General features: G+C 61.5%; 99 protein-coding genes and 1 tRNA gene (2 of these 100 only partly in view). 50 read left to right on the top strand and 50 right to left on the bottom strand.

Annotated features, from left to right (window positions below):
- From glgP to AUC43_RS03360, 3 genes are all read left to right on the top strand, one after another.
- Positions 1–765 carry the 3' end of an alpha-glucan family phosphorylase gene (glgP, locus tag AUC43_RS03370; RefSeq protein WP_068189964.1) on the top strand. Its footprint begins 882 nt before the window's first position, so only the last 765 of its 1,647 coding nucleotides appear in the window; its start codon lies off the left edge, out of view; it ends in the stop codon at positions 763–765.
- 137 nt (positions 766–902) lie between these two features.
- Positions 903–1,565, top strand: coding sequence for an SOS response-associated peptidase (locus AUC43_RS03365; RefSeq protein ID WP_068189960.1), 663 nt, complete (start codon positions 903–905; stop codon positions 1,563–1,565).
- Positions 1,566–1,783: 218 nt separating this feature from the next.
- On the top strand, positions 1,784–2,158 hold the full coding sequence (locus AUC43_RS03360; protein WP_071885806.1) for a hypothetical protein: 375 nt from the start codon (positions 1,784–1,786) through the stop codon (positions 2,156–2,158).
- Positions 2,159–2,215: 57 nt separating this feature from the next.
- Here the strand turns inward: AUC43_RS03360 and AUC43_RS03355 are convergent, their stop codons facing one another.
- Together AUC43_RS03355 and AUC43_RS03350 are read right to left on the bottom strand one after the other, a co-directional pair.
- Positions 2,216–2,410: a hypothetical protein gene (locus tag AUC43_RS03355; RefSeq protein ID WP_068189954.1), complete on the bottom strand. Its 195-nt coding sequence runs from the start codon at positions 2,408–2,410 to the stop codon at positions 2,216–2,218.
- Positions 2,411–2,454: 44 nt separating this feature from the next.
- Positions 2,455–2,901, bottom strand: a complete 447-nt coding sequence (locus tag AUC43_RS03350; RefSeq protein ID WP_071886025.1) for a septal ring lytic transglycosylase RlpA family protein — start codon at positions 2,899–2,901, stop codon at positions 2,455–2,457.
- A gap of 72 nt (positions 2,902–2,973) precedes the next feature.
- Between AUC43_RS03350 and AUC43_RS03345 the strand changes: the two genes are divergently transcribed.
- The gene (locus AUC43_RS03345; RefSeq protein WP_068189951.1) at positions 2,974–3,207 is read left to right on the top strand and encodes a hypothetical protein; all 234 of its coding nucleotides are present in this window, start codon (positions 2,974–2,976) and stop codon (positions 3,205–3,207) included.
- 81 nt (positions 3,208–3,288) lie between these two features.
- Here AUC43_RS03345 and AUC43_RS03340 read toward each other — a convergent pair whose 3' ends face one another.
- Entirely contained in the window at positions 3,289–4,152 is an 864-nt protein-coding gene (locus tag AUC43_RS03340) for a glycoside hydrolase family 25 protein (protein ID WP_068189947.1), read from the bottom strand.
- Between the two features lie 97 nt (positions 4,153–4,249).
- Between AUC43_RS03340 and AUC43_RS03335 the strand changes: the two genes are divergently transcribed.
- Positions 4,250–4,525 (top strand): VF530 family protein, encoded by a 276-nt coding sequence (locus AUC43_RS03335; protein ID WP_068189944.1) that lies wholly within the window; start codon positions 4,250–4,252, stop codon positions 4,523–4,525.
- A gap of 5 nt (positions 4,526–4,530) precedes the next feature.
- Entirely contained in the window at positions 4,531–4,854 is a 324-nt protein-coding gene (locus tag AUC43_RS03330; protein ID WP_068189941.1) for a hypothetical protein, read from the top strand.
- A gap of 176 nt (positions 4,855–5,030) precedes the next feature.
- On the opposite strand, the gene AUC43_RS03325 is transcribed toward AUC43_RS03330, so the two are convergent.
- From AUC43_RS03325 to AUC43_RS03290, 8 genes are all read right to left on the bottom strand, one after another.
- A complete protein-coding gene (locus AUC43_RS03325; protein WP_068189937.1) occupies positions 5,031–5,414 on the bottom strand; it encodes an Hsp20/alpha crystallin family protein in 384 nt (127 codons plus the stop codon).
- Positions 5,415–5,705: 291 nt separating this feature from the next.
- On the bottom strand, positions 5,706–7,544 hold the full coding sequence (locus AUC43_RS03320) for a BamA/TamA family outer membrane protein (RefSeq protein ID WP_068189934.1): 1,839 nt from the start codon (positions 7,542–7,544) through the stop codon (positions 5,706–5,708).
- Positions 7,545–7,659: 115 nt separating this feature from the next.
- The gene (locus AUC43_RS03315; protein ID WP_068189930.1) at positions 7,660–9,216 is read right to left on the bottom strand and encodes a glycoside hydrolase family 32 protein; all 1,557 of its coding nucleotides are present in this window, start codon (positions 9,214–9,216) and stop codon (positions 7,660–7,662) included.
- Between the two features lie 32 nt (positions 9,217–9,248).
- On the bottom strand, positions 9,249–10,151 hold the full coding sequence (locus tag AUC43_RS03310; RefSeq protein WP_068189926.1) for a carbohydrate kinase family protein: 903 nt from the start codon (positions 10,149–10,151) through the stop codon (positions 9,249–9,251).
- Between the two features lie 21 nt (positions 10,152–10,172).
- Positions 10,173–11,495: a sugar porter family MFS transporter gene (locus tag AUC43_RS03305; protein WP_233254098.1), complete on the bottom strand. Its 1,323-nt coding sequence runs from the start codon at positions 11,493–11,495 to the stop codon at positions 10,173–10,175.
- A gap of 168 nt (positions 11,496–11,663) precedes the next feature.
- Positions 11,664–13,391: a RagB/SusD family nutrient uptake outer membrane protein gene (locus AUC43_RS03300; protein ID WP_068189924.1), complete on the bottom strand. Its 1,728-nt coding sequence runs from the start codon at positions 13,389–13,391 to the stop codon at positions 11,664–11,666.
- A gap of 22 nt (positions 13,392–13,413) precedes the next feature.
- Positions 13,414–16,578: a SusC/RagA family TonB-linked outer membrane protein gene (locus tag AUC43_RS03295; protein WP_071885805.1), complete on the bottom strand. Its 3,165-nt coding sequence runs from the start codon at positions 16,576–16,578 to the stop codon at positions 13,414–13,416.
- 361 nt (positions 16,579–16,939) lie between these two features.
- Positions 16,940–19,720, bottom strand: a complete 2,781-nt coding sequence (locus tag AUC43_RS03290) for a substrate-binding domain-containing protein (RefSeq protein ID WP_082684875.1) — start codon at positions 19,718–19,720, stop codon at positions 16,940–16,942.
- A gap of 288 nt (positions 19,721–20,008) precedes the next feature.
- Between AUC43_RS03290 and hemW the strand changes: the two genes are divergently transcribed.
- From hemW to AUC43_RS03270, 4 genes are all read left to right on the top strand, one after another.
- A complete protein-coding gene (hemW, locus tag AUC43_RS03285) occupies positions 20,009–21,157 on the top strand; it encodes a radical SAM family heme chaperone HemW (RefSeq protein ID WP_068189918.1) in 1,149 nt (382 codons plus the stop codon).
- Positions 21,154–21,588, top strand: a complete 435-nt coding sequence (locus AUC43_RS03280) for a hypothetical protein (protein ID WP_068189915.1) — start codon at positions 21,154–21,156, stop codon at positions 21,586–21,588. The genes hemW and AUC43_RS03280 overlap by 4 nt, the downstream gene beginning before the upstream one ends.
- Before the next feature lie 30 nt (positions 21,589–21,618).
- Complete coding sequence (locus AUC43_RS03275) at positions 21,619–22,293, top strand: alpha/beta fold hydrolase (RefSeq protein WP_068189912.1); 675 nt, start codon at positions 21,619–21,621, stop codon at positions 22,291–22,293.
- A 307-nt stretch (positions 22,294–22,600) separates the two neighbouring features.
- Complete coding sequence (locus AUC43_RS03270; RefSeq protein WP_068189908.1) at positions 22,601–23,380, top strand: cyclase family protein; 780 nt, start codon at positions 22,601–22,603, stop codon at positions 23,378–23,380.
- 70 nt (positions 23,381–23,450) lie between these two features.
- Here AUC43_RS03270 and rpmA read toward each other — a convergent pair whose 3' ends face one another.
- Both rpmA and rplU read right to left on the bottom strand, forming a co-directional pair.
- A complete protein-coding gene (rpmA, locus tag AUC43_RS03265) occupies positions 23,451–23,726 on the bottom strand; it encodes a 50S ribosomal protein L27 (protein WP_068189905.1) in 276 nt (91 codons plus the stop codon).
- An 81-nt stretch (positions 23,727–23,807) separates the two neighbouring features.
- The gene (gene rplU, locus AUC43_RS03260; protein ID WP_068198144.1) at positions 23,808–24,113 is read right to left on the bottom strand and encodes a 50S ribosomal protein L21; all 306 of its coding nucleotides are present in this window, start codon (positions 24,111–24,113) and stop codon (positions 23,808–23,810) included.
- A 522-nt stretch (positions 24,114–24,635) separates the two neighbouring features.
- On the opposite strand from rplU, the gene AUC43_RS03255 reads away from it, so the two are divergent.
- From AUC43_RS03255 to AUC43_RS03215, 9 genes are all read left to right on the top strand, one after another.
- Positions 24,636–25,595 (top strand): ribonucleoside-diphosphate reductase small subunit, encoded by a 960-nt coding sequence (locus AUC43_RS03255; RefSeq protein WP_068189902.1) that lies wholly within the window; start codon positions 24,636–24,638, stop codon positions 25,593–25,595.
- Between the two features lie 248 nt (positions 25,596–25,843).
- Positions 25,844–26,467 carry a YceI family protein gene (locus tag AUC43_RS03250; RefSeq protein WP_082684874.1) on the top strand — a complete coding sequence of 208 codons (624 nt, stop codon included), beginning with the start codon at positions 25,844–25,846 and terminating at the stop codon, positions 26,465–26,467.
- Between the two features lie 277 nt (positions 26,468–26,744).
- Positions 26,745–29,126, top strand: coding sequence for a ribonucleoside-diphosphate reductase subunit alpha (locus tag AUC43_RS03245; protein WP_068189898.1), 2,382 nt, complete (start codon positions 26,745–26,747; stop codon positions 29,124–29,126).
- A gap of 688 nt (positions 29,127–29,814) precedes the next feature.
- Positions 29,815–30,165: a YbbC/YhhH family protein gene (locus AUC43_RS19945; RefSeq protein ID WP_071885804.1), complete on the top strand. Its 351-nt coding sequence runs from the start codon at positions 29,815–29,817 to the stop codon at positions 30,163–30,165.
- 77 nt (positions 30,166–30,242) lie between these two features.
- The gene (locus AUC43_RS03240) at positions 30,243–30,671 is read left to right on the top strand and encodes a cupin domain-containing protein (RefSeq protein ID WP_068189896.1); all 429 of its coding nucleotides are present in this window, start codon (positions 30,243–30,245) and stop codon (positions 30,669–30,671) included.
- A gap of 83 nt (positions 30,672–30,754) precedes the next feature.
- On the top strand, positions 30,755–31,180 hold the full coding sequence (locus tag AUC43_RS03235) for a nuclear transport factor 2 family protein (RefSeq protein ID WP_068189894.1): 426 nt from the start codon (positions 30,755–30,757) through the stop codon (positions 31,178–31,180).
- Positions 31,181–31,351: 171 nt separating this feature from the next.
- On the top strand, positions 31,352–31,807 hold the full coding sequence (locus AUC43_RS03230) for a hypothetical protein (RefSeq protein WP_157780905.1): 456 nt from the start codon (positions 31,352–31,354) through the stop codon (positions 31,805–31,807).
- A 158-nt stretch (positions 31,808–31,965) separates the two neighbouring features.
- A complete protein-coding gene (locus AUC43_RS03225; protein WP_068189891.1) occupies positions 31,966–32,268 on the top strand; it encodes a hypothetical protein in 303 nt (100 codons plus the stop codon).
- A gap of 668 nt (positions 32,269–32,936) precedes the next feature.
- A complete protein-coding gene (locus AUC43_RS03215) occupies positions 32,937–33,857 on the top strand; it encodes a bestrophin family protein (RefSeq protein ID WP_068189885.1) in 921 nt (306 codons plus the stop codon).
- Between the two features lie 30 nt (positions 33,858–33,887).
- Here the strand turns inward: AUC43_RS03215 and AUC43_RS03210 are convergent, their stop codons facing one another.
- Positions 33,888–34,304, bottom strand: coding sequence for a hypothetical protein (locus AUC43_RS03210; protein ID WP_068189882.1), 417 nt, complete (start codon positions 34,302–34,304; stop codon positions 33,888–33,890).
- Between the two features lie 239 nt (positions 34,305–34,543).
- On the opposite strand from AUC43_RS03210, the gene AUC43_RS03205 reads away from it, so the two are divergent.
- The 5 genes from AUC43_RS03205 to AUC43_RS03185 all read left to right on the top strand — a co-directional run bounded on the left by AUC43_RS03205 (position 34,544) and on the right by AUC43_RS03185 (position 38,925).
- Positions 34,544–35,113: a GNAT family N-acetyltransferase gene (locus tag AUC43_RS03205; RefSeq protein ID WP_068189878.1), complete on the top strand. Its 570-nt coding sequence runs from the start codon at positions 34,544–34,546 to the stop codon at positions 35,111–35,113.
- A 195-nt stretch (positions 35,114–35,308) separates the two neighbouring features.
- Entirely contained in the window at positions 35,309–36,601 is a 1,293-nt protein-coding gene (locus AUC43_RS03200) for a TPM domain-containing protein (RefSeq protein WP_082684873.1), read from the top strand.
- A gap of 167 nt (positions 36,602–36,768) precedes the next feature.
- Positions 36,769–37,326 carry a GNAT family N-acetyltransferase gene (locus tag AUC43_RS03195; RefSeq protein ID WP_068198142.1) on the top strand — a complete coding sequence of 186 codons (558 nt, stop codon included), beginning with the start codon at positions 36,769–36,771 and terminating at the stop codon, positions 37,324–37,326.
- Positions 37,327–37,441: 115 nt separating this feature from the next.
- Complete coding sequence (locus AUC43_RS03190) at positions 37,442–38,209, top strand: creatininase family protein (protein ID WP_068189873.1); 768 nt, start codon at positions 37,442–37,444, stop codon at positions 38,207–38,209.
- Positions 38,210–38,286: 77 nt separating this feature from the next.
- Positions 38,287–38,925, top strand: a complete 639-nt coding sequence (locus AUC43_RS03185; RefSeq protein ID WP_068189870.1) for an HAD family hydrolase — start codon at positions 38,287–38,289, stop codon at positions 38,923–38,925.
- Positions 38,926–38,942: 17 nt separating this feature from the next.
- On the opposite strand, the gene AUC43_RS03180 is transcribed toward AUC43_RS03185, so the two are convergent.
- From AUC43_RS03180 to AUC43_RS03170, 3 genes are all read right to left on the bottom strand, one after another.
- Positions 38,943–40,604: an MFS transporter gene (locus tag AUC43_RS03180; RefSeq protein ID WP_068189867.1), complete on the bottom strand. Its 1,662-nt coding sequence runs from the start codon at positions 40,602–40,604 to the stop codon at positions 38,943–38,945.
- A 306-nt stretch (positions 40,605–40,910) separates the two neighbouring features.
- Positions 40,911–41,945, bottom strand: a complete 1,035-nt coding sequence (locus AUC43_RS03175) for a LacI family DNA-binding transcriptional regulator (RefSeq protein WP_068189864.1) — start codon at positions 41,943–41,945, stop codon at positions 40,911–40,913.
- A 312-nt stretch (positions 41,946–42,257) separates the two neighbouring features.
- On the bottom strand, positions 42,258–42,860 hold the full coding sequence (locus AUC43_RS03170; protein WP_068189861.1) for a pentapeptide repeat-containing protein: 603 nt from the start codon (positions 42,858–42,860) through the stop codon (positions 42,258–42,260).
- Between the two features lie 189 nt (positions 42,861–43,049).
- On the opposite strand from AUC43_RS03170, the gene AUC43_RS03165 reads away from it, so the two are divergent.
- From AUC43_RS03165 to AUC43_RS03155, 3 genes are all read left to right on the top strand, one after another.
- On the top strand, positions 43,050–44,390 hold the full coding sequence (locus tag AUC43_RS03165; RefSeq protein WP_071885803.1) for a Gfo/Idh/MocA family protein: 1,341 nt from the start codon (positions 43,050–43,052) through the stop codon (positions 44,388–44,390).
- Positions 44,391–44,654: 264 nt separating this feature from the next.
- Complete coding sequence (locus tag AUC43_RS03160) at positions 44,655–45,509, top strand: pirin family protein (protein WP_068189859.1); 855 nt, start codon at positions 44,655–44,657, stop codon at positions 45,507–45,509.
- Between the two features lie 133 nt (positions 45,510–45,642).
- Positions 45,643–46,074, top strand: a complete 432-nt coding sequence (locus AUC43_RS03155; protein WP_068189857.1) for a hypothetical protein — start codon at positions 45,643–45,645, stop codon at positions 46,072–46,074.
- Here AUC43_RS03155 and lysA read toward each other — a convergent pair.
- A complete protein-coding gene (lysA, locus tag AUC43_RS03150; protein ID WP_068189854.1) occupies positions 46,071–47,303 on the bottom strand; it encodes a diaminopimelate decarboxylase in 1,233 nt (410 codons plus the stop codon). The two genes, AUC43_RS03155 and lysA, sit on opposite strands and share 4 nt — an antisense overlap.
- A gap of 90 nt (positions 47,304–47,393) precedes the next feature.
- Between lysA and AUC43_RS03145 the strand changes: the two genes are divergently transcribed.
- Positions 47,394–47,915 (top strand): DinB family protein, encoded by a 522-nt coding sequence (locus tag AUC43_RS03145; protein ID WP_068189851.1) that lies wholly within the window; start codon positions 47,394–47,396, stop codon positions 47,913–47,915.
- A gap of 237 nt (positions 47,916–48,152) precedes the next feature.
- On the opposite strand, the gene AUC43_RS03140 is transcribed toward AUC43_RS03145, so the two are convergent.
- Positions 48,153–49,244 carry an NADH:flavin oxidoreductase/NADH oxidase gene (locus AUC43_RS03140; protein ID WP_068189848.1) on the bottom strand — a complete coding sequence of 364 codons (1,092 nt, stop codon included), beginning with the start codon at positions 49,242–49,244 and terminating at the stop codon, positions 48,153–48,155.
- Positions 49,245–49,722: 478 nt separating this feature from the next.
- Between AUC43_RS03140 and AUC43_RS03135 the strand changes: the two genes are divergently transcribed.
- From AUC43_RS03135 to AUC43_RS03115, 5 genes are all read left to right on the top strand, one after another.
- A complete protein-coding gene (locus AUC43_RS03135) occupies positions 49,723–50,607 on the top strand; it encodes a prephenate dehydratase (RefSeq protein ID WP_082684872.1) in 885 nt (294 codons plus the stop codon).
- A gap of 17 nt (positions 50,608–50,624) precedes the next feature.
- Entirely contained in the window at positions 50,625–51,830 is a 1,206-nt protein-coding gene (locus AUC43_RS03130) for a pyridoxal phosphate-dependent aminotransferase (RefSeq protein WP_068198139.1), read from the top strand.
- A gap of 66 nt (positions 51,831–51,896) precedes the next feature.
- On the top strand, positions 51,897–52,766 hold the full coding sequence (locus AUC43_RS03125) for a prephenate dehydrogenase (protein WP_233254097.1): 870 nt from the start codon (positions 51,897–51,899) through the stop codon (positions 52,764–52,766).
- Between the two features lie 175 nt (positions 52,767–52,941).
- Positions 52,942–54,012 carry a chorismate mutase gene (locus tag AUC43_RS03120; RefSeq protein ID WP_099092869.1) on the top strand — a complete coding sequence of 357 codons (1,071 nt, stop codon included), beginning with the start codon at positions 52,942–52,944 and terminating at the stop codon, positions 54,010–54,012.
- Between the two features lie 348 nt (positions 54,013–54,360).
- Entirely contained in the window at positions 54,361–54,954 is a 594-nt protein-coding gene (locus AUC43_RS03115) for an Hsp20/alpha crystallin family protein (protein ID WP_071885802.1), read from the top strand.
- Positions 54,955–55,181: 227 nt separating this feature from the next.
- Here AUC43_RS03115 and AUC43_RS03110 read toward each other — a convergent pair whose 3' ends face one another.
- From AUC43_RS03110 to AUC43_RS03095, 4 genes are all read right to left on the bottom strand, one after another.
- Positions 55,182–56,540 (bottom strand): M56 family metallopeptidase, encoded by a 1,359-nt coding sequence (locus AUC43_RS03110; RefSeq protein ID WP_068189842.1) that lies wholly within the window; start codon positions 56,538–56,540, stop codon positions 55,182–55,184.
- A 2-nt stretch (positions 56,541–56,542) separates the two neighbouring features.
- Entirely contained in the window at positions 56,543–56,908 is a 366-nt protein-coding gene (locus tag AUC43_RS03105) for a BlaI/MecI/CopY family transcriptional regulator (RefSeq protein WP_068189839.1), read from the bottom strand.
- A gap of 165 nt (positions 56,909–57,073) precedes the next feature.
- On the bottom strand, positions 57,074–57,502 hold the full coding sequence (locus tag AUC43_RS03100) for a hypothetical protein (RefSeq protein WP_068189836.1): 429 nt from the start codon (positions 57,500–57,502) through the stop codon (positions 57,074–57,076).
- An 80-nt stretch (positions 57,503–57,582) separates the two neighbouring features.
- The gene (locus tag AUC43_RS03095; RefSeq protein WP_068189833.1) at positions 57,583–58,839 is read right to left on the bottom strand and encodes a TCR/Tet family MFS transporter; all 1,257 of its coding nucleotides are present in this window, start codon (positions 58,837–58,839) and stop codon (positions 57,583–57,585) included.
- Positions 58,840–59,004: 165 nt separating this feature from the next.
- On the opposite strand from AUC43_RS03095, the gene AUC43_RS03090 reads away from it, so the two are divergent.
- Positions 59,005–60,102 (top strand): acyltransferase family protein, encoded by a 1,098-nt coding sequence (locus tag AUC43_RS03090; RefSeq protein WP_068189830.1) that lies wholly within the window; start codon positions 59,005–59,007, stop codon positions 60,100–60,102.
- Between the two features lie 91 nt (positions 60,103–60,193).
- On the opposite strand, the gene AUC43_RS03085 is transcribed toward AUC43_RS03090, so the two are convergent.
- A complete protein-coding gene (locus AUC43_RS03085; protein ID WP_157780904.1) occupies positions 60,194–60,844 on the bottom strand; it encodes an alpha/beta hydrolase in 651 nt (216 codons plus the stop codon).
- Between the two features lie 178 nt (positions 60,845–61,022).
- On the opposite strand from AUC43_RS03085, the gene AUC43_RS03080 reads away from it, so the two are divergent.
- Positions 61,023–61,095: transfer RNA gene (locus AUC43_RS03080), tRNA-Met, on the top strand.
- Positions 61,096–61,474: 379 nt separating this feature from the next.
- Here the strand turns inward: AUC43_RS03080 and AUC43_RS20785 are convergent.
- Positions 61,475–61,942: a hypothetical protein gene (locus AUC43_RS20785; RefSeq protein WP_157780903.1), complete on the bottom strand. Its 468-nt coding sequence runs from the start codon at positions 61,940–61,942 to the stop codon at positions 61,475–61,477.
- Positions 61,943–62,580: 638 nt separating this feature from the next.
- Positions 62,581–62,856: a hypothetical protein gene (locus tag AUC43_RS03075; protein ID WP_068189824.1), complete on the bottom strand. Its 276-nt coding sequence runs from the start codon at positions 62,854–62,856 to the stop codon at positions 62,581–62,583.
- Positions 62,857–63,780: 924 nt separating this feature from the next.
- Here AUC43_RS03075 and AUC43_RS03065 point away from each other — a divergent pair.
- A complete protein-coding gene (locus AUC43_RS03065) occupies positions 63,781–64,935 on the top strand; it encodes an acyltransferase family protein (protein ID WP_157780902.1) in 1,155 nt (384 codons plus the stop codon).
- Positions 64,936–66,037: 1,102 nt separating this feature from the next.
- On the opposite strand, the gene AUC43_RS03050 is transcribed toward AUC43_RS03065, so the two are convergent.
- From AUC43_RS03050 to uvrA, 6 genes are all read right to left on the bottom strand, one after another.
- Positions 66,038–66,532 (bottom strand): HNH endonuclease, encoded by a 495-nt coding sequence (locus AUC43_RS03050; protein WP_068189808.1) that lies wholly within the window; start codon positions 66,530–66,532, stop codon positions 66,038–66,040.
- 174 nt (positions 66,533–66,706) lie between these two features.
- Positions 66,707–67,477: a hypothetical protein gene (locus AUC43_RS03045; RefSeq protein ID WP_068189805.1), complete on the bottom strand. Its 771-nt coding sequence runs from the start codon at positions 67,475–67,477 to the stop codon at positions 66,707–66,709.
- Between the two features lie 159 nt (positions 67,478–67,636).
- A complete protein-coding gene (locus AUC43_RS03040; RefSeq protein ID WP_082684871.1) occupies positions 67,637–67,984 on the bottom strand; it encodes a helix-turn-helix domain-containing protein in 348 nt (115 codons plus the stop codon).
- 124 nt (positions 67,985–68,108) lie between these two features.
- Positions 68,109–69,161, bottom strand: a complete 1,053-nt coding sequence (locus AUC43_RS03035; RefSeq protein ID WP_068189802.1) for a hypothetical protein — start codon at positions 69,159–69,161, stop codon at positions 68,109–68,111.
- Positions 69,162–69,194: 33 nt separating this feature from the next.
- On the bottom strand, positions 69,195–70,472 hold the full coding sequence (locus tag AUC43_RS03030) for a site-specific integrase (protein ID WP_082684870.1): 1,278 nt from the start codon (positions 70,470–70,472) through the stop codon (positions 69,195–69,197).
- A 250-nt stretch (positions 70,473–70,722) separates the two neighbouring features.
- On the bottom strand, positions 70,723–73,290 hold the full coding sequence (gene uvrA / locus AUC43_RS03025) for an excinuclease ABC subunit UvrA (RefSeq protein ID WP_068189798.1): 2,568 nt from the start codon (positions 73,288–73,290) through the stop codon (positions 70,723–70,725).
- Positions 73,291–73,552: 262 nt separating this feature from the next.
- Here uvrA and gntA point away from each other — a divergent pair, with 262 nt between their 5' ends.
- Positions 73,553–74,245 (top strand): guanitoxin biosynthesis heme-dependent pre-guanitoxin N-hydroxylase GntA, encoded by a 693-nt coding sequence (gntA, locus tag AUC43_RS03020; RefSeq protein ID WP_068189795.1) that lies wholly within the window; start codon positions 73,553–73,555, stop codon positions 74,243–74,245.
- Entirely contained in the window at positions 74,214–74,804 is a 591-nt protein-coding gene (locus AUC43_RS03015; protein WP_068189792.1) for a DUF1989 domain-containing protein, read from the top strand. The genes gntA and AUC43_RS03015 overlap by 32 nt, the downstream gene beginning before the upstream one ends.
- Before the next feature lie 55 nt (positions 74,805–74,859).
- Here AUC43_RS03015 and AUC43_RS03010 read toward each other — a convergent pair whose 3' ends face one another.
- The 6 genes from AUC43_RS03010 to pxpB all read right to left on the bottom strand — a co-directional run bounded on the left by AUC43_RS03010 (position 74,860) and on the right by pxpB (position 82,333).
- On the bottom strand, positions 74,860–76,383 hold the full coding sequence (locus AUC43_RS03010) for an NCS1 family nucleobase:cation symporter-1 (RefSeq protein ID WP_068198136.1): 1,524 nt from the start codon (positions 76,381–76,383) through the stop codon (positions 74,860–74,862).
- Between the two features lie 280 nt (positions 76,384–76,663).
- Complete coding sequence (locus tag AUC43_RS03005; protein ID WP_068189789.1) at positions 76,664–78,259, bottom strand: glycerol-3-phosphate dehydrogenase/oxidase; 1,596 nt, start codon at positions 78,257–78,259, stop codon at positions 76,664–76,666.
- 216 nt (positions 78,260–78,475) lie between these two features.
- The gene (locus AUC43_RS03000) at positions 78,476–79,678 is read right to left on the bottom strand and encodes an NRAMP family divalent metal transporter (RefSeq protein ID WP_068189787.1); all 1,203 of its coding nucleotides are present in this window, start codon (positions 79,676–79,678) and stop codon (positions 78,476–78,478) included.
- Entirely contained in the window at positions 79,675–80,457 is a 783-nt protein-coding gene (locus AUC43_RS02995) for a LamB/YcsF family protein (protein WP_068189784.1), read from the bottom strand. The genes AUC43_RS03000 and AUC43_RS02995 overlap by 4 nt, the downstream gene beginning before the upstream one ends.
- A 123-nt stretch (positions 80,458–80,580) precedes the next feature.
- Positions 80,581–81,597, bottom strand: coding sequence for a 5-oxoprolinase subunit C family protein (locus tag AUC43_RS02990; RefSeq protein WP_068189781.1), 1,017 nt, complete (start codon positions 81,595–81,597; stop codon positions 80,581–80,583).
- The gene (gene pxpB / locus AUC43_RS02985) at positions 81,587–82,333 is read right to left on the bottom strand and encodes a 5-oxoprolinase subunit PxpB (RefSeq protein ID WP_233254096.1); all 747 of its coding nucleotides are present in this window, start codon (positions 82,331–82,333) and stop codon (positions 81,587–81,589) included. The genes AUC43_RS02990 and pxpB overlap by 11 nt, the downstream gene beginning before the upstream one ends.
- Positions 82,334–82,377: 44 nt before the next feature.
- Here pxpB and AUC43_RS02980 point away from each other — a divergent pair, with 44 nt between their 5' ends.
- On the top strand, positions 82,378–85,044 hold the full coding sequence (locus AUC43_RS02980; protein WP_071885801.1) for a M1 family metallopeptidase: 2,667 nt from the start codon (positions 82,378–82,380) through the stop codon (positions 85,042–85,044).
- Between the two features lie 23 nt (positions 85,045–85,067).
- On the opposite strand, the gene AUC43_RS02975 is transcribed toward AUC43_RS02980, so the two are convergent.
- A complete protein-coding gene (locus AUC43_RS02975; protein ID WP_068189778.1) occupies positions 85,068–85,511 on the bottom strand; it encodes a response regulator in 444 nt (147 codons plus the stop codon).
- A gap of 61 nt (positions 85,512–85,572) precedes the next feature.
- Positions 85,573–87,510 carry a sensor histidine kinase gene (locus AUC43_RS02970; protein ID WP_068189776.1) on the bottom strand — a complete coding sequence of 646 codons (1,938 nt, stop codon included), beginning with the start codon at positions 87,508–87,510 and terminating at the stop codon, positions 85,573–85,575.
- Between the two features lie 350 nt (positions 87,511–87,860).
- Between AUC43_RS02970 and AUC43_RS02965 the strand changes: the two genes are divergently transcribed.
- A complete protein-coding gene (locus AUC43_RS02965) occupies positions 87,861–88,589 on the top strand; it encodes a TlpA family protein disulfide reductase (protein ID WP_068189773.1) in 729 nt (242 codons plus the stop codon).
- Between the two features lie 107 nt (positions 88,590–88,696).
- Here the strand turns inward: AUC43_RS02965 and AUC43_RS02960 are convergent, their stop codons facing one another.
- The 3 genes from AUC43_RS02960 to AUC43_RS02950 all read right to left on the bottom strand — a co-directional run bounded on the left by AUC43_RS02960 (position 88,697) and on the right by AUC43_RS02950 (position 91,962).
- Positions 88,697–89,218 carry a GNAT family N-acetyltransferase gene (locus tag AUC43_RS02960; RefSeq protein WP_068189770.1) on the bottom strand — a complete coding sequence of 174 codons (522 nt, stop codon included), beginning with the start codon at positions 89,216–89,218 and terminating at the stop codon, positions 88,697–88,699.
- A 180-nt stretch (positions 89,219–89,398) separates the two neighbouring features.
- Positions 89,399–90,970, bottom strand: a complete 1,572-nt coding sequence (locus AUC43_RS02955; protein WP_068189767.1) for an ABC transporter permease/substrate-binding protein — start codon at positions 90,968–90,970, stop codon at positions 89,399–89,401.
- Positions 90,958–91,962: an ABC transporter ATP-binding protein gene (locus tag AUC43_RS02950; protein WP_068189765.1), complete on the bottom strand. Its 1,005-nt coding sequence runs from the start codon at positions 91,960–91,962 to the stop codon at positions 90,958–90,960. Before AUC43_RS02950 ends, AUC43_RS02955 begins: the two co-directional genes overlap by 13 nt.
- A 126-nt stretch (positions 91,963–92,088) precedes the next feature.
- Here AUC43_RS02950 and AUC43_RS02945 point away from each other — a divergent pair, with 126 nt between their 5' ends.
- Entirely contained in the window at positions 92,089–93,084 is a 996-nt protein-coding gene (locus AUC43_RS02945) for a DUF1028 domain-containing protein (RefSeq protein ID WP_068189763.1), read from the top strand.
- 220 nt (positions 93,085–93,304) lie between these two features.
- Positions 93,305–94,957, top strand: a complete 1,653-nt coding sequence (locus AUC43_RS02940; protein ID WP_068189760.1) for a M28 family peptidase — start codon at positions 93,305–93,307, stop codon at positions 94,955–94,957.
- Positions 94,958–95,122: 165 nt separating this feature from the next.
- Here AUC43_RS02940 and AUC43_RS02935 read toward each other — a convergent pair whose 3' ends face one another.
- Entirely contained in the window at positions 95,123–96,013 is an 891-nt protein-coding gene (locus tag AUC43_RS02935) for a pirin family protein (RefSeq protein ID WP_082684869.1), read from the bottom strand.
- 300 nt (positions 96,014–96,313) lie between these two features.
- Between AUC43_RS02935 and AUC43_RS02930 the strand changes: the two genes are divergently transcribed.
- Both AUC43_RS02930 and AUC43_RS02925 read left to right on the top strand, forming a co-directional pair.
- Positions 96,314–97,426 (top strand): glycoside hydrolase family 43 protein, encoded by a 1,113-nt coding sequence (locus tag AUC43_RS02930; RefSeq protein WP_068189756.1) that lies wholly within the window; start codon positions 96,314–96,316, stop codon positions 97,424–97,426.
- A gap of 146 nt (positions 97,427–97,572) precedes the next feature.
- Entirely contained in the window at positions 97,573–97,995 is a 423-nt protein-coding gene (locus tag AUC43_RS02925; RefSeq protein WP_068189753.1) for a BrxA/BrxB family bacilliredoxin, read from the top strand.
- A 72-nt stretch (positions 97,996–98,067) separates the two neighbouring features.
- Here the strand turns inward: AUC43_RS02925 and recQ are convergent, their stop codons facing one another.
- Entirely contained in the window at positions 98,068–100,272 is a 2,205-nt protein-coding gene (gene recQ / locus AUC43_RS02920; protein ID WP_068189750.1) for a DNA helicase RecQ, read from the bottom strand.
- Between the two features lie 320 nt (positions 100,273–100,592).
- Between recQ and AUC43_RS02915 the strand changes: the two genes are divergently transcribed.
- Positions 100,593–101,609 carry a KpsF/GutQ family sugar-phosphate isomerase gene (locus tag AUC43_RS02915; RefSeq protein ID WP_068189747.1) on the top strand — a complete coding sequence of 339 codons (1,017 nt, stop codon included), beginning with the start codon at positions 100,593–100,595 and terminating at the stop codon, positions 101,607–101,609.
- A 102-nt stretch (positions 101,610–101,711) separates the two neighbouring features.
- Positions 101,712–102,794 (top strand): mannose-1-phosphate guanylyltransferase, encoded by a 1,083-nt coding sequence (locus tag AUC43_RS02910; RefSeq protein WP_068189744.1) that lies wholly within the window; start codon positions 101,712–101,714, stop codon positions 102,792–102,794.
- A gap of 215 nt (positions 102,795–103,009) precedes the next feature.
- On the opposite strand, the gene rlmB is transcribed toward AUC43_RS02910, so the two are convergent.
- From rlmB to AUC43_RS02885, 5 genes are all read right to left on the bottom strand, one after another.
- The gene (gene rlmB / locus AUC43_RS02905) at positions 103,010–104,062 is read right to left on the bottom strand and encodes a 23S rRNA (guanosine(2251)-2'-O)-methyltransferase RlmB (RefSeq protein ID WP_082685250.1); all 1,053 of its coding nucleotides are present in this window, start codon (positions 104,060–104,062) and stop codon (positions 103,010–103,012) included.
- Entirely contained in the window at positions 104,008–105,282 is a 1,275-nt protein-coding gene (locus tag AUC43_RS02900; RefSeq protein ID WP_068189737.1) for a GWxTD domain-containing protein, read from the bottom strand. The genes rlmB and AUC43_RS02900 overlap by 55 nt, the downstream gene beginning before the upstream one ends.
- Before the next feature lie 376 nt (positions 105,283–105,658).
- Positions 105,659–108,670 (bottom strand): glycosyltransferase family 117 protein, encoded by a 3,012-nt coding sequence (locus AUC43_RS02895; RefSeq protein ID WP_068189733.1) that lies wholly within the window; start codon positions 108,668–108,670, stop codon positions 105,659–105,661.
- Between the two features lie 267 nt (positions 108,671–108,937).
- A complete protein-coding gene (locus AUC43_RS02890) occupies positions 108,938–109,585 on the bottom strand; it encodes a T9SS type A sorting domain-containing protein (protein WP_068189729.1) in 648 nt (215 codons plus the stop codon).
- A gap of 290 nt (positions 109,586–109,875) precedes the next feature.
- The gene (locus tag AUC43_RS02885) at positions 109,876–110,634 is read right to left on the bottom strand and encodes a biotin--[acetyl-CoA-carboxylase] ligase (RefSeq protein WP_068189724.1); all 759 of its coding nucleotides are present in this window, start codon (positions 110,632–110,634) and stop codon (positions 109,876–109,878) included.
- Between the two features lie 67 nt (positions 110,635–110,701).
- Here AUC43_RS02885 and rsfS point away from each other — a divergent pair, with 67 nt between their 5' ends.
- The 4 genes from rsfS to AUC43_RS02865 form a co-directional block, all read left to right on the top strand.
- Entirely contained in the window at positions 110,702–111,082 is a 381-nt protein-coding gene (gene rsfS, locus AUC43_RS02880) for a ribosome silencing factor (RefSeq protein ID WP_068189721.1), read from the top strand.
- 105 nt (positions 111,083–111,187) lie between these two features.
- Complete coding sequence (gene ftsH, locus AUC43_RS02875; protein WP_068189719.1) at positions 111,188–113,317, top strand: ATP-dependent zinc metalloprotease FtsH; 2,130 nt, start codon at positions 111,188–111,190, stop codon at positions 113,315–113,317.
- Positions 113,318–113,396: 79 nt separating this feature from the next.
- A complete protein-coding gene (locus tag AUC43_RS02870; protein ID WP_068189716.1) occupies positions 113,397–114,056 on the top strand; it encodes a LutC/YkgG family protein in 660 nt (219 codons plus the stop codon).
- A gap of 78 nt (positions 114,057–114,134) precedes the next feature.
- Positions 114,135–114,159, top strand: the beginning of a protein-coding gene (locus tag AUC43_RS02865) for a UDP-2,3-diacylglucosamine diphosphatase (RefSeq protein ID WP_068189712.1). It continues 758 nt past the right edge of the window; 25 of the gene's 783 nt are visible here — the first part of the coding sequence; it begins with the start codon at positions 114,135–114,137; its stop codon lies beyond the right edge, outside the window.

The raw sequence follows: 114,159 nt of genomic DNA, 5'->3' as shown, positions 1-114,159 counted from the left end.
CAGAACGGCCTCTATTGGCGCGACCCACAGCTGGCCGCCGCCAACAAAGCCAAGGACGACGCCGCCCTGCTGGCCCGCAAGCGCGAGCTGAAAAAGGACCTGTTCAAGATTGTGGCCGACCAAACCGGCAACCTCTTCGACCCCGACGTGCTGACCATCGTGTGGTCCCGCCGCTTTGCCGGCTACAAGCGCGCCGACCTGATTCTGCGCCACTTCGACCGGTTTGTGCAGCTGGCCAGCAACACCAAGCGGCCCATCCAGATGATTTGGGCCGGCAAGCCTTACCCCAAGGACTTTGGCGCCGTGGACCTGTTCAATGAAATTATCCAGCGCACGGCCCACCTGAAAAACTGCGCCGTGCTCACGGGCTACGAACTGGGTCTGTCGGCCGCGCTGAAAAAAGGCTCCGACATCTGGCTCAACACGCCCCGCTTCCCCCGCGAGGCCAGTGGCACCAGCGGCATGACCGCCGCCATGAACGCAAGCGTGAACCTGAGCATTGCCGACGGCTGGATTCCCGAATTCTGCCGCGACGGCGACAACGGCTTCCTCATCGCGCACGCCGAAGTGGAGCTGCCCGACAACGTGAAGGACGACCAGGAGGCCACCACCCTGCTCGACGTGCTCGAAACCAAGGTGCTGCCGATGTACTACGAGCAGCCCAAGCAGTTTCTGAAGGTGGTGAAAAACGCCATGAAGGACGTAGAGCCCGAGTTTGAGTCGGGCCGCATGGCCAAGCAGTACTACGAGCAGCTCTACAAATAGAAAGCTGCAGTTGTGAACCGGTAAGTGCCCAAACGGCCCTTTATCTATTCGGGGTAAACCTGAATGATAAAGGGCCGTTTAGTGTTAAAAAGAGGCAAAAAAGCCATTTTTAACCTCACCATTTCACGCCTTTCCGCATGTGTGGCCGTTACACGTTCATCGCCCCGGCGCCCGTTGTTGAGCAGCGTTTCGACGCTAAGTTCACCGAGCAGCCGCCCACTACCTTCAACGCCGCGCCCTCGCAGCGCCTGCCGGTCATCACCAACGCCGCTCCCCACCAGATTCAGTTACTGAGCTGGGGCCTGGTACCCAGTTGGAGCAAAGACCCGGCCCACGGCCCCAAGCCCATCAACGCCCGCGCCGAAACGCTGGCCGAAAAACCGTCTTTCCGGCAGCTGCTGGACCGCCGGCGCTGCCTGGTGCTGGCCGATAGCTTCTACGAGTGGCAAACCACGCCCGCGGGCAAGGTGCCGCACCGGATTCTGCTGCGCAGCGAGGAGCCGTTTGCCTTTGCCGGCCTCTGGGACGAGTGGCTCGACCGCAGCACCGGCGAGCTACACCCTACGTTCACCATCGTCACCACCGACCCCAATGCGCTAATGGCCAACATTCACAATCGCATGCCCGTCATTCTGCCCAGCCGCTCGGCCGAGCAAGCCTGGCTGGATGATGGCCTGGGCCTGGAAGCCCACCAGCACCTGCTGATGCCCTACGACGCGGCCGCCATGAAAGAGTACGTTATCAGCAAGCGCGTGAATTCGCCTGCTAATAATGACGCTGAAGTGCTGGCTGCGGCATAGGGGAACCTCACCCCCGGCCCCTCTCCAAAAGAGAGGGGAGCCTGACGGTAATCCAGTAAAAAGGCCCGGCTCAAAATTGAGCCGGGCCTTTTGGTTTGAAATTGAGCTGCACTATGTGCCGTGGCTCCCCTCTCTTTTGGAGAGGGGCCGGGGGTGAGGTTCCACCCAGGTGAGGTACCTACTAGCTCCATCGCCGCTATTCGTGTTACTTTGCCCGCATGAATTGGCGTAACCCTTGGCTTTTGCTGCTGCTCATTTTTGTGCTTTCCACGGCCGTGCAACTGGACTTGCCGTGGTGGAGCATGGCGGTGGTGGCGTTTGCGCTGGGGTTTACCCTGATGCCTTCGGGCGGGGCGGCTTTTGGGGCGGGCTTTGGAGGGGCAGGGTTGAGCTGGCTAGTGCCGGCAGCCTGGCTCGCGTACCAAAACGAGGGTCTGCTGGCCCACCGGGTAGCTCAATTGCTGCCGCTGGGCGGTTCGGCCGTTGTTTTGGTGCTCGTCACGGGTGTGGTGGCGGGCTTGGTTGGGGGTGTAGCAGCGCTGGCGGGCACCTGGTTGCGTCAGGCGGTGCGCCCTGCTCCGCAGGCCGGCTAGTAGCCTGTTCGTAAGCGCGTTATTTAGCTCAATTCGCTGCTGAGCAGAATGTGCCAGCTACTTGGCGGTGTACCAGGCCAGCACTTCCAGGCCGGCGGCATCGTCTTCGGCTTCCACTACTTCGTCGAGCACGTACTGCACTTCGGCTTCGGACCAGCCTTCGTCTTCGGCGGCCGGCACCCACAGGTCGAGGGCGGCGTAGCGGTTGATGCCGGGCGGCAGGGTGCAGTGCACCTTCTTGCGGATATTCATAGGGGCGAAATTACAAATAGCGTGGCGGAGCCATCAAAAAGGGTTTAGCGGGAGCCGTCGGCGGGCTTAATCACGGTAACCAGCACGGGCACCACGCCGGCTTCGATGATGTCGAGCTGGACGGCAGCGCGCCGCGACACGTCCACGATGTAGCCCTTGGTGTGCGGGCCCCGGTCGGTCACGGTCACGTCTACGGAGCGGCCGTTGCGGGTGTTGGTTACCCGGATGACGGTGCCAAACGGCAGGGTGTTGTGGGCGGCGGTCATCTCGCCGGGCCGGTAAGTGGAGCCGCTGGCCGTGGCCCGGCCCGCAAATTTATTGGCGTAGTAAGAGCCTAGGCCTTTCTGGGTATAGGCGCCGCGGGGGGCGGCGGGGCCGCCGTGGCCCACGTTGCGGCTGCTGTTGCAGGAGGCCAGCAGCGCCAGCACGAGCAGCGGAACGAGGCGGATGCCCCATAGGCCGATGCGCAAAAAGGTGGCTCTCAGGTACATCTTCATCTAAAATTTAAAGTCCGCGACAATATTTTACCACAATTCCACTCCAACCTCTTTTTAACCTCAACCATGAAAACGTCCCTCAAACTTCTTGCCGCTCTTGCCCTGACGGGCTTTGGCTTCGGCAGCGCCAGCGCGCAAGGCACCAAGCCCATGCCGAAAGACCGCAAAACGGAAATCAAATCCGAAGAGACGACCGAAACCAAGAAAGAAGAAAAGTCGGTGACTGCCCGAGGCACCAAAACGGCGCATCACGGCGGCAGAATGCACCACACCAAAACGACCTCGAAGCGCAAAGTGTAACCGTTGCGGCCCCTTAAGGCAAGCCGCCCGGCTCGGCCATTTCCTCGGAAATGGTGGGCCGGGCGGCTTTTTTTATGAGGGTCAGCGGTGAGGAGAAGTGGGGGTGGGCGCCGCGGCCGCGGCAGGCACGCGAAGGGCCTGTAAAGACTCAAAACTGCCCTGGAAGACGTTGAAATCGACCACGCCCCGGATGCCCGGCACGTAGGCCTCGTCGGAATGCTGCCAGATTATCCACTTGTTGCGGGGCATGGTGGGGCGCTCCACTTCGTAGTGGGCCAGCCACAGCGGATAGTTGTCGAAGTGGCCGGCAAGGTGCCGCTTGTAGAAGCTGTGGTTGGAGTAGAGGATGGGGCGCACACCGTAGTGCGCTTCGATGAGGCGCAGCCAGCGGGCCACCTCGCGGCGCAGCACAGCCACGTCGTGGAAATTGGCCGCTTCCACGTCGAGCACGGGCGGCAAATCGCCGGGCCCGATGGGCACGGTGCGCGCAAATAAGTCGGCCTGTACCTGGCCGCCGCGGTTGGCCTGGAAGTAGTGGTAGGCGCCGCACAGCACGCCGGCGGCCCGGGCATCGTGCCAGTTGCGGGCAAAGCGGGCGTCGCGCAGGGTGCCGCCCTCGCTGGCCTTGATGAAGGCAAACCGCACCCCGTGGCGGGCCACTTCCGGCCAGTCGATGCGGCCCTGGTACGCCGATACGTCGATGCCGTGCACCGAGTAGCCGGCCAGCAGCGGGGTTTTTTCGCGGCCCGTGAGGCCGCCCTTGGTGAGCGTGGCCCACGTGCGGCGGGCGTAGCGGTTCAGCTGCACACGGTGGCGCAGGTAGTACACCGTGGCCAGCACCGACCCCAGCAGCAGCAGCGCCAGCAGCCCGCGCCGCCAGGCCCTGCGCCGGGCGGGGCGGCGGGCCGATTTGGCAGGGCGGTGGGCGAGGGGCGAGGAGGGCATGGGGCGAAGTTGCCCAAAAATAACGACCGGCCGCGGCGCATCGTGCGTGGGGCCCCGGGTTTTCGCGAACTTTACGGTTCCAGCTGCTTTTCTTCCTATGTCCTTCCTCCGCGCCGCCGACGCCCGCGACGAATCCGGCCACCTCATCCGCGAGTTGCACGGGGTCACGCTCGCCAATATCCTCGAATACCTTGTGGCCGCCTACGGCTGGCCCGAGCTCGACGCCCGCCTGCGCATGAACTGCTTCGCCGAAAACCCCAGCATCAAGTCAAGTCTGAGCTTTTTGCGCCGCACGCCCTGGGCCCGTACCAAAGTCGAAGAGCTGTACATCAAGGCGCGCTCTGCCGAGGTGCAGGGCCGCCCGCGCCCCTAGCTCCGATGGCCGACGTAACCCAAAAATCATCCAAGCCGGCGCTGCTGGCCGGGCTGCTGCTCTTCATCGTTTTCGAAACGGTGGCCTTCTACGGCCTGCAGTACCTCACGTCGGGCCTGGGCGAGTCCAATCAGTATCAGGCCGAAAATACCATTGTCAGCAATTGGGTGAAGACCATGGTGTTTTTTGTGGCGCACCTGGCCTTGGTCATTGTGGCCATGCTCATTCTCAGCAACCGCCTGCCGCGCCGCTACCGCGGGCAGGTAATGGGCTGGTTTTACCTGGCCCTGGTGATGAGCTTCGTGCTGATTATCCCGCTGTTCGGGTAGCCCTAAAAAACAAAACCACCGCTGCGGGCGGTGGCTCAAGAGTGAAATCCTAAAAGCGGGGAAGCAGCCGGTCGGCCCCGGCGTTATTAATAGACTGCGGTGCCGGTCGGTCCCGGCGTTATCAAACTAATAAACAGATACTAAAAGCAGGCGCCACACGGCCGCTGCATGCGGCATTAGTTGTGGCGGATGTCGATTTCGCGCTGCTGGTCGCTGGGGTTCATGAACGGGATGCGCACGCGCAACTCGTCGCCTTCGTGCACCGCGTCGATGCGGGCCAGGTCCAGGTTGGTGGGCAGGTCGAGCGTTTGCACGAAGAGGGGCGCCGCCAGCTGGTCGTCGGGCTGGTGGCGGTACTCGCCGAACACCGTGAGGCGCTGCTGGTTGAGCACCACGCGGAAGCTCTCGGCGGGTACGGTAGGCATGGCCACGCGCAAAATCACGCCTTTGGGCCGCTGCTCCACGCGCAGCTGTGGTTGAGCCACGCCGCCGCCTATGGTGTTGAGCAAGTCCAGCTGCGGGGCAATGGTACGGATGAATTTCGGGCTGATAAGTTTCATGGCAAGGAGCCGGATTTAGAGCGGCTTCATCCTCTGTATGACAAATGATGTACCAATCTGAATTAAGGCCTACTTGGTCTGTATATCAGACGTATTGGCGGGATTTTTTGTTCGAATTTTCCAATTCCGGCCACTGTGGCGTAAACCCGTTTCCCCTCTCAAAAAGGCAGACGAAATGGCGGAACTTCCACGCCCGATTTTAGCTCAATTTTGGAATGGCACAGGCGCCTTGTGCGGCGCTTAAGGCCGCATAAAGCCGCGGGCTAGCAGCGTCAGGCCCCGTCCATTGGGCTAGAAACGGCTGGTGAGGCCGAAGTGAATCTTCGACGTTCTCAGTTCAAACGCCTGGTCGCGGGAGCGCCCCAGCGAGTACACAAACTGGAACAGCCCGGCGGCGGTGCGGAAGCTCAGGCCCGCCCCCACGCCGGTGGGCTGGTCGGTGTAGCGGTCATGCACCACGTCGTGGCGCGTATACGCTTGGTCAATAAAGACAAACGCGTAGGAATCAGCGCCAATGAACTGCCGGAATTCGGCCGTGGCCAGGCCGTAGGAGCTGGTGTAGAACTGGTTTTCGTTGAAGCCCCGCAGGGAGTTTAGCCCCCCAAGGCGCGCCAGGTCGTTGGTGAACAGGCGGGGGTTGAGCACGCCTTCGCCGCGCAGGCGCAGCAGCAGCACACCCGCCCGCTTCACGGGGAAATACCGCTCGGCCCGCAGCCCGAAGGAATACTGCGTGGAGCGCAGGCCAAGGCCGTTGTAAAACTCCTCCCGGATGCTGGGGTTGCGCGTGATGGTTTTAGTGCCCACGGCGCCCTGGCCGCTCAGCAGGTAGCCGCGGTGCGGAAAGAATAGGTCGTCGAGGCTGTTCCAGGTGTAGTTCAGGCCGTAGGAGTTGAACTGCGAGTCAATGTTTTCGGGCAGCTGCCCGAGGCTGACGTAGGTGAGGCTGTCGTAAAGCAAAAACGAACTGCGCTGCTCAAAGAAGAAGCTCACCCGCCCGGCCCGGGCGGTGGGGTAGCTCACCTGCACGCGGGGGCGCAGGGTGAGGAAGGCGTCGGTTTGTTTGTAGAGGTTGAAGGTGCCGGCCACTTCCAGCGGGGTGCCGAAGAAGTTGGGGTGCACGTATTGCACGTCGAGCAGCTGCGAGAGGGCGTCGGTTTTGCGCCACTGCAGCCCAATTTGCTTGCCGCCGCCCTTGAGGTTGCGCAGGTTGATGGTGACGTCACCGGTGAACTGCACGCCCGTTTTGGCCTGGTCGGAGTTGGGCAGAATGCCCACAATCGCATCGAACTGGTTCGAGGGCCGGTCGTCGAGCAGCAGGTACACCCGGGCCTTGCCCCTGGCAAACCGGACTTCGGGCTCGGCGCGCAGCCGCACGTAGGGCAGTTGGCGCAGCAGCTGGGCCGCCGCCGCCACGCGCTGCTGGCTGAAGGGCTGATTGGGGAAAATCTGGAGATACTTGGTGAGGAAGCGCTTCTTGGTCTTGGTGTTGCCCACTATCTGCAGCGAGTCGAAGAGCACCACGCGGCCCCGTTTCAGCACCACCCGGCCGGCAATGTCGTGGTCGTTGAGCTGAATGGAATCGAGGCCCACCGTGGCGAAGGGGAAGCCTTGGTTTTCGGCTTCTATCAGAATTCGCTCCTGCAGCCGGGCCCAGTCGGCGGGCAGGAACGCACTGTGTTGGAAGAACTTCTCGCGGTACCCGGCGCGGGTAAGCAGGCCGTCGCCGAGGTTGCCGTTGCGCAGGTAGGCCCAGCGAAACGGCTGGCCCACGTAGAGGCCCACCCGCACGGTGTCGCGGCTCCAGCGCATGGTATCGGCCGAGGCCGTGAGGTAGGCATCGGCCTGCAGGCCCAGCACCAGGTCGCGCACTTCGCGCAGGGCGGCGAGGGAGTCGGGCACGGTTGCGCGCACTTTGTAGCGGCGCAGCAGCGGCCGGTCGGCGGCTTCGGCGTCGAGCAGCAGCACGCGCGGGTGGGCCAGAGCCCGGCGCGTCGCGGCGGCCGTGGCAGGCGCGACCACCGGCGGCAGGGGAGGCGTGGCCAGGGCCGGCTGGTTGGGCACGTTAGGGTCCAGTGCCGGGGTTTGAGCCCGCGCGCCGGGCCGCCCCGCCAGGCCGCTCAGGAGCAGCATTCCCAAACAGCACTGTAGAAACCGGATAGACATGCGGGGCGATAACGCGAAAGCCTGCGTTTAATTTCCCGAAGATAAACCCAGGAGCAAGCCGGCTGCCTGCCTTTCGGGGCTGCTACTTGCTGCCGCCCAAGCCCGCGGCGCTGCTGCTGGGCTTTGGAGCCAGGTTGGCGTAGCTCAACTCCTGCACCGTGAAGTTGCCGGTGGCTTGCAGCTTCAGCTTCGAAAGCGGCTGGGTCGGGAAAAACAGCTCGCTCATCACCGTCAGGCCTTTGTCGGCGAACACCTCCACCGAGGTGGCGTCCACCAGCAGCGTGAGGTCGGCCTCGGTCGTTTTGGCCAGGCGCGGGGCCGTGTGGCGGCCCGCAAACTTGGGGCTGAAGTCCGTGCGGCCCGCTTTGGTCCGGTCGATATAGTATTTATTGGTCGGTTTGTCGTAGCCGATGACCACCGCTTCGCCTTTGCCGTTGGCTAGCACCACCGAGAAGCTGGCCAGCTGCCGGGTGCTGATTTTCAGCTGGAACTTGTCGCCGACGTTTTTCAGCCGGGGCGTGAGGTCAATTTCCTTTTTGACTACCACGTCTTTCAGCGTCGTGGCTGCGGGGAATAGCCGGGCCACTTCCTTGGCGGGTTGCGAGGTGAGGTAAAGCTGCGCGCCTACCTGCTGCAGCCCCAGCTCGCGCGGAACGGTGGTGGCGTTGCGCCAGGGCGCCGTGGGCACCTGGTTGGCGTATTCCCAGTTGCTCATCCAGCCCAGGAAAATGCGCCGGTTGCCGGTGTTGGCAAACGTGACGCCGGCGTAGTCGTCGGGGCCATAGTCGGCCCATTTCGTGTCGGTGGTAAGCGGGGTGAAGGTCTTGCCGTCGAAGTTGCCGACGAAGTACTGCGTGCCCGAGCCGCCGTTGGGGCCGCCGGGGTTCAGGTTCACCAGCAGCACCCAGTAGGTTTTGCCGTTCAGCGTCATCGGGAACAGGTCGGGGCATTCCCATACGCCGCCGTGGGCGCCCAGCTTCTGGCCAAACTCGCTTTCCTTGGTCCATTCCTTGAGGTTAGGCGATGAAAAAAAGGTAATTCTGTCCTTGGTGGCCAGAGTCATCACCCACTTCTTCGCCACTTCGTTCCAGCTCACTTTGGGGTCACGGAAGTCGTGGATGCCGGGGTTCTTCAGCACGGGGTTGCCGGCGTACTTCGTCCAGGTTTTGCCCGCGTCGAGGCTGTAGGCCAGGCTCTGGTTTTGGAAAGTATCGGTGCCTTTTTTCTCGCCCTTAGGGTCGTGGTGCGTGAAGATAGCCACCAGCGGCACTTGCCCGTTTTTGCCGAAGCCGGTGGTGTTCTTGGCATCCACCACGGCGCTGCCGGAGAATATGTACCCCAGGCTATCGGGGTACAGGGCAATGGGCTGCTCTTTCCAGCTCACCAAATCGGCACTGGTGGCGTGGCCCCAGTGCATGGGTCCCCACACCATCCCATCAGGATAATATTGGAAAAACAGGTGGTACGTGCCCTGGTAATACACCATGCCGTTGGGGTCGTTCATCCAGTGGGCGGCGGGGCTGAAGTGGTAGGCCGGGCGGTACTGCGGGGTGGGCGCTGGGGCGGGTGCTGCTGTTTGGGCAGCGCTGGTATGAATCAGGCCAAGGACGCTAAGCGCCAGTAGGAAAAGTTTTTTCATGGGAGCGAGGAGGGAGGAAGAGCGGGGAGAGCTTAAGAGGGAGAGGACACCGCGTGCGCCTGGCGCAGCGCGGCCACGTCGGCGGGGGTGATAAGGGGCGTGGCGCCCTGAAATGTGGCCACCAACGCGCCGGTGGCGCAGGCAAACTGCAGGCACTCCTGCGGCGGTTGGCCGGCCAGCCAGCCGGTGAGCAGCGCCGCCAGAAAGGCATCGCCGCTGCCGATGGTGTCCGTCACTTCCACCGGGAAGCCGGCACTGCGGTACAGCCGGCCGCCGGTCCAGAGCAGGGCGCCGTCGGCCCCGAGCGTCACGCACACGGCCTGCAGGCTGAAGCGCGTAGCCAGCCACTCCAGCGCCGAATCGTCGTCGGCGCTTTTGCCAAACCACTCCAGAATTTCGGCCAGCTCGTGATGGTTCATCTTCACCAGGTCGCTGTGCTCCAGCAGGTACTGCACCACGGGCCGGGTGTAGTGCGGCGGGCGCATGTTCACGTCGAACACGCGAAACTTTGCTTGGGGCAGCAGCCGGTACAGGGTTTCGCGGGTGGCGGGCGTACGGGCGGCCAGGCTGCCGAAAACCAGCATATCGGCCTGGGCTACCAGCTCACTCAGCCGGTCTTCGTACTGAATGTAGTCCCAGGCCACGGGCTGCACAATCTTGTACACCACCTCGTTGCGGTCGCCTATGTTGGCTTTTACCACGCCGGTGAGGTGGGTTTGGCCCCGCTGCACGTAGTCCGTGCTCAGGCCGCGCTGCTGTAGGAAGGCGAGCAGCTCGGCGCCCAGGTCGTCGTCGCCCACGCGGCTGATGAGCGCCACCGACTGGCCCAACTGGTGCAGGTGCACGGCTACGTTGAAGGGGGCGCCTCCGGGCTGCTTCCCCGATGGCAAAACGTCCCAGAGCGTTTCGCCGAAACAGACGATTCTTGGTTGCATAAATATCGTGCAATTAATGAGTTAGTGAACAACCAGGGTTTTCTCCAATTGCTCGAGAGTAGTGCCTTTGGTTTCGGGCATGAAGCGCCACACAAATACGAGCTGCAGCACCATCATGGCCGCGAAAAAGGCAAAGGTGTGCCCGCCGCCCAGGTGCTCGGCAAACCACGGGAACGTGAAGGCGATAACCGCGGCCATCACCCAGTGGGTGGAGCTGCCCAGTGCCTGGCCCTTCGCCCGCACGTTGTTGGGGAAAATTTCGGAGATAAACACCCAGATGACCGCCCCTTGGGAGAACGCAAAGAAGGCGATGTACACAAACAGCAGCACCGGCACCAGCATGCCCCCAAACTGCTCGGTGTAGAAAGCCCGGGCCACCAAGGCCAGCGTGGCAATCAGCCCCACCGAGCCGATGAGCATGAGCTTGCGCCGCCCAAACCGGTCAATGAAGTTCATGGCCAGCAACGTGAAAGCGAAGTTGACCAGTCCTAGGCCGGCCGACGACAGCAATGCCGAACCCTTGCCCAGGCCCGTCATTTCGAAGATGCGCGGCGCATAGTAGATAATGGCGTTGATGCCCGACACCTGGTTGAACACCGCAAACAGCATGGCCAGCAGCACCGGCCCGCGGTAGGCCCGGGCAAACAGGGAGCTGCTCTCGGCCTCGTCGGCCGCATTGGTGGTCAGGATATTGCGCACGTCCTCGTCGGCCGTGTCGGCGTTGATGAGCCGCAGCACCTGGCGGCCTTCTTCGGTGCGGCCCTGGCCCAGCAGCCAGCGGGGGCTTTCGGGAATGCGGAACAGGAGCAGGAAAAACGCCAGCGCCGGCACGGCCTGAATGCCCAGCATCCAGCGCCAGTCGTGCTCGCCGGTGCCCGCCAGCAGGTAGTTGGAGAGGTACGCGGCCAGGATTCCGAACACGATGTTGAACTGGAACATGCCCACCATGCGGCCCCGCACCGCCGGCGGCGATACCTCGGAGATGTAGAGCGGCGCCGTGACCGACGACGCGCCCACGCCCAGCCCGCCCAGGAACCGGAACACCACAAACAGCCCCCAGCTGCTGGTGAGCGCCGCGCCCAGCGCCGACACCAGGTACAGGATGGCGATGAACACCAGGGTCTTGCGCCGGCCCAGCTTATCAGAAGGAATGCCCCCGAAGATGGCGCCGAACACGGTGCCAATCAGGGCAATGGCAATGGTGAAGCCGTGCTCTACGGCACTCAGGTGCCACAGCTGCTGAATGGCCTTTTCAGCGCCGGAGATGACGGCCGTATCGAAGCCGAACAGGAAGCCGCCCAGCGCGACGACCATGGACCAGAAGAATACGTTGCGGTTTTTCACGAGGGAATAGCTTAAGGGAATAACCTTGATTTTTAGAATGTATGAACGCCATGCCGAGCGTAGCATCTTCTCGCGCCTGCTCTTCTATACTTTAGGCAGCGTGAACCCGAAAAATGCTTCGTGCCTGAGCATAGCAGATGCCGCTTGGTATGACGCTTTTATGGAAAACTACCAGCCTGTATTCTGCTTGTAGAGACCTTTGCTAAAGTTGATTTGATTAAGCGGAATCGGCATATACTCGTCGCGGCCGGCCGTGAAGTGGGCCGTTTGCAGGTACTGGCGCTTGGTTTTCTCGGTCTCGATGTAGGTGTTAAGGTAGCTGGCGGCGATGCCCCAGCGGGTGAGGTCGAAGAAGCGGTAGCCTTCGAGGGCGAACTCCAAGCGGCGCTCAAAGCGCAGGGCTTCGCGGGCGTAGGCCTGCGTCCACTGGGCGGGCTGGTAGAGGCCGATGCGGTAGTTGGAGATGGGCTGGCCGGCGCTGGTTTTCAGGCGGCCGGTGCTGTTTTGGGCGCGCTGGCGAATCTGGTTGATAATGGGCAGAGCTTCGGCCTGGCGGCCCAGCTCAATGAGGGCTTCGGCCTTCCAAAGCAGCACATCGGCGTAGCGGATGATGGTCCAGTTTTTCGAAGTGCTCATGAAGGGTGGGTTTTTCTGGAAGCTGGGGTCCGAGGGCAGCACGTTCTCCTTCATCGACATGAAGTAGCCGTAGATGCCCGGCACCCGCACCCACGAATTCTGGAAGATGAACGTGGGGTCGTACTTGTAGGGGTGCGTGGGGATGGCCACGGTGTGGTCGAGGCGTGGGTCGACGGTATTGGTCTGGAAATCAGCCGGGGTTTCGGCGCGCAGGTCGCTGTTATTGAACGTAGTGAAAAGCGGCAGGCCCTGGGCGTCGGTTTTGAAGGCGTTCACCAGGTTCTGGCTGGGCTGGTGGAAGCTGCAGCAGCCGTAGTCGGGGTTCATGGGGTAGTTGAGCTCGTTGCCGCGGTCGGTGCGGCCCTTGGGGGTGCCGTCATTGCGCGAAAACTGGATGGCGAACACCGACTCCGGGCCGTTGTCGCCCACGGTAAGGAAGTTGGTGGCGAAGTCGGGGTGCAGCGAGTACTTGCCGGAGCTAATCACCTGGTCGGCCAGCGACACTACTTCCTGCAGCTTGGCCTGGTCGATGCCGGTCACGGCGTTGTTGTCGCTCTGGGTGTAGGCCTGGTAGAGCACAGTTTTGGCCAGGTAAGCCTGGGCGGCCGACTTGGTGGCGCGGCCGATTTCGGGCTGGGTAGCGGGCAGGTTGGCCGCCGCAAAGCGGAAGTCGTCGGCAATCTTGCCCCAGAGCTGGTCGTTGGTCAGGGCCACGTTCGATACCTCCGCGTACTGCTCAGTGGGCACGGTCTCGTCGATGTAGGGCACGCGCTTGAACAGCTCCTTCAGCAGGAAGTAGAAATGGCCGCGCAGGAACCGCGCCTCGCCCTGCCGGATGGCCTTGTTGGGCATGGCCGCGTCGCTCACCACCGCCAGGCGGCGCAGGGCATCGTTGGCCCGCGACACGCCGATGTGGAGCAGGAACCACAGCTCGTCCGTATTGCCGATGTCAGGGCGGTTGAATGAGAAGGTTTCGTAGAAGTGGAAGGCGTCCACGTCGGCCGTGCCGCCCCCGCCCTTGTAGGCGTCGCCGGCCCGGATGTTGCCGTAGGGCCACATGGAGGTGTAGGGCGTGCGGTACACGTCGTTGCCGAGCTGCGAATAGGCCGCGATGACCTGCTTCTCGATGTTGGCGGGCGTGTTCAGGTCCTCGTCGGCGAGCACGCCGGTGGGTGGCACGTCGAGGAATTTTTTATCGGAGCAGCCAAAGGAGAACGTGAGGAGCGAAAGCGCCAGCACGCTGGATTTGAAGATTTTCATGGGAATAAGCGCTAGCAAATCGTTAGAAGGAAACGTTGAGGCCGGTGGTGAAAATGCGCGGCACCGGGTACTGGTAGTTGGTCACCTCCGGGTCGGGGCCGGTGAACTCGCTGCTCTTGTGCAACAGGAAGTTTTGCCCCTGCACGTACACACGCACCCCCTGCAGCTTGATTCTGCTCACCACGCCAGCCGGCAGCGAGTAGCCCAGCTGAATGTTGCGCAGCTTCAGATATGAAGCATTTTCGATGAAGTAGGTCGAGGAGCGGCCTTCGTTGTTGGAGTTGATGAGCGTAGCGGCCGGAATGGAGGAGCCCGTGTTGGTGGGCGTCCAGGCATCGAGCAAGCGCGTGCCCCAGTTTTCGCCGGAGGCCAGCGAGGCAAAGTCCGTCCGGAATTTGGAGTTGTTGTAGGAGTACAAGCCCTGCACGCCCTGCAGGAAGATTTGCAGGTCGAAGCCTTTGTAGCCAGCGCCCAGGTTGAGGCCGTAGTTGAAGTTGGGCACGCCTTCCGAAATCCAGGTCTGGTCGAAGTTGTTGACCTTGCCGTCGCCGTTCAAATCCTTGTAGCGGATGCGGCCGGGGGCGGCGCCCACCTGCGTGGGGGCCCCGCTCACCTCGGCAGCGGTCTGGAACAGGCCATCGGCCACGTAGCCGTAGGTGGCGTTGATGGAGTGGCCCAGCCGGGTCACGTCCTGGCCGTTGCCGCCATAGGCGTTAATAACTTCGGTGGGCAGGAAAGTGAGCTTGTTGCGGTAGGTCGAAACGTTGCCGGTGAGGTTGTACGTCACGCCATTTTCCAGCTTATTCTGATAGCCGAGCAGGAACTCCCACCCCTTGTTCCGGATGGAGGCGCCGTTCACGAATTTGTCGCCGCCTTCCCCTATCACCGCCGCGTAGGGCAGGTTCACGAGGATGTCCTTGCTGTCCTTCACGAAGTAGTCGACCGAGCCGGTGAGCCGGTTATCCAGGAAGCCAAAATCGGCGCCTACGTTGGTCTGGGTGGTGGTTTCCCACTTCAGGTTGGGGTTGGCGCGCTGCACGCGGCGGTAGCCCGAGGGCAGGGCCGTGTTGTTGCCGTAGATGTCGTAGGCCGTGCCGTGGTCGTAGTCGAAGTTGGGGTCGAGCGTACCCAGCAGCGACTGGTAGAGGCCGCGGGCGGCGAAGTTGGCAATGTCCTGGTTGCCGGTCTGGCCCCAGCCGGCGCGCAGCTTCAGGTCCGAGATAAAGGGCGCATTGTTCTTAAGGAAGCCTTCCTCGCTCAGGCGCCAGCCCACCGAGAGGGCCGGGAACACGCCAAACTGGTTGTCCGCGCCAAAGCGCGAGGAACCGTCGCGGCGAATGGTGGCCGAGGCCAGGTACTTATCGGCAAACGAGTAGTTGACCTTGGCGAAGTACGACGCCAGCCGGTAGGCCGTGGCCGAGCCGCCGTTGTCCTTGTTGGCCGAGCCGGCATCCAGCACTACATAGTTCGGGTCCTCGCTGGCGAAGTTGGTACGCGAGGCATAGGTGCTTTCGGAATGGTAGCTGATGCGCTCGGTGCCCGCCAGCAGGTCCAGTTGGTGCTTGTCTCCGAAGTTGAGGTTGTAGTTCAGGGTGTTCTGCCACACCCAGTTGCCGCCGAAGCTCTCGTGGTTGGTCACCCGGTTGTCCTGGTTCGACAGGAAGCCGGCCTTAAACGTCTTGTACAGCTCGGTGTATTTGTACAGGCTGTAGTCGAGGCCAAAGCTGGTGCGCAGGTGCAGCCCTTTCAGGAGCTCGGCATCGGCAAAGACATTGCCGAAGGCCCGCCCCGTGTTGGAGCGGTTCTGCTGGTTGTCCGTGAGCAGGCGCAGCGGGTTGTCGCGGTCGCTCATACCGGCCACGGGGCCGCCCCAGCCCACGCCGTCCACGGTGTGCACCGGCACGATGGACGGCAGCTGGCTGCTGCGGTCGCGCACCAGGCCCAGGTCGTACTGCGCCTGCTGGCTCTTGGCCAGGGTAAGGTTTTCGCCCACCTTCAGCTTGCCGCCGAAGAAATTGTAATCGGTGTTGAGGCGCGCCGTGAAGCGGTTCAGGCCGGTGTATTTCAGCGTGCCGTTGTTGTCGTAGTAGCTCACCGAAAACAGCGCGCTGCCCCGCTCGCCGCCGCTGCTCACACTCAGGTTATAAGACTGAATGAGGGCATCCTGCTGCGTCTGCTTAAACCAGTCGGTGTCGGCGGGCCGCATCGTCTTCTCCGCGTCGATGAAGTCGGGCAGCACCACCTGGTCGAGCACCCGGCGGCCGCTGGCGTCGAGGTGCGACCGAAAGTTGTAGTACGGCAGGCTGGGCGTGGCTCCGTCGTTGGCAGCGGCCTGGAAGTACACCTTGCCGTAGTCCAGCGTGTTGAGCATCTGGATGTGCGGTCCCGGTTTCTGCACCGTGAAGAAAGTGGAGAAGTTGACCTGGGTGGCGCCCTTCTTGGCCTTCTTCGTGGTGATGATAATCACGCCGTTGCCGGCCCGCGAGCCGTAGATGCTGGCCGCCGAAGCGTCCTTAAGCACCTGAATGCTCTCGATGTCGTTCTGGTTTATCTGGTTGATGCCCTCCTTGGTTGGGATGCCGTCTATCACGTACAGCGGGTCGTTGTTGCCCAGCGTGCCGAAGCCGCGAATGCGCACCGTGGCCGCGCTGCCCGGCGCCCCATCGGTGGTGATGTTCACGCCGGGCACGCGGCCCTGCAGGTTGCGGGTTACGTCGTTGGAGGCCATGTCCTTCACCTCGTCCACTTTGATAACCGATACGGCCCCGGTCAGGTCGGCCTTGCGCTGGGTCTGGTAGCCGGTTACCACCACTTCGTCCAGGGCCTTGGCGTCGGTGGCCAGCTGCACGGCCACGGTGGCCTGGCTGCCTACCGCCACCTCCTGCGTCTTATAGCCCACGAAGGAGAGCACCAGCGTGGCGCCGTCGGGTACAGTCAGGGCGAAGCTGCCATCAGGCCCGGTGGAGGTGCCCAACTCAGTGCCCTTCACGAGTACCGTGACGCCGGGCAGGCCTTCGCCCTTTTCATCGGTCACGCGGCCCGTGATGGGGCGGTCGGCCAGGGCGGCGCTGGCCAACGCGAGCGCCGGTGGGGCGGTTTCATTGGGGCTCGCGCCGGCCAGCAACGGCCCGGTGGCGAGCAGCGTCGGCAGCAAAAGCTGGCGCGCCAGGAGTACACTCTTTCGCATGGAAATAGAAATGATAGGTGGGAAATACTCGTGTGGCAGCCGCGTGCCCGCCCCTCGGGTTAGCTCAGTTTTCTGCGTGGCGCTCCCTGCCAAAGCCACCCGGAAACGATTGGGGGTGGCGGCCGGCGCGGAGGCCGGAGGAGCGAGGGCAGGAAAAGCAGGAAGTGGGCACGGCAGCTTCATGGCCCAAAGGTGGCCGATGACCGAGAGCAGGAGTTAGCCCAATTCACCCAAATAGTATCACAATTCGCTCACCCACAGCAAACAGTTTTATAGACTGATAGCCAATAGATTATGCGCGTGAGTATTCCCTCGGCAACAGCGTGGCTATCACTCCTGATACTTCTCTGTCAGATTTGGTTCAGACGCTAGGCGTCGTGTGCAGTGCCCGGAACTCCGAAGGCGAGATGCGGTACTTGGCCTTGAAGCTGGCCGAGAAGTACGAGGGCGAGGCAAAGCCGAGCTGGTAGGCCACGTCGGCAATATTGAGCTCGGGGTTGAGCAGCTGCTGCCGGGCTTTGGTCAGGCGGATGTCCTGAATAAAGTCGGTAACGCCCGTGCCCAGCAGAGCCTTGGTTTTGCGGTAGAGCTGCACCCGCGAGGTGCCCAGGCTGCGGGCTACGTCCTCCACGCTCAGTTTGGCATTGCCCAGGTTAGCCTCGACAATGGCCGTGAGGTCGGACAGGAATTTCTGGTCCACGCGCTGCGGCGCTACGGTGGCCGTGTCCACCGACAGCTCGCGCCGGAAATGCTCCCGTTGCCGGTCGCGGTTGCTGAGCAGGGTGCGCAGGTTCTCGAGCAGGAAGGTGGGGTTGAACGGCTTGGTGAGGTAGAGGTCGGCGCCAGCCTGCACGCCTTCCACCTGCTGCTCCGGCGCGCTGCGCGCCGTGAGCAGCACCACTGGAATGTGCGAGGTACGCCAGTCGCCCTTGAGCTGGGCTACCACCTCCAGGCCGGTTATTTCCGGCAGCATCACATCGCACACAATCAGGTCGGGAATGGTGTCGGCAGCCAGGCGCAGGCCCGTGGCTCCGTCGGTGGCGGTCTGCACCTGGAAGTGGGGACGGAGCTTCTGGGCCAGAAAGGCATTCACCTCTAAATTGTCCTCAATGACCAGCACCAGGGCCTTGCTGTCTTTGCCGGGGCGGCGGGCTATCGGCGAGTCTTCCGCCACGGAGAGCCCCAGTTCCTCTTCGGCCAAGGCGAGGGCAGGCACCGGCGCTTCGGTGCTGCGCATGCTGGCCGGCAGCTCCTGCGGCAGGGTCACGGTGAAAGTGCTACCCTGACCCGGCGTACTTGTGAAGGTGAGCTCGCCCTGGTGGAGCCGTACCAACCCCATCGACAGGGCCAGCCCCATGCCCGAGCCCTTGGCTACTCCCTGCTGCCCCTGGTAAAACCACTCGAAGATGTGTGCGCGGTCCTGCTCGCTGATGCCGCGGCCCGTGTCTTCTACGCTGATGCGCACCTGGCCCTCAGCCGGCAGCGGCTGAATGCTGACGGTGATTTGCCCGCGCTCGGGCGTGAACTTTAAGGCATTAGACAGCAGGTTGAAAATGACCTTGTCCAGAATATTAACGTCGAACCACAGCCTAATGCTGGGCTCGGCGGGCAAAAAACGCAAGCTGATGCCGCGCTGCCGGGCGGGCTTCTCAAACACGTCCATGATGTCGCGCACGAAGGCCACCACGTTGCCTTCGGTGGCGCGCACCGGCATTTTGCCCACGTCGATTTTGCGAAAGTCCAGAAGCTGGTTCACCAGCTGCAGCAGGCGCTGGGTATTGCGCCGCACCAGGCCCAAGTCGTGCCGCTGGGCCGCGGAGAGGTCGGCGCCATTGGTGAGCAGCTCTTCTACCGGGCCCATGATGAGGGTGAGCGGGGTGCGCAGCTCGTGCGAGAAATTGGTGAAGAAGCGCAGCTTGGCTTCGGTTTCGACCCGTGCCTGCTCGGCCAGCGCCTGAATCTGGTTGCGCTGGGTCCGGATTTCCTCGTTTTGGCCCGCCAGCTTGCGCGTGATGCGGCGGTTGACCTGGAAAGCCCGCCACAACACCACACCCAGCACCAGGGCGCCCAGCAGGGCCGCGGCCAATATGTACAGCACAATTTGCTGGCTGGTGTAGGTTGCTAGCTGGGCCTGAAGCACGCGCTGCTGCCGCTGAATGTCCTGCTGCTGGCTGGCCAACTTCTCGGTTTGCATCTTCATCGTCAGCACGTTGGTCGAGTCGATGACCATGGTGCTGAGAATGTTTTCCTTCTCGTAGGGCTGCTTTTGCAGAATCTTCATGGCGGTGCGAATGGCCTCTTCGCCGCCCGGCGGGTACAGCAGCGTAGCCGTGAGCACCTTGTCCTGCACCAGCTGGATGCCGCCCTGCGGCCCCGCCAGGCCGTCTACGCCGATTATTCGAATGCGCCGGTCCAGTCCCAGCTGCTTGCACACCTGGTAGGCGCCCAGTGCCATCCGGTCGTTGTGGGCAAAAATCAGGTTCACCTCGGGGTGGGCCCGCAGCACGGCCGGCAGCGCCCGTATCACCGATGGCCGCTTCCAGTCGCCCTGCACCTGCGCCACGAGGTGCATGCCCGGGTACGTGGCCAGGCCCTGCACAAACCCGCGGTGCCGGTCCACGGCCGGCGATGCGCCGGCGGCGCCCAGCACTTCCAGCACGTTGCCCTGCTGGTGGAGCAGGCTGCTGGCGTAGTTGCCGGCCGTTTGGCCCACTTCCAGGTTGTTGCCGCCCACGTAAGCCGTGTAGAGCTTGGAAGTGGTGCGGCGGTCCAGTATCACCACGGGAATGCCCCGGTTGAAGGCCTCCTCCACAATGGGCGTAATGGGCTCGGCCTGGTTAGCCGATACTATCAGCAGGTCAACGCCTTCGTTCAAAAACTCCTGGATGTGCCGTTGCTGCAGGGCGCTGTTGTCGTGCGCATCCTTCATCTGGAAATGGACCTGCGGATAAAAGCTGAGCTCCTTCTTCATGCCCGCCAGCATGGCCTGCCGCCAGGCGTCGCCAGTGGTGCACTGCGAGAAGCCCACGCGGTAGGGCTTCGGTGCCGGCGCAGTGCAGCTACCGGCCAGAAGCAGCAGCAACCCGAGGGCCTGGCCCAACCAAGTACGGGGCCGTGCAAGCGTAGCAGCCAGTGATTTCATGCGGGGCAAGTAGAAGAGCAGCTTCCCAACAGTATTGGTAAACCATCTGGTTGGGCTGACTAAGGTAAGTGGGCGGGGTGCTATTCTTGGCTGCCATGCCTTATGGCCTGATGCCGTACCCGGCCCCAGCTCCCGGACCCAGCCGATAAAAGCCGCCCATAGCTAAGCATAAGGGAAGGCTCTCTGCGCGGCGTCTACCTTTGTGGCTCGCGGCATTGCACGACGGGCAAGGAATCGGTGTTCCGTAGGCTACTCGTGCGAGGGCTGGTGCCCCGCGTTTGCGTTTCTATGGCCGGCCTCTACCTCCACATTCCTTTTTGCAAGCAAGCCTGTCACTACTGTGACTTTCATTTCAGCACCTCGCTGGGCCTGAAAAGCCGACTAGTGGAGGCCATAGTGCGCGAAATTGAGCTGCGCCGCGACTACCTCGGCCCCAATACTTCTCTCGAAACCATTTACTTCGGCGGTGGCACACCGTCGCTGCTCACCGCGGCCGAGCTGGACCAGATTTTCACGGCCATCCACCGCCACTTCGCGGTGCTGCCCGGGGCCGAAATCACGCTCGAAGCCAACCCCGACGACCTGAGTGCCGCCAAGCTGCACGAGCTGCAGCAGGCCTCGGTAAACCGCCTCAGCATCGGGCTGCAGAGCTTCTACGAGCCGCACTTGCGCATGATGAACCGCGCCCACACCGCCGAAGAATCGACCACGGCGGTGCGCCGCGCGCAGGACGCGGGCTTCGAGAACATTTCCATCGACTTGATTTACGGCGTGCCCGCGCCCGGCCACCACATCTGGGAAGCTGACCTGGCCAATGCGTTTGCCTTGGGCGTGCCCCACGTGTCGGCGTATGCGCTCACCATCGAGCCGGGCACGGCCTTCGGCCACCGGCTGCAGAAGGGCACCTTCAAGCCCGCGCCCGATGAATTTGTGGCCACCCAGTTTGAAATGCTGCTGGCGGCCATGCGCGCCCACGGCTACGAGCAATACGAAATCAGCAATTTCTGCCAGCCCGGCCGCGAGTCGCGCCACAACGGCAACTACTGGCGCGGCGTGCCCTACCTGGGCCTGGGCCCCAGCGCCCACAGCTACGACGGCCACAACCGCCAGTTTACCCTGGCCAATAACCCCCAGTACGTGGCCGCCGTGCTCGAACGCGGCGAAGTGCCCGTGACCGTGGACGCCCTCACCGCCACCGACCGGGCCAACGAGTACCTGCTCACCACGCTGCGCACGGCCCGGGGCTGCGACCTGGCCCACCTGCGCACCGCGCACGGCTTCGACCTGCTGGCCACCCGCGCCGTCTACCTCGCCGAGCTGCAGGCCAACGGCTGGGCGCGCATCTCCGGCGAAGTCCTTACCTTGACCGACGCGGGCAAACTCCTGGCCGACCACATCACGCTGGAGCTGTTCCAAACCCCTGCCGTAGCCGCATGAAACTTCTGAGTGACAGCATTGCCGACGAAGCCGACTTCTTCGTGGAGCAGATTCACATTGTGGCCATTGTATTCGACAACACCGACGACGTGACCGTGTGGGCCACCACGCTTTTCGACAGCGACACCCACTTTTTCCACCTCGCCCTGCCCTTCAAAGCCCTGGACACGCTCCTGAGCCTGGCCCACACCCGGGCCGACGACCTGCAGGAGGAGGTGGCCGAAGCGCTGGCGGCCGAAGAATGGCCTGCCCTGCTCGAGTACAGCTCCGATGAGAAGCCGCCCGTGCCGCTGCCCAGCGTGGCTCTGAAACTCTCGGTGACCTACCCCGCCACCGAAGACGATGAGACCGAAGACGAAGAAGGCGCCGACGACCCCCAGCCCCATAACATCTTTTACCTCGAAGGCGTGTTCGTGCGAATTGATACCTAAGCCGGCCCCGGTCGCTACTGCCTGTTGCATATGGCTGCTTCGCCTCCGGTCTTTTACCTGATTCCCGGGCTGGGGGCCGATGAGCGGGTCTTGCAATTCCTGCACTTGCGGGGCGAGGTGCACCTCTTGCACTGGCTGGCCCCCGAAACCCCCGACGAATCCTTGCCGCACTACGCTGCCCGGCTCGCGGCGTCCGTGCCAGTGGAGCAGGCCTGCTGGCTGGTCGGCATTTCCTTCGGTGGCCTGCTGGCGCTGGAAGTGGCCAAGCTGCGCCCGCAGGCCCAAGTGGTGCTGATATCCAGCCTGGCCAATACCCGGCAGCTGCCGCCACTGCTCCGCCTGGCCCGGGCCACCCGGCTGTACCGAGTAGTGCCGCCGCAGCTGCTGAAGCTGGCGCCGCGCCTGGCCCAATGGTTTTTCGGGGCTAAAAACGGGAAGGAGTACACGCTGCTCCACCAAATCATCGGCGATACGGACCCGGTTTTTGCCCAATGGGCCATTGCCCGGCTCCTGGGCTGGGACAGCACCGGCGTGGGCCGGGCCATCCGCATCCACGGCACCTACGACCGGCTGCTGCCCGCCGGCACCGCGCCCGTTGACTATCCAATTGCCGGCGGCGGGCACTTTATGATTGTCAGCCACGCTGCGCAAATCAGCAGTATTCTCAACCGCCTAGCCGCAGCCGAGGAGCCCCAAAAGGGCTAGCGCCAAGAGTGCCCCCGCTGTAACTTGCGCAGCGCGCTAAGCTGACGCTTACCCGGGCACGGCTAACAGTCATGCAGAGCGCAGCGAAGTATCTCTACCTCAGTCAGTAGTAGTCAACTCGTCTGTCATGCAGAGCGCAGCGAAGCATCTTATCACGCTATAACGATTCGTTCAGCGGCGATAAGATGCTTCGCTGCGCTCTGCATGACAAATGGCGTGAGCGAGATGCTTGAGATTCCTCAGCATGACAGCCGGCGCGCATTAAGCCATTCTTTCCCTTTCTCTTTCCCTCCACACGCAGTCCGGCATGCTTCCTACTTACCCTTACGCCGGCCGCACTTATTCCTTCGACCCCGCCGCGCCCATTGACATTTCCTTGCCCCTGGCGCCCGGCAAGGACCAGGTGAACTGCTTCTGGGCCGAGCCCGTGCAGTTCGACACCATTCGGGTGGGCAGCTTTGTGGGCAGCGTGGCGCAGGGCGGCAGCACCAATTACCAGCGCGTACACGTGACGCCCCACGGCAACGGCACCCATACCGAATGCTACGGCCACATCTCTCCCGACCCGGCCGTAACGCTCAACCAATGCCTGCGCCGCTTCCTGTTTGTGGCCCGGCTGGTGAGCGTGGCCCCGCGCCCCCAGCCCAACGGCGACCAGGTGGTGATGCTGGCCGATGTGCAAGCCGCCCTGGCCACCCAGCCAGACCGGTCCATGCCCGAGGCCCTGGTGCTGCGCACCTTGCCCAACGACCCCGCCAAGCGCCACCGTCAGTATTCCGGTACCAACCCCACGTACGTGGAGCCGGCATTAGCGCATTTCCTAGTAGAGCACGGCGTGCAGCATTTCCTGCTCGACCTGCCCAGCGTGGACCGCGAAGAAGACGCCGGCCAACTCCTGACCCACCACGCTTTCTGGCAATACCCCGCACAGCCCCGCTACGGCGCTACCATCACGGAGCTGATTTTTGTACCCGACGTAGTAGCCGACGGACTTTACCTGCTCAACATTCAAATCACCAGCCTGGAGCTGGATGCCAGCCCCAGCAAGCCGGTGCTGTACCAGCTCCATCCTGTGCCTTCCACCTAATTACGCTTAGGGAAACGCGAAAAAGGCTGCCTCTTACGGAGCAGCCTTTTCTGGTTTATCGGGGCAGCAATTAAGCCGGTACCGAGAATACTTCGCGGGGGATAACCGTTACAAAAGAACGGTCTTTGCGGCCTTTCTTGAACTGAACCTCGCCGTCAACGAGAGCGAACAGCGTGTGGTCCTTGCCCATGCCTACGTTCTCGCCGGCGTGGTGCTTGGTGCCGCGCTGACGCACGATGATGTTGCCGGCTACGAGGGCCTGGCCTCCGAAGATTTTTACGCCGAGACGTTTGGAATGCGATTCGCGGCCGTTGTTGGACGAGCCGACACCTTTCTTGTGAGCCATGGTATTTAAGCTAATGCTACCGGCAAATGGCCCGTAGCGGCTGGTTTAAGATGGAATCAGTAGCGTGAGCAAAAGCCCAGACTAGCCGATGCTGTTAATCATTACTTTGGTAAACGACTGGCGGTGGCCGTTCATCTTCTGGTAGCCCTTGCGGCGCTTCTTTTTGAAGACGAGAACCTTGTCACCCTTCACATGAGCGAGGATAGTGCCGGTTACGGCGATATCGAGGGTGGGCGCACCGATGGTGATGGTGCCGTTGTCATCGGTCAGCAGGGCGTTGCCCAGCGTTACGGTGTCACCGACGTTGCCGGCCAGTTTGTGAGCGTAAACGAATTTGTTGGCCTCAACCTTGGTCTGCTGGCCAGCTATGTTGACAATTGCGTACATCAGCTTTCGCGGGTTTTTCTGAAATGGGAAGGCAAAAGTACGGCTTTGCTTTTGCAAATCCAAACCTAAGTTCTTAATCATCATTGGATGGCCCGGGCTGTGGCAACGCAAAACCGCCCGTGGGCGGGTGAAGCCTTGATTACGGTCACGTTAAAAATATCGAGGGGTACGCAGAGACTACGTACGTACACCCCTACTTTTTGGGGACAAGCGCCCTTTTCCACAAGCCAAATGTGGAAAAGTGGATTAAAAGCGGCTGATTTTGAGTGTTTTTTAGGTGGAAATCCTACGGTTGAGCTGCGGAAAAAACGTAGCGGCCACCCGCGGGAAAAAGTCCGGACTTAGCGAAAAATTAGGGAATAAACAATCTCAAAACGGTGGCAATCGGCCTCGTGGTTGAGCCTATATTTGAACCTGGAAGGCGGGCTGCTTTTCTGAGCCGTCAGCCAAACATCTGCCCGCCGCTGGCAGTTGACTGCCCTCCTTCCTCGACGAAACCTACCACTAAGTCCCCGAAAGTTTATGGAGCCGCTCCTCGCCGAAAACCCCAACCGCTTCGTCCTGTTCCCCATCCAAAACGATGAGGTGTGGCAGTACTACAAGAAGTCACAGGCCTCCTTCTGGACGGCCGAGGAAATTGACCTCTCGCAGGACCAAAAAGACTGGAACAGCCTGAACGACAACGAGCGGCACTTCATCAAGCACGTGCTGGCCTTCTTCGCCGCCTCCGATGGCATCGTGAACGAGAACCTGGCCGTGAACTTCATGCAGGAGGTGCAGATGCCCGAGGCGCGCTGCTTCTACGGCTTCCAGATTATGATGGAAAACATTCACAGCGAGACCTATTCGCTGCTGATTGATACTTACATCAAAGACCCCAAGGAGAAGGACTACCTCTTCAACGCCCTGGAAACCGTGCCGGCCGTGCAGAAAAAGGGCGAGTGGGCCCTGAAGTGGATTAACTCCGAAAACTTCGCCGAGCGCCTCATCGCCTTTGCCGCCGTGGAAGGCATCTTCTTCTCCGGCTCGTTCTGCTCCATTTTCTGGCTCAAGAAGCGCGGCCTGATGCCCGGCCTCACGTTCTCCAACGAGCTGATTTCGCGCGACGAAGGCCTGCACTGCGACTTCGCCTGCCTGCTCTACAGCTACCTCGTGAACAAGCTGCCCGAGGAGCGGGTGCAAGCCATCATTGCCGATGCCGTGCGCATCGAGCAGGAGTTTGTGACCGACGCCCTGCCGGTGAGCCTCATCGGCATGAACGCCAAGACGATGGCGCAGTACATCGAGTTTGTGGCCGACCGCCTGCTGGTGTCGTTGGGCTGCGGCAAAATCTACAACGCCACCAACCCCTTCGACTTCATGGAAATGATTTCGGTGCAGGGCAAAACCAACTTCTTCGAGAAGCGCGTGGCCGAGTACCAGAAGGCTGGCGTGATGAGCGAGCGCAACGACAACGTATTCTCGCTCGACGAGGATTTCTAAGAATTATTGCTTTTGGAGGCCTGCCCCGGCATCTGTCATGCAGAGCGAAGCATCTTATCACGTTCGGACGACTCGTTCCGCGGCGATAAGATGCTTCGCTGCGCTCTGCATGACAGGCGAGTGCAGACAAATAGGGGAGAGGCAACGGAAATAAATGTGCGGATGCAGGCAACGGCTTGGCTAAAAAAAGAGAGTTGAGATTAGCTCAACTCTTAGCTTGCCACTTTATCCACCGCTTATTGCATTCTATGAACTACCGTTTACTCTTTTTATTGGGGTTGGGGGCCGTGGTGCCCGCTGTGCATGCCCAAACCGTGCCCGCTCCTGCGGCGGGGCTCATCGCCTCTTTGGAGACCAAGGCTTCGCGCTACACCACGGGTACGGGGCTGGTTACCTTTTTCTCCACGGCGCCCCTTGAAGACATTGAGGCGCTGAACTCGAAGGTGGGGGCCATTTTTGAGATGGCCACCGGGCAGCTGGCTTTCTCTATGCTCATGAGCGACTTCCAGTTTAAGAACGGCCTGATGCAGGAGCATTTCAACGAGAACTACGCCGAATCGGAGAAGTACCCGCGGGCCCGCTTTACGGGCAAGCTGCTGACCGTGCCCGACGAAGCCCAACTGCGGAGCGGGCCCCAGGCCGTGTACGTGCAGGGCCAGCTCACCATTCATGGGGTGTCGCGCAAGATGCGGGTGCCGGGCACGCTGCAGCTGCGCGACCACGACCTGGTGGTGACCTCCAAGTTTGCCGTGGCCCCGGCCGATTACCGCATCAAAATCCCGGCGCTGGTGCGCAACAACATCGCCAAGTCCATCGACGTGAGCGTGATAATGACCTGCCAGCCCACGCCGGCTCCCACGGCTAGCCAGTAAGCTCAACCGTAATGATAGCTGCATATTCGATGGCCGCCCGGCCTGCTTTTAAAAAAGCGGCCGGGCGGCCTGTTTAAGGGACATGTGGAAAACTTCTATATTTTTTGCTTGCCCTCCCAAAACGGATGAGGTAATTTCCGGAATTGAATGAACCGAGGCCGATGATTTCCGCAGGATTCTCCGCTACTCTTTCTCATCTCACTTAGCTACTTGGCATCGCGCCACCCAGCGCCGACTGCTTTTTATACAGAAAAACCCACACCAAAACACTACCGGTATGCTAGTAATTAAACGCGACGGCCGCCGCGAATCCGTGAAGTTTGACAAAGTCACGGCACGTATTGAGAAGCTGTGCTACGGCCTGCACATGGATTTTGTGTCGCCGATAGAAGTAGCTAAGAAGGTGATTGACGGCATCTACGACGGCGTGACGACCGTGGAGCTGGACAACCTCGCTGCCGAAACCGCCGCCTCGCTCACCACCAAGCACCCGGACTACGCCATCCTGGCGGCCCGCATCGCGGTGAGCAACCTGCACAAGGTGACCTCGAAGTCGTTTTCGAGCACCATGAAGCGGCTCTATACCTACGAAGACCCCAAGAACGGTGACAACGCCTCGCTGCTGGCCACCGACGTGTGGGAGGTGATTCATAAGAACGCCGCCACCCTGGACTCGGCCATTATCTACGACCGGGACTACAACTACGACTTCTTCGGCTTCAAGACCTTGGAGCGGAGCTACCTGCTGCGCCTGGAAGGCAAGGTGGTGGAGCGGCCCCAGCACATGCTGATGCGCGTGTCGGTGGGCATCCACAAGAGCGACATCGATTCGGTTATCAAAACCTACAACCTGCTGAGCGAGCGGTGGTTTACGCACGCCACGCCTACGCTGTTCAACGCCGGCACGCCGAAGCCGCAGATGTCGAGCTGCTTCCTGCTCACGATGAAGGACGACTCCATCGACGGCATTTATGACACGCTGAAGAACTGCGCGCTGATTTCGCAGAGCGCCGGCGGCATTGGGCTGTCGGTGAGCAACGTGCGGGCCACGGGCTCCTACATCAAAGGCACCAACGGCAACTCCAACGGCCTGGTGCCCATGCTGAAGGTGTTCAACGACACGGCCCGCTACGTGGACCAGGGCGGCGGCAAGCGCAAGGGCGCTTTCGCGGTGTACCTGGAGCCCTGGCACGCCGACATTTTCGAATTCCTGGACCTGAAGAAGAACCACGGCAAGGAGGAGATGCGCGCCCGCGACCTGTTTTATGCCATGTGGACGCCCGACCTGTTCATGAAGCGCGTGGAGGAAAACGGCGACTGGACCCTGATGTGCCCGCACGAGTGCCCCGGCCTCGACACGAGCTGGGGCCCGGAGTTTGAGAAGCTCTACGCCAAGTACGAGCGCGAGGGCCGCGGCCGCCGCACCATCAAGGCGCAGGAGCTGTGGTTTGCCATTCTGGAAAGCCAGACCGAGACGGGCACGCCCTACATGCTGTTTAAGGACGCCGCCAACGGCAAATCGAACCAGCAGAACCTGGGCACGATTAAGTCGAGCAACCTGTGCACCGAGATTATTGAGTACACCGACAAGGACGAAATTGCGGTGTGCAACCTGGCCTCGCTGGCGCTGCCCCGCTACCTCGTGACCGACAAGGCCGGCAACACCACCTTCGACCACCAGAAGCTGTACGAGGTGACCTACCAGGCCACGCTGAACCTGAACAAGGTGATTGACGTGAACTACTACCCGGTGCCCGAAACGCAGAAGTCGAACTTCCGCCACCGCCCCATTGGGCTGGGCGTGCAGGGCTTGGCCGACACGTTCATTGCCCTGCGCATGCCCTTCGAGAGCGACGAAGCCTCGGGCCTGAACAAGGACATTTTCGAAACCATCTACTTCGCGGCCATGACGGCCTCGAAGGACCTCGCCATCAAGGACGGGGCCTACGAAACCTTCCCCGGCTCGCCGCTGAGCCAGGGCAAATTCCAGTTCGACTTGTGGGGCGTGACGCCCGACTCGGGCCGCTGGGACTGGGAAAGCCTGCGCGCCGAGGTGGTGAAGCACGGCGCTCGCAACTCCTTGCTGGTTGCGCCCATGCCCACGGCCAGCACCGCCCAGATTCTGGGCAACAACGAGTCGTTTGAGCCCTACACGAGCAACATTTACGTGCGGCGCGTGCTCAGCGGGGAGTTTATGGTGGTGAACAAGCACCTGCTGAAAGACCTGGTGGCCCTGGGCCTATGGAACGACCAGATGAAGCAGGAAATCATCGCGGCCAACGGCTCGGTGCAGGGCATTGCCCGCATTCCGCAGCACATCAAGGACCTGTACAAGACGGTGTGGGAGATTTCGCAGCGCCGCATCATCGACCAGGCCGCCGACCGCGGCGCCTACATCTGCCAGAGCCAGAGCCTGAACCTGCACGTGCAAAACGTGAACTTCGGCAAGCTCACCAGCATGCACTTCCACTCCTGGAAGCGCGGCCTGAAAACCGGCATGTACTACCTGCGCACCAAAGCGGCCGCCGACGCCATCAAGTTTACGGTGGAAAAGCAAGCCGCCGAAACCCTGGAGCCGATGGCCCTGGTCGAGCAGAACCAAAGCGACATGAGCTGCTCGCTGGATAACCCGGAGGGTTGCGAGGCCTGCGGGTCGTAAACTGTTTAATAGTTAAGAGAGGCCTACTTCAAGGGTAACAATACCTTGTGGTAGGCCTTAACTTAGTATGACAAGATAGGGGCATAAGAGTATGCAAATTATTGTATTGCCGTTCTCTGCTAATTAATAAACCAAACTGCCTATGACATAAAATCTCCCTGCATGTATTGTTGAGTGTCGTGCCCATGCAGGGTGTATAAACGCAAAAACGGAAGGGTTGCCGCCCTTCCGTTCAATGCGAGGCTATTGACCTCACACATTAACCAAAAACTCCAGCTACCATGCTAAAGAGCAATTGGCGTAATATTCCACGCCTAATAAAACGGGGTTCGACGATTGTTGTCGGCCTCACCGATTTTGTCAAAGTATGCAAGAAGCTATGGGATGCTTCTCACTGGATTCTTGACCTAATCTAACGTAGCAGAAGCACTGCTGTTTTATTGTTTTCACCTCAATTGCAGGCCGCTCAACTTTGAGCGGCTTGTTTTTTTGACCTATGCAAAGTAAACAAAATCGGAAAGAAAATGGAAAAAAACTTAATAAGTATTGATTAGAAACTTAGCAGTACGAAGGCCAAATACGGCTAAGAAACCAATAAGAAGGCACTTATTAGCTCTATAAAAAAATGTAGATTCTCTTTCTCCTGCCGCTACACGTGGTTAAACTGGAGGTTGGGGTAGCTTGCGGGATGAAGCAGCAAGTCTTTCTTTCTCTTGTTACGGCGTTGCTAGTAGCAGCAAGCAGAGCCAATGCCCAAACTCCCAAGGCAACGTTACCAGAGCCCACCGCATCGCCGAGTTTCATGCCAAGTAGCGGATTCGTGCCTGATGCTGTTACCGCTAAGCGAATTGCTGAGGCCGTTTGGTTGCCCATTTATGGCAAGAAGGTTCTGAGCGAAAAACCCTATCAGGCTACGCTAAACAGCAAAGACGTGTGGGTAGTGGAAGGCTTCCTGCCAAAAGAAATGGACGGCGGCGTGGCCTACATCGAAATCAGCAAGCGGGACGGCCGCATCCTAGAGGTAACTCATGGGAAGTAACTGACGCATCGTTCAGCCGCTGCCGCGCCGGGAGCGGCTGGTTTGTTTTTGGGAGACCTCGGTGGTAAATTGAGTTCATGACCGAGCCCAAAGAAATAATCCGCATTGGAGCGCTGGAGCTGCGTTTTCTGCTCGATGGCGACGATACCGACGAACGCATGGTGGTATTCGAATTCTCGGTACCGCCGGGGGCCAAAGTGCCCGCGCCGCACTACCACGAAGAAGTAGACGAACTGGTGTACGGCCTGGCTGGCACCATGAGCACCACCGTTGGGGGCTTGTTGCAGGCCATTGGGCCCGGCGACCGGCGCTTTATCCCGCGCGGGGTGGTGCACCATCACGCCAACCTGGGCTCCGAAACGGCGACGCTGCTCACGGTACTCACACCGGCCAGTATTGGACCAGCCTATTTCCGGGAGCTGGGCGCGCTGTTACAAGCCGGCGGCCCACCCGACCCGGCCCGGGTGCAGAAAATCATGGCCAAATATGGGTTGGTGGTAGCCTGAGGGAATGCATCGGCGCCGCTGTGCCGGGGCGGTTGGGTAATTTTTCAGGTAGCCAAGTTCGCGGCAGTCGTTAAATTCATTGCATGAAATCTGTTGCTTCCAGCCCAACCCCGAGCGCCCCGGCGGCGGCCGTATTGGCCAGCATCGAGCAACTGGAGACGCGCTTGCGCCTAGCCCAACTGGCCGCCGATGTCCCGGCGTTGGCCGAGCTGCTGGCCGACGACCTGCTGTTTGCCGACATGCAGGGGCGGCTGGTCGGCAAAGCCGAAGACCTGGAAGCGCACCGGTCGGGGCTGCTGCGGATAACGGCGGCGCGGCCTCTGCAGCAGCTCGTGCGGGTGCTAAATGAAACCACGGCCGTGGCCTCCGTGCTGGCCGATATGGAAGGCACCGCGGCTGGGCAGCCCTTTCACCAGCAGGTGCGCTACCTGCGGGTGTGGGCCCGGCAGGCCGGGCACTGGCGGATGGTGGCCGGCCACGTGACCACCGTGGTGGTGCCCGAAGGCTAGCGTGAGCCAATCCGGAGGGCGCGTTTGCTGCCGGCTGGTTCGTCGCTTTCGTATCATTCAGCCGCTGCCGTCCCGGGTGCGGTTGAGCTGTTTTTGGGGAAGTTGGGCTGAAAGCCGGATAGCTGGATATTGAAAGTTAAACTCATATATTCAAGCATTTATTCGGCGCATATGGCATTCTCCAAAAATGTAATCTGGCTGTTGGTGTTGCTCTGCCTGGGCTGGAGCAAACCAGGTTTAGCCCAACAGGCCTCGCCTCCCGTTTCGTTGGGAGCGAGCCAGCCCTTGCTCAACGCGGCCGATACCGTGGCCGCGCTGCAAGACCTGTTTCAAACGAAGCGCAAATCCAGCGGTCTGGCGCTTGTTGCTGCTCCCGTGGCGTTGGGCCTGGGGGTGGTGTCTATGGCCGTTGCGGCCTTGAGCAACCTGGACAGTGGGCCATCCGACAATACCCTTCCGACTATAGGTGTACTTGCCGGCCTGGGCGGAACCGTAGCATTGCTGAGCCGCTATACGCGCTATACCAAAGGCAACGAAAAGGAAATCCTGAGCAAGTACGAACGGACCCACAAGTTACCGGGGTGGGCTAAGCGAAACCTGGCGCAGCAGAGGCTGGGCCCATTGTAGCTTATTGCTGGGGCTGGTTTATTTTGGGCGAAACTGGTTGGGCATGTTCGCCGCGGGGCCTAGAGCACGGCGCTACGCTGCCGTACCATTAACATTTCCATCCCTGTAAGCGTACACAAGCCATCTTTTTCCCATTCCTCCCAAAGCGCCCCAATACCATGAACAACCGCTTGATGTACCTACTCGCTGCTGGCCTGCTCCTGGGCGGCTGCAGCCAGGAACAAGAAAAACAGCGCCAGGCGGACAGCGCCCGCCAGGACGCTCAGGATGCCCAGGCCAAAGCTGACGCCGAGCGTGCCCGCGCCGACGCCAAGCAGGTGCGCGCCGACGCCGAAGCCAAGGCCCATGACCTCGAGAAGCAAGCCGATGCCGTGGAGAAGGGCTCCGGCGACCGTTCCACCGTGGTGACGGAAGAACGGAAAACCACCTCCTATGAAACCAAGCCCGCACATCGCCGCTAGCGAGTCTCGGCCAACTGGGTTCGCCTTCTTTATCCAGCCGCTGCCGCCCCCGGTAGTGGCTGGTTTGTTTTTGGGCGTAAGGCGGAATTCTTATGATATGAACGGGCATTGGTGCCTCGGAGCGAGTCGGTGGTGCGGTGCAAGGCTGCGGCCTGCCAGCGCGTTGCTATCCGATGGACTTACAGGGCTGCATAGACTTGCGGGAGCAGAGGCTTTAGCGACTTATCAGCAGGAACTTACGGCTACGCGTGGGGCAGGGAGAACGGAGTTAATCAAGCCTGTCTCAGCCCTTGATAAAAACAAAAATGCCAACGTGGAGCAGCTCCATGTGTTGTTCACAAGGCTTTACGAGGAGGGCTATACTCTTCAGAACAGCGCCATAGTTGGCTCAACTTCTAACAATATGTAAACGGTCAGGTACGTCTTTGTGAAGCCTTAGCAGCACGCTGGTTGCCAACTGTGCGCACCCGGGCAATGGCGAAGTCGGCCAGTGTCTTGCGTGGTAGGGGCCACCGACGCACAAGCCCGAACCGGCCGCCCTGCACGCCCAAAATCACAGCGTGCTCGCTGAAGGGCTCGTTGCCCAGCATGCTGCCCTTGCCGGAGATGCGCAAGTGGTTTCGCGCGTTTAGGTCAGCCGTTGAGCGGTTCCTGACGTATCCGTTCCCATGATTATCCGTGAGAAAGACAATTGGCTGCGGCTGCTCTTCGTGTGGCACGGCTCGGTGCTGCCCCAGATTCTGCCGCGGTTGCTGGCGCTGTTGCTGCTGTCGGTGGCCGTGGTGGTGGGCCACGGGCAGCTGTTTCACTACAAGATTCCGCTCAATGCCTCGGCCTTCACGCTGTTTGGCATCACGCTGGCCATCTTCCTGGGCTTCTATAACAACGCCAGCTACGACCGTTTCTGGGAGGGCCGCAAGCAGTGGGGCGCCCTGCTGAACACCACCCGCTCCCTGGCGCGGCAGGCCATTACCCAGAGCGGCCAGCCCACCGGCGCCCCGGCCACCGCGCACTTCGTCCGGCTGCTCATCGCCTTCACCTACGCCCTCAAGCACCAGCTGCGGCACACCGACGCCGCGGCCGACCTGGCCCGCCTGCTGCCCGCGCCGCTGGCCCAGGCCGTGCAAGGCGCCACCTTTAAGCCCGTGCTGCTGCTGCTGGAGCTGGGCCGCTGGGTGCAGCAACGCAAAGCCGCCGAGGAACTGGACTCGAACACGCAGTTGGCCTTCGACCACAACTTCAACCAGCTCTCCGACATTGTGGGCGGCTGCGAGCGCCTGGCCGGCACGCCCATTCCCTACACCTACAGCGTGATGCTGCACCGCACCACGTACCTCTACTGCTTCCTGCTGCCCTTTGGCCTCGTGGACAGCATCGGCTGGATGACGCCGCTCATCGTGGTGTTTGTGGGCTACACCTTCATGGCCCTCGACGCCATTGTGCGCGAAATCGAGGAGCCCTTTGGTACCGGCCCCAACGACCTGGCCCTGAATACCATGAGCCACATGATTGAATCCACCCTGTTGGAAATGCTAGGCGAGCCCGCACCGGCTGCTCCACAGCGCAAGAGTCGCTATGTGTTCGATTAGGACGGCCCAGCGGGCTGCCCCGCGCCGGGCTTAGGTGCGAATGGCAACGGTGAGGCTGCTGAGCCACTCGTAGGCGGCCGCCAGTTCGTCGAAGATGGCCACCTGGGGCCGGCGGTCGATGAAAGCGGCCATGAGGTTGACGTTGCCGCGGCAGCTCAAGAGCGGGCTGTTCACCCAGGCCACGTAGTTGAGGCCGTTGCGCGCCGCTTCGGGCAGGTAGTCGTAGGCCACCCACCGGGCCAACTCCCAGCTGGTTTCCGTGATGTGCGTGTTGTCGTTGAGGATTTTGCGGGCCCCGGTCTGCTGCAGTAGCACGGATATCTGGGCGCAGGCGGCTTGCACCAGCTCAAGTGCTTGCGGGCCTTTCCAGTCCAGGTAAAGCCACGCGTTTTCGTCATCGTAATGCGCATCGAGAACTTCGGAAGCGAGCAGAAGGTCGAGAGCCATAAGCCGAACAATCAAGTGGAAACAAGCTGTAAAGATACAGTCTGCCTCTTGGAATACAGGCACTTCCGGTTAAATTGCAATTATTAGGCTGGCCTGCGGGAAGGGGCGCGTCACGAGAGCAGCCAGAAGATAAATTGACGACTAGCTTCGCAGCAGTCGAGCCGCTACCAACTCGGAGATTATTGGGCGGTTAGCGTATACCCCGCTTTCGCACCCGCTAAGGGTTCTGTTTCTTCTCTATGATTCCGCTCATCACCCAAACGCCCCGCCTCATCATCCTGGCGGCCAGCCGCGCGCTGCTCACGGCCGAACTGCATAAGCCCCAGTATTTTCCGGTGCTGCTGGGCGCCGCCATGCCCGCCGACTGGCCGCCCGGCGAGTACGACCGCGAGGCCATGCACTATTTTCTGGAGCAGCTCACCGCCGGCGGGCGCGACTCGGCCGGGTGGTTTGGCTGGTACGCGCTGCGCAAAGCCACCGACGCCACGCCGCGTACCCTCATCGGCACGGGCGGCTTCATGGGCCCACCCGATGCCGAGGGCACGGCCGAAATCGGCTATTCCATCTCGGCCGACTGGCGCCGGCAGGGCCTGGCCACCGAGCTGGTGAGCGGGCTGGTGCAGCAGGCCGCCGCCACGGGCATGGTGCGCCAGCTAGTGGCCCACACCGAGACCGAAAACCTGGGCTCGCAGCAGGTTCTGCTCCGCAACGACTTTGTGCTCGCCGGCCCCGCCGCCGATGCCCGCCTGCGCTTCGAGCGCGCCGTGGCGCCCGCCGCCGACCCCGCGCTGGGCGCCGGTGGCGCGTAGCGGCTCCCGCGGGGCGGCCCCGTTTTCAGCGGTAAAATTTGGGCTGGTAATCAGCCACTGAAAGGGCCGCGGCCCGAAGCTGCAACCGGGCAACGCCCACAAACCCGCCTGAAATGCCGGGCCGCCACAGCTAACCTAGCGGACCTGCCGTAAAAGGCGAACGAATACACTTGGTTTCACCTTAGCCCCTTCGCCATGCATCGTCTCCTGATTCTTTTGCTGCTGTTTGTTTCGGCCGGGCTCAATGGGCCCGCCGCCGCTCAAACCGGCACCACCGAGGGCTTGCCGCCCCGGCCCACGCCCTTCCGGTTCGTAAACGACCAGGCCCAGCTGATGGCCCCGGGCGACGCGAAAAAGCTGGAAAGCGGCCTGCGCCGCTACGCCGACAACAACGGCACCCAGATAGTAGTCGTGACCGTGCCCACCCTGGCCGGGCGCGACGTGGCCGACTACGGCCGGGCCCTCGGCAGGGCCTGGGGCATCGGCCAGCGCGATAAAAACAACGGCATTGTGGTGCTGCTCAGTGCCCAGGACCACAAGCTCACTATTCAGCCCGGCAGCGGCGTCCAGGCCCAGATTACGCCGGAAGTGACCAGCCGCGCCATCAGCAAGATGACGCCGGCCTTCAAACAAGGCAACTATTTTGGGGGCCTGCGGGCGGGCCTCAACACCTTGATGCTGGCCGCCAACCCCAGCTCGGTATCCCAGGCCACTACCGCCGCTACTTCTTCCTCGGCTTCTTCTTCCCCGGCTTCGGCCGAAACCGGGACTAATATGCAGCGCCAAGCCAAGGAGCCGGTGAGCCCCACCCCGAACGACCCGCTGCTCACGCCCCCCACCACGGAGCCTGATTCCGGGCCCGGCATGGGCACGGTGCTCCTCGGGGCCCTGGTAGTTGGTGGCATCATTTGGCTGCTGGTGCGCATGCTCCGGGGCCGTAGCCAGCCGGCTGCCCAGTCGCGCCCCGCCCCGGACTTTCTGCCCAACCGCAACCCCGACGGCGGCTCTCCCAATGGCCCCGTGAACATGCAGCGGGGCGGTAGCAACTTTGGCGGTGGCGGTGGCGGTGGCAACTTCGGCGGCGGGGGCGGTGGCGGTATGGGCAGTGGCATGGGCGGCATCCTGGCCACGGGAGCCGCGGCAGCAGCCGGCGCCTACCTGGGCAACCGCATGGCCTCGGGCCACGAGGCCCCGAGCCACGGCTTGGCCGGCGACGGCACCACCCCGCAGCACTTCGACCCCAGCACGGCGGCGGGCGCGGCCGGCGCGGGCGCTATGGGCACCGGCGCAGCCGACGACTACTTCTCGGGCCGGGACAGCAGTGCCGCTACCAGCACTCCAGACTACTTCTCCGATGATGCCACGGCGGATAATTCGTCGAACGACTTTTTCTCTTCCGACGATAATTCTTCCTACGACGACCCCTCTTCTGGCGATTCTGGCGGGGGCGGCTTCGACAGCGGCAACGACAACAGCGGCTCCTGGTAGCTGCCGCCTGAGCCGGCAAACGGGCCCCGATGCCAAGTGCATCGGGGCCCGTTCTCTTTGTGGCGCAGTAGCTGGGCGCGAGCCGGCAGGAGTGAGGCAGGAATTAGGCATTTATTGGGCTGGCCGTCTATCTTTCGTTGTCTTTGGCCGTTTCCTTTTTTCTGCTCATGTCTTCGAATCCCAGTCCCGCCTTGCCCACCGTTCCCGTTCTTGAAACCAGCCGGCTGCTGATGCGGGCCTTCCAGGCGACGGACTTTCCGGCCTTGCTGGCCATGTGCCAGGAGCCCGATTACTACCGCTACCTCACCCCTGGGCCCCTGCCCGGCGAGGAGGTGTGGAAACTGCTGCTGCGCAGCGCCGGGCTTTGGGCCGTGGTGGGCTACGGCTCCTGGGCCATTGAAGAAAAAGCCACCGGCCAGTTCATCGGCTCCGCGGGGTTTCTCTACCTCAAGCGCGACCTGGACCCGCCGCTGGGCGAGGCTCCGGAAATGGGCTGGGTATTGGCCCCCGCCGCGCATGGCAAGGGCTACGCCACCGAGGCCGTAGCCGCTGCCATTGCCTGGGGCGAGGTGTACTTCAACCACGCCCGCACCGTGTGCATCATTAATCCCGAAAATAAGGCTTCGCTGCGCGTCGCCGAGAAGTTTGGCTACCGCGAATACGCCCGCACCACCTACCACGACGGCCCCATTGTGCTGCTGGAGCGCGCCGGCCGGGCCGGGTAAGGCGGGCCGATATGGCTGCCAATTGAATTACTATCCCACCAGAACTGTCTGGTTCGACGCGCCCGGCGGTTTTTCGTAGGCGCTACTTTACTATTTCCTCTGCTCAACAACGCTTATGGCTCCACGCCCCTATATCCTCGCCGAAACCACCTGGAAAACCGTTCAGGAACACAAATACGAAGTAGTGGTGCTGCCCTGGGGCGCCACCGAGGCCCACAACTACCACCTGCCCTACGCCACCGACAACATCCAGAACGACTACGTGGCCGCCGAGGCCGCCCGCAAAGCCTGGGAGCAGGGCGCCAAAGTGGTGGTACTGCCCAACATTCCCTTCGGCGTGAATACCGGCCAGCTCGACATTACCCTCGACATGAACCTGAACCCGAGCACGCAGCTGGCCATCGTGCGCGACCTGGTGCAGGTACTGGCCCGGCAGGGCATCCCCAAGCTGGTGATTCTGAACGGGCACGGCGGCAACGACTTCCGGCAGATTCTGCGCGAGCTGCAGGCCGAATTCCCTCAGGTGTTTCTGAGCACGCTCAACTGGTTTAAGGCCGCCGACCGCAGCCAGTACTTCACGGCCCCCGGCGACCATGCCGACGCCATGGAAACCAGCGCCATGCTGCACATTGTACCCGAGTTGGTGAGCCCTCTGTCCGAAGCCGGCGATGGCGCCGCCAAGCAATTTCGTCTCACGGCCATGCGGCAGGGCTGGGCCTGGGCGCAGCGCGAATGGAGCAAGGTGTCGGCCGATACCGGCGTGGGCAACCCCGCCGAAGCCACCGCCGAAAAAGGCCAGGCTTTCCTCGAAGCCGTGACTACCAACATCGGCCATTTTCTAGTTGAGCTGGCAGCCGCCGATACCCAGGATTTGTACGAATAAAAACCAGCCCAATAAACGGCTGGTTTGCTACGCGCCGGCCCGCTGTATGTGCAGTGGGTGGCGCTTTATAACCCGATATGTCATCACGTTTCGATAGTGTAATTTTTGACCTCGACGGCACGCTCTGGGATGCGTCGGCCGCCATTACCAAAGCCTTCCAGGCCGCAAAAAGCAGCGTCGACTACATCGACAACGACGTGACGCTGGCGCAGGTACAGGCCGTGACCGGCCAGCCCTACGAAGTGGTGTACGAGCGGCTGTTTCCCAGCCTGCCGGCGGCCAAGTTCGACGAGTACCGCGCGCTTTGTGCCCGCCAGGAGCTGGCCGCGGCTAGGCAGCCCGGCGGCACCCTCTACCCGGGGCTGGAAGCGGCCCTCGCTTACCTCCACGGCCAGGGGTACCGGCTGTTCATCGTCAGCAACTGCCAGTTGGGCTACGTGGAGGCCTTCTTCGAGAACAGCCAGCTGGCGCACTACTTCGAAGGCCACCAGTGCTTCGGCACCAGGAAGCTGCCCAAGTCCGAGAACATCCGCGAAGTGGTAGCCCAATTCGGGCTGCAGGCGCCGGTGTACGTGGGCGATACCCCCGGCGACCTGGCCGCCAGCCAGGCGGCGGGGGTGCCCTTCATCTTCGCTACCTACGGTTTTGGCCAGATTGAGCCAGCCGTGGCCCCCCGGCGCATTGCCCAACTGGCCGATTTGCAGGAGCTGCTCTAGGCCGGCTGGCGGCGGGGCTACCGCTGGCTCTCGAGGTTCTGCAGGGGCGTGGCCATTTCCACGTTGGAGGTGTTGGGGAAGGCCAGGAAGTGCGTGACGCGGGGCTCGCCGGGCCCGCAGTGAAACCGCCGTACCTGCGTCTCCACGGCCAGGTCTTCCTTGGTGAAGCGGTGGTGCTGGCGCTGGTGCTCGCCCCAGGTAGCCACGTAGAAAAATTCGGTGATGTGCGTGGGGCGGGCCAGGTCTGAGAACACCCCGGCGCGCAGGGCCCCGTCGCGCAGCCGCAGCCGCTTGAGCTGCTCGGCCGCCTCGCGGAAGGCGGGCCAGTTGGCCGGCTCCACGCAGTATTCCACCATCACCACCACGGGGCCGTCGTCGGGGTCGATGTCGCCCCCTTCCACGGTGGGGTCGGGCCAGTGTTCGGCCGGGGCCAGGTCGAGGCCTTCGGCCGAGAGCATGGGGAAGGGCACGGCCAGCAGGGCACTGGCCAGCATCCAGCCGGCCGCAATCAGCAGGGACGTGTCGAGGCTGAGGTGGTCGGCCAGCTCGCCCCAGGCCAGGCTGCCCACCGACAGGCCCGCCTGAAACACGAGCATGTACACACTAATCACGCGCGCCTGCACCCACTTGGGCACGCTCAGCTGCACGGTGGTGCTGAAGCTGGTCATCACCATCAGCCAGGCAATGCCCGAAAGGAACATCACGGCGTAGAGGATGTAAATCTGGGTGATGAGCGCCAGGGCCAGGTTAGTGCCCGCAAACGCGAGGACGCCCAGCAGCACCCGCTGGTTGAAATTGAGCCGCGAGCCCGCCCGGCCCATCAGGAACGCGCCCGTGACGGCGCCCGCGCCCAGCCACGACAGCATCACGCCATAGTGCCCCGAGCTTAGGTGCAGCTTGCGGGCAATAACCACCGACACCAACCCCCACATGGCCGCCGCCCCAAACGAAAACGCGAACGTGCGCACCAGCACCCCGTAAATGGCCGGCGAATACTGCACGTAGCGCATGCCGGCGCGCAGGGCCCCCATAAAGTTCTCGGCCGGCCCGCTGGTTTCGGCGGCTTCGCGCTTCCAGAAGAACACCACGGCCCAGGTGCCCAGGAAGGAAACGCCATTCAGGATAAACACCCAGCCCGAGGAATAGTAGGCAATGATGGCCCCGCCAATGGCCGGCCCAATAGCCCGCGCAATGTTGTTGCTGACGCCGTTGAGGGTAATGGCAAACGGCAGCACGGGCCGCGGCACCAGCTCGGTGGTCACGGTTTGCCAGATGGGCGCATTCAGGGCTGCGCCCATGCCCAGCAAAAACGTGAAGCCCAGCACCCCAAATGCCGAAATGCCACCCGAGAGCGTGAGCACGCCCAGGATGGTTGCCACAATCGCCATGAAGCCCTGCGTAAACAGCAGCAGCTTGCGCCGGTCTATCATGTCGGCCATGGCCCCGGCGGGCATGCTCAGCAGGAAGGCCGGCAGGCTGGTGGCCGTCTGCATCAGGGCCACCAGCAGGGCCGAAGTTGTGAGGGTGGTGACGAGCCACACGCCGGCCACGTTTTGCATCCAGGTGCCCACGTTCGACACCAGGCCCGCAATCCAGATAGCCCGAAAAAGACTGTAAGTAAAGGGCGTCAACAACGTGGCCTTGGGGACGGCGGCAGGCGGCAGAGCGGAATCAGGCATGGAAAACGGTCAGGAACTACCCTCTTCTAACAAGCGGAAGGGCTACTTGGCTTCTCCTACGGCTCCGAGCAGGTTAGGGTATTCGCCGTGGGTTACTTCCTTGCAGCACGTTACCGATAGTCTGTCAATAATCGTTTGTCATGCTGACGAAGGAAGCATCTTATCACGGCTCAACGACTCGTTGCGGCGTGATAAGATGCTTCCTTCGTCAGCATGACAAAAGGCGCGAGCGAGGTGCTGCGCTCCGTGATGTATGCCGTGCTACTCAGCAGCCAATTAAACTGCATATCCTCTTGCGCAATGCCATTATCGGCGCTGCGAGGACTCGCGCACCAGCAGCTTGGGCTTGAGCACAATGGGCTTGGGCGGGCCCTGGCGGTTGGGGCCGCTTTTCAGCATTTTTTGCAGCAGCTGCACCGCCGTTTTGCCCATTTGCTCGCAGCGCTGGTCCACGCTGCTCAGCATGGGCTCGGTGAGGGAGGTGAACATCTCGTTGCTGAAGCCGACGATGGCCAAATCCTGCGGCACGCGCAGCCGGTGGATTTTGGCCACCTGCAGGGCGCCCACGGCGGCCAAGTCGTTGGAGGAAAATACGGCGTCGGGGCGCTGGGGCAGCTTTAGGAGTTGGCGCATGGCCTGCATGCCGCCCTTCTGGTTCATCTCGCAGAAGACTTCCAGGTCTTTGTCGTTGGCCAGGCCGTGGGCCGAAAGGGCATCGAGGTAGCCCTGGTGGCGGTTTTTGTGGATGTTCAGGTGCAGCGGCCCGCTGAAGTGGGCAATGCGCGTGCAGCCCTGCTCAATAAGGTGGGTCACCACCTGGTAGGCGCCCTGGTAGTCGTCGAGCACCACGGCACTCACGTTGCTGCCCTCAAAATCCTCCACCACCCGGTCGAAAAACACCAGCGGAATGTTCTGCTGGCGCACGGCCTCGAAATGGCCGAAGTCGTGGGTGGTGTTGGCCAGCGAAACCAGAATGCCTTCCACCTGCGAGTTCATCAGCAGGTCGATGTTCTTGTGCTCCTGGCGCGTGTCTTCGTTCGACTGGCATATCATCACGTTGAAGCCCAGCTTAGCGGCTTCGGTGGCGATGCCGTGCACCACCTGCGGGAAAAAGTGGCCCGTGATGTGCGGCACCAGCACCCCCAGCGTGTTGCTGCGGCCCCGGCGCAGGGCAGCGGCCAGCTGGTTGGGCTGGTAGTGCAGCTCTTCGGCGAGCTGGCGCACCCGGGCTTTGGTTGCTTCGCTCACGTCGTCGTGGTCGCTCAGCGCGCGCGAAATCGTGGAAGGCGAGAGGCCCAGCGTCTTGGCCAGGTCGGTAATGGAAGCGCGGCGATTGGCCATCTGGTGGTTGTAGCGAGGTGAGAAAATGCCCGTGCCTGGTCATAAACCATTGGCCACGAGCCCTGGCACTGCCGGAGAGGGGAGGTGCGATGCCCTGCGGGCGCTCCGACACTGCGTGCTGACAATTTGCCGAAATGGGGCAGGCAGCCCAGTCAATGGAGCTGCCTTTTCGGGCATAGATGGGAATTCTATTGCAATCTACTCCGGGGCGCGGAATCGGGCCTGCACTCAAAGAAATTTTTTGCTAGAGCTTCTACGGTAGCGCTTATCGTGGGTGCTCCTGTTCAGCTGCTAACGGCCTAGTTCGGGTATTTATTCGATTACCAGCTCGTACTTGGCCACCACGCCCAGCAGGCCGTGCAGCGTGAAGCGGGCACCTCGCAGCTGGTTGCTTTCGGGGTCGATGGTGAAGCCGGTGGCGGTAGTAAAATCGGCCCCCACGAGCTGGGTTTTTTGAAACACGGCGCCAGCCAGGGAGCAGTCCTGAAACACGGCGGCCGAAAGGTCGGCGTCGGCGAAATCGGCCTCGTCCAGGGCGCAGCGCACGAAGCGCGTGGCCGGCATCTTGCGGGCCGCAAAGGAAGCGTAGCGCAGCTGGCACTGGTCGAAGTGCACGCCAAACAGCATGTCGCGGCACGCCGTGAACTGCAGGCCCAGCAGCTTGCAATCATCAAAAGCCACGTTCTGCAGCGCCGTACCCGCCAGGCCCGCCGATGACAAGTTGCAGCGCTCAAACAGGCAGTCGCTGAAACGCTTGTTGCTCAAGTCGGCCCCGCTAAAATCGCAGCCCACGAAGCGGTACTCGTCAAACTCGGTTTGGCCCGCCAGGTGGCGCGCATCCCAGCGCTCCGCCACGTTTTCGTCCGGAAAGTAGTGGGGCTTGCGGGCGGCAGTGGGTTTGCGGCGTGGTTTCATGGCGGCGGATAAGGGCGCAAAACTACGCCAAGGCGCTTTTGCGTTTCGTGAGGAAAAGTTGGGCTAGCCGGCGCTCGAATACGCCCTCAGCGCGGGCGATGAGCTCATGGCCCGCGCCGTGCCACCTGGCCAACGCAACACCAAAGGGAAAAAGGTACGTAAGGCTAAGCACCACCTTTCCTTTTGCCGATGCTCCGAGAAACTGCCGCTACCCCTGCTTTTGAAGCCGTACCCGAGGCCGACTGCGACGAGTCGCGCCGCCAATTTATCAACCACGCCGGCCGGGGGCGGCTAGCCATGAGCGTGGCCGTTGCCTTGCCCGTGGCGGCTGCTAAGGCCCAGGCGGCGGCCAGTGCGGCCCAAGCACCCGCTACCGGCCCCACCGACGTGAAACTGCCGCCCCTGAACGCGCCCACCGAGCCGCAAAGCGCCGGCCCGCCCAACCCCGACCCCGTGGACCAGCGCGTGGGCTTTGCGCTGGTGGGCCTGGGTCACCTTACCCTGGAAGAGCTGCTGCCCGCTTTCGCCCATTGCAAGCACGCCAAGCTGGTGGCCCTGGTGAGCGGCGACGCCGACAAAATGGGCAAAATAGCCCGCCAGTACGGCATCAAGTCCAGCAGCTGCTACTCCTACCAGACCTACGACCAGCTCAAGAACAACCCCGAGGTGGAGGTGATTTACATTGTGCTGCCCAACTCCATGCACGCCGAATTCACTGTTCGTGGGGCGCAGGCGGGCAAACACATTCTCTGCGAAAAGCCCATGGCCAACTCCGTGAAGGAGTGCGAGGAAATGATTGCGGCCTGCAAAAAAGCTGGCAAAAAGCTCATGATTGCCTACCGCATTCAGTACGAGCCGCTCAACCGCATGGCCCAGAAGATGGTGCGCGATAAAACCTACGGACCCACCAAGCTCATTGAGATGGTGAACACCCAGAACCAGGCCCACGACAACCAGTGGCGCCACAAAAAAGCCCTGGCCGGCGGCGGTGCCCTGCCCGATATCGGCTTGTATTGCCTCAACACCACCCGTTTCTTGCTGGGCGAAGAGCCCACCGAAGTGTCGGCCAGCATCTACAGCACGCCGGGCGATGCGCGCTTCAAGGAAGTAGAAGAAAACGTGAGCTTCCGGCTGCGCTTCCCCAGCGGCGTGATGGCCAGTTGCGTGACGGGCTACGGCAGCTTCAACAGCAAGGCCTACACCGTGCACGCCGAAACCGGCAGCATCAGGATGGACCCTGCTTTTACCTACCACGGCCTGCACCAGGAGCGGGTACACGCCCCCGGCGGAAAAGAGCTCAAGGAAACTCCTGGGGGCGACGAGAAAAACCAGTTTGCCCTGGAAATGGACCACATGGCCGAATGCGTGCGCCAAAACAAAACGCCCTACACGCCCGGCGAAGAAGGCCTGCAGGACCAGCGCATTATGGAAGCCATCTATGAGTCGGCCAAGGAAAACAAGCCGGTAAAGCTGGACAACGTGCTGAAAATCGATGCCTTCCGCGGCACGCCACCCACGGACGAGGCATAAACTTTCGTCGGCTACCTGGTCTTAATAAACCGTGTCATGCCGCGCGCCGCAGTTCGCTTGCGACTCTTGTCACGCTGACGCCGCCTGTCATGCAGAGCGCAGCGAAGCATCTTATCACCGTTGAACAAATCGTACTGGCTTGATAAGATGCTTTCTTCGTCAGCAGGACAGACGAGTGGGTTTACTACCCCATGCAAGATGCTTCGTGCCTGAGCATGACGGGCTACTTTAATATTTGATTCTACCTTCCCAATACCTGACTTCATGCGCACCATTAAGAAGCAGCACCGCGCCATCAACGCACCCATTGCCGACCTTGTGACTTATCGGGCTCTGCCCACGGATTCGGTCGAGCACATCGACCCTTTCCTGTTTCTGAACCACCACGGCCCGCAGGTGTACCGGCCCAAGAACCACGGCTTGCCGTTTGGCCCGCACCCGCACCGGGGCTTCGAAACGGTGACGTTCATTCTGGAGGGCGACATTCTGCACAAGGACAGCAGCGGCCACGAAAGCGTGATTGAAGCCGGCGGCATTCAGTGGATGACGGCCGGCAGCGGGCTGATTCACGCCGAAGTCTCCTCCGACCAGTTCAAGCAAAGCGGCGGGCCGCTCGAAATCCTGCAGCTGTGGGTGAACCTGCCGGCCAAGGACAAGATGGTGGCCCCACGCTACATCGGGCTGCAAAAAAATGAGATTCCGACCGTGACGCTGGACGGCGGCGTGGTCATTCACGCGGTATCCGGCCAGTGGACTGGCACTGCGGGAGCCGTGCAGCCCCTGGCCGATGTGCAGTTGGCGTGGGTTGAGCTACCGGCCGCGGCCACCGTTACCCTTCCCATTGCGGCGGCGCGCAACATCTTCTTTTACGTGGTGCGCGGCACCGTGCGCGTAAACGGCACCGAAGCCAAGTCCCGGCAACTGGTGGAATTCAACCACGACGGCGACGAGCTGACCATCGAAGCCGCCGATGCCGACGCCCTGGTGCTACTCGGCCACGCCCTGCCGTTCAACGAGCCCATTGTGTCCTACGGCCCATTTGTGATGAACACCGAAGCCGAGATTCAGCAGGCTTACCGCGACTACCAGCGCGGCGCTTTCGGCACGTGGGAGGGCTAGCCCAATAAACTAATTTCGCCCCGGCCTTAACCACCGCTTGGCCTTTTTGGTTGAGGAATTGCCCAACCCACGGGCCCATGCCGCATTGCACTAGGGCACCGGGGTGGCAAGTGCCTACTTTGTTGTTCGACAGTTGATTTCTAAATCTGCCCGCTCCCTTTATTTCGAAAACAGCATCGGTCGCATCTGGGAGGAGCCCGAAGGCTTTCTGCGGCTCGAGTACCGTGCCGGGCTGCGTGAGCCCGTGCAGTTTCGGGCGTTGCTCACGCATGCCGTGCAGGCCCTGAGCCGGCGGCGCTGGGAGAAAATGCTGGTTGACCAGCGTGAAATGGCCCCGCTAAGTCCCGGCGAGCAGGAATGGATGGCCACCGAATGGCTGCCTCGCGCCGTGCAGGAAGGCGGCTACCGCTACGGCGCCATTCTCATTGCTAACAACGTGTTTGCGCGGCTGGCGATGAACCAGTACGTCATGGCCAGCCGCGGCCAGAGCCACGCCTACCGCACCTTCGAAACTGAAGAGACGGCGGTGGCGTGGCTCCTGGCGCAGCCCAAGCCCTTGGGCTAAACCGCGCTTTCGCGCACTACTTCCTCGGCGTCTACCTGCCCGGCCAGCAGGTCTTCGAAGGTCTGGCGGTGGCGGATGAGGCGCAGCTTGCCGTTTTCCAGCAGCACTTCGGCGGGTCGGGTGCGCGAGTTGAAGCTGCTGCTCATCTCAAAGCCGTAGGCGCCGGCGTTGTGAAACGCCAGCAAGTCGTTTTCGCGAATCTCGGGCAGCAGGCGGTCCCAGGCAAAGGTGTCGGTCTCGCAGATGTTGCCCACCACCGTGTACAGCCGCTCGGTGCCCTTGGGGTTGGTCAGGTTGCTGATGTGGTGGTAGCTGTCGTAGAACATGGGCCGAATCAGGTGGTTGAAGCCCGAGTTCACGCCCGCAAACACGGTGGCGGTGGTTTGCTTCACCACGGCCACGTTCACCAGCAGGTAGCCGCTTTCGCTCACCAGGTACTTGCCCGGCTCAAACCAGCACTCCAGCGGGCGGCCGTATTCTTTCTCAAAGCCTTTGAAGGCCTCGGCCACTTGCTTGCCGAGCGTGGCCACGTCGGTTTCGGCGTCGCCGGGCTTGTAGGGCACTTTGAAGCCTGAGCCCAGGTCCAGAAAATCCAGCTCCGGGAAGCGGCCCGCCGCGTCGAACAGAATCTCCAGGGCCCGCATGAACACGCCCACGTCCTTGATTTCGGAGCCTGTGTGCATGTGCAGGCCGCGCACGTGCAGGCCGGTGCCCTTCACCACGCGCTCGAGGTGGCGCAGCTGGTGAATGCTGATGCCAAACTTGCTGTCGATGTGGCCGGTTTGAATCTTGTAGTTGCCGCCCGCTTCGATGTGGGGGTTCAGGCGGACGCACACCGGGTACGACCCGCCAAACGCGGCGCCGAACCGCTCCAGCAGCGAGATATTGTCAATGTTGAGGTTGACGCCCAAGTTTTTAGCCTCTACCAGCTCCTCAAACGTCACACTGTTGGGTGTAAACAGGATGTCGTCGGGCGCAAAGCCCACGTGCAGGCCCAGCCGTACCTCGTTGATGCTCACGCAGTCGAGCCCCGCTCCCAGGCCGTGGATGTGGCGCAGAATGCTTACGTTGCTCAGCGCTTTGCAGGCATAAAAAAAGCGCGTTTTGTGCCCCGAGAAGCCATTTTTTAGCTTTTCGTATTGACGCGTAATGGTCGCTGAATCGTAGACGTAAAGGGGGGTGCCGAACTGGTCGGCAGCGGCGCGCAGCGCATCGTTAATACCTGACATAATCACAAAAGTAAGGCCTGCAGCGGCGCCTTAATGAATCTCAAGCAGATAGTACATTCACGCCTTACCCATAGTTTCCCTTTTCCCATTATGCCCAACCCCGAAACCCTGGAAGTATGGCTGCGCGGCCCCCTGCCCAACGTGCCCCCACTGCTGCAGCCCGTGGCGCACGCCCTGCTGCAAGCCCGCGAAGAGCTCACCGCCGCCATGCGCACCTTCCCGGCCGCGCTGCTCAACGAGCGGCCGGCCGGCCTGGCCTCCGTCGGCTTCCACCTGCAGCACCTCTCCGGCGTGCTCGACCGGCTGTTTACCTACGCCCGCGACGAGGCCTTGAGCGCCACCCAGCTAGCCGCCTTAGCCGCCGAAACCCCGCCGCTGCCCATTCAGGCCGACTCGGTAACGCAATTGGTGAGCCGCTTCACTATGCAGGTAGATAAAGCTTTAGCTCAACTCCAGACCACCGCCGAAGCCAGCCTGACCCAGCCCCGTGGTGTGGGCCGGGCCCAGATTCCTTCCACTGTACTGGGCCTGCTGGTGCACTCCGCCGAGCACACCTCCCGCCACCTGGGCCAGCTGCTGGTCACGGCGCGGGTAGTGCAGAGCGGTAAGTAAGAAAAACTGCTCCAGCCCGGAACCTCACCCCCGGCCCCTCTCCAAAAGAGAGGGGAGCCACGGCACAAGAACCAGCTCAACTCCTGAAAACAGAAATCCCCAGCTCAATATTGAGCTGGGGATTTCTGTTGCTTAGCGTCAGGCTCCCCTCTCTTTTGGAGAGGGGCCGGGGGTGAGGTTCCCCGAGTGCGAGGCTTCGATACACAACAGCACCGGCAGGTTTATCTGGAGTAACCCCTACCGCGGCCCGGCGGCCACGTGAGCTCGCGGCTTGGCGCGCTCGTATTGCACCGGCCACGGCATCTCAACGCCCAGGTCGTGGGCGGCGAACAAGGGGAAGTAGGGCTCGCGCAAAAATTCGCGGGCCAGCAGCACCACATCGGCTTGCCCGTTGGTCAGAATGGCCTCGGCCTCGGCGGGGGTGGTAATCAGGCCCACGGCCCCGGTTAGCATGCCCGTTTCCTGCTTGATGCGCTCGGCGAATTGCACCTGGTAGCCGGGGCCTACTGGAATGGGCGCCTTGGGCACGTTGCCGCCCGTCGAGCAGTCTATCATGTCCACGCCCCGCACCTTGAGCATGGCCGCGAGCTGCACCGATTCGTCGGCATTCCAGCCGCCTTCGGTCCAGTCCGTCACCGAAATGCGCACGATGAGCGGCAGCTCAGCGGGCCACACTTCGCGGGTGGCCGCCACCACCTCAAGCAGCAGCCGGATGCGGTTCTCGAACGTGCCGCCGTACTCGTCGGTGCGGTGGTTGCTGAGCGGCGACAGAAACTCGTGCAGCAGGTAGCCGTGCGCCGCGTGCAGCTCAATCACCTCGAAGCCGGCGGCCAGTGCGCGCTCCGCCGCCGCCCGAAAATCGGCGATGACCTTTTGCAGGCCGGGCCCATCGAGGGCGTGCGGCGTGCCGTAAGTGGGGGCAAATGCCAGGGCACTGGGGCCCACGGGCTGCCAGCCGCCTTCACTTTCGGGTACGTGGCCTTCGCCTTTCCAGGGGCTGTAGGTGCTGGCTTTGCGGCCGGCATGGGCCAGCTGAATGCCGGGCACGCTGCCCTGGCTTTTCAGGAAAGCCGTGATGCGCGTGAGCATGTGCAGGTGCTCGTCTTTCCAAATGCCCAAGTCGTCGGGGCTGATGCGGCCTTCGGGCGAGACGGCCGCCGCCTCGGAAATGATGAGGCCCGCGCCGCCCACGGCGCGGCTCCCCAGGTGCACGAGGTGCCAGTCGGTGGCAAAGCCGTCCACACTGCTGTATTGGCACATGGGCGACACCACAATGCGGTTTTTCAGGGTGACGCCGCGCAGGGCAAGGGGTTCAAAAAGAGTGACCATGGAAGGGGATAAAATAACTGCGAAGGATAAGTGGGCTAAACTCGATTCTTGCGTCTTAGGTTATCGGCGGCGCCTTTCGCGCTCTGCATGACCGGCTATTGGGCATAATATGCAGTTTGCACATTACTCTTGCAATTCTCCCGCCCGTGCCTATCTTGCCGCCGTATTCACTTCCCCATGCTCCAGACGCGCTTCTTTTTTGGCTATTATTACTTCTGCGCCACCGCGTAGAACGAGCCGCCGTTTGTAGCCACCCCGCAAACACTACCAGCGCCGCTCGTTCACCGAGAAGGCGCTTTTTTAATGCTCATTCGCAGATGCTCCCTACGCAACAGGTCTTTTTTTATTACGGCTATTACTTCTTTTTTAAAGAGAAGCGGGCCCTCTGTTGCTAGTGTCAACCATCACACTACTACCAACATCCCCAGGGCCCCGCACAACGGAGGCCTTTTTTATTGCTCGTTTTTTCAGAATTGCCATGCCTAAGCACGTGTCCATCCAGGGGTTCAAAGGAAGTTTTCACGAAGTGGCCGCCCGCCAGTATTTCGGGGCGAAGCCGGACCTGCTGCCCTGCGCCACGTTTGCCGCCGTGGTGGCCCATGTGGTCAACGGCTCGGCCGAGGCCGGCCTTATGGCCATGGAGAACTCGCTGGCGGGCAGCATTCTGCCCAACTACCTGCTGCTGGAGCGGACGGCGGTGCGCGTTACCGGCGAGGTGTACCTGCCCATTCACCAGCACCTGCTGGCCCTGCTCGGCACCACCCTGGCCGACGTGCAGGCCGTGCACTCGCACCCCATGGCCCTGCGCCAATGCGGCGAGTTTCTGGACGGCCACCCGCACTGGAAGCTGGTGGAAACCGACGACACCGGCCACAGCGCCCAGCTCCTGGCCGAGCACCGCACCCCCGGCGTGGCCGTGGTGGCCGGCGCCCAGGCCGCCGAGCAGTTCGGGCTCAACATCCTGGCCCCCGCCATTCACGACGACCCGCACAACTACACCCGCTTTCTGGTGCTGGAGCGCGCCGAAACCGCTCAAAAAGACCCCCTGGCCGACAAAGCCTCGCTGTATTTCCATGCGCCCCACGCGCCGGGCAGCCTGGCCCAGGTGCTCACCCGGGTGGCCGCCCACGGCCTCAACCTGAGCAAGCTGCAGTCGTGCCCGCGCCCAGGCCAGCCCTGGCACTACGGCTTTCACGCCGATGTGGAGTTCGACGAGCTGGCGCAGCTCAACGCTCTGCTCCACGACCTGGCCCCCGTCACGGAGGAGCTGCGGGTGCTGGGCGCCTACCGCCGCGGCCACTGGAACACCACCGAAATCGCCACTGCCGACGCCAGCGCGGCCACGTCCCCCAAAGCAGCATGAACACCCCGCAGTCTCCCATGCAGATTTCCACTGCCAGCCGCCTGGCCCAGACCGGCGAATACTACTTCTCGCGCAAACTGCGCGAGCTGGCCGCTCTCAACGCCGCCGGCGCCAACATCATCAACCTCGGCATCGGCAGTCCCGATTTGCCGCCGCACCCCAGCGTGACGGCGGCCCTCACTGCCACCGCCGCCCTGCCCAACGCCCACGGCTACCAGGGCTACCAGGGCACGCCGGCCCTGCGCGGCGCCATGGCCGACTTCTACCAGCGGCACTACGGCGTAGCCCTGGACCCTGCCACCGAAGTGCTGCCGCTGCTGGGCTCCAAAGAAGGCCTGATGCACGTGGCCATGACGTTTCTGGAAGCCGGCGACGCGGTGCTCATCCCGAACCCCGGCTACCCGACCTACCGCGCTGTGGCCGAAATCTGTGGGGCCGAGGTGCGCGAGTACGACCTGAGCGCCAACACCGGCTGGCTGCCCGACCTGGACGCGCTGGCCGCCACCGACCTCTCGCGGGTGAAGCTCATGCTGGTGAACTACCCCCACATGCCCACCGGTACGGCCGCCGACCTGTCGTTTCTCACCCGCTTGGTGGCGTTTGCCCGGGAGCACCACATTCTGCTGGTGCACGACAATCCGTATGGTTTCGTTCTGAACGAAACGCCACCCATCAGCTTGCTCGCGGTGCCTGGCGCCCGCGAGGTGGCGCTTGAGCTGAATTCGCTGAGCAAATCGCACAACCTGGCGGGCTGGCGCGTGGGCATGCTGGTGGGCCGGGCCGATTTGCTGGCCGACGTGCTGCGCTTCAAAAGCAACATGGACTCGGGCATGTTCCTGCCGGTGCAGCAGGCCGCCGTGGCTGCTCTGGCGCTGGGTGCCGACTGGTTTGAGTCCCTTAACGCCACCTACCGCGCCCGCCGCGAGCTGGTAGTGGAGCTGCTGCGGGCCCTGGGCTGCGCGCCCGCGCCGGGCCAGGTTGGGCTGTTTATTTGGGCCGCCGTGCCCGCGGGCTTTGCCGACGGCTACGCCTTCAGCGACGCGGTGCTGGCCGAGGCCCGGGTTTTCCTCACGCCCGGCGGCATTTTCGGCAGCAACGGTCTAGGCTATGTGCGCGCCAGCCTATGCCAGCCCGAAGCCGTGCTGCGAGAGGCGCTGGAACGGGTAGAACTGATGAATAAACGTCATGCTGAGCCTGCCGAAGCATCTCTACCACGCAAGTAATTAATAGTTAGCACAACGAAGCGGTAGAGATGCTTCGACTGCGCTCAGCATGATGGGCTTCTAACAATGAATAACGAATATCCCAAAACCATGAACGTCACCATCATCGGTCTCGGCCTTATCGGCGGCTCGCTCGCCATCAGCCTGCGCCACCACGGCTTGGCGCAACGCCTCATCGGCGTGGAGGAGAACCCCGCGCACGCCCGCCGCGCTATGGAATTGGGTTTGGTCGATGAAATCGTTACGGACCTGGCCGCTGCCGTGCAGCAGGCCGATTTGGTGGTGGTGGCCGTGCCCATGGATGCCATGGTGAGCGTGCTGCCGCCCGTGCTGGATGCCGCTACCGCGCAGCAGGTAATTATCGACGTTGGCTCGACCAAGCAGGCGCTGCTGGCAGCCGTGGCCGACCACCCCAAACGGGGCCGCTTTGTGGCCGTGCACCCCATGGCTGGCACCGAGCACTCGGGGCCCGAAGCCGCAGTAGCGGGCCTGTTTGAAGGCAAAACCGTCGTGCTCTGCGATACCGACATGAGCGACCCCGATGCCGTGCGCGTGGTGGAGCAGCTGTTTCACGCGCTGCCCATGCGCCTGCTTTACCTCGACGCCACGGCCCACGACCTGCACACGGCCTACGTGTCGCACATCTCGCACATTACCTCGTTCGCTTTGGCACTCACGGTGTTGGAGAAGGAGAAAGAAGAGCAGCGTATTTTCGACTTGGCGAGCGGCGGCTTCGAATCCACGGTGCGGCTGGCCAAAAGCTCGCCCGCCACGTGGGTGCCCATCTTCCGCCAAAACCGGCTCAACGTGCTCGATGTGCTCGACGAGCATTTGCACCAATTGCAGCACCTGCGTGACCTACTCGAGCGGGAAGACTACGCCGGCCTAACCGAACAGATTCAGCAAGCAAACCACATCCGCAAAATCCTGCCTTGATTGGTCTCAGGAACAATAAAAAGAACGTCATGCTGAGCGCAGCCGAAGCATCTCTACCGCAATACTACCCAATGCTGTTTGCAACGAAGCGGGCGAGATGCTTCGGCTGCGCTCAGCATGACGACCTAATAACTAAAAACAAAAAATAACAACCCCAACCATTATGGTACCCACAATGAAATCCGCGCTGTTCAACCGCCAGCCCGACGACAAGCCGTTTCTTATCTCGGGCCCGTGCTCGGCCGAAACCGAAGAGCAGGTGCTCGACACCTGCCAGCGCCTGGCGGCCACCGGCAAGGTGCAAGCCCTGCGCGCCGGCATCTGGAAGCCGCGCACCAAGCCCGGCATGTTCGAGGGCGTGGGCACCAAGGGTCTGCCTTGGCTGAAAAAAGCCAGCGAGCTCACCGGCCTGCCCACGGCCGTGGAAGTGGCTACCGCCAAGCACGTGGAAGACTGCCTGGCTTTCGGCATCGACATTCTGTGGGTGGGCGCCCGCACCACCGGCAACCCGTTTTCGGTGCAGGAAATTGCCAACGCCCTGCGCGGCGTGGACGTGCCGGTGCTTGTCAAAAACCCCATCCATCCGGAGCTGGAGCTGTGGGTGGGCGCCGTGGAGCGGCTCCAGAAGGCTGGCCTGGAGCACGTGGGCCTCATTCACCGCGGATTTTCCAGCTACGGTAACACCGATTTTCGCAACGCGCCGATGTGGCACCTGCCCATCGAAATGAAGCGCCGGATGCCCGAAATGCCCCTGCTCTGCGACCCCAGCCACATCTGCGGCCGGCGCGACACCCTGTTTGCCGTAGCTCAACAAGCCCTCAACCTGGGCTTCGACGGCAACATGATTGAGTCGCACCAAAACCCCGACGCGGCCTGGAGCGACGCCAAGCAGCAAATCACCCCCGAAGTACTGCGCGACCTGATTGAGGGCCTGGTGTGGCGCCACGAAACCACCGACCAGCGCGAATTCCTGACCGCGCTGGCCAGTTTCCGCGAGCAAATCAACCAGCTCGACGCCGAAATCATGCAGCTGCTGGGGCGCCGCATGGGCGTAGCAGAGAAAATTGGGCAGTACAAAAAGGAAAACGACATCACCATCCTGCAAACTGCCCGCTGGAACGAGGTGCTGGAGCGCGCCCTGCGCCAAGGCAAGTCGGTGGGCCTCACGCCCGAATTTGTGGAGCAGTACCTGGCCGCCGTGCACCTGGAATCCATCAACCGCCAGAGCCGCGTTATGGAATCCTAGCGCGGGCCGCGCCCTGGCAAAGGCGTCGTGGCCCTGGCTATTAGCCAGGGCCACGACGCCTTTTTTGGTTAGTGCGCAGCTCAGAATCGCCGGGCGCTGCCGCGGCTTGCCCCGCACTTTACTTGAGCCAATTGCTACGGCCGGGCAGCGAGGGCGGGAAGGGGCGCACCTTAATTTGGGGAAGGGCCCAACGTGTCGTTTGAGTGGGGGTTGAATTAGAAAAAAAGTGCCTTTACGGTTCAGTATAAGGCCTTTTTTGTGAAACAACATGGTTGGCAGAATAGTAAAATACACTGCCCGTGAGGGCGATTAGTTCTTATCTTTTTCCACCCTTAACTCAACTATACCATGGCTATTCAAAAGTATCAGGACTCTTTCGGCGACCTTATGCCGCAGAGTTTTTCGACCATGCTCGACCGGTTCTTTCAGGACTCTGTGGCGGGCCGCGGCCGGGTCAATGCGTTTTCGCCCCAAGTAGATGCTTACGAAACCGACAAGGGCTATCAGATTGACGTGGCCCTGCCCGGTTTGAAGCGCGATGACGTCAAGGTCGATTTTCAGCAGGGCCGCCTTACCATCTCCGGCGAGCGCCAGTTCAAAAACGAGCAAAACGACCGGCGCTACCACATCGTGGAAAGCTCCTATGGCACGTTCCAGCGTTCCTTCCAGCTGCCCGACACCATTGAGCCCCGCCAGATTCAGGCCACCTTTGAGGACGGCGTGCTGCACGTGACGGTGCCCAAAGACGAGGAGAAAACCATGCGCCACAAGATTCAGATACAGGGTGCACAGGCGGGAGGCCAGCCCAGCGGCCAGCTGTCCGAGCGCATGGGCCAGCAAGCCACCGACGTACAGGTGCAGCAAGGCAATGACCAAGGCAACGGGCAGAAAGGCGGCAACCAAGGCGGCAGCCAGCGCCAGAGAGAATCGACCTCGCGCTAAACAGCGAGTATAAAGTTCGTGCGGAGCCAGAATGCAACCGCTTTTCGGGTTTTGTGCGGATTTAATACCAAGAGTACAAAATTAAGGGGCCGTGCATAGCGCACGGCCCCTTTTTAGTTTAGCTCAATTGCTGGCTTGGCGCCAGGTATTGCTAGCCGCGCAGGTTGGTTTGCACGCCCCGCTCGGCCCCACTACAACATTAATGAGGAGCGGCCGGACCTAGTGAGTTATCTGCGATTCGGAGACGTACTGGCAGTTCCTACGGGCTGGCCTTGTGCATCGAAATACTGCTGCTTGGTTTGGCCGCCATCTTGAAACTGGGCGCGGTAGCGGGGTGCGGCCGCATCGGCTTTGGAGTCGGGGCCAATGAACTGCAGCTTGGCATTGGGGTAATTCTTGAGCAGGTAGGCCTGAGCGGCGGCGATAGCAGCTTTTTGCTCAGGCGTAGCCGGCATGAAAGGGGCGACTTTATCCACTTTCTCGTTGAGCGCCAGCACGGCGGCCGAATTCTGGTTGGCCGTGGTTACTACAATGGCCACCGCCCCACTGGCTGCGCCAAACGCCTGGCGGGCCTGCTTTTCGTCCAGCATATGGATGTAGGCAATACTTTTCTGGTCGAGGGCGTACACTGCCGCCTTGTCGCTCAGCTTGCCATCGAGGTAGTACACGGCTGGGCCGGGCGCGGCGGTTTGGGTGGCAGGCGCGGCCGCAGCGGGTGACAGCGCCGCGCCCACACCCACGGCCAGGCCCACCGCCAGCGGCAAAGCCAGCAGGTAGCGCCCGGTCTGGCCCAATGCGGAAGCAGGAGAATTCATCATGATAACACGGTTTTTGAGGGTTGGAAATGTGAAATGGGAGACGAGGGAAGGCCCGGCCACGCCTTGGCTGAGGCATAGCAGGCTGTATTGGTAGGCCTGGCGGTCGAGGCCGGTTTGCAGGGCGGCGTGGTCGGCGAGGTATTCGAGGTTGTCGAGCAGGGCCCGGCGCAGCAGCCAGGCCGCGGGGTTGCACCAGGCCAGGGCCTGGGCTACCTGGGCCAGCAGCACGTCGAGCGTGTGCCACTGGCGCGCGTGCACCTGCTCGTGGCGCAGCACGGCCGCCAGCTCGGCGCCGGGGTGCTGCCGCGGGTTGAGGTAAATGGTGCGCCAGAAGGAAAACGGGCTGACCACGCCCGCCAGCGCCCGGATGGGCTGGCCCAGCACTACCGAAGGGTGTGAAGTGCGCCGCAACTGCCACAGCGACAGCAGCTGCACCAGCAGCCGGCCCAGCAGCACCGCCGCGCCGCCGGCGTAGAGCAACAGCCCCACCGCTCCCCAGTCGACAGCGGGCGCCACTGGGCCCGCGACCATGGCGCTGTGAGCGGCAGATGTTTCTACCAGCACAAAAGCTGCTGGCAAAGCCGCTCCGGCGGGAAATAGCGCTGGCAGGGGCAGCAACGGATACGCCGCGGAAAAAAGCAGGGTGAACAGCAGATAAAAGCGGTTCAGCGAGAAAAAAGTGAGCCGGCGCAGCAGCCCAAAATACGCCGGCGCAAACACCAGCAGCGCCACATTGGCCTTCAGTAGGTAGAGCACGGTAGAGGACATGGCTACTCGGCTTTTTTGCTTTCGATGAGCTTGATAATCTCCTGCAAATCAGCCGCGCTGACTTTGTTGTCCTGCGCGAAAAACGACACCAGGTCTTTGTAGGAGTTTCGGAAATGCTGCTGCACCAGCGTGCCCAGCGAGCTTCGCTGGTAATCATCGGCCGATACCACCGGCACGAAGCGGAAGGAGTTGCCCAGCTTTTCGGCCCGCACGTAACCCTTGCGTTCCAGGTTGCGCACCGTGGAGGCCAGCGTGGTGTAGGGCGGGCGCGGCTCGGGCAGGCGTTCCAGCACTTCTTTGATAAAGCCGCCGTTGCTTTGCCAGAGCACATACATGGCGTCTTCTTCGGATTGGGTGAGGCGTTCCATAAGCGGAAGGGTCTTGCTTTTACGATTATTTCGTAAATCTACGATTATTTCGTAATTATGAAAGCCATTTCCCTATAATTTTTTACTGGCTGAAATAAAAAGGCCTGTCCGTTGCTGGAAAGGCCTTTTTGTAGAAAATATTTTTGGTTGCCTAACGGCGGCCGGTTATGGATGTGCGGCTTCTTGCTGAGCTGTCAGCCAGCTGATGGCTTCGCCTTCGTCGCCGAAGAACCCGACCACGAAGGGCTGGCCTGTATATGAATCGATAGGCGCGAAGGCCGGGCCGGTCACAATTTGCTGGTGCAGGTCGGGGCCCACCAGGTAGGCCACGCAGAGCCGCGCCCCCAGCTGGGCGGCCATGTCGGGGAAGAAATCGGTGAGCAGCCACTGCGTAGTCTGCGGGTCGTTTAGGGTGCGGCGGCGGATGTCCTGCAGCCAAAAGCAGCACTTTTCACGCAGCCCCACCCGGGCTAGCTCTTCGTAAGCGGCCGGCAATTGGGCCGGGCCGGGCTGGAACCCCCAGCGCCCCATTAAAATGCCCAAATCGGGGCGGGGCGTAAGCTGTAGCAGCGGCAAGGGCGGGGTAGGAATCATGCGGAAGGGCGGGGGATGGCAAACGAAGCGGCTCGGGCCGCAACCGCTGCCAAAGTACTACGCCGGCTCAATTTGGGCGACTAGTGCGCCGGAATAGCTTCGGCAGGGGGCGCACTGGCTGCTACGGGCGGGTGCTTGCGGAGCGAGCGCACGGCCAGCCCCACGCTGGCCAGTGCCAGCACCGCACCCAGCAAAAACGGCGCGCCCGGAAACTGCACCGGCGCCGTGGGCCGCGTGAAAAACGCAAACAAATACGTCATCAGCAGCGGCCCCACCACGCCTGTGGCGCTGATGAGGCTGGTGAGCGAGCCCTGCAATTCGCCCTGCTCGTTGGCCGGCACCTGGCCCGAGATGGTGCCTTGCAAGGCTGGCCCTGAAATGCCTCCCAGACAGTAGGGGGCCAGGAAAACCAGCATAAGCCACCCCTTTGAGGCAAACGCAAACAGCACAAAGCCCAGCGCATAGCACAGCAGCCCCACCACAATGGCCCGGGCCGCACCCAGCCGCGGGATGGCCACGCGCACCAGCCCGCCCTGCACCAGGCCAGAAAACAGCCCAATTACCGCCAGCGAGATGCCCACCAGCTTCTCGGTCCAGCCAAACTTGAGCATGGTATAAAACGTCCAGACCGACTGCGTGGCCGAGCCGGCCAGGTAAATCAGCACCAGCGCGGCCACCAGGCCCAACACCGCCGGGTAGTGCCCCAGCCGCAGCAGCGAGGCCACCGGATTGGCCCGCCGCCACTCAAACGGCCGCCGCTTGTCGGGCGCCAGCGACTCAGGCAGCACAAAATAGCCGTAAAAAAAATTGCACAAACTCAGCCCGGCCGCCACCATAAACGGCACCCGCGAGCCAAAGTCGGCCAGCAGCCCGCCCACCGCCGGCCCAATAATGAAGCCAATGCCGAACGCGGCGCCCACCAGCCCAAAGTTCTGGGCCCGCTTCTCGGGCGTGCTGATGTCGGCAATGTAGGCTGTGGCCGTGGTGAAGCTCGCCCCCGTGATGCCCGCAATCACGCGGCCCACAAACAGCCACGCCAGGGTAGGGGCAAAGCTTAGAAAGATGTAGTCGAGCCCCAGGCCCAAGAGCGCCGCCAGCAGCACCGGCCGCCGCCCCAGCTTGTCGCTGAGCCCGCCAATCACCGGCGCAAAGCAAAACTGCGCGCTGGCGTAGGCAAACGTGAGCCAGCCCGAATACTCCGAGGCCCGGCTCAACCCCTCGCCCGTGAGCTGCTGAATGAGCTTGGGTACCACCGGAATGATGATGCCCAGCCCAATGACGTCAATCAGAATCGTGACGAAGATGAAACCAAGAGCGGGAGGACGTTTTTCGGACATGGCAAGAAGGCAAATACAAAGGCGCCGCCGTCACCAGCAGCCGGTCAAAGGTCAGTAGAAAAAAGGACGAGTCCAGCCCCACATTATATCCGCGGCGGCGGGCGCGGGTGGCGCAGCAGGCGCCCCGCGTATTTTGCGGCCCCGCTCCAGGGTTCTGCCTCTTTCATGCCTGCTCCGCCACCTACCGCCCTCCCGTACCACCCCGAACTCAACGGCCTGCGGGCCGTGGCCGTGGGCATTGTGCTGGTGCAGCATTGGCTAGAGCCGCCGTTTCCGCTGGGCGAGCTGGGCCCGAGCTTGTTCTTTGTGCTCAGCGGCTACCTGGTGTCGGGCATTATCTGGAAATACAAAGCCTACGCGGGAGCGCCCGGGCCCTGGTGGCACCGGGTGGGCACCTTCTACCTGCGGCGGGCACTGCGCATCCTGCCGTCTTACTACCTGGTGTTGGCCGGCTGTGCGGTGCTGCCGCTGGCCATGGTGCGCGAGTACCCTAGCTGGTACGTGCTGCCGGGGGCCAATTTTTTGGTGTACCGCTTTGGGGGCTGGGGCGACGGCGTGGGCCACTTCTGGACCATTGCCGTCGAAATCCAGTTTTACCTGCTGTGGCCCTGGCTGCTGGGCGTCTTGGGCCGTCGGCTAAAGCTGCTGCTGGCGATGGTTGCCGTGGGCTGGGGGTTCCGGGTGCTGTGGTCGTTGTGGGTGAGCCCAAACATGGTGCACATGCTGCTGCCCGCCAATCTGGATTTGTTTGGGCTGGGCGCCGTGCTCCAACTGGCGCAGTACCAGCCCTGGCTAGCGCGGCTGGCCCGGGGGCGGTATGTGCTGCTGGCGTGGCTGGGTTGGGCTGCTTTGAACCGGTGGCACCCCTCGGGGCCCGGAGCTCAGTTCTGGGCCTTGGGCCAAGGCACCTGGTTGGCGATTGCCGACTTTCTCACGATTGGCTGGCTGCTGTGCGTGCCCGCGGCCGGCCGTCGCCTGGGCTTGGGCCATGCGGCTACGCAGTGGGTGGGCCAGCGCAGCTACGGCATTTACCTCTGCCACTTGCCGCTGCTGGTGTTTTGGCAGCGGCTGGTATACCACTTCGTGCCCGACGCCGCGGGGCGGGCCACGCTCATGGCGCCCTGGCTCCTCCTGTGCGTACTCGGGCCAGCGGTGCTCCTGCTCAGCGCGGCATCCTGGCATTTCGTAGAAGCTCCCATCGACCGCTTCAAAAACCGATTCCGGTACGTTTCGGCTCCGCGGCCCCTGGCGAAGCACGTTTAGGAGGGCAACGGTACGCAAAAAACTGCCCCGCATAATTTACGGTTTGCCTCCCTATGAAATTGAGCTGGTTGCCTGCGCTACGGCCAGCCGGCTAGGCTTCGCCGCTAGCGCCCAAGGCAGCCAGCGGCAGCGGCCCGGCATCGACGAGGCGTTGCTGGGCGCTCAGGCCCACATCCAGCAAATCCTGCATCAGGCCTTCGCCGGCCGCTTCCGGCGTGTACGTATCGGTAGTGGTGCTCACCACCAGCACCGGCCGCTCGGGCAGGGCCACCAGGGTGGCCCGCCGGTCAATCCCCGCCGGAAACACGGGCGCAGACAGAATCAACCGGATGTATTCGACGCCATTGCCCGCTAGCCAGCGGCAGGCCGCGGCTGCCCCGTGGCCGTAGCCGAGCACCGTGAGCGGCGTATCCGGCGGGCAGGCCGCTAGCACCTCATTGGTGAGGGCATCGAGGTAAGCGCTCAGGTCGTCGAAGTCCGGAAGCAGCGAGTCAGGGGCAAACCAGGCAGCGCCGGTGCGCGGTTCTTCTCCCTCGGCTGCGGGCAATTCAAAACGGCTCAACGCTTCAGGTAGCACCAACAGGCGCTCCGGCGTGTCGAGGTTGCGGAGCTGGTCGGCCAAATCGCCCACGGGCTGGTCGTGGCCGTGCAGGCATACCCACACGTGCTCAATGGCAGGCCCGGACTCGCCCAAGCTCAAATAGCGGGCCGTGCGCGGCGTAGTTAAGGGGAGTGGTATCATAGCAGCGGCGCGGAAAAGTGGTGTATAAGCCCAAGTCTATACGTCCTATCCCAGCTTGCTGCTTAGTGGCGACGCGTTTTTTCTGCCTGACAACCACCCCTTAACCCCTGCTACGCCGCTAAAAAGACATTTTTTGTGGCTTAACCCGAAAGTTTGCTTACCTTTGTATCACAAACAGTGCGGGGTGGAGCAGTTGGTAGCTCGTTGGGCTCATAACCCAAAGGTCACTGGTTCGAGTCCAGTCCCCGCTACCTAAAAGGCCGTTTCCAATATGGGAACGGCCTTTTCTTTTATCAAGGGTACACGTAGGGGTACACGGCCTAATCTTTTAAATTGAGATAGCCGGCTTTTCCAAGCGTCTCAATCATATGCGTAAAGCCCTGTTGTATGGCGCATCGGGGTTTTATTCATCTCCTGAGGGTATAGGTGCGCTTAACTCATCTGACGGCATAGGTGAATTTACACCCCCGTTAATCCTGTAGGTTGCTCCCGTTCTTGTATCCAATATTATCCCCCCGTAAGCGGTTTGATAGCGGCCATTTTGGCTAAGCTGACGCATCATAAATAATAGGGTACAACTCCACAAAATGCCCAACGCAATTAAGGCGCGCTTCAACAAATTACTCATTATTACGAAGGTTCAGGGTAGGTGCGATTGCTTCCTCCTATCAGATAGAAGTCAGCTATGATGCTAGCAACCAAAGCAGGAGACAAACCGAACTGCTTGCCTTGCGTTTTAAAAAAAGCTGAGTCATCATTCATAGATGAGGTGTTTTCCTCATAACCATTGTAGGGCGTGGGTAGCATAGCCTCCACTCCTGATTGAAATGTGTTATGGCCGTAGCCAGTAAAACGCCCTTCAAAGTTTCGGACTAACTGCCCAGCCGTGTCAATCCCAATGCCATGCTTGGTAGCAATTAGGACAATTATCGGGTACGTCTGCCAACCTCTTGGGTCATGTTGGGCTAACCGGTGTTTGCCAGCGTTAGGGTCTTTGAGCTTCTTTCCAACTGGCGTTGAGGCAGTGCTGTGTCCACAAGACGCTAAGCCAATACATAGCCCTAACGCTTTCAGACTGTTTCCTATTATTCTATTCATGAGTTTGGTAAGGCGGATATAACCTCGTTACTAATATATAAGTATATTAATACATTACGGATAAGTGCATAGAAAAACCCCGGCTGGTGAGCCGGGGCGATTCGCAGTGAAGTAATTTACCAGGCGGCCTTTATGAAGTGGGCAACGGCTACGGCCGGGTTGCAGGCAGCTTCTGATTCCCCAGCAGCATTGTATTGGGGTATCATGTAATGTACAAATTGACTAGTAGTGGCTGTGGCCTTCGCAGGATGGGTACCCACTTTAAGAGATTCACTTTCCCACTTGGCGTGGCCTCTCTCAGCAGTGATGGTAGGGCAATCTGCGTACCCTCAGTGCAATTTTCCTCGCTTGGGTATATATAATAAAAAACCCGCTATTAACGGGGTTCCTAACTATTGGGGCCAGATTATGGCAAGTCTGCGCTCTACCTCTTTTATATTATCAACATCGGGTGAGGGAATGCCTAACGCTCTACAAGCTTGCACAACATTATTAGCGTGAATCTCCGGTGATTTAGTTATAACAGAAACAGTCTGGCCGGTTTCTCGACTTCTAAATATCGAAAAAGTCTGATGAGTTTGCTCCGGAAAACAGTCGCGATAATCCAGGTATGCCAAAAATCTATCTAGCTTCATTAGTTAGGCTAGAGCAGCATGGGCAATTTCGTAAGGCACTTCGGCCATACGCTTAACAGAAGGTGCGGGCTTGTGAGTTTGCTCTGCTAATAAAGCTAACGCTTCCTCACGCTTGTATTCTAGCATATATCCCGTAATTTCTTCTAGGTCTGCATATACTTCTTCTCTAGAGCCGCCTTGCGTGATAATGCCACTGATTTCCTTAATGTATCCAATAAATACATTAGGCATATCTGTTGGCTCAACTACACCGGTTAGCTTGAGGACTTGGGCTGACATGGGAATTTGAGGGTTAGGGACGAAACAAATCTAGGCTATTTCAGCCTAGAAACGCAATAGCCGTACCCCTTGTTCAATGCTTGTATTAAAGTCCTACAAACCTACATGCCTATAATGCAAGTTTCACTGTATTGATAGTACATATAGAAGCGTGCGCGTGCGTGTTCGTTATATGTATGTTGCATTGTGTTGTTTTACTGGTAAAAATAAATTTACAGAGTAGACGTAAACAATTGCCTTCTCGTCCATACCGTCCAATGCGCTCGGATAAGAGATAGCAAGGGAGTAAACCCATACCCCATTGCGTCGGCCTACTCAATTAACTGTTTGCGCTCGTACTGTCTGGCCCCACCCAACAGCTGCCGCTGATATTGTGCAACGGCACCTACCCCAGATAAGGTCAGGCGTAAGCGGGCGTGGCCCCGGTGAGCGTAACGCTCCACCAATCGTGCCTTTACCAGCTCTGCCAAATACTTGCGTAGTAGGCTTGGTGACATCAAGCGGGCTGCGTAAAGCTGGCGCGGGTAGATAATTCCGCCCAATTCATGCAACGCGGCCACCGTAACCAACACAATTACGGCCCCACTCGGTAGCTTGTAAGCCTCACTTATACGTCGGCGGGTCTGGCGTTCGGAAACAGCGATAAAGAGCGCCCAGCCAGCAGGATACAGCTTAGGTCCGCGAAGCATCGGTGTCAGATTTTGAGTAGTTAATAGGCGCCGAGTCGAAGCGGTAAAAGCGCGGTTTTGCTTGGTAGTCCTTTATAAGCGCACAGGGCCCGCGAATAATTGGCAGTTTCGCAGCGTTCGGAGTGCCGGGGGGCAGGCCTGTTTCCCTCGCGTGGGTGTCGTTCTCCTTCGCCGTTACCCATTCCAAATTACAGACGTGACAATTCTTCTCTATTGTCGTCAATTATCTTTGAGCGTGCATCCTTCTACCACTTCCCAGCGTTCCGCAACCTACCCCGCGCTGACCGGCATCCGTGCCGTAGCTGCGGCCATGGTCTTTTTTTTTCACTACAACCCATTGCGGGATGCGGCCACTGGCGAAGGCCTACGCCACTACCTGTACCTGTTCCTCACGCAGTGGAACGCCGGGGTGACGCTATTTTTCGTGCTCAGCGGCTTTCTTATCACCCACCGCTACCGCGATAGCCTGGAGCTGAGTGGTCCGTGGCTGCGCCGCTATCTTCAAAACCGGTTGGCCCGCATCTACCCGGTCTACCTGCTGCTCACCGTGGCAACATTCGCCCTCTGGCACTTCGTGGGCGAGCCGTTCGTGGTGGCGGACTGGTGGTACCCACTTACCGCCTTGGACAAGCTGGTGGTGATGGGGATGAACCTGACGCTGACCCGCGCCTATTTTGAGCACGTCATGTTCACCGGGGTGCTCACGGCCTGGTCGCTGACGGTGGAAGAAACCTTTTACCTGACCGCGCCGCTGGTGCTCTGGTCGGTTCGCCGCCGCTGGCAGCCGCTGCTGCTTTGGGCCGCGGTGCTGCCCCTGCTGGGGCTGGGGCTGGTGCTTTTCTGGCCTGCCTCGTTAAAATACTACGGCTTCATGGAAACGCCGGCGTTCCTGGTCAATTACACCTACTTTGGGCACGCGGCCGAATTCATGGCCGGGGTCGGACTGGGAATGTGGGTGGCCCGCCGCCCTGAGCTACCCCGGGCCCGCCTGCCGCTCACACTGCTGGGCAGCTTGGCCCTTGTGGCGGTGCTGGCAGCCGGGACGCAAATGGGCGAGTCGCCGGCGGCGCGCTTCGCGCTGGGGCTGGCCATTGCCGGGGTGGTGTGCGTGCTGTTCTACGGCCTGCTGAGCGAAGCCACCCTGCTGCAGCGGGCGTTGGCTTGGAACTTGGTGCAGGAGCTGGGGCGTGCCTCCTACGTATTCTACCTGCTGCATGTGGGGGTGTTCATGAGCGTCCTCGACTTGGCCGGCGTCACCACCCTGGGGGGGCGCCTGCTGGCGGTTACGGCAGCATCCATTGCGCTGTACAGGTTCGTTGAGCATCCGCTGCACCTGCGCCTGAAAGCCCGGCGGGCGCGGGTGCAGATGCCGGTGTACACGCCGGTGTAACAACAAGGCCCGAGCGTTGGACAATACGGTCGGGCCTTTTTTGATGGCCATGGTTTCTGTTCCTCAGCTTGGGCAGCTGGTAGTCGTCGTAGCTTTTGAGCTATTGATTTTAAAGGGATTCATGCCCTCTATCGGGGTTCCAACACCGGGAAGTTTCTTCAGGGGTGGAGCTACGACTTGGAAATATACGAGCAGGACGATGTTATTACGTTGCGCCATCCTGGCCTAGATAAACCGGAACAGTGCGTCTCCACGGCGACATTCCGTAAACAATGGAAGGTGGTGAGGGAAATTAACCTGCTAGCGGGTGACGCGGGCAACGTAATGGTACTTAAGCTGACCAAGGATGCCACGGCCAGCCGCTTCGCACACGCTAGCACCTTACCTAGCTTCAGCAAGCTATACTGCTGGTCGGAAGGCCATAATGGCGAGCTTTTTTATTAAGCTCTGCCGCTTACGGGTTGGTCAAGGTTGGCTCAGCCGTTCGGTGCCAACGGGTTAATGAACAAAGTTTAGCCCATGTATAGCTAGTGAGTGGTCGCTTGCCTCACTTTGTCCTTAAATGCTTGCACCCACCCACGGCCAGCAGTCTTGTTCACGGCATTTGAGGATACATGACCGTTGGGGCGGTGTACTGCGCGGTTAGGGCGCCGGATTAACAGGTTTGGCTTTACCCATCAGGGCCGGGCTGGCCAACAACAGGGGTAGGTCGAATCAAACAACCGCACAACCTCGTTTTTTTTAATCTATTGCCTGTTCTCGGTCGTATTGTCTTGCCCCACTCAGCAAGTACCGTCGGTATTGGGAGCTGACAACTGAACCCTCAAGAGTAAGGCGTAAGCGGGCATGGCCACGGTGGGCATACCGTTCTACCAGCTTTGTCGCTACAAGCCTAACCAAATACTTGCGTAGCAGGCTGGGAGACATCAAACGGGCAGCGTAAAGCTGACCAGGATAGATGATTCCGCCTAATTCGTGTAACGCGGCCACTGTTACCAGCACAATTACTGCCCCGCTTGGCAGCCCGTTGGCCTTGCTGACCCGGCGGCGGGCCTGACGCTCGGAAACAGCGATAAAGAGCGCCCAGCCAGCAGGATACAGCTTAGGTCCGCGAAGCATCGGTGTCGGGTTCTGGGTAGGAAGTAGGCACCGGCTCGAAGCGGTAAAAGCGCGGTTTTGCTTGGTAGTCGTGCAGAGGCGCGCAGAAGCCGCTAAGTTTAGCCAGGATATGGCTCCCATCGGTAGTAAGGGGCCGCGCCGTTGTCCTGGCGTGGCGGTCGTTCTCCCAAGCCGTAACCCACTCCAAATTGCAGACTTGGCAATTCTTCCTGTTGCGGTCGCGGTGGTTAACCTGCTTCTTTTTCTCCGGCTCGGGGTTTGGTACAAATTGCAATGCTACCAAGCGGTGTATGAGCAGGCGCTTATAGGTGCCATTGTCCATTTTAAACCCAGCTTGCGGATAACCTTCCGACTGCGGGGCAGCTTTCAACAAGCGTTTTAGGTGGGAGGCGAATACCTTTCCGCATTTGCTGATGTAGTAACGGCTGGCTCCGTCTATCTGGTGGAAATAGCGGCCTTCAAACTCGATTATATTCATTTTAGCAAGGGCATTAGGTGGCCGGGGTGCCCATTTTGAGGGTGCCGGCGCGGGGTGAAATGATGGTTTGGAGTTGTGGTGGCTGGGTGGATTGCCCTAGCCGGGGTGCTGCCTGTAAGGGCAGGTTTCCTATTGATTACAAGGGAGGAAAACACCCCCATATATGGGCAGCGGTCAGGCAGCGGCGGCCAGTTGGGTAATGCTTGCCAGCTCGCGGGCAAAAACGGCATCGTAGGGGTGCGGCTCGGTGCGCTCGCGCAGTAGGGCGGTGGCTCTGGCCTTGTTGCGGGCGTAGGTGCTACGGGGCTGGGTGGCTCGCATGATTTCCCAAAAGGCTACGTCTGTAGCGGCGTGCAGCAGGGCGGCATCGGAAAGGGAGAGGTCGGCGTAGTTCATGTGTTGTCGGCGTTGGGTTAGGTTCCAATGGGTGCGCAGGTGGTTGGCGAAGGCAGCGATTACCGGCGGGCGGGGTAGGTCGGCAAGGGTCAATGTAGACAGGCCGGTTACGGTGAGCATGGGCCGCTGCCTCTCAAAAACAACCTCGTAGCGTAGTAGGTGCGGGGCGGCTGTGTCGGGCAGGTGGCGACCTTGTAGTCGGCTGTATGCGCCTTTGTCGTAAAATTTCACCCGGTAGTCTGAGTGGTGCGCCCCGTACAATAGTGGGCGGCTGGCCTTTGGCGGTGGAGTCAGGGCCACAAACGGCCTGTTTTTGTGGCTGGCTAGGCTTTCGATGAATTGGCGCGGCGAAAATGCTACAGGCATGTTCAGGCCGACCTCCAAACGGTGCACCGTCGGCCGTTCAGGCGGCACATCGAGCACGCCCGCCAACTCGGCACAAGCGGCCCGCGCTTCGGCTGCGGTGAAGGTGCCCAGGTTATGGCCGTGGGCAAACGTGTGCAGGGAGCCGCGAATCTGTAAAAAGCCGGCGGCTGGGTCGTACTTCAACCGCAAGCCTCGGTGAGTCGCCCTGATTCGGCCCCGTTCGTCGGGTTGCCCGTCGGATTCGGCAAAGGCAGGGGAACGGGCAAGCCGTTGTTCCGCGCCGGGGTCGTTGCCGGGCAAGGTCAGGTGTGCGGCGATGAAATCGTACACGAGCCGGGCGCATTAGGCTAGTGTGGGCCGTGGTGAACCTTTCCGCGCCGTGGCACCCTTGCCCGGCTTCTCGCTGCGTTGGTGCCCTTGCAGAGCGCACAACACGTCGCTGTGTTTCAGGTAGCTACGGCTACCCAGCTTGTGATACTTAAGCAGCCCGCGCCGCTTCCATTCGTGCACAGTTTGCACGGTTACGCCTAGCATTTCGGCTGCCTCGCGGATGCTCAACAGCTCGTCGGTGGGTGGGGTATTGTGGGCGGACGCAGCCGGGGCGGCGTTGTTGAATTCGTGCCGGAACATGGCTCGCACGTCTTCAAGTAGTTGGGCGTAATCAACGCCTATGGGGATGATTGCTTGCATCTTTTATGGCCCGCCGGGGTGTGTATCGGTCGAGTGATGCAAAGCACATATCCCTATTGCCTGCTATTGAAAAAGCCTTGTATTAGCAGGCAATAAGTGGGAATAGAGGGCGTGACAAGCCGTTCTAAGACTGGTTTTCACGCCAATTAATCACCCAAGCGTTAACTTCATCTACTCCTTTTTGGAAAGGTAGTGAAGAAGTGGCAACAGCTTTGCCGTGGGCGGTCAATTCGTGTTTTTGGGCCGTTTCACCGATTTCTGCATGGTATTCGGTACGAAAAGCACTTGCCCATTCAGCATCGTTGGCTGTAGACTCCATTAGCTGTGCCCTGTGTAGCACCCGGTAAGCAGCCGTAAACTTGCTCCTTAGTCCTGCTCCTTTGCCTTCAAGGCTGTTTGTTAGACATATACCCGACGAATCGATAAGGCGAAGGTGTTGCAATAGATTGCTTAGGTCGGCTTTTGTAAACGGCGGGCGGCAAAGCTCTGCTACTGTGGTATCCTTTGTTCTTTTCTCCTGTTTTAATATTAACGAGGGGAGGCTTTCTGTGCTATCGTTTCCTGCAACCGCTGAGTCATAGGTTACAATAACAGGTAGATACGTAGGACTATAACGCATTTTATTAATCCACCCTCGCACAATCTCGAATCTCTTAGCTATGTCACATTCTGGGTTAATTATGCGCTTTTCATCTATCCCGCTTTCAATTATTTGCTCGACTGTACAACCCTCTTCGTAGAAGCGTAGTGTGGCATTGATATCATCTGTAATAATGGGTCCTCCTTTCTCCAAGACGCCCGCTTCGATATAACGCTCAATAAGGTGTTCTATGTAATCTAAATCAACACCGTCCCCATGAAAGGTTGATTCAATAGATGGAATGATATTGTAATCAGGTAATTTGGTTATCAATTCCAGAAAGTATGGATAGTATAAATAGTAATGAGGTAGTGGCGCCTCATAAGCATCGAATAGGGTAGCCCCATTGCCGCGTTTTACTGGTTTTACCCATTTCCCATACCCAATAACCGCGTTTGCGTCCTCAGGCATATCGTTGTACTTCTCTTGCATTTCTTCCCAATGGGTAAGCGCCCGGCCAAGGCGATGGTCAAGTTCATACATGTATGCCTCGGATACCATTGAATAGTCTCCTGAGTATATTCCTTCGGTTTTCATTAATATGTCCGCTTTTAGGTTATATATAACAATCTATTCGCCCCGTTCAGGCATTTCGTGGAAACGGGCAAATTCTTCGGCCACTCGTTGGGGCGTGAGGTTCACGTAACGCTGAAAGGACTTGTAGGAGGTGTGGCCTGTCAGCTTCATTACAAACTCGGCGCTCATACCCTTGCCTAAATTCAGAGTCACGAATGTGCGGCGGGCGGTATGAACGGTCAGGCGCTCGTACTTCGGGGCCGTGGTTACGTCGGCAATGCCGCCCCGGTATCGGATTACTTCAATGGGCGAATCAATCCCGGCCAACTTGCCCAACTCTTTCAGGAAGCGGTTTAGCACAGGATTGGTGATTGGCCCATTCTTTACCGTGGCAAGCTCGCCGGCCAGTAGTCGGGTTACGATTTCGAGGGCGCGGGCGCTCAGCGGTACGTTCACCACGGCGCGGGTTTTCTTCGCGGTCAGGCGCAAGTGAGCCGGAAGCGTGGCCGTGGCGGGCCGTAAGTGTTGGGGCTTGATACTTACGAGGTCGGAGTACCGCAAGCCGCTGTAGCAGGCCAGCAGAAACCAAGCGCGGGCTTTTTCGAGGCGGGAACCCACGGCAAGCGGTAAGACTTCGAGGGCCGCCAGCTCGGCCGCGCTCAGGGCCATTACGTCCGGCTCACGCCGCGCCCACGTTACCTGAGTAAGCGCGGCGTTGTTAGTGTAGCCTCGTTTAGCTGCCCACTTCATAAACGATTTGAGGCGGCCCAAATGCTTGTTTATGGTGTTGTCAGTGAGCACGGCCACGTTCAGCAGGTAGGCAGCCCACCTATCGCCCACGGTAGGCGTGAGGGTTTCAAAATCGATGGCATACCCTTGCGCCTCGCTGAACTCCCGAAGGTGCCGCCCAGCCGTAGCGTGGGCTTGCGCAGTGCGAACTGTGCCAGCGGCGCGGGTATAGCTTACCCATTCCTCATAGCGTTGCCAGAACAGCCCGCCCATAGGAACGGGTGCGGGCTCGTCGGGGCGTTCGGGCGCGGCGGCTTCGCGTAGGGCGGCAGCCGTAGGCAAGGTGCCGGTGGCTAGGCTTTCGGCATGGGTTAAAAGCAGCTGCTTTTCCATGTCGTTCAGCGCGTCGTTCAGCAGCCCGTTTAGCTCGTTGCCTTTGCCCCGCACTTGTGCCCGCTGTTCGGCCTTCACCCACTTGTCGGGGTGGATGCTTCGCCCGGTGTAGACTTTGATGCGGTGCCGCCGGTCGATAGTCAGCAGGGCGTAAATGGCCGTGGGGCGGTCTACCCCCGGCTCTTTCAAATGAAAGGAAACGGTTGCCATAACGAGTGTCTGTTGTTGCCGCTATAAATATAGGGTGTGTACCCCGATAAGGGTACACGCAAGGGTACACACTGCGACATTCTAACCGTATTTACACCGATTCAGCCCGACAAGTAAAGTATCGAAAAGCCGTTTGCAGCATAATTAGGTTGCTTTTCTACTCGTTTGCAATCGGAGTAGAAATATAGGTTGTATTCCAGTCCCCGCTACCTAAAAGGCCGTTTTCCAACTGGAAAACGGCCTTTTTCTTTTATACCCTAACGCTATTAGGCTGTTGCAGGTGGCGCACCAGGTACGGGGCGGTCCGGCTGGCCTTCACTTTGGCTACCGCTTCTGGCGGCCCGGCTGCTACCACGCGGCCGCCTTCTTCGCCCGCGCCGGGGCCGATATCAATCACCCAATCGGAGCCGGCCACGACGCGCATGTCGTGCTCCACGACGATGACGGTGTTGCCGGCTTCTACCAAGCCGTCGAGCTGCAGCAGGAGTTTTTCAACGTCGGAAGGGTGGAGGCCGGTGGTGGGCTCGTCGAGGATGTAGAGGGTGTTGCCGCGGCCGATGCGCTGCAGCTCGGTGGCTAGCTTAATTCGCTGGGCTTCGCCGCCGCTGAGCTCGGTGGCGGGCTGGCCGAGGCGCAGGTAGCCCAGGCCCACTTCGCGCAGCACGGTGAGGGCGCGGTGCACGGGTGGTTCTTCGGCGAAGAATTCCCAGGCGTCATCCACGGTCAGGCCAAGCACTTCGGCGATGTTCTTATCGCGGTAGGTTACTTCCAGGGTTTTGGCGTTGTAGCGGGCGCCGTGGCAGACGGGGCAGGGCGCGTACACGCTGGGCAGAAACAGCAACTCCACCATCACGAAGCCTTCGCCCTGGCAGTTTTCGCAGCGACCTTTGGCTACGTTGAAAGAGAATCGGCCGGCATCGTAGCGGCGTTTTTTGGCCGCGGGCGTGGCGGCAAATAGCTTGCGGACGTGGTCGAACAAGCCGGTGTAGGTGGCCATGTTGGAGCGCGGCGTGCGGCCGATGGGCTTCTGGTCGACCCGCACCAGGCGTTTGATGCCTTCCATGCCGCCCGTAATCTGGCCGCCGAGGGTAACGGGTGCGGGCTGGTCCAGGGCATCGGCTTCCTCTTCTTCCAGGGAAATTTCCTGGCCCAGATGCTCGGCTACCAGCTCAACCAAGACCTGGCTCACCAGGCTGGACTTGCCGGAGCCCGACACGCCCGTGACGGTAGTGAATGCGCCCAGTGGAAAAGCCGCCGCAAGATTATCGAGGTTGTTGCGCGTAACGCCGGCCAGCTTGAGCCAGCCCATGGGCGTGCGCGGCTCGCGGCCGGGTAGCTCAAGTTCGGAGCTGCCGAACAAGTGGCGCCGCGTCTGCGATTCGGCTACTTGCCGCAGGCCCTCGGGCGGGCCGCTGTAGAGAATGTGCCCGCCTTTTTCGCCGGCGGCCGGCCCGACGTCCACCAGCCAGTCGGCTTGGCGGATGACGTCCAAATCGTGCTCGACAACGAACAAGGAATTGCCCGCGCCCTTTAAACCGTCTAGTGCGGCTAGTAGCGCTTCGGTATCGGCGGGGTGGAGGCCGGCGGAAGGCTCGTCGAGCACATACACTACCCCGAATAGGTTGGAGTACAGCTGAGTGGCAAGCCGGAGCCGCTGCAGCTCGCCCGGCGAGAGCGTGGGCGTGGCGCGTTCCAGCGAGAGGTAGCCCAGGCCCAAATCCAGCAGCACGGCGAGGCGGGCGGCCAAGTCTTCGGCAATGCGTTGGGCCACGATGGCTTGCTCGGGGTGCTCGGTCTCGTGCTGTTGCTTGCCGGCTTTGCCTTGGGCATAGGGCTGCAGCAGGCCGGCGAGGCGCTTGAGCGGCAGCCGTGACATCTCGGCGATGTCGAGGCCGGCAAATTTCACCGACAAAGACTCTTTGCGCAGCCGCTTGCCCTCGCAGGTGGGGCAGTCGCTGCTGAGCATATATTGCGCCACGCGCTTCTTCATCAGCGGGCTGTGGGTGGTGGCGAAGGTGTGCAGCACATGCCGCCGCACGCCGGTGAAGGTGCCCATGTAGCTGGGCTCCATCTTCCTTTTCACGGCGTAGCGCGTTTGCTCGGGGGTGAAGCCGGCGAACACGGGCACCACGGGCTGCTCGTCGGTGAAGAGAATCCAGTCCCGGTCTTTCTGGGGTAGGTCGCGCCAGGGCGTGTCCACGTCGTAGCCCATGCTCACGAGGATGTCGCGCTGGTTTTGGCCGCCCCAGGCCTGGGGCCAGGCCGCAATGGCGCGCTCCCGGATGGTGAGCGAGGGGTCGGGCACCATGCTGGCCTCCGTAACTTCGTACACCCGGCCCAGGCCGTGGCAGGTGGGGCAGGCGCCCTCGGGCGTGTTGGGCGAAAACGACTCCGCGTAGATAATGCCTTGGCCCTGGGGGTAGTCACCGGCCCGCGAGTAGAGCATGCGCAGCAGGTTGGACAGCGTGGTGACCGAGCCCACCGACGAACGGGTGCTCGGGGCGCCGCGCTGCTGCTGCAGGGCCACGGCCGGCGGCAGGCCGTCGATGGAATCGACTTCGGGCACGGCCATCTGGTGAAACAGCCGGCGGGCGTAGGGCGACACCGACTCGAGGTAGCGGCGCTGGGCTTCGGCGTAGAGCGTGCCGAAGGCCAGGCTGGATTTGCCCGAGCCCGACACGCCCGTGAACACCACCAACGCATCGCGCGGCAGGTCGACGTCGACATTTTTGAGGTTGTGCTCGCGGGCGCCGCGAACGCGCACAAAGCCAGTGGCGCGGGTGTCGTCGGAAGAAGAGGGGGAGGAAGGGGTGCGCATAAATCGACTAACGCGAAGTTTACCCCCGAGGTTAAAAGCCGGCACCTCCGACGGAAGCCGGAAACTGCCCCACAAGGCAGAAATAAAAGCAGGGCTTTAATGGGATTTTAGTACCTAGGCAGGAGGCAGTTGAGCGTTGTACGCGCTATTGTTGTTTAATATTCAATGTGAATTAATTAAACATAAAATTGCATCTGGTCGTAATCCAAGCACAGCAATAAGTTTTTTACTCGAATTAGCGGGCGGCTTAGATGATATATATATGGTTGATATTCAAGAGCATGAGGAGGTGCGGGAGTATTTTGATTTCATAAGCAAGAAGGATTTTCCCTGCGTAGCGGCCAAGACGGCCCTGACCTGGCAGCAGCTCAACTGCTTGGTGGTGGACCACTTGGCGTGCCCCAAAGACGACGCGGCCATCCTGGAATTTCTCTACGGCTTTGTCGACACCTACCGGCAGTCGGAGAAGCTGTACCACAGCGCGGCCATCATCTTCCGCGGGCCCACCCAGCCCAACGAAGCCCTGTTTGAGGAGCTGTTCTGGCAGCGGCTGCAGTCACTGGCCAACCTCGACGCCCGGCAGTTTGGCTACGACCCCCGCGTGGTGGCCGACCCCGCCTCGCCCGAGTTCAGCTTCAGCCTGAAAGAGGAAGCCTTCTTCGTAGTGGGCCTGCACCCGGGCAGCGGGCGCGCGGCCCGGCAGTTCCAGTACCCCACGCTGGTGTTCAACCCGCACGCGCAGTTCGAGCAAATCCGGAACAACGGCCGCTACGACAACCTGCGCGACACCATTCGGACCCGCGACGTGGCCTACTCTGGCTCGGTGAACCCCATGTTGCAGAACTACGGCGCCGCTTCCGAAGTATACCAATACACCGGCAAGGCCTACGACGATGCCTGGCAATGCCCCTTTCTCAGCCCCCATGCCCGACCCTCAACTCATCCCGCCGCGTAGCGGCACCGCCTTTCTGCTCCGCCAGGGCCAGCGCCTCAAGGTAACCGACCCGCAGGGCGAGCAAGTGTCGGACTTTGTGTGCTTTAACCAGCACGACCCGGCCGAGTACCTGTCGTCGGGCCGCACCATCGACTACGCCGAAACCATCTTTCTTACCGCCGGGCACCCGTTTTACTCCAACCGGAGCAACGTAATGTTTGAGCTGGTGGAGGACACCGTGGGACGGCACGACTTTCTGCTCACGCCGTGCTCGGCTGATACGTTTCGCATCATCTACGGCCACGAGCACCCGCACCGCGGCTGCTTCGGCAACCTCAGCGAGGCCCTGGCTCCGTATAGCATTGGCCCCGACCAGATTCCGATTTGCTTCAACATTTTCATGCACGTAACCGTGGACGGCGACACAGGCAAAGTGGGCGTGCTGCCTCCTAAAAGCCGCGCCGGCGACTATGTGGTGCTCGAAGCCAAAATGGACCTGATTGTGGGCATGACGGCCTGCTCGGCCGAAATGTCGAACAACTACGCCTTCAAACCCATTGCCTACGAGGTGCTGGCGTAAGCTATTTATTGGGTGAAAAAGTCCGCATCCGAATGATGGAGATAAGCGAGTACGCTTACGCTAAGGATGGCGACGACGCCGGCTGGGAAAGGGCACTGGGCGCGGGCCGGGCCGACTGGCGGGCGCCATACCCCCGCATGAGCAGCAAATAAACGCCACCCGACACCAGAAAGCCCACAAACCAGGCGTAGTTGTACACGGCCACCAGGCCGGGCCACACCATGCCTTTGTCGAGCACGCCGATGGCGGTGAGGAAGCCCGGCACGTTGGGCAGAATGCCGACGATAAGCGCGACGATGGCGGCCACGTTAAAGCCGTTGCGGTAGGCGTAGCGGCCGTGGTACTGGTAGAGGTCGGGCACGTCGATCTGCTGGTGGCGGATGAGGTAGTAGTCCACAATCATGATGCCGCCAATGGGGCCCAGCAGGCCCGAATAGCCTACTAGCCAGGTGAAAATGTAGCCCGATGGGTCGGCGATGAGCTTCCAGGGGAAGATGAGCACGCCGAGCACGCCAGTGATGTAGCCACCCATTTTGAAGCTGATGCGGGTGGGCGAGAAGTTGGCGAAGTCGTTGGCCGGGCTCACGATGTTGGCCGCGATGTTGGTGGCCAGCGTGGACAGGGCCACGGCTAGCATGGCCACGCTCACCAGCACCTTGCTATCGAACTTACTGGCCAGCACAACCGGGTCCCAGATGGTCTTGCCGTAGATGACAAACGTGGCGGAGGTAACCACCACGCCCACAAACGAAAACATAGTCATGGACGTGGGCAGCCCGAGTGCCTGGCCCACCTGCTGCGCTCGCTGGTTGGTGGCGTAGCGCGTAAAATCCGGGATGTTGAGCGAGAGCGTGGCCCAGAATCCCACCATGCCCGTGAGCGAGGGAAAGAAGAAGGCCCAGAACGCCGCGCTGGAGGTGAATTTGCTGGGTTGAGCTAAAATTGGCCCCAGCCCGTGCCCGGCCGAGATGGCCCACCACAGCAAGGCCAGCGCCGCTACGGGCAGAAAATAGGCCTTGAACACCAGAAGCTTGCGAATGCTATCGACGCCTAGGTACACCACGTACATGTTCACGAGCCAGAACAGGAAAAATACCAGTGCCGGCCCCGTAGCCAGGGCCCAACTCGCGGGGAATATGGGCGGCAGCGTGGCCAGCCCCGGTACCCACAACACCGCCATCTGGTAGAGCGCATAGCCGCCAATCCAGGTCTGGATGCCGAACCAGCCGCAGGCAATAATGGCCCGGAGCAGCGCCGGCACGTTGGCCCCGCGCACGCCAAAGCTAGCCCGCGCCAGCACCGGAAACGGGATGCCGTACTGCGCCCCGGCCCGGCCGTTGAGCAGCATGGGCACCAGCACAATAGTGTTGCCCAGGAAGATGGTGAGCAGGGCCTCCCACCAGTTCATGCCGCCCTCGATGAGCGAGCTGGCCAGCATGTAGGTGGGGATGCACAGGCTCATGCTAATCCAGAGCGCGGCGTAGTTGCCGGTGCCCCAGGTGCGCTCCTGCGGCGGCACCGGCGCCAGGTCGGGGCTGGTGAGGCCAGCGGCGTACGGCTCGGCGGCGAGTGGTGGCATGGTATTCATGCGGTTGTCGGTGAAAAAGACCCCAGCTAATGTAAGCGTCTCTGCAATAAGAACCTCTTGTTGAGCTTTCCAGGTCATCTCCCGTGCTGCCTTCCGCCATGTTAACGCCTGTCATGCAGAGCGCAGCGAAGCATCTTATCACCGCGGAACAATGCGTTCTAGCGTGAGAGGATGCTTCGCTGCGCTCTGTATGACAGATGGAGCGGTAAAGCCGCTCGGATTCGCCGACCTTCGGTACGCGCCGCTCTGCGGGACAGATGACTAACTGGGCTTACTGCTTTAGAAGCAAGTAGCCTCGCGCTAGCTTGCCAAACTGAGCTACTTGCTGCGTCTGCCACGCCGCGTCGTGGCCCAATTCCTGCGCCAGCAGCGCGGCCACGGTGGGAGCCGCGCGCACAGCGGCAGCGGCGTCGAGAAACAGCAGGCGTACCCGCCTAGCCAGCACGTCTTCCACGGTGCGGGCCAGTTCGTAGCGTGCAGCCCACACTACTTCGGCTTGCCGAAATGCCAGTTGCCCGTCCAGCTTTTGGCTCAACGCCGGGTTGTCGGCGATGAGCTGTTGCAGTTGGGCTCGGTCGCTGCCGTAATGAGCGAGGCTATCGGTTGCGGTAGCTTCTGATGCGGCTTCGGCGCCGTGGATGGGTAGGTGCTCGGTCTGGCTCGGTGCTGGGGGCAACTGGCCCAACGCAATGGCCTGGTCGAGGGTGTCCTGGCCCATGCGGCGGTAGGTGGTCCATTTGCCGCCGGTGATGGTGATGAGGCCGCTGGCGGAGGCCAGGATTTTGTGCCGCCGGGAAATTTCCTTGATTTTGGTGCTTCCGGCAGTTGAAGCCGCCAGCGGGCGCAGGCCTACAAAGACGCTTAGCACATCGGCGCGGGTGGGCGCCTGGATGAGGTACTGGGCGGCCGTGCGCAGCAGGAAGTTGATTTCAGCTTCCTGGGCTTGGGGCTCCAGGCTGGCGGCGGGCACGGGCGTGTCGGTGGTGCCCAGCACCACGTGGCCCAGCCACGGCACCGCAAACAGCACCCGGCCGTCATCGGTGCTGGGAATCATCAGGGCCGCGTCGCCGGGCAAAAACGACCGGTCCAATACTAGGTGCACGCCCTGGCTGGGCTGCACCAGCGGGCTTATTTGGGGTTCGTCCAGCCGCCGCACTTCATCCACGAAAATGCCAGTGGCATTGACCACGCTTTTGGCGCGCAGCTCGTGGGTGGTGCCGCTTTCGAGGTCGGTGGCGCGCACGCCAGTTAGACGGCCTTGGTCGTCTTTAAGGAAGCCCTGTACCGCGCAGTAGTTGAGGGCCGTGCCGCCGTGGTCAATGCAGGTTTGGGCCAGGTTTACAGCCAGGCGGGCATCGTCGAACTGGCCGTCGTGATAAAGCACGCCGCCGCGCAGGCCGGCTGGGTGCAGGTTGGGCAGCCTGCGCAGGGTTTCGGCTTTGCTGAGGTGCACCGATTCGCCGAGGCTGAGGCGACCAGCCAGCAAGTCGTACAGTTTCAGCCCAAGCGTGTAGAAAGGGCCGCCCCACCAATTATAATTTGGGATAATGAAGGTTTGGTTGTGGCACAGGTGCGACGCGTTTTGCAGCAGCAGGCCACGTTCGTGCAGCGCTTCGCGCACCAGCCCAATATCTCCCTGCGCTAGGTAGCGCACCCCGCCGTGCACCAGCTTGGTGCTGCGGCTACTCGTGCCCTTGGCAAAATCGGCCCGCTCCAGCAGCAGTGTTCGGTAGCCTCGGCTGATGCCATCGAGCGCCACCCCCAGCCCCGTGGCCCCGCCGCCAATGACGATGAGGTCCCAGGTAGGCACCGAGGTGAGCTGTTGCACCAGGGTTTCGCGGCGGTAAGGGTTGGTTTCAGTGGACATAAAGGTGGTATACGCAATACCCGGGCACCCCACCCTAGGCCCCGGTTCGCTAGATGCGCGAAGCCAAAAGAGAGGGGCGCCGGACGAGTGTAGCGCGGACTTTTAGTCCGCGAATTGCTGGATTCCACCCCTTTCAGGCGCGGACTAAAAGTCCGCGCTACGTTCGTGTCGCCGTGGCTCCCTTCTCCGCCGGAGAGGGGCCGGGGGTAAGGTGCCTCACCGCAAAAACCCACCAATCTGCTCCACCAGCACCGGCACGCTCAGCCCGCCCATGATGACGACCACGACCCAGCCCGCGGCCAGCATCCACTTCGGGTGGTGGTAGGCGCCCATCAGCCGGCGGTTGGTGGCCGCTACCAGCACGATGGCCAGGGCTATTGGCAGTATCAGCCCGTTGATGGCGCCGGCAAAAACCAGCAGCTGCGTAGGCTTGCCCACCAGCACGAAGATTCCCGTGGAGAGCATGATGAACACCGAGATGCACACCCGCTCGTAGCGCTCAAAAATCGGGTGAAACGTCTTGAAAAACGACACCGACGTGTAAGCCGCGCCCACCACCGAGGAGATGGCCGCACTCCAGAGAATCACCCCGAATATGCGGAAGCCAATCTCACCCGCGGCAGCCCGGAACACGCCGGCCGCCGGGTTTTCGGCCGTCAGCACTGCCCCGTGGGTGAGCACCCCCACGATGGCCAGAAACAGCACAAACCGCATGATGGTCGAAATGACAATGCCGCTGACGGCGCTGCGCGTGACTTCCGCCTGTTGGCCGGGGCCCTTGATGCCCGCATCGAGCAGGCGGTGCGCGCCCGAAAACGTGATGTAGCCACCCACCGTACCCCCCACAATGGTCACAATAGCCGCCGCGCTAATCTTCACCGGCAGCAGCGTGTGATGCAGCGCCTGCAGCAAGGGCGGGTGCGCGCTGAAGGCTATGCCTAGCGTGAGCAGAATCTTGACCGTGCCGAGAATCTTGGTGAAGCCGTCGAGCATCTTGCCGATTTCGCGCACCCAAAACAGCACCAGCGCCACCCCGCAGCTAATGAGCGCGCCCTGCTCGAACGACATGCCCGTGAGCACGTTCAGCCCCAGCCCGCACCCGGCAATATTGCCGATGTTGAACGCGAAGCCGCCCAGGATTACCATGGCCGCCAGGAAGTAGCCCAGGCCGGGCAGCAGCCGGTTGGCCAGGTCCTGGGCCCGCAACTCGCTCACCGTGAGAATGCGCCAGGTGTTGAGCTGCGCGCCGATGTCGAGCACCACCGACACCAGAATGACAAACCCGAAGCTGGTGAGCAGCTGCTGGGTAAACACCGTGGTTTGGGTCAGGAACCCCGGCCCGATGGACGAATTCGCCATCAGGAACGCCGCTCCCAGGCTGGCCCCGCCCCACCAGCGGGCCTTGGGCAGCGGCCTCATTTGGCGGTGGCCGGGGTGGCCGCTTTCAGCTGCACGCCGGCTGCGCGCAACTCTTGGTTTAGGCGCTGCGCAAATTCCAAGGCGTGGGCGCCGTCGCCGTGCAGGCACACGGTATCGGCCCGGATGGCTACGTCCTGGCCCTGCTGGGTGCGCACCTGGCCTTCCTGCACCATGCGCAGCACCTGGGCCAGGGCCGCGTCGGCGCTGGTAATGAGGGCGTCGGACTGGCGGCGTGGGGTGAGGGTGCCGCCCGCCTGGTAGGTGCGGTCGGCAAAGACTTCATGGGCGGTTTTCAGGCCGAGCTTCTCGCCGGCTTTGGTTAGCTCGCTGCCGGCCAGGCCGTAGAGCACCAATTCGGGCTGCACTTTGTACACGGCTTCGGCAATGGCCTGGGCCAGCGCGGCGTTGGTGGCGGCCATGTTGTAGAGCGCGCCGTGGGGCTTGAGGTGGTGGAGCTGCCCACCTTCGGCCCGGGCCACGGCCGCGAGGGCGCCGAGCTGGTACACCGTCATGTCAAACGCTTCTTCAGCCGAAATATCCAGGTTGCGCCGGCCAAAACCGACCAAATCGGGCAGGCCGGGATGGGCGCCGAGGGCCACGCCGTGGCGCAGGGCTGCGCGCACCGTCTGCTTCATCACGGCCGGGTCGCCGGCGTGGAAGCCGCAGGCTATGTTGGCCGAGGTGATGAAGGGCATCAGGGCCGCGTCGTTGCCCAGCGTCCAGGCGCCGAAGCTTTCGCCCATGTCGCAGTTGAGGTCAACAGTAAGGGTTGGGGTCATGCAGTAGGTGAATTCAGAATAATAACGTCATGTCGAGCGCAGTTGAGACATCTCGCTCGCTTCGTCCTCACGATTGAGTCACTACCACAAGCGAGATGTCTCGGCTGCGCTCGACATGACGGTTCAAGTAAAATCGTTGGTTAGCTTGGTTTTCATTGCCCGCCGGAGCGCCCGCAACCGCCGTTCCTGCGCAAGGTACAGCAGTTGCGCTTCGGCCAAAGAAACCTCTGCAAAACGAATGTTCTGCCCCGGTCGCAGCTGCGCCAAGGCCGAAAAATCAGCGGTGATAACTTGGGCCATGCGCGGGTAGCCGCCGGTGGTTTGGTGGTCGGCCATGAGCACGATGGCTTGCCCGCCGGCCGGCACCTGCACGGTGCCAAACGTAACCGCGCTGGACAGCAACTCGCCGCTGCTGTGGCGCTCTAGTATCGGCCCTTGCAGGCGGTAGCCCATGCGGTCGGCCTCCGTCGTTACGGTGAAGGGCTGCTGCCAAAAATTGAGCTGACTTTCCGGCGAAAACTGCGCGTACTCCGGCCCGCGAATAGCGCGGATAACCGAGTTCGGCTGCGGCGTGGGACAAAGCTGCGGGCCGGGCGTCCAGCGGGCTTGGGCCCAGGCGGCCGAAGTGGCATTGGTGCTCAATTCGGCCATGACTTTTCGGCCTGCCGCGGTAGGGCCGGGGCAGGGAATCAGGTCACCGGTTTGCAGGGCCCGGCCGTGTAATCCACCGAAGCCGGCGCGCAGGTACGTGGCTTGGCTGCCAAGCACCGGCGCAATGTCAAAGCCACCCGAAACGGCGAGGTAGGCCCGGCTGCCGGCCTCCGGCGCACCGAATGCCAGCTCAGTTCCTTCCCTGACCCAAACGGTGCGGTTCATTCCAACTGGCTGGCCGTTGAGGGTGGGGGAGAGGTGGGCGCCGGTGATGGCCAGGAGGTGGTCGGCTTCGAAGCGAATGCGGGGGCCGAGCAGAGTGATTTCAAGGCCGGCCGTGGCTTCGGGGTTGCCCACCAGCAGGTTGGCCACGCGCAGGGCCGTGGCGTCCATGGCGCCGCTCACCAGGATACCGTCTTTCTGGTAGCCGTGCCGGCCGAGGTCTTGCACGGTGGTGAGCAGGCCGGGGCGGAGGATGCTAAGACTCATGCTGCTGGCGGTGCTGGTATTCGGCCTCGCTGATGGGCACGAAGCGCAAGTGCTGGCCCGCCTGCAGCAGGCTGGGCTGGGCCCAGGCGGGATTGAATAGCCGCAGCGGCGTGCGGCCAATGAGTTGCCAGCCGCCCGGTGTGGGCATGGAATAAATGCCGGTCTGCGGGCCAGCGATGCCCACGGTGCCGGCCGGCACCAGCACGCGCGGCTGGGATTTGCGGGGCGTGGCCAGGCGCGCATCCAGCCCGCCGAGATAGGGGAAGCCGGGCGCAAACCCTATCATGTGCACCAGGTATTCGGGGGCAGCATGCCGGGCGATAACCTCCTCGGGCGGCAGCCCGGCGTATTGCGCCACAAAGGCTAAGTCGGGCCCGTGCGCGCCGCCGTAGCAAACGGGAATCTCCACCACGGTGGTCGGGACCGCAACCGCGGTGGCCTGGGCCGCGGGCAGCATCTGCCGGAGGGTTTCGGCCACGCGCTCGTAGGGCGGGTGTTGGCCGTTGTCGCTCACCAGCCACGGGTCGTAGTACACGGTGAGAGTGGTGAAGGCGGGCACGTATTCAATCAGCCCCACGAAGGGATGTTGAGCTAAATAAGCGCTGAATGCCTGAATGGCGCGGTGGGTGGCCGGGCTGATGCCCTCGCCGAACTCCAGCACCACGGCCGCGTCGCCCAGCGGGAACAGCCGCACGGCGAAGGCGGGCGCGGCAGACGGCTCGGGGATTTTACTCACGCGCGGACGGTTACTTTTGGAGCTCCCTGCACTGGACACTCCCGATGAATCTTAGCTTCCGTAAATATGGCAGGACCGGCCCGGTTCTGCTCGCCCTGCTCACCGCGGCCTGCCACCGCCAACCCATGCCCAGCACCCCGGCATCTGCCGCTGCGCAAGCCCCAGCCCCGGCCACGGAGCGCGCCCTGCCGCCCGTCGAAAAAGGCGTTTCCGAAGCGCTGGCTGTGGCGCGCAAAAAGAACATCAGCGGCGTGGCGTACGACCTCAACCTGACCATTCCGGCCCAGAAAACCGAGCCCATTGCCGCCGTGGAGTCGGTGTCGTTCAATCTGCGCGACAACTCCGACCCGGTGCAGCTCGATTTCAAAGCGCCCACCGAGTACCTGCACAGCCTCACCGTAAACGGGCAGCCGGTGGCCATCGACCACCGCAACGAGCACCTCGTGCTGCCCACCGCTTCCCTAAAGCCGGGCCGCAATGTGGCCGAAATCCGCCTGCGGGCCGGCGAGCAGTCGCTCAACCGCAACGCCGATTACCTCTACACGCTGCTGGTGCCCGACCGCGCCCGCACCGTTTTCCCCGTCTTCGACCAGCCCAACCTGAAGGCCACGTTCACGCTGGCCCTCACCGTGCCCGCGGGCTGGCAGGCCATGGGCAACGCGCCGGTGCGGGATTCGGTGCTCAATGTTGGCTCCAGTCCGACCAAGCAATACACCTTTGCAGCGTCCGACAGCATCAGCACCTACCTGTTTTCGTTCGCGGCGGGCAAGTTTACGCGGGTCAACCGCACGCTGAATGGCCGGGCCATGAGCTTGCTGCACCGCGAAACCGACCCGGCCAAATTGCGCCTTAGCCTCGGCCCCATTTTCCAGCTCCACGCCGATGCGCTGCAGTTCATGGAGCAGTACACGGGCCTGCCGTACCCGTTCCAGAAGTTTGATTTTGTGTCGATTCCGGACTTTCAGTACGGCGGCATGGAGCACGTGGGCGCCATTGATTATAAGGCCTCGACGCTGTTTCTGGACGAAGGCGCGACCCAGGACCAAATCCTGGCCCGCTCCAACCTGGTGTCGCACGAAACGGCCCACATGTGGTTCGGCGATTTGGTGACCATGCAGTGGTTCAACGACGTGTGGATGAAGGAAGTATTCGCCAATTTTATGGCCGACAAAGTGACGCAGGTGGCCGTGAAAAATTCGAATTACGACCTCAAGTTCGTCATCGACCACTACCCCGCCGCCTACGGTATCGACCGCACGGCTGGGGCTAACCCCATCCGCCAGCCCCTGGCCAACCTGCAGGACGCGGGCTCGCTCTACGGCAACATCATCTACCACAAAGCGCCCATCATGATGCGCCAGCTCGAGCGCCTGATGGGCCCCACTGCCTTCCAGCAGGGCCTGCAGGAATACCTCCGGAAATACGCCCACGGCAACGCCACCTGGCCCGACCTCATCGACATCCTGGACGCCCGCACCCCCGCCGACCTCCAGGCCTGGAACCAGGTGTGGGTAAACCAGCCCGGCCGCTCCGTCTTCAGCTACGACCTGAAAACCAGCGCCGGCAAAATCACCAGCCTCAGCCTGACCCAGCGCGCCGAAGACAACTCCGAGCGCCTCTGGCCGCAGCTGTTTGAGGTGCTGCTGGTGTACCCCGGCGGCCGCACCAAAGAGCTGACCGTGAACATGACCGCGCGCACCGTGGCCTTGCCCCAAGCCGCGGGCCAGCCCGTGCCCAGCTTCATCTTGTTCAACTCCACCGGCCTGGGCTACGGCGTATTCCCGGTGGCCCGGCAGCTCACCGGCCAGCTGGCCGCGCTCAAGAACCCGGTGGCCCGCGCCACGGCCTACGTCAACCTCTACGAGAACATGCTCAACGGCCAGGTCATCAAGCCGCAGGAGCTGCTCGCGGTGTACCGCCAGGCCCTCACCCGCGAGCCCGAAGAACTCAACCTGAAGCTGCTCACCGGCCAGGTCAGCGACATTTTCTGGCACTTTCTCAGCCCAACCCAGCGCTTGGCCGTGGTGCCGGCCCTGGAAAAAGACCTGTGGGCCGCCCTGCAGAAAAACCCGGCCGCCAACTCCAAGAAGCTGCTCTTCAAAACCTATCAATCCATCGCCCTCACCAAGCCGGCCGAGGACCGCCTCTACCAAATTTGGCAAGCGCAGCAAGCCCCCACTGGCGTGAAGTTGACCGAGGACGACTACACCGCCCTGGCCCTGGCGCTGGCCGTGCGCGACTACGCCGCCCCGCAGCCCATCCTGCCCGCGCAGCTCGCCCGCATCAAAAACGTGGACCGCCGCCAGCGCCTGGAGTTTATGATGCCGGCGCTGGCTTCCGACGTGGCTACGCGGGACGCGTTTTTTGAAAGCTTGAAAGACGAGAAGGGCCGCGACAAAGAAGCCTGGGTCACCGCCGCATTGGGCTACCTGCACCACCCGTTGCGCCAGGCCACGTCCCAGAAATACCTGCCCGCCAGCCTGGAGCTGCTGGAAGAAATTCAGCTCACCGGCGATATCTTCTTCCCGTATTCGTGGTTGCAGGCCACGCTGGGCTCCTACCAAACGGCCTCGGCTGCCAGCACCGTGCGGACTTTTCTACAAGCCCACCCCGACTACAACCCCAAGCTGCGCGCCAAGCTCCTGCAGGCGGCCGACGACCTCTTTCGGGCCGAGCGGCTGGTGCCGGCCGCCGTGGAAATGACTCCTTGAGGCAAGACGCAGCCGGCTGTGGGTTAGTAGTTTGGGCTGGATTGTACGGCTAGCTGGCCGACCCACGGGAAGTTCTGCTGCAGCAGGGTCCTGACTTTTTCTTTGGTCAGGGGCTTGCTCACCACGTCGGCGATGGGGGTGGTTTGCACGCGGCCCAGGTCGTAGGGGTGCACGGAGCTGCTGAGCACCACGATAACAGCCGACTGCTGCTGCACCAGGGGCAGTGCGTGGTAGGCATCGAGAAACTCAATTCCGTCCATCACGGGCATGTTCAGGTCGAGCAGGACCAGGGCGGGGTTGGTGGGGCTGAATACCGTGCCGTGCCGGGCCAGTACTTCGAGGGCTTCTTCGCCGTTGGCGGCGCTCAGCACTTGGTCGGCCACTCCCATGCTGGTTAAGAGCCGTTCGCTTAGGAAATTGCTCGTTTCGTCGTCGTCGACCAGCAGGATGGTGGATAGTTTTTTCATCGCAGAGAATTTGTGCAGACAGGAAATAAATCGGGGACTAAGCAACTCGCTTGGGGGTGGCTCAGCTTGCGCTGGCAGGGGCCGGCAGCGAGACGGTGAACGTGGAGCCGACGCCGGGCGCGCTGTGCACCGCGATGGTGCCCCCGGCGTTTTCCACAATGCGCTTCACCATGTAGAGGCCAATGCCGGAGCCTTCCACGTGGTCGTGCAGGCGGCGGAACATGCCAAAAAGCTTGCCCTGCTGGCTGATGGTTAGGCCCAAGCCGTTGTCCTGCACCTCGAGCACAATGGTGTGGGCGCTGCTGTGGCAGCGCAGCAGCACCAGCGGCGAGCGGTCGGGGTGGCGGTACTTCACGGCGTTGCTGAGCAGGTTGTACACAATGCAGCGCAGGTTTTTGGGCGCAAACGACATGTGGGGACAGGCTTCGACGTCGACAGTGAGTTTCGCGCCGGAGTCGGCCAGAGCAGGGGCCAGGTCGAGGCGGATGTCTTCGACTAGGGCCGCCAAATCCATGGTTTCGGCGGGCTGCGTCTGGGCCTGCTGCAGCCGCGACACGTCGGTGAGCTGGGCAATGGTGAGCTTGAAGCGGTCGACGGAGCGCTGCATGCGCTCGAGCATGGGCTGCACGAGCGGCGCCTGCCGCACCTCGGCGGGCAGCTCCTCGAGCAGGGCATGCAGCAACCCCTCCAGGTTGCTGATGGGCGCCTTTAGGTCGTGGGAGGCGGTGTAGATGAACATGTCCAGGTCGGCATTCACGCGGGTGAGCTGGCGCTGCATTTCTATCTGCTTGTGAATCTCGACGTTGACCCCGCTGTAGCCGACCAGGTGGCCATCGGCCCGGAAATTGGGCTGGGTGCGGGTGAGCGACCAGCGGTACTCGCCGTCGCGCCGCCGGATGCGGTACACCGGGCTTTCCCACCCCTGGGCAGTGGCCAGCGAGGCTTTGAAGGCCGCCCTGAGCGCCGGGGCGTCGTCCGGGTGCACGGTATCCCACACGCGGTCCAGGTCGGTGGGGCCCGGGGCCAGGCCGCTCCACTCAAACAATGCCTCGTTGACGTAAGTCATGCGGCCGGCGGGGTCGGTGCGGAACAGGAACACCGGCACGTTGGCCATCACCAGCTGCAGCTCGGCGGCGGCCCGGGTCGCCTGCTGGCGCCCGTGCACCTGGTCGGTTACGTCGTAGGCGAAGATGGAAACGCCGGCCGTGCGGCCATCTTCCAGGTACGCATCGTAGGAAAACGTGAAGTAGCGGGTGACGGGCGGCTGGCCGTCGGGCGGCGTTAGGGTCAGGGGCTGCGCCACGCCAAACGACGATTTGCCGGAGGCATACACGTCGTCGAGGCGGGCCACAATGCCCTGGGCCACGGCCTCGGGGTGCAGCACGGCCACGGGAAAGCCCGGCGTGAGGTGCCGGCCGGAAAACAGCCGCTGGTAGGCGGGGTTGCCGTATTCGAGCCGGTGCGCCGGACCCCGTAGAATGCACACGATGGCCTGCGTCTGGCCCATGAAGCGCTCGAGGCTGGCGCGCTGGCGCTGGGCGTCGGCCTGGGCCAATTGCTCGCGGGCGCGGCTCGCGCGCAGGGCCGCTTCCATGGGCAGCTGGCCGAGCTGGCCGGTGCAGCAGAGCTTGACCACCAGGCGCTTGCCCTGGCGGGAGGCCTCGATGCAAAGGGGCGCGGCCAGGCTTTCCGGTGTGCCCGGGCACTCGAAGTACCCGGGCTGGCCGGTTTCCAGTACGCCGCCCAGAAAGGCCAACACCTGGGCCTCGGCGGCGTGCGGGAAGCAAGCCAGGAAAGCGGTTTCGGGGTGGTCAGAGAGACCCAGCAAGCGTTGCGCGGCGGGGTTGAGGTACTCAAAAGAAAAGTTGGTAAGCGCCTGGTTATCGGCAGCGTATCGGGGGCAGATGAGGGCCAGGGCGGTCTGGGATTCATCGAGCAGCGCCAGCAGCTCGTCGGAGCTGGGCAGGGCCAGGGGAGCCCTGGCGGAAGTAAGCGGCATAAGGGCACGGGCGGCGCCGGGGCGCCAAGGAAACTTCGGCCGGGAAAGCAGCGGCTACAACTGCGGGCGGGTAATTGCCGATGGCCGCGCACTGGCGGCGAAAGGGCCCCGCGGCGTGGGGGCGGGCCGGGCGGCTGTCCATGCAGAACCGGCAGGCCTGTATACGGGCTCAGCTCAATTGTCGCTGAAACCCAATGAAAACAAGTGAGTTATTGGCTCTATGGACCACTGCTGGCTGCGCCCCGGCCTATCGAATTCTCCAAGACGGGGGCTACCAGGGCAAAGGAAAAGAGCCAGCTATATAAAACTATTCCTGCTCTGCCATGCACTTTTCCGCTTAACTTTCCGGTATGAACTACCTCTCCGCCCTGGCCTTCTCGCTGCTGCTTGCTACCACGGCTCATGCCCAGGCACCTTCGCCAGCTCCCACTGCCGCACCCCGGCCCACCATTCAGGTTACCGAAATGTCTTCCGTAATCGATGCGGCCGGCAACCCGCTGGCTTTTCCCGTGTGGCGCCAGATGCTGGCCACCAGCGAGTTTAAGCTGCGGGTCGCCCCTGGCTCCTCGGCCGCGGCGCCGGTATTTCAGGTAGTGGCGCGCACCCCGGAGGAGCGGGCCGCCTACCTGGCCCAGCTGCCGGCGCCCCAGGAAAGCCCCTTCTTCACCACCGGGCAAACGCTGGCGCCCTTTAAGCTGCGCGACGTGAACGGCCGCAAGTATGACAGCAAGGACCTGGCGGGCAAGATTGTCGTGCTCAACTTCTGGTTCATCGGCTGCCCTCCGTGCCGGGCCGAGATTCCGGAGCTCAACAAGCTGGTGCAGCAGAACGCCAAGCGCGACGACGTGGTCTTTCTGGCCGTGGCCCTGGACCAGCGCGGGGCCATTGAGAAATTTACCCAGCAGTTTCCCCTCGAGTACGCCGTGGTGGCCGATGGTCGGTACGTGGCCGAGAAGTACGGCATAAGGTCTTACCCCACCAACTTGGTGGTGGACCGCCAGGGCAAGGTGGTTTTTCATGCTCAGAGCCACCCCAATATGGTGGCCTACTTGCAGAAAGCCATCGACGAGGCGAAGTAAACCTGCCTAATGGCGAGCGGCCGGGCAGCGATTTAGCTCAAGTTGTAGGCTTTAAAACCAGCTCAAGTTGAGAAGCTGGCCAGCCTGGCTTGCTCTGCCACGGCCGCTCACGTCAGCGGCTTCTCAAGTACCAGCAGGGTGAGGGGCTGCTTAGGAATGCCATAGCGCGGGTCGGTAGGGAAGGGCTCGGTTTCGCCGGTTTGGTGGTAGCCCTGCCGCTCGTAGAAGGCAATGAGCTCGGGGCGTACGGAGATGACCGTCATTTTGCTCACCGTGCAACCGTGCTGGCGGCCGTATTCCTCGGCGGCTGTGATGAGAAACTTGCCCACGCCCTGGGCCTGGCCAGTGGGGTCGACCGCCAGCATGCCCAAGTACACTTTAGAGCCGGTTGGGTGGGCGTAAAAGCTACCCAGCAGCTCCTCGTTTGGGCCCAGGCACAGCAGCATCGCCGCAGCCGGCACGGCCAGCATCTCCCGGATTCCTTCTTCATCGATGCGCTGGCCGTCGAGCAAATGGGCTTCGGTGGTCCAGCCCTGGCGGGAAGAGTCGCCACGGTAGGCACTGTTTACGAGGCGGACGAGGCGGGGCGTATCGGCTAGGGTGGCCGTGGCTAAGCGAAATGGGGTCATGTGGCAAAAATAAGGCTGCTCGCGAGACGATGATAAGAATACCGTCATGCTGAGCGCAGCCGAAGCATCTCTACCGCTTCGTTGAGTCAATTGGGTTACTTGCGCGGTAGGGATGCTTCGGCTGCGCTCAGCATGACGGTCATTTTTAGCACCAGTACCCGTTCGTTGGCCCAACTGCTGCTACCGCCTCAAATACTGGCCTAACTCCGAAACAGAAGCAATGCCGAGTTGCTGGGCCTGTTGCTGCCGCATCAGCAAGGCGTAGGTGTTGTTGAAGCCCAGCGGCGCCAGCCACTCCAGCTCGTAGCGGCGACGAAATTCCTGACGCACGTAGTTAAGCACAGCTGCGGGGCGGCCGCCCAGCGAGTCGACCACGGCGGGCGTAGGCTGCAGCAGCACGAGCAGGCCGGTGCCGGTGTATTCTGGGTACATATCGATGGCGCCGGTGCGCAGAGCTTCGAAGCAGATGGTGGTGCCGCCGAGGCCGGTTTTGGTTTGCACGGCCAGGTCGGTGTTGCCGCGGATGAGGGCGGCGTACATCTCGGCCAGAATGTACTGCTCAGCAAAAATCTTAGAGCCCAGGCGCACCACCGGCGCGCCCGCTTGGGCTGGCCGGGGAGCCCGCCAGAGCCCGCGCCGCTTGAGAAACGCTTCGGCAATGGCTTTGGGGTCCTGGTGCAGGTAGTCGGCCCGGTAGTTCAGGTCGGTCATCACCGAATCGGAAATCTGCCCGTCGAGTTGAGCCAGCACGGCGGCCAGCTCGGGGTGCTCGAGCAGCAGCGCGGGGCGCACGACTGGTACGGCGTAGTAGGGCGGGAAAACGCGGCGGTCGTCTTGGAGCACGCGCAGGTGGTAGGCACGGATGCGGCCATCGGTGGAGTAGCCGTCGATGACGTCGACGTCGGCGTGGCGGGCGGCTTCGTACACCAGCGCGGGAGCCAGCACCACGCTGGGCAAGTGCTTGAGGCCGTACGTTTTGGTGAGGCTGGGCAGCCCATCGGCCCGGCCCACAAACTCTGGGCTGAAGCCGGCCAGCAGCTTGCCCGTGGCCCGGGGCAGCAGGTAGAGTGCACCCAGCAGCGGCAGCGCCACCAGCAGGGCCGTGCCCACCTGGCTCAGGCGGCGGGTACTCAATTTTTGCACCCCACCCAGCAGCGCGTCAAACGCCAGCGCCAGTCCGGCCGCCGATAGTGCGCCCGCCAGTATCATCACCGGATTATTCAAGGCGATGCCGCCGAAAATGAACTCGCCCAGGCCACCCGCCGCCACGTAGGCCGCCAGGGTAGCCACGCCCACATTTATGACCGTGGCGGTGCGGATGCCGGCCATAAGCACCGGCAGGGCCAGCGGCAGCTCAACTTTCCGGAGCAATTGCCCATCGGTCAGGCCCAGGCCGCGGGCGGCTTCCACCACGGCCGGCGGCACGCCCTGAATCCCAGCCAGCGTGTTGCGAATGATGGGCAGCAGCGAGTACAGGAACAGCGCGAAAATGGCCGGATTCGGCCCAATGCCCAGCAGCGGAATCAGGAAGCCGAGCAGCGCAATGCTGGGCACGGTCTGCAGCACGCCCGCCAGGCCCAGCACCGCCGGCGCCCAGCGCGGCTGCCGCGACAGCCACAGTCCCAGCGGTACGCCCAGAAGCACCGCCAGCAGTAGCGAGGCCGCTGTGAGGCCGATGTGCTGCAGGGTTTGCTCGCCGAGCTTGCCGGCCTGCTCGTGCCAGAATGTGAACAGGGCCGTTAGCGTTTCCATGCGTCCTCCTCTCGTTGCAAGGCCTGGCCAAAAGCCGCCATGAGTTCGGCCACGGTGAAAGTGGCTGCGGTGGGGGCTTGGCTGCCGGTCAAGGCTTCTAGGGCTTCGTTGACGGTAATATATGTAGTGAAGCGAGCCGGTGCATTACTATCAGCGACTGTAGCTTCCTCAGTTTCTTTTGCTTCCACGCGCCGCAGCTCATCGCCGGAAAAAACGTCGCCGAGCGTAAGCGTGCGCAGCTGCAAGGCCAAACGCTCGCCAGCAAAAAAGCTGCGCACAAAGGAATTGTTGGGCTGAAATAGTAGCTCGCGCGGCGTGCCCAACTGCTGCACCTTGCCCGCGTCAAGCAGCAGAATGCGGTCGGCCAGCTCGAAGGCTTCGGTCACGTCGTGGGTGACGAGGACCACCGTTTTGCGGCGCAGCTCCTCCAGCTCCCGAAACTCGCGGCGGATGCTGGCGCGGGTCAGCGGGTCGAGGGCGCCGAAGGGCTCGTCGAGCAGGATAATGGGCGGGTCGGCGGCCAGGGCGCGGGCCAGGCCCACGCGCTGCTGCTGCCCGCCCGAGAGCTGGTGCGGGTACTGGCCAGCGTAGCGCGCGGGTGGCAGATGCAGGCGGGTGAGCAGCGCCGTGGTGCGGTACTCGATGGCGGCCGGCGCGTGGCCGAGCAGGCGCGGCACCACGGCCACGTTTTCGGCCACAGTGTAGTGCGGCAGCAGCCCCACCTGCTGAATGACGTAGCCGATGCCGCGCCGCAGTGTTTCGGGCCGTTGGCTCAGCACGTTCTGCCCGTTGATTTCTACGGTGCCACTGTCCGGCTCAATCAGGCGGTTGAGCATCTTGAGCAGCGTGGTTTTGCCGCAGCCGCTGGGCCCGAGCAGCACCAGCGTTTCGCCGGCCGCGAGCTCAAAGGACACGTCCTGCACCACGGCGTGTGCCCCAAAGCGCTTGCTGAGGTAAGAAACACGGATAACAGGCGGGGAAAGGTCGGGCATGGCGTAGGAGCGAGGCAATGTAAACCCAACGGGTGGAATCGGGTTTGCCAGATTATGTTTTACCCGAAGCCTTACCACCGCTTACCTTCGGCTACCTGATTTATCAAGCCTTCTCAACCTCCTCTCATGCTCTCCAAATCACTACTCTCATTTCTGCTGCTGGTGTTGCTGCGCTTGCCTCTGGCTGCCCAAATGTATTCCACCACCGACCCCTTTGCCCACACCTTCAGCATAGTGGCGCGCGACCCCGCCACCGGCGAAATGGCCGTGGCCGTGCAAAGCCACTGGTTTTCGGTGGGCACTTCCGTGAGCTGGGGCGAGGCCGGCGTGGGCGTGGTAGCCACGCAGTCCTTCACCAATAAATCCTTTGGCCTGCGCGGGCTGGCCTTGCTGAAAAGCGGCAAATCAGCCCAACAAGCGCTGGACGAATTGCTGGCCAACGACGAAGGCCGCGACGTGCGCCAGGTAGCCATTCTCGATAATCAGGGCCGCGTGGCCACTCACACCGGCAAGAAGTGCGTCGACATGGCCGGGCATCAGCAAGGCAACCAGTTTTCGGTGCAGGCCAACATGATGCTGTCGGATAAAGTGTGGCCCGCCATGGCCAAGGCCTACGAGCAAAACGCCAAGCTGCCCCTGGCCGAGCGGGTGCTGGCCGCGCTCGATGCGGCCCAGGCCGCGGGCGGCGACATCCGCGGCCGGCAGTCGGCCGCGCTGCTGGTAGTGCGCGGCAAGGCCACCGAAGGCCCCTGGGCCGACCGCCTCGTGGACTTGCGCGTGGACGACCACGCCGCCCCACTCGTTGAGCTGCGCCGCCTGCTGAGCCTGCACCGCGCCTACGAGCACATGAACGCCGGCGACCTGGCCGTGGAGAAAAATGACATGCCCAAAGCCATCCAGGAGTATCAGGCCGCCGAAAAGATGTTTCCCCAGAACCTGGAAATGAAGTACTGGCACGCCATCACCCTGGCCAACAAGCAGCAGGTGCCCGCCGCCCTGGCCCTGCTCCGCCCCATTTTCAAGCAGGAGCCAAACTGGCGCACCCTCACCGAACGCCTGCCCAAAGTGGGTTTGCTCACGGTGAGCGACGCGGAACTCAAGCAGATTCTGAGCCTGAAGTAGCCCAGTGTCGGGCAGGCTGAGCGCAACTAAAGCATCTTGCATCTTACTCGTGCCTCTTGTCATGCAGAGCGCAGCGAAGCATCTTATCCCCGCGGAACGAGTCGTGCTGACTTGATAAGATGCTTCGCTGCGCTCTGCATGACAAACGATTAGTGTGACATGCGGCACTTGGCATGTTGTTATTGGCATGTTGTTATCAACTGTCTTATCCTCCTTACCTATGAAATCCTTCTTTCCAATTACCGCCTTCACTTGCCTGCTATTGAGCAGCGCCGCCCTAGCGCAAGCGCCACTCACGGTGCCCGCATCCGTTAAGCAGGCCATGGACCAAGTCCGGCCCGACGCCATCAAAGCCCACATTGCCTACCTGGCCGATGACCGGCTGCAGGGCCGCCAGGCCGGCACGCCCGGCTACCAAATGGCCGTTGACTATGTCGTGAAGCAGCTAAAAACCATGGGTGTGCAGCCCGCTGGCGAAGGCGGTACCTATATTCAGAAGGTGCGCCTGCGCAAGGCGTTTCTGAAGCCGGGCGCCACTTTCGTGGCCCGCGACGCGCAAGGCACGGCCCTGCCCCTCACGGCTGGCCAAGACTATGTTATTTACCCCAGTCCGGAGCTGGCCAGCACCAGCGTAACCAATGCGCCGCTGGCTTTCGCAGGCTTCGGCATCAGCGCGCCCGAGTTGGGCTACGACGACTACGCGGGTCTCGACGTAAAAGGCAAAGTGGTGGTGATTGTGCCAGGCGCTCCCCGCACGTTTGCCTCCACGGTGGCCTCCGCTAGCCGGGATATGTCGGGCATCTTGCAGGCAGCCGCCAAGCACGGTGCCGTGGGGCTGATTTTGGCTTCGACACACGCCGCGCCGTTGCCTGATTTGAAGCGGGGAACCTACAGCGTGCTGGGGCCCAATGGCAAGGTAGCGGCGTCGCGAACCTTCGCCGTAGGCAGCCGCCAGCAGCTTTACGCCGCGGTAAACGCCGCGACGCTCCAGCGCCTGATGCAAGCGGCCTCCTTGGATACCACCCAAGTCTTCGCTTCCATCAAAAGTGGCAAGCCAGCGTCGTCGGCATTGAAAACCTCCGTAAGCGCCGCCGCGCAGTCCACGTACCAGGACATTGAGAGCTACAACGTGGTGGGCAAATTCACGGGCTCCGATGCCAAACTCAACAAGGAATACGTGGTGCATTCGGCCCACCTCGACCACATCGGCATCACCGCGCCGGTGAAGGGCGACTCCATCAACAACGGCGCGCACGACAATGCCTCCGGTGTAGCCTGCGTGTTGGAAATCGCCAAAATCTACTCCAAGCTCAAGGAGAAGCCCAAGCGCAGCATGCTGTTCGTGTTCATGACCGGCGAGGAGTTGGGCCTGCTGGGTTCGGCGGCCTTCACGGCCAATCCCACCGTCCCCAAGGCCAGCATCGTGGCCGATGTGAACATGGACATGCCTACCATCATTGCCCCGCTGCTGTCGGTGGTGGCGCTGGGCGGCCAGCATTCCACCCTGCTGGAGCCGGTGAAACGCGCCACCGCCTACCTGGGCATTGCGCTGGAACAGGACCCCGAGCCCGAGCAAAACCGCTTCATCCGCAGCGACCAGTACAACTTCGTGACGGCCGGCATTCCCGCACTCCACATCAAATACGGCAACAAAACCGCCGACGGCCGCAACAATCTCAGCGAAGAAGTGCAGAAGTGGCGCGCCGTCACGTACCACAAGCCACAAGACGACATCAACGGCCTGTTCGACTTCGAGGCCGGCAAGAAATACGTGCAGCTCTGCTTCCTGATTGGCTACCAGGTAGCTCAGAATCCCGTCCGGCCCACCTGGAACAAGGGCGACTTTTTCGGCCAGCGCTACGGCAGCCGGTAACTCAAGGATTAAGCAAGAAAAAAGACCGTCATGCTGAGCGAAGTCGAAGCATCTCTACCACGAGAGTAATTAGATTACTTTCTCGGTAAAGATGCTTCGACTTCGCTCAGCATGACGTTCTGCTGTATGCCATTTAGCTCAACTTAGAGGAGCTATTGGACCAGTTTAATCATGGTCCTCAAACTTGCCCATGGCGCCGCTTTCAAAGTCCGCAATGGCTTGCACCAGCTCCTTGTTCGTGTTCATCACGAAAGGGCCATACGTCGCCAGCGGTTCTTCGATGGGCTCGCCGGCGAGCACCAGCACGATGCTGTCTTCCTGGCACGTAATGCTCGTAGCCGAAGAATCCCAGCCCAATACCACGAACTGCTTGGTGGTCGCGGGGCGGTCGCCGTTGATGAGCACGTCGCCCTTCACGATGTACAGGCCCACATTGTAGTCGGCGGGCAGATTAAGGGTGAGTTCGCCGCCTTTGGCCAGGTGCAGGTCCAGCATGGTTATGGGCGAAAAGGTAGTGGCCGGGCCACGCACGCCTTCGTAGGAGCCTGCAATCACGCGGATGGTGCCTTTGCCATCGGGCGTGGGCAGGGTTTTGATGGCCGCGGAGGGAATGTCCTGGTAGTTGGGCGGCGCCATCTTGTCTTTTTTGGGCATGTTCACCCACAGCTGCACCACTTCCAGCGTGCCGCCCTGGCGGGTGAACTCCTTCTCGTACAGCTCCTCGTGCATGAGGCCGGCGCCGGCGGTCATCCACTGCACGTCGCCGGGGCCGATGTTGCCCTGGTGGCCGGCCGTGTCGCGGTGCGCGAGCACGCCCTGGTACATGATGGTCACGGTTTCGAAGCCGCGGTGGGGGTGGGGCGGCGAGCCCAGGGGCTTGTCGCTCGGGGCTACCGTCATGGGGCCGATGTGGTCGATGAGTAGGAAGGGGCTGAGCTGCCGGATGCGCGGCCCGGGCATGGGGCTGGTCACCTGGAAGCCATCGCCCACGGCTTTTTTGTTGCCGTCAATCACCTGAAAGATTCTGCGGTAAGTAGTCGCTAGAGTAGTGTCCATAAATCAAAGGGAAGAAAGTGGAGCTGGCCTGCCAATGGCGGCCGCATGATAAAAGCGTTGGAGCTCAAAATAGTTATCCGTGTTGCCCGAAATGTGCCGCCCCTAGCCAAGGCTAGCTAGCCAACCTATCACAATCGGTTCCGGTAGTTTGTATCTAAAACGCATTATCAATCAAAGCGTTGCATGGCAGGGTAAGACTTCTATATTTGCGCAAAGCCGCGATAGGCGATAAGCTAGCCACTAGCTGCTGGTTGCCTTTCGCGGGTGTTGAAATTTGCTTCCATTTCCTGAAATTCCCTCATGCTTAATCTCCTAAAAACGAAAGCGACTGCGCCGGTGCTGGCGGCCGCTTTGGCCCTACTGGGCGCTTGCCAGAGCAACACCACTAAGCAGGAAACCGCCACGAGTACCGACACTTCGGCTCCTGCCGACACCGCCAAGGCGAAGAAGCCGCTGTCGGAGCCGCTGGTGCGCGACATCTACACCGCCGACCCCTCGGCGCACGTGTTTGGAGGCAAGATTTACATCTACCCGTCGCACGACATCGAAGCCGGCATTCCGGAGAACGACAAAGGCGACCATTTCGCCATGCGCGACTACCACATCCTGTCCATGGACAGCATCAATGGCAAGGTCACCGACCACGGCGTAGGGCTCGATATCAAGGACATTCCCTGGGCCGGCCGGCAGCTGTGGGCCCCGGACGCGGCCTTTAAAAACGGCACCTACTACCTCTACTTCCCCGTGAAGGACAAGCAGGACGTGTTCCGCATCGGGGTGGCCACCAGCAAGTCGCCCACTGGACCGTTCGAAGCCGAGCCCACGCCCATTGCCGGCAGCTTCAGCATCGACCCCGCCGTGTTTACCGATACCGACGGCAAGGCCTACATGTACTTCGGTGGCCTCTGGGGTGGGCAGCTCCAGCGCTGGCAAGGCGGTAAATACAACCCCAACGCGCCCGAAAAAGAGCCCAACGGCAACCAGCCCGCAATTGGCCCTCGCGTAGCCAAGCTCAGCGCCGACATGAAGCATTTCGATGGCCCCGTGCAGGAAATCAAAATCCTGGACGAGAATGGCAAGCCCCTGCTGGCCAGCGATAACAACCGCCGGTTCTTCGAAGGCGGCTGGATGCACAAATATAAGGGCAAGTACTACTTCTCCTACTCCACCGGCGACACGCACCTGCTGGTGTATGCCACCGGCGACTCGCCCACGGGCCCGTTCACGTACCAGGGCGTCATCATGAAACCGGTGCAGGGCTGGACCACGCACCACTCCATCATCCCCATCAAAGACAAGTGGTACATCTTCTACCACGACACCCAACTCTCGAGCAAAACCTGGCTGCGCAACATCAAAGTCACAGAAATGAAGCGCCGCGCCGATGGCAGCATCGAAACCATTACGCCGTGAACCGCAAAGTATAAGCTCAGCATGACGTTTTGTGGTTTAACGCTCTGTACGCTACTGCCCGAAACTTTCCGGACCCACAGATGCTTTAGCCATTCGTACTTTTGCAGTTGCATGCGGCCCCGCCGCCCCCTTAACTCTTACATAAAATGGCAGTTTATCCCGAATACATGGTGGCGCCCATCCGGCAAGACCTTACCGAAGTTGGTTTCGAGCAGTTGATGACCCCCGAAGAAGTGGATTCCGCACTGGCCTCGAACGAAGGCACCGTGCTGGTGGCCGTAAACTCGGTGTGCGGCTGTGCCGCCGCCAAGGCCCGCCCGGCCCTGAAAATGGCCCTGGCCAGCGCCGACAAAAAGCCCGGCAAACTCGTGACCGTATTTGCCGGCATGGAAACCGAAGCCGTAGCCAAGATGCGCGAGCACCTGCTCCCGTATCCTCCCTCGTCGCCCTGCATCGCCCTGTTCAAAGACGGCGAGCTGGTGCACATGATTGAGCGCTACCACATCGAAGGTTCCGACGCCATGCGCATCGTGAACAACCTGCAAGGCGCTTTCGAAGAATATTGCTAAGCCCAACAACACAAGCAACAAAAAAGCCGCTCCTGATTCAAGAGCGGCTTTTTTGTTGAGAAAATTCGTGGGCTAGTTGGCCACTTCGCTGATGAACTTGATGCGTACCAGCCGCAGCTCTTCTTCGGTGAAATCGTCGCCCATTTCCTTCATTGCAGCGGCAATGTTGTCGGTGCTGGCCGTCATGAAGTAGTCGTAAATTTCTTCCTGGCGGTCCTCCTCCACCATCTCGTTGAGGTAATAATCGAGGTTGAGCCGGGTGCCGGAGTAGCAGATGTGCTCAATTTCCTCCATCAGCTCGGCCATGCCAATGCCCTTGGACGAGGCAATGTCCTCCAGCATCATCTTCTTGTCGATTTGCTGGATGATGTAAATCTTGATTTTCGAGCGGTTCACAGCCGACTTCACCACCACGTCCTCGGCGGTTTCGATGTCGTTGTCTTCCACGTACTTCTTGATGGCCGCCACAAACGGCGCCCCAAACTTCTGGGCCTTGCCCTGGCCCACGCCCGACACGTGCGTGAGGTCGTGCAGCGTGGTGGGGTAGGTGGTGGCCATCTCCTTCAGGCTCGGGTCCTGGAAGAGCACGTAGGGCGGCAGGTTTTTCTGCTTGGCCACTTGCTTGCGCAGCTCCTTGAGCTGCACGAACAAGGCTTCGTCGTGCCCGGCGGCGTGCTGCACTTCCTCCTTTTCTTCGTCGGCCTTCTGCTCGGCGTCGAAGTTGTGGTCGATGGTGAGCGTGATGGAGAAAGGATTTTCGATGAAATCAAGGCCCTTCTCAGTAATGCGCACCAGGCCGATGCTGTCGATGTCCTTCTCCAGGAAGCCGTTGAGCAGGCACTGGCGCAGCACCGAGTGCCAGAATTGCGCGTCGCCTAGCTCCTTGCCCTGGCCGTACACCGGCAGCGCGTTGTGGGCGTAGCTCTCAATGTGCGGGTTGCTCAGGCCCAGCAGCACCTGCCCGATGTGGGTGAGGTTGAAGCGCGCCTCGGTTTGCACCACGGCGCGCAGGGCCAGGCCCACGGCCGCTTCGCCCTCAAACCGCTCCTTGGGGTGCTTGCAGTTATCGCAGAAGCCGCAATCCTTTTCGAGCACTTCGCCGAAGTAGTGCAGCAGCTGCCGCCGCCGGCACACCGACGACTCGGCGTAGTTGGTCATTTCGGCCAGCAGCTGGTGGGCGTTGTCGCGCTCGGTTACGGGCTTATCCTTGCTGAATTTCTCCAGCTTCAGAATGTCGTCGTAGCTGTAGAACATCAGGCAGTTGCCTTCCAGGCCATCGCGGCCGCCGCGGCCGGTTTCCTGGTAGTAGCCCTCAATGCTCTTGGGCGCGTCGAAGTGCACCACAAAGCGCACGTCGGGCTTGTCGATGCCCATGCCGAAGGCGATGGTGGCCACGATGACGTCGCACTCCTCGTTGAGGAAAGCATCCTGGTTGTCAATACGAACCTGCTGGTCGAGGCCGGCATGGTAGGGGCGGGCGCGCACGTCGTTCACGCGCAACAGCTCGGCAATTTCCTCCACCTTCTTGCGGCTCAGGCAGTAAATGATGCCGGCCTTGCCCTTGTGCTGCTTCACGTACTGAATCAGCTGCTTCTTGGTGTTGTGCTTGGCCCGCACCTCGTAGTAGAGGTTGGTGCGGTTGAAGCTGGTTTTGAACACCGAGGCATCGTCCATCTGCAGGTTCTTCTGGATGTCCAGCTGCACTTTGGGCGTGGCCGTGGCCGTGAGGGCGATGATGGGCACGTTGCCGCCCAGGTTATCGATAATGCCGCGAATCTTGCGGTACTCGGGCCGGAAGTCGTGGCCCCACTCCGAGATGCAGTGGGCCTCGTCGATGGCCACGAAGCTGATGGTCGACTTGAGCAGGAACTCGATGGTGTCGTCCTTGGTAAGACTTTCCGGGGCTACGTAGAGCAGGCGGACGTCGCCGTTCATGACGTCCTTCTTCACCCGGTTCATTTCCGTCTTGGTCAGCGTCGAATTGTACACCTGGGCATTGACCCCGAAAGCGGCCAATTGGTCGACCTGGTTTTTCATCAGGGCGATGAGCGGCGAGATGACGATGGCCGTGCCCGGCACCACCAGGGCCGGCAACTGGTAGCACAGGCTTTTACCCGCGCCGGTGGGCATAATCACAAACGTGTTGTGGCCCGCTAAAACGTTTTGAATAACAGCCTCCTGCGTGCCCCGAAACTGGCCATAGCCAAATACTTCTTTAAGTGTATGTTTCAAATCGGCGATTTGCGCCGGGGATTCTTGGAGGGCAACTGATGACATAGGACGTAAACTCAGGTGGAAGGCGTGTAGAGACGCGGTTCTTAACGAAGATAAGCACGAGGCTAGTTTTTAAACGTGAAAAATGGTGTTTTTCGTGAATTGTGGAAAACAAAACCGTAACACGCAACTGTCGCCATCTCGTTCGGTGGAAAGCAAATGCCAGATGAACAGCTTGTTCTAGCTTCCGGCCAGAGAATAGGCTTTTTTGAGGTACCTCGGGCCCCAATCGTATATTCTTTTGTTTGATAAGCTGCTCCACTAGCTGCGGCACCGGCTTAGCTTCTTTTGTCGAATTTTGCAGCGTCATTCTCTGCTTCGCCATGTCCGCTTCCCAACCCGCTAACCTCACCGCTACTGGCGCTGCCCCCCTCGCTGCCGACGTGCTGGCCATTGCCCGCCAGGTGCTCCATGAGGAGGCCGCAGCCCTCCACGACGTCGCCGCAGCGCTCTCGGCCACGCCCGATTTTGTGAACTGCGTGCAGGCCATTCTGCAGCTGAAAGGCCGCGTGGTGGTCACGGGTATTGGTAAAAGCGCCCACATCGCCGGCAAAATCGTGGCTACGCTCAACAGCACCGGCACGCCCGCCCTGTTCATGCACGCCGCCGATGCCATTCACGGCGACCTGGGCATGATTCAACCCGAAGACTTTGTGGTGGCCATCAGCAAAAGTGGCGACACGCCCGAAATCAAGGTGCTGGTGCCACTGTTGCGCCGCAAGGGCGTGCCGCTGGCGGCCCTGGTGAGCAACGCCGACTCTTACCTGGGCCAGCAGGCCAATTTTATCCTGCACGCCCCCGTGCTAAAAGAAGCCTGCCCCAACAACCTGGCCCCCACCACCAGCACCACCGCCGCCCTGGCCCTGGGCGACGCGCTGGCCGTGTGCCTGTTGGAAAGCCGCCAGTTCACCGCTGCCGACTTTGCGCGCCTGCACCCCGGCGGCACCCTCGGCAAGCGCCTCTACCTGAAAGTAGGCGACTTGAGCCGCCAAAACCAGCGGCCCCAGGTAGTCGACGACGCGCCCCTAAAAGACGTGCTGCTGGAGATTTCCGGCAAGCGCCTCGGCGCCACCGCTGTACTTACTGCCGCCGGCCAGCTCGCCGGCATCATTACCGACGGCGACTTGCGCCGCATGCTCGGCAGCTTCTCCGACCTGGAAAGCCTGAAGGCCCGCGACATCCTCACCCCCAGCCCGGCCACTATAGACGTCGAAGACTTCGCGGCCGAAGCCCTGGCCCGCATGCAGCAGCGCAACATCACGCAGCTGGTCGTGACGGAAGAGGGGCAGTTTGCCGGCTTTATTCACTTGCACGATTTGCTGCGCGAAGGACTGGTGTAACAGGCGCTGGGGCCTGGCACCCCGCTGGGCGACATTGTTGAGCTGAAGCTTCGCGCTCTCGCTAGCGGGCTGCGGATTCCACTACCCCTTACCTTTGTTTTAATGAATTCTACTTATCTCGTTGTAATGGCCGGCGGCATTGGCAGCCGGTTCTGGCCTTTTAGCCGCACCAGCCACCCCAAGCAATTTCATGATGTTTTAGGCGTTGGGCGGTCCATGCTCCAGCTTACCGTCGACCGGTTTGCCGGCATCTGCCCGCCCGAAAACGTGTTCGTTGTGACCAACCGCGACTACACGCAGCTGGTGCAGGAGCACCTGCCGGAGCTGCCTGCCGACCAGATTCTGGGCGAGCCCATTGGCCGCAACACGGCCCCCTGCATTGCCTACGCCAGCTACCGCATTGCCAAGCGCGACCCGCAGGCCACCATCATCGTGACGCCGGCCGACCACGCCGTGCTGCGCGAAGACGAGTTCCGTCGGCTCATGCGCCTGGCCGTGGAAGCAGCCCGCGCCAACGACGTACTCATCACCCTCGGCATTCAGCCCTCGCGGCCCGACACGGGCTACGGCTACATCCAGTACATGGACGAGCAGTCGCTGCCCGGCGGCCAACTGCACAAGGTCAAAACCTTCACCGAAAAGCCGAACCTGGAGCTGGCCCGCATGTTTGTGGAGAGCGGTGATTTCCTTTGGAATTCTGGGCTGTTTGTGTGGCGCGCCGATGTCATCATCGGGGCCTTCCACCACTACCTGAGCGACATTGCCGAGGTATTTGAAGAAGGAGCTGACAAATTGGGCACGGCCCAGGAAGAAGACTTTATCAGCCAGGCGTATTCGCGCTGCCGCAACATCAGCATCGACTACGGGGTGATGGAAAAGGCCGACAACGTGTATGTTTTGCCGGCGGATTTTGGCTGGAGCGACGTGGGCACCTGGGACTCGCTGCATCGCATCGGCCACCACGACGAGCACGGTAATATGATTAACGGCGACGTGCTGCTCTACGATACCACCGGCTGCGTCATCAAGACCCCGCCGGAGCGCCTGGTCGTCGTGCAGGGGCTGGAAGATTACATCGTGGCCGAGTACGACAACGTGCTGCTGATTTGCAAGCGCAGCGAAGAGCAGCGCGTGAAGGAATTCGTAGCGGACGTGAAAGCCAAGAAGGGCGCGGGGTATAACTAGCCGCCTGTCATTGCGAGGAGGCACGACGAAGCAATCCGTCCTGGTCTCAGCGACCAACTTAATAATGTGAAAAGCCCCGGCTCAACAATGAGTCGGGGCTTTTTTTGAGAAATCGCGTAATCAGAAAAGAACTGGCTTATCACATATCAGCGCTGGTCGATGAGACCAAGATGGATTGCTTCGCTCCGCTCGCAATGACTAGCGAGTCAGCACGGCTACGCCGCGTTCACACGCTGGCGTGCCACCTCAAACAGCATGATGCCAGCGGCCACGCTCACGTTCAGAGACTGGATTTGGCCGGCCATGGGCACTTTCAGCTTTACATCGGCCAAGCGCAGCAGTTCCGGCGAGATACCGTCTTCTTCCGAGCCCATGAGCACGGCTACGGGGCCGGTGAAATCTACCTCGGCGCTGCCTACGGCTTCGTCGGCTTTCTCGGTACAGGCCACTACCGTCACGCCCGATTGCTGGAGATACTTGATGGTTTCCTGCAGGTTGTTTTCACGGCAGACAGGTAGGATGTTCAAGGCGCCGGCGGACGTTTTCAGGGCGTCGCCGTTGATTTGGGCCGCGCCGCGGCCGGGCACCACAATGGCCTGCACACCCAGGCACTCGGCCGTGCGGGCAATGGCGCCGAAGTTGCGCACGTCGGTGATGCGGTCGAGCAGCAGCAGGAAGGGAACTTTGCCTTCCTCAAACAAGCCGGAGACAATGCTGTCGAGCGGGGCGTAGTCAATCGGCGACACAAAGGCGACTGCGCCCTGGTGGTTCTTGCGGGTGAGGCCGTCAAGCTTCTCGCTGGGCACCAACTGCACCGGAATGCCGGCGGCTCGGGCCGCGGCCGAGATATCGGCTACGAGGCTGTTTTTGGTGCCGCGCAGCAGGAAGATTTTCTCCAGGGTGCGGCCGGCACTCAGCGCTTCCAGAATGGGGCGCAGGCCAAATAGCATGTCGATGCTGCGGTCGGCAGCAGGGCGGTTTTCGTAGCGGGGGCGGTCATTCGAGCCTTCGCCGTTGCGCTCGCGGAAGGGCGGGCGGGATTCGCCGCGGTCGGAGCGGCCGGTGCGGTCGCCGGCGGCTTCGTCGCGGTTGTCGCTGCCTCCACGGCCACGGGGGCGGGCGGGGCGGTCGTCAAACTCGCTGCCGCCGCGGTCGGGGCGGAACTGCTTGGGGGTGACGGGCCGGTTGGCACCATCGTAGAAGCGGCGGCCGGCTACCGGTCGGTTGGGACGTTCGGGCCGGTCAGGGCGGTCGGTGGGGTTCTCCATTTTTCAACGGCGGCATACCAGAGCAATTCGTACTCGGGCCGGCGCACCAATTCGTAGTAATCAGGTGCAAAGGTACTAGGCCGGGGGCGGAAGGTGTAGCTTATCGGTCCGCCGCCCAGGCTGCCCTCGGGATAAAACCACCGTTCCTCGCCATTAAAGAGGCGTCGCACGCTGGGCGGCGGACCCAGCACGATGTAAAGCAGGCCGCGGTCGGTGAGCCAGCCGGCTTTGTGGGCGGCGAAGAGGTGGTTGGCAGCCGTCACGCGGCCGTAGTAGCGGCGTATCAGGTCTTTGCCCAGCGTTTGGTTGCCCTGGGCAATGTCCAGCCAGAACTTGTCCACGGCGCGTTTGGGGTCCGGTGACTCGGTGAGGCGCTTGCGCTCCTGGCTGGTGGTGAGGTAGCGCAGTGGCTCAATTAGCTCGGCGGCTGTAGTGAGGGCGGGGTAGTTGTTGGCGGCCACCATTACGGCCAGTGTGCGGCCGGGAGCACTGCCGGTGGCCCCCACGTGCAGGGCGTAGAGGCCCGGCGTCGCAAAGCGCAATGACTCGCCGGGACGGGCTTCGGCGGAGTCGAGCACGGGCAGCACGCGCGGGCCGGCCGGCATGGCGGCGGGGTTGGTCATGGGCGGCAGGGCGGCTACCGGCATTACCTCGTAGCGTTTCCAGCGCACGGGCTGGTATAGGCCGTAGCTATCCACGCCAAAGGCTTCGCCGGCCCGCACGTAGCGGCGCAGCAGGGGCAGCCCAACCGAATCGGTGAGTACAAACGGGCGCGCAAGCTGGGCTTCGCTCAGGTGGAGCCAAGCGGTGGTAGTGGGGTCCTGGTAGTCGTCTTTGGTATCAACAGGTGTAGTGCGCAGCTCCACTATTGTTCCGGTGGGCACGCGGCCTGCGGGCACACAGAAAGTAAGCCGGGTGCCAGCAGCCGTGGGCCACGGGTGCTGCTGGCGGCGAGGAATGCTGTCTTGCCACAGCGGCTGCCGGGCTTCGTAGCTGGGCCACACGGCCAGGCGCAGCGGATGGCCCGGGCCCAGGCGAGCGGGGGTGGGTAAGCTCAGGTAGAAGCGCAGGCTGTCGCCTTCCCGGCGGGTGTCCACGTCGAGGTGGGGGCCGTCGCGGTAGAGGCCAGCGAAGTCGGGATGCTGGGCCAGGGGGGCGAAGGCACAGTGGAGCAGTAGCAGCCAGGCTAGGCAGAGCCAGTAGCGCGAATAAGCAAGCATAATGAGGACTACGAATACGGAAATACAAAGTCCTTTTCAGGGAACAGGAAATGTTGGTTAAAATGCAGAATGTCCTCACGAACGGTGCTTTTCCCTAAGCTGGTCATAGGCTGGCCTTAGTCTAAGCGCAGCGACGACTGCATGCCGGTCGTGGGGCGAGTTTGTAACTCGCCCATGAGTAGCCATTCAAGACAAAGTCATGCACGGCCTGCCCCAGTTCGCACGGCGAGTTGCAAACTCGCCGTTACCTGAGGCGCGTAGTCGTCGCTGCGCTTAGACCACGGCCAGCTTGCGTATGCCAGCTTGCGTATTAGTATGCAAAAAGGCCGGCCCGCAGGGTGCGGGCCGGCCTTTCCGGTGCAGTTGGGCTGCCGAACTAGCGCGGGTAGTACTGGTTCATCAGCCCAATGGCCTTTTCGCTGCGGGCTTTGTCGCCGCTGAGCTCGGCGGCGCGATACACGCTTTGCAGACTAAGCAGGTAGCCGCGCTGGTCGTCCTCGAAGAGGCTGGCGTCGGGCTTGGTGGCGTAGTAGGCCAGCATTTGCTCCGAGCGGCGCGTCATGGTGTCGAGCAGCTCGTCGGCTTTCTTTTTCTCGCCGCCGGCGATGAGCGCGGGTACCAGCTGCGGCGAGTAGTAGTCGTAAGGGATGGCGTTGTCGGGCATCAGCTCCAGGCACTTGTCGGCTACTTCCTTGGCTTTGGCCACGTTGCCATCGGAGAGGTAAGCCGTTGAGAGGCGGGCAAACTTGTCGCGGTAGTTGGCCGGGAAGCGCAAGTTGTTCTCGTCGTAGAAAATGTGCGGGTTCTGCAGGCCGCGGTACTGGAAATCCTTTAGCAGGTGCTGGTAGGTGATGTCCTTTTCTACGAAGCCTTCTTCGCCGCTGCGGGGGTCGTACTTGGGGTCTTTCAGCGGGAGCAGGCGGTAGGCCATGCCTTCGAGCTGGAAGTAGGGCTGCAGGTTCATGTAGTCGCTCGGGGCCACGGTGCTGCTGAAGTAGATGGGGCGCTGCCAGTTGTTGGTGGCAATCATGTCAAGAATCACCAGGTTTTTCTTCTCGATGGCGCGCTTGCCCATGCTCCAGTCCATGCGCGACACCAGCTGGTTCTCCCGGTCTTTGGGGATGATGCCGAGCTTCTTGACGGCCGCCGTATCCACGGGCAGGTAGAAGTTCGGGGTCGGGAACGACATCATGCCCAGGCCGCCTTCCTGGTACTGCACCTGCAGCAGGGGGTTGTTGTCGGCCACTAGTTGGATGAACTCCTTCAGGTTGACGCTCTGCACGGCGGGGTTCGCGGCGTAGGGCAGCATGTCGTTGGTGCCCTGCGCATAGGCCTTTTCGCCCATGCTGATGGGGAACGGTGCCGATTTGTAGGATCGGCGCTTCATCTGGGCGATGTACCAGTCGGTGTTCAGGTAGCTGAGCACGGCCACGCGCACGTCGGTGCGTACGCCTTCCACCTCCTGGGCGTACCAGAGCGGGAAGGTGTCGTTGTCGCCGTTGGTGAACAGGATGGCATTCGGCGCGCAGGAGTTGAGCAGGTTCTTCGCCGAATCTACCGAGTTGTAGCGGCCGCTGCGGTCGTGGTCGTCCCAGCCCTGGGCGGCCATGATGCCGGGCACCAGCAGGCCCACCGCCAGGGCCAGGCCGGCGCGCAGGCCGTCGGCCTTCACCACTTTGCCAAACAAGTCGGCCAGGCCGAGTACGCCCAGCCCAATCCAGATGGCAAAGGCAAACGTGGCGCCGGTGAAGGTGTAGTCGCGTTCGCGCGGCTCGCGCGGCGGCTGGTTGAGGTAGAACACGATGGCCAGGCCGGTCATCAGGAACAGCAGGCCCGTGACCCAGGCGTCTTTGCTGTTGCGGCGGCTCTGGAAAAACAGCCCAATCAGCCCCAGAATCAGGGGCAGGGCCAGGAAGTTGTTGTGGGCCGGGCTCTCGCCGATGCGCGGCGGCAGGCTCTTGGCGCTGGGGCTAAAGGGCGTGACCACGCCGGCCTGCTGCACGTCGGACTCGCGGCCCACGTAATTCCACATGAAGTAGCGCCAGAACATGTGGCCCATCTGGTAGCGAAACAGGAAGGCTAGGTTCTGGCCCATGGTGGGCTTCACGCCGTCCTGCAGGTCCACCCACTTCTTGTAGTTGGCAATCTGGTCGGGCTCGTAGCTGTAAATGCGCGGCAGCAGCATCTTGTCCTCGTCGCGGTAGCCGGGCTCCTGCTGGCGGGGCAGGATTTCCTTGTAGGTGCTGGTTTTGGGGTCGCGGGCGTAGCGCGGCGCGCCTTCCTCGTAGTGGTCGGGCTGGGCAAAGAGGTGCGGACCGTAGAGCAGGGGCCGCGAGCCGTACTGCTCGCGTTTGAGGTAGCTCACGAAGGAAAGCACGTCCTCGGGGTCGTTTTCGTTGATGGTGGGCTTAAACGAGCTGCGAATCGGCACGATGAGGTAGCTCGAGTAGCCAATCAAGATGAACACAAAGCACAACATGGCCGTGTTCAGCAGCTGGCTGCGGCGCTGAAACGACAGCCGGAAGCCGAAGTAAATCAGCCCCGCGAAGACCAGCAGAAAAATAAACAGGCCGGCGTTGAACGGCAGGCCGACGGTGTTGACAAAAAACACCTCGAAGTTGCCGGCCAGGGTGGGCAGCCCGGGAATGATGCCCACCAGAATGGAGCCCACGATAATCATGCTCACCACCATCACGATAATGCCGCCCTTTACGGTCGGGTTTTGGGTGCGGCGGTAGTAGTAGATAAAGCCCAAGGCGGGCAGGGTTAGCAGGTTGAGCAAGTGCACGCCGATGCTCAGGCCGATAACGTAGGCAATGAGGATGAGCCACTTGTCCGAGTCGGGCTCGTCGGCGTGGGCTTCCCACTTCAGCATTATCCAGACCACGGCCGCCGTGCACAGCGCCGACATGGCGTACACCTCGCCTTCCACGGCATTGAACCAGAACGAATCGGAGAAAGTGAAGGCCAGGGCGCCCACCACGCCCGCGCTCAGGATGAGGAAGGTCTGGTAGCGCGACGGCTCGATGGCCTCGGCCGCCAGGGCGCTGTTGGCCACGGCCTCGCGCAGCACCAGCTTGCGGGCCATGCGGGTGATTATCCAAAAGAGAAACAGGACCGTGAAGGCGCTGCTCAGCCCCGACAGGGCGTTGATGAGCACCGCGACCTTGGTCACGTCGCCAAACGAGAACAGCGACATCAGGCGGCCCAGCAGCAGGAAGGTGGGTGCCCCGGGGGGGTGGGGCACCAGCAGCTTGTAGGAGCAGGCAATGAACTCGCCACAGTCCCAGAACGAAGCGGTGGGCTCCAGGGTGAGCAGGTACGTGACGGCAGCAATGGCAAAGACGAGCCAGCCGACAAGGTTATTCAGGCTTTTGAAGGAACGCATAGAATCGTATAGAGCGCAGGCCCCAGTGGCCAACGCAGCAGGCGAGGGTCGGGAAACGAAAGTTAGGAAAGCAGCTAAAGGTCAAAAGTAGGCATTGCAACGTTGCAGTTGCATAAAGCTTCGGGCTCATGTTTGCCGGCAAATCAATGCCTGGTCCGGGCGTGCGGCGGGCGGCCCGAGCAGGGGGCGAAACGCGGCCTTGTGGCTTACAAACACGAAAAGCAGCCAGAGGCTGCTTTTCGGTAATTCAATCAGAAGAATTTTAGCTCAATTCTGCAAGACGAGGCGCCTGGTGGTCACCACCTTGCCGTCTACCAGCAGGCTGTACAAGTACATGCCGGCGTGCAGGTCGCTCAGGTCTAGGGGCAGGCCGGCGGCGGTTAGCTCCGGCTTGAGGGCGATGGTGCGGATTTCCTGGCCGATGATGTTGCTCAGGCGCAGCTTGTAGTCGGCGCCGGGCTTCTGGTTGAGCTGCACGGTTATCTGGCCGTGGCTGGGGTTGGGGTACACGTTGACGGTGATGCCCGCCGCGTGCGCATTGAGCGTGGCCGTGGGCGCGGCCACCACCGTGAGAACGCCGAACATGCCCACCCGCGGCGCACCGTGCACGGTGCAGTGGTAGGGGAATTCGCCGGCCGTGGTGAAGGTGATGGACTTCGTTTTGTTGGCGGCGTCCATGGGGAAGGTGGCCCAGGCGCCGTTATCCGACGCCGTGGGGTGGCTGAGCTGGCCCACGTAGGTCCAGGTCACCACGTCGCCTACGTTGATGGTGCGGATGTCACTGGAGCCAGTCGTATTGCCCGGCCCGCGGTAGAAGTTGTCGCCCACCTGAATGGTGATGTTGGCTGCCAATGACGGCACGAGCGTCAGGGCCATGAGGGCCAGCGCCGCCACCGAACGAGTAAAGAGTTTCATGACAATAGCAGAAAAAGTGTTGGCAGATAAAGTGCGTTGATTGAGTTGATAAAAACAAGCACCGTGCCGGGTTGAACCCGCTGCTGACTCCGCCCGGAAGGCGGCGCCGCATTTCAAATAGAGAGAGTGCCCGAAGCGGCCCAACGTTGCTTGCCCGCTTCAAAAACCACTCGGCTTCCACCCGCTGCAGGTTGCCCGAAGGCCTAAATTTTATTTAATAAGTCTAATGTACGAAGCAAGCGGCAAATTATTTCCAAGGAAATGGAGCCGTTCCTCGAGTTGAAAACGGGCTATAGGTGCCTGATTTCCTGCAAGCTGAAGCGTCGTAGCTCGTGGCCGATGGCCACGGCCAGCCGGCCATCTTTCTCCACCCCGACAATTTGGCCGCTCACCGTCTGGCCCGCTACTTCGAACGGATGCGTCTCCTGGTAGCGGTACAGGGCCTGCAGGTAGGCCTGCCGCAGCTTGCCCACCTGCCCGGCGCGCAGCTGCAGGTAGCGCCGCTCCAGGCACTCGAGCAGGCGCGCCGCCAGGGCCTCGCGGGCGTAGGCACGGCCCGTGAGCTGGCCGATGGACGTGGCCGTGGGCACCGCAAAAGTTTGTTGGTTCACATTCAGCCCAATGCCGACGATGCTGTGTTGAATCTTTGTGCCGCTCAGGCTGTTTTCAATCAGAATGCCACCAAATTTCTGGTCACCATAGTACAGGTCGTTGGGCCATTTCAGCTTCAGTTTGGGGCTGGGGCCCAGCAGCGCGGCGGCCCAATCGTGCACGCCCAGGGCCACGGCCTGGCTCAACTGGAATTGCTGGGCGGCGGCCAGAAACGTGGGCTGCCAGACCACCGAAAGCATCAGGTTTTCGGCGGGGGCGGCCTCCCATTGGTTGCCGCGCTGGCCCCGGCCAGCGGTCTGAAAGTCCGTAATTATGGTGCAGCCGTCGCTGGCCCGGTTTTGGACAATCAGGGCCTGGGCCTCCGAATTGGTGGAGGCACAAGCCGGCAGCCATATCAATTGCTGGCCCGTGAACAAGGTTTGAGGGGTGAGAACCACGGCCTTCTTTCGCGTTTCGTTAACTTCGTAGACTTTTGGCTGTAAAGCTCAAACCTAACAACACAATATGAAAAGCACGTTGGTCCGGCAGGACTCAGACACATTGGCAGATTTGGTTATCCGCGGCATGCAAGACAAGAAAGCGTCCGACATCGTGGTGCTGAATCTGAAAGAGCTCAAAAACGCCGTGGCGGACTATTTCATCATCTGCTCGGCCAATTCGGACACGCAGCTAGATGCCGTCGCCCGCTCGGTAGAAGAAGAAATCGAAAAAGTAACCGGCGAAAGCCCCTGGCAGACCGAGGGCCGCACCAACCGCGAGTGGGTACTGCTCGACTACGTGGACGTGGTGGTGCACGTTTTCCTACGCGACCGGCGCAAGTTCTACGCCCTCGAGGAGCTGTGGGGCGATGCCAACATCAGCTATATCGAAGCCGAAGAAGCTTAAGCTTGGTAAAATAAATACGTAGGTAGCACGTCTTATCCGTACCGAACATTTGCTTTCGGCGCGGTGTTGCTCCCGTAGTTATACTTGATTTAACTAGCTATTTTCATGTCGGATAAAAATCCCAATAACAATAAAAAGAAAAAGCCCCTGATGCCGGCCCCCAATCCGCGGCCGGGCGTGCAGCTGTGGGTGTTGGCCGGCTTGCTGGTTTTCTTGTTCGGGGTCATGTGGGTCAATAACCTGAACTCGCCCGCCAAAATCAACCAGCAGCGCTTCGAGCAGATGCTGGCGGCCGGCGACGTGCGGGAAATCACCATCATCAACGAAAAGTTGGTGGAGGTGAGCCTCAAGACCGAAGCCTTGGCCAAGCCAGAGTACCGGCAGGAGCTGACGCGGCGCACCCCCTTCGGTACCACCGGGGCCGGGGCGCAGTTCTACTTCCCCGTCGTCGACGCCAAGCTTTTTCAGGAGGACCTGGACCGCATCCAGAAAACCCTGCCGGAAGCCCAGCGCCTGCCGCTCAACATCGACTCCCGGCAAAGCCCAGGGGACTACGTGGGCACCTACGGCTTCATCATCCTGATGATTGTCGGCTTCTGGTTCCTGATGCGCCGCATGGGCAGCGCCGCGGGCCCCGGTGGGCAGATTTTCAGCATTGGCAAGAGCCGCGCGGCCTTGTTTGAAGGCGGCGATAAGGTGAAAATCACCTTTAAAGACGTTGCCGGCCTCGAAGAAGCCAAGGAGGAAGTGCAGGAGATTGTGGAGTTCCTCAAGAACCCCAGCAAGTTCACCATCCTCGGCGGTAAGATTCCGAAAGGTGCTTTGCTGGTGGGCCCTCCCGGCACCGGCAAGACCCTGCTGGCCAAAGCCGTAGCCGGCGAAGCCGACGTGCCGTTCTTCTCGCTTTCGGGCTCCGACTTCGTCGAGATGTTTGTCGGCGTGGGCGCGGCCCGGGTGCGCGACCTGTTCAAGCAAGCCAAAGCCAAGGCGCCCTGCATCATCTTCATCGATGAGATTGACGCCGTGGGCCGTAGCCGCTCGCGGGGCTCCGTGCCCGGCGGCAACGACGAGCGCGAAAACACCCTGAACTCGCTGCTGGTGGAGATGGACGGCTTCGGTACCGATTCCGGCGTCATCATTCTGGCTGCCACTAACCGCCCCGATACCCTAGACTCCGCCCTGCTGCGGCCCGGCCGGTTCGACCGTCAAATCAGCATCGACAAGCCGGACATCAACGGGCGCACCGAGATTTTCCAGGTGCACCTCAAGCCCCTGACCCTGGGCCCCGACGTAGACGCCCGCCGTCTGTCGGCCCAGACGCCCGGCTTTGCCGGCGCCGAGATTGCCAACGTCTGCAACGAAGCGGCCCTGATTGCCGCCCGCCGCGACAAGAAAATGGTGACTGACCAAGACTTTACCGACGCCATTGACCGCGTAATTGGTGGCCTGGAGAAGAAAAACAAAATCATCTCGCCCGGCGAGAAACGCATCGTGGCCTACCACGAAGCCGGGCACGCCATCGCGGGCTGGTTCCTGGAGCACGTCGACCCCTTGGTGAAAGTGAGCATTGTGCCCCGGGGTGTAGCAGCATTGGGTTATGCGCAGTACCTGCCCAAAGAGCAGTTTCTGTACAACACCGAGCAGCTGACCGACGAAATGTGCATGGCCCTGGGTGGCCGCGCCGCCGAAGAGTTGGTGTTCGGCAAAATCTCCACCGGCGCCCTGAGCGACCTGGAGCGCATCACCAAGATGGCTTATTCCATCGTGACCATGTACGGCATGAACGCCAAGCTCGGCAACGTGTCGTTCTACGACTCGAAAGGGCAGAACGAATACGGCTTCTCGAAGCCTTATTCGGAAGCTACGTCGCAAATGATTGACGAAGAAGTTCGTACCATCATCGAAAACGCCTACACCCGCACCAAGGAGCTGCTCACCGAGCGGCGCCATGAGCTGGAAGTAGTAGCCAAGGAACTGCTGGAGAAAGAAGTGCTCCAGCAGGAAGACCTGACCCGCCTCGTGGGCAAGCGCCCCTTCGACAGCCAGACCAACTACCAGGCCCACATGGCCGGTACCGACCGCAGCGAAACCGAGAGCGAAGTGAAAGGCGAACAAGCCGCGGCTGGCAAACTCGGCAACGACCTGCCCGACCTGCACCTGCCCGGCATGGACGACGACCGCACCTCGCGCCCCGGTTCGGATGTGGAAGCGGGCAGCGCCACAACTCCCGCATAGTTCCGGTAATCATCCGCATGCAAAAGCCAGCCCGCGAGGGCTGGCTTTTTTTGTAAAACTGTACAGGTACTTTTGCGGCATGTCCGAATCTTCCCGCGACGTTGTGCTGGCTCGCATCCGCCAGGGACTGGCGCAGCCCGCTCCGCTACCGCCCCGGCCCAACTTTGCCTCCCCTGTGCACCCGCCGCTGAACAACAGCGACGCAGTAGTAGCTTTTGCGGAGAGCTTTCAGCGCGTGGGTGGCGAGTTCTACTACTGCGAGTCGCTGGCGCATCTGGCCGTGCAAATTGCTGGTTTCCAGCAGCGGCAGCAGGTGGGCGCGCCCTACGTGTGGGAGCCCCAGATACAGGCCTTGCTGCGGGCCGCCGGCGTGGCGTTCAAAGCCGACGAAGCTGACTTTGTTGAGCACGCTGATTTGGGGCTGACCTCGTGCGAGGCCTTGGTGGCGCGCACGGGCAGCGTGCTGGTTTCGGCCGCCACGGCCAGCGGGCGCCGGCTCAGCATCTACCCCGACCAGCACCTGGTACTGGCCCGGCCCAGCCAGGTGGTGGCCGAAATAGGGGAGGCCCTGCGCGTGGTGCAGGCAAAGTTTGGCGCGCAGATGCCTTCCATGGTATCGCTCACCTCCGGCCCCAGCCGCACCGCCGATATTGAAAAAACCTTAGTGCTCGGGGCTCACGGCCCGCGCCGCTTGGCGCTCTTTCTCCTGGAAGATGACGCTGAGCTTATTCCTAATTAAGAATGAGGAATGAAGAATGAGGAATTAGCCCAACTACCAATTCTTCATTCTTCATTCCTCATTGTTCATTCAAAATCTATGAAGCCACCCCGCATGCTACCCG

Source organism: Hymenobacter sedentarius, from assembly GCF_001507645.1.
GTDB classification, from domain to species: Bacteria; Bacteroidota; Bacteroidia; order Cytophagales; family Hymenobacteraceae; genus Hymenobacter; species Hymenobacter sedentarius.
The sequence above is the reverse complement of the archived record's forward strand: the minus strand, read 5'-3'. Positions and strand labels throughout refer to the sequence as shown.

Bases quoted from the DNA above. Each gene is read 5' to 3' on its own strand.
- AUC43_RS03015 (WP_068189792.1), top strand. From the start codon at position 74,214: ATGCCCGACCCTCAACTCATCCCGCCGCGTAGCGGCACCGCCTTTCTG.
- AUC43_RS03005 (WP_068189789.1), bottom strand. From the start codon at position 78,259: ATGTCCACTGAAACCAACCCTTACCGCCGCGAAACCCTGGTGCAACAG.
- AUC43_RS03300 (WP_068189924.1), bottom strand. From the start codon at position 13,391: ATGAAAATCTTCAAATCCAGCGTGCTGGCGCTTTCGCTCCTCACGTTC.
- AUC43_RS02900 (WP_068189737.1), bottom strand. From the start codon at position 105,282: ATGCTTGCTTATTCGCGCTACTGGCTCTGCCTAGCCTGGCTGCTACTG.
- AUC43_RS02950 (WP_068189765.1), bottom strand. From the start codon at position 91,962: ATGCCCGACCTTTCCCCGCCTGTTATCCGTGTTTCTTACCTCAGCAAG.
- AUC43_RS03205 (WP_068189878.1), top strand. From the start codon at position 34,544: ATGATTCCGCTCATCACCCAAACGCCCCGCCTCATCATCCTGGCGGCC.
- gntA (WP_068189795.1), top strand. From the start codon at position 73,553: ATGGTTGATATTCAAGAGCATGAGGAGGTGCGGGAGTATTTTGATTTC.
- AUC43_RS03130 (WP_068198139.1), top strand. From the start codon at position 50,625: ATGCAGATTTCCACTGCCAGCCGCCTGGCCCAGACCGGCGAATACTAC.
- AUC43_RS03335 (WP_068189944.1), top strand. From the start codon at position 4,250: ATGTCCTTCCTCCGCGCCGCCGACGCCCGCGACGAATCCGGCCACCTC.
- rsfS (WP_068189721.1), top strand. From the start codon at position 110,702: ATGAAAAGCACGTTGGTCCGGCAGGACTCAGACACATTGGCAGATTTG.
- AUC43_RS03085 (WP_157780904.1), bottom strand. From the start codon at position 60,844: ATGATACCACTCCCCTTAACTACGCCGCGCACGGCCCGCTATTTGAGC.
- AUC43_RS02980 (WP_071885801.1), top strand. From the start codon at position 82,378: ATGAATCTTAGCTTCCGTAAATATGGCAGGACCGGCCCGGTTCTGCTC.
- AUC43_RS03235 (WP_068189894.1), top strand. From the start codon at position 30,755: ATGAAATCTGTTGCTTCCAGCCCAACCCCGAGCGCCCCGGCGGCGGCC.
- AUC43_RS03240 (WP_068189896.1), top strand. From the start codon at position 30,243: ATGACCGAGCCCAAAGAAATAATCCGCATTGGAGCGCTGGAGCTGCGT.
- AUC43_RS03180 (WP_068189867.1), bottom strand. From the start codon at position 40,604: ATGCCTGATTCCGCTCTGCCGCCTGCCGCCGTCCCCAAGGCCACGTTG.
- AUC43_RS03030 (WP_082684870.1), bottom strand. From the start codon at position 70,472: ATGGCAACCGTTTCCTTTCATTTGAAAGAGCCGGGGGTAGACCGCCCC.
- AUC43_RS03320 (WP_068189934.1), bottom strand. From the start codon at position 7,544: ATGCTGCTCCTGAGCGGCCTGGCGGGGCGGCCCGGCGCGCGGGCTCAA.
- AUC43_RS03110 (WP_068189842.1), bottom strand. From the start codon at position 56,540: ATGTCCTCTACCGTGCTCTACCTACTGAAGGCCAATGTGGCGCTGCTG.
- AUC43_RS02925 (WP_068189753.1), top strand. From the start codon at position 97,573: ATGGCAGTTTATCCCGAATACATGGTGGCGCCCATCCGGCAAGACCTT.
- AUC43_RS03315 (WP_068189930.1), bottom strand. From the start codon at position 9,216: ATGAAAAAACTTTTCCTACTGGCGCTTAGCGTCCTTGGCCTGATTCAT.
- AUC43_RS03050 (WP_068189808.1), bottom strand. From the start codon at position 66,532: ATGAATATAATCGAGTTTGAAGGCCGCTATTTCCACCAGATAGACGGA.
- AUC43_RS03195 (WP_068198142.1), top strand. From the start codon at position 36,769: ATGTCTTCGAATCCCAGTCCCGCCTTGCCCACCGTTCCCGTTCTTGAA.
- rlmB (WP_082685250.1), bottom strand. From the start codon at position 104,062: ATGGAGAACCCCACCGACCGCCCTGACCGGCCCGAACGTCCCAACCGA.
- AUC43_RS03100 (WP_068189836.1), bottom strand. From the start codon at position 57,502: ATGATTCCTACCCCGCCCTTGCCGCTGCTACAGCTTACGCCCCGCCCC.
- uvrA (WP_068189798.1), bottom strand. From the start codon at position 73,290: ATGCGCACCCCTTCCTCCCCCTCTTCTTCCGACGACACCCGCGCCACT.
- AUC43_RS02945 (WP_068189763.1), top strand. From the start codon at position 92,089: ATGCTCTCCAAATCACTACTCTCATTTCTGCTGCTGGTGTTGCTGCGC.
- AUC43_RS20785 (WP_157780903.1), bottom strand. From the start codon at position 61,942: ATGAATAGAATAATAGGAAACAGTCTGAAAGCGTTAGGGCTATGTATT.
- AUC43_RS02990 (WP_068189781.1), bottom strand. From the start codon at position 81,597: ATGAGTCTTAGCATCCTCCGCCCCGGCCTGCTCACCACCGTGCAAGAC.
- AUC43_RS03360 (WP_071885806.1), top strand. From the start codon at position 1,784: ATGAATTGGCGTAACCCTTGGCTTTTGCTGCTGCTCATTTTTGTGCTT.
- AUC43_RS03165 (WP_071885803.1), top strand. From the start codon at position 43,050: ATGCTCCGAGAAACTGCCGCTACCCCTGCTTTTGAAGCCGTACCCGAG.
- AUC43_RS02970 (WP_068189776.1), bottom strand. From the start codon at position 87,510: ATGCCGCTTACTTCCGCCAGGGCTCCCCTGGCCCTGCCCAGCTCCGAC.
- AUC43_RS03160 (WP_068189859.1), top strand. From the start codon at position 44,655: ATGCGCACCATTAAGAAGCAGCACCGCGCCATCAACGCACCCATTGCC.
- AUC43_RS03280 (WP_068189915.1), top strand. From the start codon at position 21,154: ATGAAACTTCTGAGTGACAGCATTGCCGACGAAGCCGACTTCTTCGTG.
- AUC43_RS03290 (WP_082684875.1), bottom strand. From the start codon at position 19,720: ATGAAATCACTGGCTGCTACGCTTGCACGGCCCCGTACTTGGTTGGGC.
- rpmA (WP_068189905.1), bottom strand. From the start codon at position 23,726: ATGGCTCACAAGAAAGGTGTCGGCTCGTCCAACAACGGCCGCGAATCG.
- lysA (WP_068189854.1), bottom strand. From the start codon at position 47,303: ATGTCAGGTATTAACGATGCGCTGCGCGCCGCTGCCGACCAGTTCGGC.
- AUC43_RS03190 (WP_068189873.1), top strand. From the start codon at position 37,442: ATGGCTCCACGCCCCTATATCCTCGCCGAAACCACCTGGAAAACCGTT.
- AUC43_RS02975 (WP_068189778.1), bottom strand. From the start codon at position 85,511: ATGAAAAAACTATCCACCATCCTGCTGGTCGACGACGACGAAACGAGC.
- AUC43_RS03230 (WP_157780905.1), top strand. From the start codon at position 31,352: ATGGCATTCTCCAAAAATGTAATCTGGCTGTTGGTGTTGCTCTGCCTG.
- AUC43_RS19945 (WP_071885804.1), top strand. From the start codon at position 29,815: ATGAAGCAGCAAGTCTTTCTTTCTCTTGTTACGGCGTTGCTAGTAGCA.
- AUC43_RS03350 (WP_071886025.1), bottom strand. From the start codon at position 2,901: ATGTACCTGAGAGCCACCTTTTTGCGCATCGGCCTATGGGGCATCCGC.
- AUC43_RS03040 (WP_082684871.1), bottom strand. From the start codon at position 67,984: ATGCAAGCAATCATCCCCATAGGCGTTGATTACGCCCAACTACTTGAA.
- AUC43_RS03340 (WP_068189947.1), bottom strand. From the start codon at position 4,152: ATGCCCTCCTCGCCCCTCGCCCACCGCCCTGCCAAATCGGCCCGCCGC.
- AUC43_RS03125 (WP_233254097.1), top strand. From the start codon at position 51,897: ATGAATAACGAATATCCCAAAACCATGAACGTCACCATCATCGGTCTC.
- AUC43_RS03095 (WP_068189833.1), bottom strand. From the start codon at position 58,839: ATGTCCGAAAAACGTCCTCCCGCTCTTGGTTTCATCTTCGTCACGATT.
- AUC43_RS02910 (WP_068189744.1), top strand. From the start codon at position 101,712: ATGAATTCTACTTATCTCGTTGTAATGGCCGGCGGCATTGGCAGCCGG.
- rplU (WP_068198144.1), bottom strand. From the start codon at position 24,113: ATGTACGCAATTGTCAACATAGCTGGCCAGCAGACCAAGGTTGAGGCC.
- AUC43_RS02890 (WP_068189729.1), bottom strand. From the start codon at position 109,585: ATGAAACTCTTTACTCGTTCGGTGGCGGCGCTGGCCCTCATGGCCCTG.
- AUC43_RS02960 (WP_068189770.1), bottom strand. From the start codon at position 89,218: ATGACCCCATTTCGCTTAGCCACGGCCACCCTAGCCGATACGCCCCGC.
- AUC43_RS02870 (WP_068189716.1), top strand. From the start codon at position 113,397: ATGTCCGAATCTTCCCGCGACGTTGTGCTGGCTCGCATCCGCCAGGGA.
- AUC43_RS03275 (WP_068189912.1), top strand. From the start codon at position 21,619: ATGGCTGCTTCGCCTCCGGTCTTTTACCTGATTCCCGGGCTGGGGGCC.
- AUC43_RS02965 (WP_068189773.1), top strand. From the start codon at position 87,861: ATGAACTACCTCTCCGCCCTGGCCTTCTCGCTGCTGCTTGCTACCACG.
- AUC43_RS03145 (WP_068189851.1), top strand. From the start codon at position 47,394: ATGCCCAACCCCGAAACCCTGGAAGTATGGCTGCGCGGCCCCCTGCCC.
- AUC43_RS03255 (WP_068189902.1), top strand. From the start codon at position 24,636: ATGGAGCCGCTCCTCGCCGAAAACCCCAACCGCTTCGTCCTGTTCCCC.
- AUC43_RS03210 (WP_068189882.1), bottom strand. From the start codon at position 34,304: ATGGCTCTCGACCTTCTGCTCGCTTCCGAAGTTCTCGATGCGCATTAC.
- recQ (WP_068189750.1), bottom strand. From the start codon at position 100,272: ATGTCATCAGTTGCCCTCCAAGAATCCCCGGCGCAAATCGCCGATTTG.
- AUC43_RS03175 (WP_068189864.1), bottom strand. From the start codon at position 41,945: ATGGCCAATCGCCGCGCTTCCATTACCGACCTGGCCAAGACGCTGGGC.
- AUC43_RS03120 (WP_099092869.1), top strand. From the start codon at position 52,942: ATGAAATCCGCGCTGTTCAACCGCCAGCCCGACGACAAGCCGTTTCTT.
- AUC43_RS03000 (WP_068189787.1), bottom strand. From the start codon at position 79,678: ATGAGGCCGCTGCCCAAGGCCCGCTGGTGGGGCGGGGCCAGCCTGGGA.
- hemW (WP_068189918.1), top strand. From the start codon at position 20,009: ATGGCCGGCCTCTACCTCCACATTCCTTTTTGCAAGCAAGCCTGTCAC.
- AUC43_RS03365 (WP_068189960.1), top strand. From the start codon at position 903: ATGTGTGGCCGTTACACGTTCATCGCCCCGGCGCCCGTTGTTGAGCAG.
- AUC43_RS03185 (WP_068189870.1), top strand. From the start codon at position 38,287: ATGTCATCACGTTTCGATAGTGTAATTTTTGACCTCGACGGCACGCTC.
- AUC43_RS03200 (WP_082684873.1), top strand. From the start codon at position 35,309: ATGCATCGTCTCCTGATTCTTTTGCTGCTGTTTGTTTCGGCCGGGCTC.
- AUC43_RS02915 (WP_068189747.1), top strand. From the start codon at position 100,593: ATGTCCGCTTCCCAACCCGCTAACCTCACCGCTACTGGCGCTGCCCCC.
- AUC43_RS02955 (WP_068189767.1), bottom strand. From the start codon at position 90,970: ATGGAAACGCTAACGGCCCTGTTCACATTCTGGCACGAGCAGGCCGGC.
- AUC43_RS03245 (WP_068189898.1), top strand. From the start codon at position 26,745: ATGCTAGTAATTAAACGCGACGGCCGCCGCGAATCCGTGAAGTTTGAC.
- AUC43_RS03010 (WP_068198136.1), bottom strand. From the start codon at position 76,383: ATGCCACCACTCGCCGCCGAGCCGTACGCCGCTGGCCTCACCAGCCCC.
- AUC43_RS02935 (WP_082684869.1), bottom strand. From the start codon at position 96,013: ATGGACACTACTCTAGCGACTACTTACCGCAGAATCTTTCAGGTGATT.
- AUC43_RS03135 (WP_082684872.1), top strand. From the start codon at position 49,723: ATGCCTAAGCACGTGTCCATCCAGGGGTTCAAAGGAAGTTTTCACGAA.
- AUC43_RS03170 (WP_068189861.1), bottom strand. From the start codon at position 42,860: ATGAAACCACGCCGCAAACCCACTGCCGCCCGCAAGCCCCACTACTTT.
- AUC43_RS03215 (WP_068189885.1), top strand. From the start codon at position 32,937: ATGATTATCCGTGAGAAAGACAATTGGCTGCGGCTGCTCTTCGTGTGG.
- AUC43_RS02995 (WP_068189784.1), bottom strand. From the start codon at position 80,457: ATGACCCCAACCCTTACTGTTGACCTCAACTGCGACATGGGCGAAAGC.
- AUC43_RS03105 (WP_068189839.1), bottom strand. From the start codon at position 56,908: ATGGAACGCCTCACCCAATCCGAAGAAGACGCCATGTATGTGCTCTGG.
- AUC43_RS03345 (WP_068189951.1), top strand. From the start codon at position 2,974: ATGAAAACGTCCCTCAAACTTCTTGCCGCTCTTGCCCTGACGGGCTTT.
- AUC43_RS03075 (WP_068189824.1), bottom strand. From the start codon at position 62,856: ATGTCAGCCCAAGTCCTCAAGCTAACCGGTGTAGTTGAGCCAACAGAT.
- AUC43_RS02895 (WP_068189733.1), bottom strand. From the start codon at position 108,670: ATGCGTTCCTTCAAAAGCCTGAATAACCTTGTCGGCTGGCTCGTCTTT.
- AUC43_RS03325 (WP_068189937.1), bottom strand. From the start codon at position 5,414: ATGAAACTTATCAGCCCGAAATTCATCCGTACCATTGCCCCGCAGCTG.
- AUC43_RS03115 (WP_071885802.1), top strand. From the start codon at position 54,361: ATGGCTATTCAAAAGTATCAGGACTCTTTCGGCGACCTTATGCCGCAG.
- AUC43_RS03295 (WP_071885805.1), bottom strand. From the start codon at position 16,578: ATGCGAAAGAGTGTACTCCTGGCGCGCCAGCTTTTGCTGCCGACGCTG.
- AUC43_RS03090 (WP_068189830.1), top strand. From the start codon at position 59,005: ATGCCTGCTCCGCCACCTACCGCCCTCCCGTACCACCCCGAACTCAAC.
- AUC43_RS02940 (WP_068189760.1), top strand. From the start codon at position 93,305: ATGAAATCCTTCTTTCCAATTACCGCCTTCACTTGCCTGCTATTGAGC.
- AUC43_RS03140 (WP_068189848.1), bottom strand. From the start codon at position 49,244: ATGGTCACTCTTTTTGAACCCCTTGCCCTGCGCGGCGTCACCCTGAAA.
- AUC43_RS03310 (WP_068189926.1), bottom strand. From the start codon at position 10,151: ATGCAACCAAGAATCGTCTGTTTCGGCGAAACGCTCTGGGACGTTTTG.
- ftsH (WP_068189719.1), top strand. From the start codon at position 111,188: ATGTCGGATAAAAATCCCAATAACAATAAAAAGAAAAAGCCCCTGATG.
- AUC43_RS03270 (WP_068189908.1), top strand. From the start codon at position 22,601: ATGCTTCCTACTTACCCTTACGCCGGCCGCACTTATTCCTTCGACCCC.
- AUC43_RS02930 (WP_068189756.1), top strand. From the start codon at position 96,314: ATGCTTAATCTCCTAAAAACGAAAGCGACTGCGCCGGTGCTGGCGGCC.
- AUC43_RS03355 (WP_068189954.1), bottom strand. From the start codon at position 2,410: ATGAATATCCGCAAGAAGGTGCACTGCACCCTGCCGCCCGGCATCAAC.
- AUC43_RS03250 (WP_082684874.1), top strand. From the start codon at position 25,844: ATGAACTACCGTTTACTCTTTTTATTGGGGTTGGGGGCCGTGGTGCCC.
- AUC43_RS03330 (WP_068189941.1), top strand. From the start codon at position 4,531: ATGGCCGACGTAACCCAAAAATCATCCAAGCCGGCGCTGCTGGCCGGG.
- AUC43_RS03035 (WP_068189802.1), bottom strand. From the start codon at position 69,161: ATGAAAACCGAAGGAATATACTCAGGAGACTATTCAATGGTATCCGAG.
- AUC43_RS03225 (WP_068189891.1), top strand. From the start codon at position 31,966: ATGAACAACCGCTTGATGTACCTACTCGCTGCTGGCCTGCTCCTGGGC.